Origin of the sequence: Roseomonas sp. KE2513, assembly GCF_016107305.1 — a bacterium.
Classification (GTDB): Bacteria; Pseudomonadota; Alphaproteobacteria; order Acetobacterales; family Acetobacteraceae; genus Roseomonas.
In genome coordinates, this window is sequence record NZ_RCVR01000009.1 from 1 (window position 1) to 113,914 (window position 113,914).

At 71.5% G+C, this 113,914-nt stretch carries 94 protein-coding genes and 1 pseudogene (1 of these 95 cut by a window edge); 49 read left to right on the forward strand and 46 right to left on the reverse strand.

What is annotated here, in order from left to right; all coding sequences use genetic code 11:
- From D9599_RS11030 to D9599_RS11045, 4 genes and pseudogenes are all read right to left on the reverse strand, one after another.
- A pseudogene (locus D9599_RS11030) lies at positions 1-464 on the reverse strand (IS5 family transposase); the annotation flags it as partial.
- 62 nt (positions 465-526) lie between these two features.
- Positions 527-1,708, reverse strand: a complete 1,182-nt coding sequence (locus D9599_RS11035) for a 4-hydroxybenzoate 3-monooxygenase (protein WP_198381294.1) — start codon at positions 1,706-1,708, stop codon at positions 527-529.
- A 175-nt stretch (positions 1,709-1,883) separates the two neighbouring features.
- The gene (gene yghU, locus D9599_RS11040) at positions 1,884-2,759 is read right to left on the reverse strand and encodes a glutathione-dependent disulfide-bond oxidoreductase (protein ID WP_198381295.1); all 876 of its coding nucleotides are present in this window, start codon (positions 2,757-2,759) and stop codon (positions 1,884-1,886) included.
- 340 nt (positions 2,760-3,099) lie between these two features.
- Positions 3,100-4,020, reverse strand: a complete 921-nt coding sequence (locus D9599_RS11045) for a LysR family transcriptional regulator (protein WP_198381296.1) — start codon at positions 4,018-4,020, stop codon at positions 3,100-3,102.
- A 191-nt stretch (positions 4,021-4,211) separates the two neighbouring features.
- On the opposite strand from D9599_RS11045, the gene D9599_RS11050 reads away from it, so the two are divergent.
- The 3 genes from D9599_RS11050 (at position 4,212) to D9599_RS11060 (ending at position 8,229) form a co-directional block, all read left to right on the forward strand.
- Positions 4,212-5,426, forward strand: a complete 1,215-nt coding sequence (locus D9599_RS11050; protein ID WP_198381297.1) for an FAD-dependent monooxygenase — start codon at positions 4,212-4,214, stop codon at positions 5,424-5,426.
- 46 nt (positions 5,427-5,472) lie between these two features.
- A complete protein-coding gene (locus D9599_RS11055) occupies positions 5,473-6,444 on the forward strand; it encodes a tripartite tricarboxylate transporter substrate binding protein (protein WP_198381298.1) in 972 nt (323 codons plus the stop codon).
- A 102-nt stretch (positions 6,445-6,546) separates the two neighbouring features.
- On the forward strand, positions 6,547-8,229 hold the full coding sequence (locus D9599_RS11060; protein WP_198381299.1) for an amidohydrolase: 1,683 nt from the start codon (positions 6,547-6,549) through the stop codon (positions 8,227-8,229).
- A 15-nt stretch (positions 8,230-8,244) separates the two neighbouring features.
- Here D9599_RS11060 and D9599_RS11065 read toward each other — a convergent pair whose 3' ends face one another.
- The 6 genes from D9599_RS11065 to D9599_RS11090 are packed head-to-tail and all read right to left on the reverse strand — an operon-like array spanning position 8,245 to position 16,620.
- A complete protein-coding gene (locus D9599_RS11065; RefSeq protein ID WP_198381300.1) occupies positions 8,245-9,780 on the reverse strand; it encodes a cryptochrome/photolyase family protein in 1,536 nt (511 codons plus the stop codon).
- 10 nt (positions 9,781-9,790) lie between these two features.
- On the reverse strand, positions 9,791-10,336 hold the full coding sequence (locus D9599_RS11070) for a cob(I)yrinic acid a,c-diamide adenosyltransferase (RefSeq protein ID WP_198381301.1): 546 nt from the start codon (positions 10,334-10,336) through the stop codon (positions 9,791-9,793).
- Between the two features lie 32 nt (positions 10,337-10,368).
- Positions 10,369-11,241 carry an energy transducer TonB gene (locus D9599_RS11075; RefSeq protein ID WP_198381302.1) on the reverse strand — a complete coding sequence of 291 codons (873 nt, stop codon included), beginning with the start codon at positions 11,239-11,241 and terminating at the stop codon, positions 10,369-10,371.
- Between the two features lie 21 nt (positions 11,242-11,262).
- Positions 11,263-12,150: a cation diffusion facilitator family transporter gene (locus D9599_RS11080; RefSeq protein ID WP_198381303.1), complete on the reverse strand. Its 888-nt coding sequence runs from the start codon at positions 12,148-12,150 to the stop codon at positions 11,263-11,265.
- Positions 12,151-12,175: 25 nt separating this feature from the next.
- Complete coding sequence (gene metH, locus D9599_RS11085; protein WP_198381304.1) at positions 12,176-15,676, reverse strand: methionine synthase; 3,501 nt, start codon at positions 15,674-15,676, stop codon at positions 12,176-12,178.
- Positions 15,677-15,687: 11 nt separating this feature from the next.
- On the reverse strand, positions 15,688-16,620 hold the full coding sequence (locus D9599_RS11090) for a metalloregulator ArsR/SmtB family transcription factor (protein WP_198381305.1): 933 nt from the start codon (positions 16,618-16,620) through the stop codon (positions 15,688-15,690).
- A 57-nt stretch (positions 16,621-16,677) separates the two neighbouring features.
- Here D9599_RS11090 and D9599_RS11095 point away from each other — a divergent pair, with 57 nt between their 5' ends.
- Positions 16,678-17,052 (forward strand): hypothetical protein, encoded by a 375-nt coding sequence (locus D9599_RS11095; protein ID WP_198381306.1) that lies wholly within the window; start codon positions 16,678-16,680, stop codon positions 17,050-17,052.
- A gap of 292 nt (positions 17,053-17,344) precedes the next feature.
- Here D9599_RS11095 and D9599_RS11100 read toward each other — a convergent pair whose 3' ends face one another.
- From D9599_RS11100 to D9599_RS11110, 3 genes are all read right to left on the reverse strand, one after another.
- A complete protein-coding gene (locus D9599_RS11100; RefSeq protein ID WP_198381307.1) occupies positions 17,345-17,863 on the reverse strand; it encodes a GNAT family N-acetyltransferase in 519 nt (172 codons plus the stop codon).
- 224 nt (positions 17,864-18,087) lie between these two features.
- Positions 18,088-18,528 (reverse strand): DUF3429 domain-containing protein, encoded by a 441-nt coding sequence (locus D9599_RS11105; RefSeq protein WP_198381308.1) that lies wholly within the window; start codon positions 18,526-18,528, stop codon positions 18,088-18,090.
- A gap of 94 nt (positions 18,529-18,622) precedes the next feature.
- Positions 18,623-19,336 (reverse strand): GNAT family N-acetyltransferase, encoded by a 714-nt coding sequence (locus tag D9599_RS11110; RefSeq protein ID WP_198381309.1) that lies wholly within the window; start codon positions 19,334-19,336, stop codon positions 18,623-18,625.
- Between the two features lie 117 nt (positions 19,337-19,453).
- Between D9599_RS11110 and D9599_RS11115 the strand changes: the two genes are divergently transcribed.
- The 7 genes from D9599_RS11115 (at position 19,454) to D9599_RS11145 (ending at position 27,707) form a co-directional block, all read left to right on the forward strand.
- On the forward strand, positions 19,454-20,227 hold the full coding sequence (locus D9599_RS11115; RefSeq protein WP_198381448.1) for a ferredoxin--NADP reductase: 774 nt from the start codon (positions 19,454-19,456) through the stop codon (positions 20,225-20,227).
- A gap of 334 nt (positions 20,228-20,561) precedes the next feature.
- Positions 20,562-22,271 (forward strand): MFS transporter, encoded by a 1,710-nt coding sequence (locus D9599_RS11120; protein WP_232480386.1) that lies wholly within the window; start codon positions 20,562-20,564, stop codon positions 22,269-22,271.
- A 146-nt stretch (positions 22,272-22,417) separates the two neighbouring features.
- Positions 22,418-23,236, forward strand: coding sequence for an enoyl-CoA hydratase (locus D9599_RS11125; protein WP_198381310.1), 819 nt, complete (start codon positions 22,418-22,420; stop codon positions 23,234-23,236).
- Positions 23,236-24,882 (forward strand): AMP-binding protein, encoded by a 1,647-nt coding sequence (locus D9599_RS11130; protein WP_232480387.1) that lies wholly within the window; start codon positions 23,236-23,238, stop codon positions 24,880-24,882. The genes D9599_RS11125 and D9599_RS11130 overlap by 1 nt, the downstream gene beginning before the upstream one ends.
- Positions 24,883-24,922: 40 nt before the next feature.
- Positions 24,923-25,459, forward strand: a complete 537-nt coding sequence (locus D9599_RS11135) for a GNAT family N-acetyltransferase (protein WP_198381311.1) — start codon at positions 24,923-24,925, stop codon at positions 25,457-25,459.
- A complete protein-coding gene (locus tag D9599_RS11140; RefSeq protein ID WP_198381312.1) occupies positions 25,456-26,592 on the forward strand; it encodes an MFS transporter in 1,137 nt (378 codons plus the stop codon). Before D9599_RS11135 ends, D9599_RS11140 begins: the two co-directional genes overlap by 4 nt.
- A gap of 53 nt (positions 26,593-26,645) precedes the next feature.
- Positions 26,646-27,707: an ROK family protein gene (locus D9599_RS11145; RefSeq protein WP_198381313.1), complete on the forward strand. Its 1,062-nt coding sequence runs from the start codon at positions 26,646-26,648 to the stop codon at positions 27,705-27,707.
- Here the strand turns inward: D9599_RS11145 and D9599_RS11150 are convergent.
- The 4 genes from D9599_RS11150 to D9599_RS11165 form a co-directional block, all read right to left on the reverse strand.
- Positions 27,699-28,289 (reverse strand): DUF1643 domain-containing protein, encoded by a 591-nt coding sequence (locus D9599_RS11150; protein WP_198381314.1) that lies wholly within the window; start codon positions 28,287-28,289, stop codon positions 27,699-27,701. The two genes, D9599_RS11145 and D9599_RS11150, sit on opposite strands and share 9 nt — an antisense overlap.
- Positions 28,286-29,416, reverse strand: coding sequence for a peptide chain release factor 2 (gene prfB / locus D9599_RS11155; protein ID WP_084697821.1), 1,131 nt, complete (start codon positions 29,414-29,416; stop codon positions 28,286-28,288). Before prfB ends, D9599_RS11150 begins: the two co-directional genes overlap by 4 nt.
- A 101-nt stretch (positions 29,417-29,517) precedes the next feature.
- Positions 29,518-32,133, reverse strand: a complete 2,616-nt coding sequence (locus tag D9599_RS11160) for a penicillin-binding protein 1A (RefSeq protein ID WP_198381315.1) — start codon at positions 32,131-32,133, stop codon at positions 29,518-29,520.
- A 229-nt stretch (positions 32,134-32,362) separates the two neighbouring features.
- Positions 32,363-33,505, reverse strand: coding sequence for an N-acetylmuramoyl-L-alanine amidase (locus D9599_RS11165; RefSeq protein ID WP_198381316.1), 1,143 nt, complete (start codon positions 33,503-33,505; stop codon positions 32,363-32,365).
- 831 nt (positions 33,506-34,336) lie between these two features.
- Between D9599_RS11165 and D9599_RS11175 the strand changes: the two genes are divergently transcribed.
- The 3 genes from D9599_RS11175 (at position 34,337) to D9599_RS11185 (ending at position 39,705) form a co-directional block, all read left to right on the forward strand.
- Complete coding sequence (locus tag D9599_RS11175) at positions 34,337-37,540, forward strand: ribonuclease E/G (protein WP_232480388.1); 3,204 nt, start codon at positions 34,337-34,339, stop codon at positions 37,538-37,540.
- A gap of 40 nt (positions 37,541-37,580) precedes the next feature.
- On the forward strand, positions 37,581-38,579 hold the full coding sequence (locus D9599_RS32130) for a bifunctional GNAT family N-acetyltransferase/(deoxy)nucleoside triphosphate pyrophosphohydrolase (protein ID WP_309228604.1): 999 nt from the start codon (positions 37,581-37,583) through the stop codon (positions 38,577-38,579).
- A gap of 355 nt (positions 38,580-38,934) precedes the next feature.
- A complete protein-coding gene (locus tag D9599_RS11185) occupies positions 38,935-39,705 on the forward strand; it encodes a molybdopterin-binding protein (RefSeq protein ID WP_198381317.1) in 771 nt (256 codons plus the stop codon).
- On the opposite strand, the gene D9599_RS11190 is transcribed toward D9599_RS11185, so the two are convergent.
- Positions 39,702-40,643 carry a succinylglutamate desuccinylase/aspartoacylase family protein gene (locus D9599_RS11190; RefSeq protein ID WP_309228605.1) on the reverse strand — a complete coding sequence of 314 codons (942 nt, stop codon included), beginning with the start codon at positions 40,641-40,643 and terminating at the stop codon, positions 39,702-39,704. The genes D9599_RS11185 and D9599_RS11190 overlap by 4 nt on opposite strands.
- 132 nt (positions 40,644-40,775) lie before the next feature.
- Between D9599_RS11190 and D9599_RS11195 the strand changes: the two genes are divergently transcribed.
- Together D9599_RS11195 and D9599_RS11200 are read left to right on the forward strand one after the other, a co-directional pair.
- The gene (locus D9599_RS11195; RefSeq protein ID WP_198381319.1) at positions 40,776-41,924 is read left to right on the forward strand and encodes an aminotransferase class V-fold PLP-dependent enzyme; all 1,149 of its coding nucleotides are present in this window, start codon (positions 40,776-40,778) and stop codon (positions 41,922-41,924) included.
- Positions 41,925-42,057: 133 nt separating this feature from the next.
- Complete coding sequence (locus D9599_RS11200) at positions 42,058-42,822, forward strand: IclR family transcriptional regulator (protein WP_198381320.1); 765 nt, start codon at positions 42,058-42,060, stop codon at positions 42,820-42,822.
- Positions 42,823-42,849: 27 nt separating this feature from the next.
- Here D9599_RS11200 and D9599_RS11205 read toward each other — a convergent pair whose 3' ends face one another.
- The 10 genes from D9599_RS11205 to D9599_RS11250 all read right to left on the reverse strand — a co-directional run bounded on the left by D9599_RS11205 (position 42,850) and on the right by D9599_RS11250 (position 54,946).
- Positions 42,850-44,613, reverse strand: a complete 1,764-nt coding sequence (locus D9599_RS11205; RefSeq protein ID WP_198381321.1) for an FAD-dependent monooxygenase — start codon at positions 44,611-44,613, stop codon at positions 42,850-42,852.
- Positions 44,614-44,750: 137 nt separating this feature from the next.
- The gene (locus D9599_RS11210) at positions 44,751-46,025 is read right to left on the reverse strand and encodes an acyl-CoA dehydrogenase family protein (RefSeq protein ID WP_198381322.1); all 1,275 of its coding nucleotides are present in this window, start codon (positions 46,023-46,025) and stop codon (positions 44,751-44,753) included.
- Positions 46,026-46,063: 38 nt separating this feature from the next.
- Positions 46,064-47,041 carry a tripartite tricarboxylate transporter substrate-binding protein gene (locus D9599_RS11215; RefSeq protein WP_198381323.1) on the reverse strand — a complete coding sequence of 326 codons (978 nt, stop codon included), beginning with the start codon at positions 47,039-47,041 and terminating at the stop codon, positions 46,064-46,066.
- A gap of 141 nt (positions 47,042-47,182) precedes the next feature.
- Positions 47,183-48,175, reverse strand: a complete 993-nt coding sequence (locus D9599_RS11220; RefSeq protein WP_198381324.1) for a tripartite tricarboxylate transporter substrate-binding protein — start codon at positions 48,173-48,175, stop codon at positions 47,183-47,185.
- A 50-nt stretch (positions 48,176-48,225) separates the two neighbouring features.
- Positions 48,226-49,281, reverse strand: a complete 1,056-nt coding sequence (locus D9599_RS11225) for an alpha/beta hydrolase (RefSeq protein WP_198381325.1) — start codon at positions 49,279-49,281, stop codon at positions 48,226-48,228.
- Between the two features lie 11 nt (positions 49,282-49,292).
- Positions 49,293-50,570, reverse strand: a complete 1,278-nt coding sequence (locus D9599_RS11230) for a hypothetical protein (RefSeq protein ID WP_198381326.1) — start codon at positions 50,568-50,570, stop codon at positions 49,293-49,295.
- Between the two features lie 368 nt (positions 50,571-50,938).
- The gene (locus tag D9599_RS11235) at positions 50,939-51,991 is read right to left on the reverse strand and encodes an amino acid ABC transporter substrate-binding protein (RefSeq protein ID WP_198381327.1); all 1,053 of its coding nucleotides are present in this window, start codon (positions 51,989-51,991) and stop codon (positions 50,939-50,941) included.
- Positions 51,992-52,056: 65 nt separating this feature from the next.
- Positions 52,057-53,307 (reverse strand): D-amino acid dehydrogenase, encoded by a 1,251-nt coding sequence (locus D9599_RS11240; RefSeq protein ID WP_198381328.1) that lies wholly within the window; start codon positions 53,305-53,307, stop codon positions 52,057-52,059.
- Between the two features lie 33 nt (positions 53,308-53,340).
- Positions 53,341-54,198 (reverse strand): tryptophan 2,3-dioxygenase, encoded by an 858-nt coding sequence (gene kynA, locus D9599_RS11245; protein ID WP_309228606.1) that lies wholly within the window; start codon positions 54,196-54,198, stop codon positions 53,341-53,343.
- A complete protein-coding gene (locus tag D9599_RS11250) occupies positions 54,191-54,946 on the reverse strand; it encodes a DsbA family protein (RefSeq protein ID WP_198381329.1) in 756 nt (251 codons plus the stop codon). The genes kynA and D9599_RS11250 overlap by 8 nt, the downstream gene beginning before the upstream one ends.
- Before the next feature lie 207 nt (positions 54,947-55,153).
- On the opposite strand from D9599_RS11250, the gene D9599_RS11255 reads away from it, so the two are divergent.
- Genes D9599_RS11255 through D9599_RS11265 form a run of 3 tightly spaced genes read left to right on the forward strand, consistent with a single transcriptional unit; the run spans position 55,154 to position 58,717 of the window.
- The gene (locus tag D9599_RS11255; RefSeq protein WP_232480389.1) at positions 55,154-56,548 is read left to right on the forward strand and encodes a gamma-glutamyltransferase; all 1,395 of its coding nucleotides are present in this window, start codon (positions 55,154-55,156) and stop codon (positions 56,546-56,548) included.
- A gap of 52 nt (positions 56,549-56,600) precedes the next feature.
- Complete coding sequence (locus tag D9599_RS11260; RefSeq protein WP_198381455.1) at positions 56,601-57,719, forward strand: pyridoxal phosphate-dependent aminotransferase; 1,119 nt, start codon at positions 56,601-56,603, stop codon at positions 57,717-57,719.
- 32 nt (positions 57,720-57,751) lie between these two features.
- On the forward strand, positions 57,752-58,717 hold the full coding sequence (locus D9599_RS11265) for a tripartite tricarboxylate transporter substrate binding protein (RefSeq protein ID WP_198381330.1): 966 nt from the start codon (positions 57,752-57,754) through the stop codon (positions 58,715-58,717).
- Positions 58,718-58,735: 18 nt separating this feature from the next.
- Here the strand turns inward: D9599_RS11265 and D9599_RS11270 are convergent, their stop codons facing one another.
- From D9599_RS11270 to D9599_RS11280, 3 genes are read right to left on the reverse strand one after another with little or no spacing between them, the layout of a single operon-like run.
- The gene (locus tag D9599_RS11270) at positions 58,736-59,584 is read right to left on the reverse strand and encodes a shikimate dehydrogenase (RefSeq protein ID WP_198381331.1); all 849 of its coding nucleotides are present in this window, start codon (positions 59,582-59,584) and stop codon (positions 58,736-58,738) included.
- A gap of 4 nt (positions 59,585-59,588) precedes the next feature.
- Entirely contained in the window at positions 59,589-60,824 is a 1,236-nt protein-coding gene (argJ, locus tag D9599_RS11275; RefSeq protein ID WP_198381332.1) for a bifunctional glutamate N-acetyltransferase/amino-acid acetyltransferase ArgJ, read from the reverse strand.
- Positions 60,825-60,833: 9 nt separating this feature from the next.
- Positions 60,834-61,832, reverse strand: a complete 999-nt coding sequence (locus D9599_RS11280) for a peptidylprolyl isomerase (protein WP_198381333.1) — start codon at positions 61,830-61,832, stop codon at positions 60,834-60,836.
- A 263-nt stretch (positions 61,833-62,095) separates the two neighbouring features.
- Here D9599_RS11280 and secA point away from each other — a divergent pair, with 263 nt between their 5' ends.
- Both secA and D9599_RS31940 read left to right on the forward strand, forming a co-directional pair.
- Complete coding sequence (gene secA, locus D9599_RS11285; RefSeq protein ID WP_198381334.1) at positions 62,096-64,828, forward strand: preprotein translocase subunit SecA; 2,733 nt, start codon at positions 62,096-62,098, stop codon at positions 64,826-64,828.
- Between the two features lie 78 nt (positions 64,829-64,906).
- The gene (locus D9599_RS31940) at positions 64,907-65,038 is read left to right on the forward strand and encodes a hypothetical protein (protein ID WP_255531567.1); all 132 of its coding nucleotides are present in this window, start codon (positions 64,907-64,909) and stop codon (positions 65,036-65,038) included.
- A 245-nt stretch (positions 65,039-65,283) separates the two neighbouring features.
- Here D9599_RS31940 and D9599_RS11290 read toward each other — a convergent pair whose 3' ends face one another.
- From D9599_RS11290 to D9599_RS11310, 5 genes are all read right to left on the reverse strand, one after another.
- Complete coding sequence (locus D9599_RS11290; protein ID WP_198381335.1) at positions 65,284-65,847, reverse strand: type 1 glutamine amidotransferase domain-containing protein; 564 nt, start codon at positions 65,845-65,847, stop codon at positions 65,284-65,286.
- 108 nt (positions 65,848-65,955) lie between these two features.
- A complete protein-coding gene (locus tag D9599_RS11295) occupies positions 65,956-66,705 on the reverse strand; it encodes an ABC transporter permease (RefSeq protein WP_198381336.1) in 750 nt (249 codons plus the stop codon).
- Complete coding sequence (locus D9599_RS11300; protein ID WP_198381337.1) at positions 66,705-67,493, reverse strand: ABC transporter ATP-binding protein; 789 nt, start codon at positions 67,491-67,493, stop codon at positions 66,705-66,707. Before D9599_RS11300 ends, D9599_RS11295 begins: the two co-directional genes overlap by 1 nt.
- Positions 67,490-68,452, reverse strand: a complete 963-nt coding sequence (locus D9599_RS11305; RefSeq protein ID WP_198381338.1) for an ABC transporter substrate-binding protein — start codon at positions 68,450-68,452, stop codon at positions 67,490-67,492. Before D9599_RS11305 ends, D9599_RS11300 begins: the two co-directional genes overlap by 4 nt.
- A gap of 11 nt (positions 68,453-68,463) precedes the next feature.
- On the reverse strand, positions 68,464-68,964 hold the full coding sequence (locus D9599_RS11310) for a VOC family protein (protein ID WP_198381339.1): 501 nt from the start codon (positions 68,962-68,964) through the stop codon (positions 68,464-68,466).
- 213 nt (positions 68,965-69,177) lie between these two features.
- On the opposite strand from D9599_RS11310, the gene D9599_RS11315 reads away from it, so the two are divergent.
- The gene (locus D9599_RS11315; protein WP_198381340.1) at positions 69,178-69,933 is read left to right on the forward strand and encodes an aspartate/glutamate racemase family protein; all 756 of its coding nucleotides are present in this window, start codon (positions 69,178-69,180) and stop codon (positions 69,931-69,933) included.
- A gap of 23 nt (positions 69,934-69,956) precedes the next feature.
- Positions 69,957-70,940 carry a tripartite tricarboxylate transporter substrate binding protein gene (locus D9599_RS11320; RefSeq protein ID WP_198381341.1) on the forward strand — a complete coding sequence of 328 codons (984 nt, stop codon included), beginning with the start codon at positions 69,957-69,959 and terminating at the stop codon, positions 70,938-70,940.
- A 115-nt stretch (positions 70,941-71,055) separates the two neighbouring features.
- On the opposite strand, the gene D9599_RS11325 is transcribed toward D9599_RS11320, so the two are convergent.
- Positions 71,056-71,418, reverse strand: coding sequence for a plasmid stabilization protein (locus tag D9599_RS11325; RefSeq protein ID WP_198381342.1), 363 nt, complete (start codon positions 71,416-71,418; stop codon positions 71,056-71,058).
- 139 nt (positions 71,419-71,557) lie between these two features.
- On the opposite strand from D9599_RS11325, the gene D9599_RS11330 reads away from it, so the two are divergent.
- The 3 genes from D9599_RS11330 to D9599_RS11340 are packed head-to-tail and all read left to right on the forward strand — an operon-like array spanning position 71,558 to position 74,414.
- Positions 71,558-72,529 carry a GTP-binding protein gene (locus tag D9599_RS11330; RefSeq protein ID WP_198381343.1) on the forward strand — a complete coding sequence of 324 codons (972 nt, stop codon included), beginning with the start codon at positions 71,558-71,560 and terminating at the stop codon, positions 72,527-72,529.
- The gene (locus D9599_RS11335; RefSeq protein ID WP_198381344.1) at positions 72,530-73,570 is read left to right on the forward strand and encodes a WD40 repeat domain-containing protein; all 1,041 of its coding nucleotides are present in this window, start codon (positions 72,530-72,532) and stop codon (positions 73,568-73,570) included.
- Positions 73,571-73,592: 22 nt separating this feature from the next.
- Entirely contained in the window at positions 73,593-74,414 is an 822-nt protein-coding gene (locus D9599_RS11340; RefSeq protein WP_198381345.1) for an aldo/keto reductase, read from the forward strand.
- A 39-nt stretch (positions 74,415-74,453) separates the two neighbouring features.
- On the opposite strand, the gene D9599_RS11345 is transcribed toward D9599_RS11340, so the two are convergent.
- Entirely contained in the window at positions 74,454-74,828 is a 375-nt protein-coding gene (locus tag D9599_RS11345) for a hypothetical protein (RefSeq protein WP_198381346.1), read from the reverse strand.
- Between the two features lie 163 nt (positions 74,829-74,991).
- On the opposite strand from D9599_RS11345, the gene D9599_RS11350 reads away from it, so the two are divergent.
- Positions 74,992-75,408, forward strand: coding sequence for a DUF3775 domain-containing protein (locus tag D9599_RS11350; protein WP_198381347.1), 417 nt, complete (start codon positions 74,992-74,994; stop codon positions 75,406-75,408).
- Here D9599_RS11350 and D9599_RS11355 read toward each other — a convergent pair.
- Entirely contained in the window at positions 75,405-76,118 is a 714-nt protein-coding gene (locus tag D9599_RS11355; protein ID WP_198381348.1) for a DUF1194 domain-containing protein, read from the reverse strand. The two genes, D9599_RS11350 and D9599_RS11355, sit on opposite strands and share 4 nt — an antisense overlap.
- A gap of 72 nt (positions 76,119-76,190) precedes the next feature.
- Positions 76,191-76,868, reverse strand: a complete 678-nt coding sequence (locus D9599_RS11360; protein WP_198381349.1) for a phosphoribosyltransferase — start codon at positions 76,866-76,868, stop codon at positions 76,191-76,193.
- 102 nt (positions 76,869-76,970) lie between these two features.
- On the opposite strand from D9599_RS11360, the gene D9599_RS11365 reads away from it, so the two are divergent.
- The 5 genes from D9599_RS11365 to D9599_RS11385 are packed head-to-tail and all read left to right on the forward strand — an operon-like array spanning position 76,971 to position 82,197.
- On the forward strand, positions 76,971-78,569 hold the full coding sequence (locus D9599_RS11365) for an ABC transporter substrate-binding protein (protein WP_198381350.1): 1,599 nt from the start codon (positions 76,971-76,973) through the stop codon (positions 78,567-78,569).
- Between the two features lie 4 nt (positions 78,570-78,573).
- The gene (locus D9599_RS11370) at positions 78,574-79,590 is read left to right on the forward strand and encodes an ABC transporter permease (RefSeq protein WP_198381351.1); all 1,017 of its coding nucleotides are present in this window, start codon (positions 78,574-78,576) and stop codon (positions 79,588-79,590) included.
- A complete protein-coding gene (locus D9599_RS11375) occupies positions 79,587-80,603 on the forward strand; it encodes an ABC transporter permease (protein ID WP_198381352.1) in 1,017 nt (338 codons plus the stop codon). Before D9599_RS11370 ends, D9599_RS11375 begins: the two co-directional genes overlap by 4 nt.
- Entirely contained in the window at positions 80,600-81,463 is an 864-nt protein-coding gene (locus tag D9599_RS11380) for an ABC transporter ATP-binding protein (protein WP_198381353.1), read from the forward strand. Before D9599_RS11375 ends, D9599_RS11380 begins: the two co-directional genes overlap by 4 nt.
- On the forward strand, positions 81,460-82,197 hold the full coding sequence (locus D9599_RS11385; protein WP_198381354.1) for an ABC transporter ATP-binding protein: 738 nt from the start codon (positions 81,460-81,462) through the stop codon (positions 82,195-82,197). The genes D9599_RS11380 and D9599_RS11385 overlap by 4 nt, the downstream gene beginning before the upstream one ends.
- Here D9599_RS11385 and D9599_RS11390 read toward each other — a convergent pair.
- Positions 82,194-82,748 carry a sugar O-acetyltransferase gene (locus D9599_RS11390; RefSeq protein WP_198381355.1) on the reverse strand — a complete coding sequence of 185 codons (555 nt, stop codon included), beginning with the start codon at positions 82,746-82,748 and terminating at the stop codon, positions 82,194-82,196. The genes D9599_RS11385 and D9599_RS11390 overlap by 4 nt on opposite strands.
- A 259-nt stretch (positions 82,749-83,007) precedes the next feature.
- Here D9599_RS11390 and urtA point away from each other — a divergent pair, with 259 nt between their 5' ends.
- The 6 genes from urtA to D9599_RS11420 all read left to right on the forward strand — a co-directional run bounded on the left by urtA (position 83,008) and on the right by D9599_RS11420 (position 89,187).
- Entirely contained in the window at positions 83,008-84,243 is a 1,236-nt protein-coding gene (gene urtA, locus D9599_RS11395; protein WP_198381356.1) for an urea ABC transporter substrate-binding protein, read from the forward strand.
- A gap of 49 nt (positions 84,244-84,292) precedes the next feature.
- Positions 84,293-85,840: an urea ABC transporter permease subunit UrtB gene (urtB, locus tag D9599_RS11400; protein WP_198381357.1), complete on the forward strand. Its 1,548-nt coding sequence runs from the start codon at positions 84,293-84,295 to the stop codon at positions 85,838-85,840.
- A complete protein-coding gene (urtC, locus tag D9599_RS11405; RefSeq protein WP_198381358.1) occupies positions 85,837-86,934 on the forward strand; it encodes an urea ABC transporter permease subunit UrtC in 1,098 nt (365 codons plus the stop codon). Before urtB ends, urtC begins: the two co-directional genes overlap by 4 nt.
- A complete protein-coding gene (urtD, locus tag D9599_RS11410; protein WP_198381359.1) occupies positions 86,931-87,671 on the forward strand; it encodes an urea ABC transporter ATP-binding protein UrtD in 741 nt (246 codons plus the stop codon). The genes urtC and urtD overlap by 4 nt, the downstream gene beginning before the upstream one ends.
- A gap of 3 nt (positions 87,672-87,674) precedes the next feature.
- Positions 87,675-88,367, forward strand: a complete 693-nt coding sequence (urtE, locus tag D9599_RS11415) for an urea ABC transporter ATP-binding subunit UrtE (RefSeq protein ID WP_198381360.1) — start codon at positions 87,675-87,677, stop codon at positions 88,365-88,367.
- A 112-nt stretch (positions 88,368-88,479) separates the two neighbouring features.
- Complete coding sequence (locus D9599_RS11420) at positions 88,480-89,187, forward strand: SDR family oxidoreductase (RefSeq protein ID WP_198381361.1); 708 nt, start codon at positions 88,480-88,482, stop codon at positions 89,185-89,187.
- 279 nt (positions 89,188-89,466) lie between these two features.
- Here the strand turns inward: D9599_RS11420 and D9599_RS11425 are convergent, their stop codons facing one another.
- A complete protein-coding gene (locus D9599_RS11425; RefSeq protein WP_198381362.1) occupies positions 89,467-90,270 on the reverse strand; it encodes an enoyl-CoA hydratase/isomerase family protein in 804 nt (267 codons plus the stop codon).
- A gap of 157 nt (positions 90,271-90,427) precedes the next feature.
- On the opposite strand from D9599_RS11425, the gene D9599_RS11430 reads away from it, so the two are divergent.
- Positions 90,428-91,615 (forward strand): 4-hydroxybenzoate 3-monooxygenase, encoded by a 1,188-nt coding sequence (locus tag D9599_RS11430; protein ID WP_198381363.1) that lies wholly within the window; start codon positions 90,428-90,430, stop codon positions 91,613-91,615.
- A 342-nt stretch (positions 91,616-91,957) separates the two neighbouring features.
- Here D9599_RS11430 and D9599_RS11435 read toward each other — a convergent pair whose 3' ends face one another.
- Positions 91,958-92,719, reverse strand: coding sequence for an SDR family NAD(P)-dependent oxidoreductase (locus tag D9599_RS11435; protein WP_198381364.1), 762 nt, complete (start codon positions 92,717-92,719; stop codon positions 91,958-91,960).
- Positions 92,720-92,820: 101 nt separating this feature from the next.
- Between D9599_RS11435 and D9599_RS11440 the strand changes: the two genes are divergently transcribed.
- From D9599_RS11440 to D9599_RS11465, 6 genes are all read left to right on the forward strand, one after another.
- Positions 92,821-93,828, forward strand: a complete 1,008-nt coding sequence (locus tag D9599_RS11440) for a C-terminal binding protein (RefSeq protein WP_198381365.1) — start codon at positions 92,821-92,823, stop codon at positions 93,826-93,828.
- A 229-nt stretch (positions 93,829-94,057) separates the two neighbouring features.
- Positions 94,058-95,347: a glycosyltransferase family 1 protein gene (locus D9599_RS11445; protein WP_198381366.1), complete on the forward strand. Its 1,290-nt coding sequence runs from the start codon at positions 94,058-94,060 to the stop codon at positions 95,345-95,347.
- A gap of 25 nt (positions 95,348-95,372) precedes the next feature.
- On the forward strand, positions 95,373-102,746 hold the full coding sequence (locus D9599_RS11450) for a type I polyketide synthase (RefSeq protein WP_198381367.1): 7,374 nt from the start codon (positions 95,373-95,375) through the stop codon (positions 102,744-102,746).
- Positions 102,743-104,062: an aminotransferase class I/II-fold pyridoxal phosphate-dependent enzyme gene (locus tag D9599_RS11455; protein ID WP_198381368.1), complete on the forward strand. Its 1,320-nt coding sequence runs from the start codon at positions 102,743-102,745 to the stop codon at positions 104,060-104,062. The genes D9599_RS11450 and D9599_RS11455 overlap by 4 nt, the downstream gene beginning before the upstream one ends.
- A 59-nt stretch (positions 104,063-104,121) precedes the next feature.
- Entirely contained in the window at positions 104,122-104,874 is a 753-nt protein-coding gene (locus tag D9599_RS11460) for a formyltransferase family protein (protein WP_198381369.1), read from the forward strand.
- Positions 104,875-104,996: 122 nt separating this feature from the next.
- Entirely contained in the window at positions 104,997-106,262 is a 1,266-nt protein-coding gene (locus D9599_RS11465) for a capsular biosynthesis protein (protein WP_309228607.1), read from the forward strand.
- Between the two features lie 241 nt (positions 106,263-106,503).
- Here D9599_RS11465 and D9599_RS11470 read toward each other — a convergent pair whose 3' ends face one another.
- The 3 genes from D9599_RS11470 to D9599_RS11480 form a co-directional block, all read right to left on the reverse strand.
- Positions 106,504-107,826 carry a hypothetical protein gene (locus D9599_RS11470; RefSeq protein WP_198381370.1) on the reverse strand — a complete coding sequence of 441 codons (1,323 nt, stop codon included), beginning with the start codon at positions 107,824-107,826 and terminating at the stop codon, positions 106,504-106,506.
- A 109-nt stretch (positions 107,827-107,935) separates the two neighbouring features.
- Complete coding sequence (locus D9599_RS11475; protein WP_309228608.1) at positions 107,936-109,141, reverse strand: MFS transporter; 1,206 nt, start codon at positions 109,139-109,141, stop codon at positions 107,936-107,938.
- 59 nt (positions 109,142-109,200) lie between these two features.
- Positions 109,201-110,274, reverse strand: a complete 1,074-nt coding sequence (locus D9599_RS11480; protein ID WP_198381371.1) for a lytic transglycosylase domain-containing protein — start codon at positions 110,272-110,274, stop codon at positions 109,201-109,203.
- 419 nt (positions 110,275-110,693) lie between these two features.
- On the opposite strand from D9599_RS11480, the gene D9599_RS11485 reads away from it, so the two are divergent.
- The 4 genes from D9599_RS11485 to D9599_RS11500 all read left to right on the forward strand — a co-directional run.
- Positions 110,694-111,194 carry a septal ring lytic transglycosylase RlpA family protein gene (locus D9599_RS11485; protein WP_232480390.1) on the forward strand — a complete coding sequence of 167 codons (501 nt, stop codon included), beginning with the start codon at positions 110,694-110,696 and terminating at the stop codon, positions 111,192-111,194.
- 340 nt (positions 111,195-111,534) lie between these two features.
- Positions 111,535-111,924 (forward strand): MAPEG family protein, encoded by a 390-nt coding sequence (locus tag D9599_RS11490; protein ID WP_198381372.1) that lies wholly within the window; start codon positions 111,535-111,537, stop codon positions 111,922-111,924.
- A gap of 50 nt (positions 111,925-111,974) precedes the next feature.
- Positions 111,975-113,642, forward strand: a complete 1,668-nt coding sequence (locus tag D9599_RS11495; protein ID WP_198381373.1) for an FAD-dependent oxidoreductase — start codon at positions 111,975-111,977, stop codon at positions 113,640-113,642.
- A 107-nt stretch (positions 113,643-113,749) separates the two neighbouring features.
- Positions 113,750-113,914, forward strand: partial view of a tripartite tricarboxylate transporter substrate binding protein gene (locus D9599_RS11500; RefSeq protein ID WP_198381374.1) — the 5' end (the start) only. It continues 840 nt past the right edge of the window; only the first 165 of its 1,005 coding nucleotides appear in the window; it begins with the start codon at positions 113,750-113,752; its stop codon lies off the right edge, out of view.

Consider the following 113,914-nt stretch of genomic DNA (forward strand, 5'->3'; position numbering starts at 1 on the left):
CAGTTCGTGCGCTTGCCCTGGAGCCAGTGAGAAGGCGACGGCGCGGCCCGCGCTGTCCGCGATCACGCAGACCTTGGTGCCGAAGCCCCCACGAGAGCGGCCAAGGGCCTCACGTTCATCCCGCTCCTCCGCGGTCGCACCTTTTTGGCCGCCCCGGCGGCCTTGGCGTGCGCCCGCACGGAGGTGCCGTCGAGGAAGGTCATGCCGAGCCCGATGCCTCGGTCCTGCGCCATGCTCAGCAGGCGCTCCCAGACGCCTAGCCGCGCCCAGCGGATGAAGGTCTGCGCCGCCATCCACCACGGCCCTTCCTCCGTGGGCAGGGCGCGCCACTTCGCGCCGTTGTCGTGTCGCCAGAGGATTGCGCCGATGGTTCGGCGCATGTGCTGCGGCGGTACCTTGGCGTGCGGGCGGCAGACCTCGACAAGAGGCTCCAGCACCGCCCACTGCTCGTCCGTCAGCGCCATCCCGTTCTCCAAAAGGCCAGAGAACGCAGGCACCTTGCCAAGGATTCAGGCGCTAACAGGCCCTAGGGCAGGTCCTTCAGATAGTTCAGCATCACGTACTGCTCGGCGATGGCGGCCTGGGCGTTGCGCGAACCCGCGACATACTCCAGCTCGGCGAGTTGCAGGTTGCGCTGAAGCGGCGAGTGCTCGTCGAAGCGGTGCAGCAATCCCGTCAGCGCGCTGGAGAAGCGCACCGTCTTCCACACGCGCTCGAGGCAGGTGGCCGAATAGGCCTCCAGCGCCGCGCGCGACCCGTCGCGGTAGTGGGCGGTCAGCGCGTGGCTGAGCACCCGCACATCCGCGACCGCCATGTTCAGCCCCTTGGCGCCGGCGGGTGGAACGATATGCACGGCATCGCCCGCCAGGAACAGGCGCCCGTGCTGCATTGGCGCAGCCACGAAGGCGCGCAGCTTCGCGAGGTCGCGCTGGAAGATCTCGCCCTCCGCGATCTCGCTCCGGTCCTCGTCGAACATCCGGGCGTGCAGCTCCTCCCAGAAGCGATCGTCGGACCAGTCCTCGGGATTTGTGTTGACCGGCACCTGGAGGTAGAGGCGCGACACCTGCATCGAGCGGCGGCTGCACAGGGCGAAGCCGCGGTCGCTGTTGCTGTAGGTCATGTCCGCCATCGGCCGCGCCCGCGCGAGCACGCCGAGCCAGGCAAAGTCGTAGGCTTGCTCGAACAGCGTGATGCGATCCTGTGGAATGGCGGCGCGGCCGGCGCCGTGATAGCCGTCGCAGCCCGCGACGAAATCGCAGTCCAGCACCCGGCTCTCACCGCCCTCGGTATAGTGGATGCGCGGACTCTCGCTCTCAATGTCCTCGATCCTCGTCACCTGCGCCTCGAAGATCAACGGGTCGCCCGCCCTCACCCGCGCGGCAATGAGGTCCTTCACCACCTCCTGCTGGCCGTAGATCACCACAGAGCGGCCGGTGAGTTCCGGCAGGTCGAGATGGATGTTGCGCCCCCTGAAGCGCATGTCCAGGCCTTCGTCGATCAGCCCCTCGCGCCGCAGGCGGGCGTCGAGGCCGAGCCGTGCCATCGTCTCCACCGTTCCCGGCTCGAGCACGCCCGCGCGCACCCGCCCCTCCGCATAGGCGCGGCTGCGCGCCTCCAGAATGACGGAGTCGATCCCTTGCGCCTTCAGCAGATGCGCGAGGAAGAGCCCCGCAGGCCCCGCGCCGATGATGCCGACCTGTGTTCTCATCGATCCGTCCACGCCACCCTGGTTCAGCTCCGGCCGCGCGGCAGCGCGAAGGGGCGCGAAATCTGTCCCGCCCGGGAGGACCCGGCCAGCGCAAAAAGCCGCAGGGGGGATCGAAATCCCTTATCGTTTCGGGGAACGGCGCGGCAGGCTTGCGCCGGCTGCGCCGTGCCGAGACCTAGCCGGCAGGGCTCACCTTATTTTGTGTCTTCGTCTCGAAGTCGCCCGCATCGTGGCGCTCCCAAAGCTGGCCGGAGGGCTCGCCCTGCGTGCGGTTGACCATGCGGCCCCGCTTCACGGCCGGGCGCTGCCAGACCGTCTCGGCCCAGCGCTGCACGTTCGCGTAGGAACCCACGTCGAGGAACTCGGCCGCACCGTAGTTCCAGCCCTTCACCAAGCCGCCATACCAGGGCCAGATCGCCATGTCCGCGATCGTGTAGTCGGGGCCGGCGATGTACTCGCTCTCGGCCAGGCGCCGGTCGAGCACGTCGAGCTGCCGCTTCACCTCCATCGCAAAGCGGTCGATCGGGTACTCCATCTTCATTGGCGCATAGGCGTAGAAATGACCGAAGCCGCCGCCGAGATAGGGCGCGCTCCCCATCTGCCAGAAGAGCCAGGAGAGGCACTCTGCCCGCGCCGCCCCCTCGGCGGGCAGGAAGGCGCCGAACTTCTCGGCGAGGTAGACGAGGATGGCACCCGATTCGAACACGCGCACCGGCGTCACGCCGCTCCGGTCCATGAGCGCCGGGATCTTCGAGTTCGGGTTCACGGCGACGAAGCCGCTGCCGAACTGCTCGCCCTCGCCGATGCGGATGAGCCAGGCGTCGTACTCCGCGCCGCCATGCCCGGCGGCGAGGAGCTCCTCCAGCATGACCGTCACCTTCACCCCGTTCGGCGTGCCCTGGGAGTAGAGCTGGAGGGGATGGCGGCCGACCGGCAGCTCCTTCTCATGCGTTGGCCCGGCGATCGGGCGGTTGATGTTGGCGAAGCGGCCACCGCTGGCCTTGTTCCATGTCCATACCTTCGGCGGGTTGTATTCGGCGGAATCGCTCATGCATCGGGCTCCTGGCGGCGCTCGGGGAGCGGCCGCACGGCGGGGATGCCCGACCCTAGCTGCTCAGGCCGGGCACGCGAAGGAGGGGACGACCCCGCCCCGCGTCACAGCGGCGGCACTGCCGGCACCGCGCCCGGCGGTTCCGCCGTCAGCGCTGCCTCACAGGCATCCAGCGCGGGCTCGCGGGGGATCGTAGCGCGCGGCCGTCGGCGCCGGCAGGAGGCCGAAGGGGATGCGGCGCCGCCGATGGTGGCCGGGCAGGGGTGGATTGTTTGGCGATCCCACGATGCACGGAATGCAGAAGCCGTGTCGGCAGCGGTGATTTCCGCGGATGCGCTGCTCAGGCGACGGCATCGCCCGGCAATGCCTGCAATCGCGCTGCCCCGATCCGCAGGAGGCGCACGAACTCCGCCGCCGCCGGCGAGAGCGAGCGCTCCTCCCGGTAGACAAGCTCGATCTCGCGCGTGACCGAGGGATGGGTGAGCGGCCGGAGCACCAGCGATTGTGCGGCGAAGGGGCCGAGCGCGTAAGGAGGCAGCACCGTGACGCCGAAGCCGGCCTCGACCATTGCGATCACGGTGCCGATCTGGTCCAGCTCCGCAGCAGGCTCGGCGCGCATTCCTGCGGCCTCATAGCCGCGCTCCACCTGGTGACGAATGCCGTTCCCGGTCCTGAGCGTGATCAGCGGCACCCCTTCCAGCTCGGCCCAGCCGGGCTCCGCACGCCCGGCCAGCGGATGGTCCGCCCGGCACAGCAGCGAGAGGCGGTCAGCGATCAGCGGCACCCGCACCAGTCCCTGCTCCTCCTGGCGGAAGGTTCCCACGGCTAGCTGCACCTCGCCGTCCCGCAGCAGTGCGCCAATGGCCGCGATGTGCTGGTCGTAGAGGGTGACGGAGACGCCCGGCGCGCTCTCCGCGAAAGCGCGGATCACCCCGGGCAGTAGCGTGGCCGCGAGGAGCGGCGGGGCGCCGATGCTGAGATGCCCGCGCCGCCGCGCCCCAATGTCGCGCGCCCGGCACACCGCACGGTCCAGCTCGCCGATCATGCGCCTTGCATCCGTCAGGAACTCCGCCGCCGCCGGGGTCAGCTCGACCCGGCGCGTGGTGCGGTCGAAGAGGCGAAAGCCAAGCTCCGCCTCCAGTTCACGGACAAGGGCCGAGACCATCGGCTGCGCCATGTGCAGCGCCTGGGCCGCGCGCGTGAAGTTGCCCTTCTCCGCGACAGTGACGAAGGCGCGGAGCTGACGAAGGGTGATGCTCATGCGCGCGAGTCCCGAATTGATAGCGGATCCTTATCAACTAAGATCATAAGGCCATGTTGCCGGCTAAATGGCGGCTCTCCAGTTTAGGAGAAAGGGGGAGGCGGCGAGCGCTTGCCCGTTCGAACCCACTCAGCCCCGGCACAAGCCAAGAAGGGCCAGGTCCGGGTCGCCGCAGGGAGGAGGATCACGACATGCAGGCCAGGAAGCTGCGCGCGGCCGTCGTCGGCGGCGGCATAGGCGGGCTCGCCGCCGCCAGGGCGCTGATACATCGCGGCATTGAGGTGGCCGTCTTCGAGCGCGCGGAGGTCCTGGGCGAGGTCGGGGCAGGCGTGTTCATCTTCCCGAACAGCCTGCGGCAGATGGTGCGCATGGGGCTCGGCCCCGCGCTGGACAAGGTTGGCGGCAAGGTCGGCCCGGCCTCGCGCTACTGCCGGATGGACGGTACGGTGGTTGGCCAGATCCCCACGACGGACTCGAGCGGCTGGAACGGCATGTATGGCATGCATCGGGCCGACCTGCTGAACGCGCTCGCCGCCACCCTCCCGCCGGAGGCCATTCACACCGGCCATCGCTGCACCGGCCTTCACCAGGACGAGCGGGGTGCAAGGCTCGAATTCGCCAACGGCAACACCTTCGAGGCCGATGTCGTCATCGCCGCGGATGGCATCCAGTCGGTCCTGCAACCCTATGTCGTCGATCCCATGGCGCCGGAATACTCGGGCTCCCGCGCCTATCGCGGCCTGATCGCGCGCGACAAGCTGCCAAACTGGCTCGATGAGGCGCACCAGGTCTGGATGGGCGACGGGAAGCACTTCATGGTCTTCCCCGTGCGTGGCGGCCAGCTGCTCAATTACGTCGGCTTCGTCCCGACCGAGGACCAGACCGTGGAATCCTGGTCCGCCATCGGGGACCGCAACGAGCTGGCCGCCTCTTTCGCCGGCTGGGACGCGCCGGTGGTCGAGCTGCTCTCGAAGGTGGAGAGCTGCTTCTGGTGGGGCCTCTACGACCGCCGCCCGCTGGCCAGCTGGACTAAGGGCCGCCTGGCCCTGCTCGGCGACGCTGCCCACCCGATGCTTCCGCATCTCGGTCAGGGCGCCAACCAGGCGATCGAGGACGGCGTCGCGCTCGCCGTGCTGCTCGAAGGCCGGTCGCCGGAGGAGGTGCCGGAGATCCTGCCGCGTTACGAGGCGCTGCGCCGCGTGCGAACCGACGTCATCCAGGCGGAGGCGCGCCGCAATGGGCTGCGCTACGACTCCCGCTGGGGCAGCCTGGAGCAGCGCGACCGCGAGATCGCCAATGCCGCGAAGTTCCGCCGCCAGCTCTACGACTACGACATCGAGGCCGCGGCCATCGCCTTCCGGGAGGGCAGGGGCTCGACGACCGAGCTGGAGGTCGCGCTCACCTGAGGCACGGCTCCGCAGGGCTGCAACGAGAAGAACGGGGAGAGAGACGATGAAACGGCGTGAACTCGGTGCGGGGCTCGCGGCCCTCGCCCTTTCGGCCTCTGCCCGCCGCGCCCGCGCCCAGGGAAGTTGGCCCGCCCAGCCCGTGCGGATCGTGGTTCCCTTCCCCGCGGGCGGCACGGCTGATTCCGTGCCGCGCATCGTCGCGGAGGGGCTGCGCGCCATCTGGCGGCAGCCGGTGATCATCGACAACCGCCCGGGCGCGGCCGGCAATATCGGCACCGCCCATGTCGCGGGCGCGGAGCCGGACGGCTACACGCTGCTCGCCGCGCCCCCGCCGCCGCTGGCGATCAACCAGCACCTCTACGCGCGCCTCAACTTCGACCCGACGGGGCTTCGCCCGATCGTCATCATGGGCACCTCGCCCAATGTGGTGGAGGTCTCGACAAAGCTTGAGGTGCGCAACCTTCGAGAGCTGATCGGCCTCGCGAAGGCGAAACCCGGCGGCATCAACGCCGCGAACCAGGGCATGGGCACCACCTCGCACCTCACGGCCGCGATGTTCGAGGCGGCGGCCGGCGTCGAGTTCAACCACGTGCCTTACAACGGCACCGCGCCCGCGCTGAACGACCTTGTCGCGGGGCATGTGGACCTGTTCTTCGACAATCTCTCCTCCTCCCTCTCCTTCCACCAGTCCGGCGCCACGCGCATCCTCGCGATCTGCCAGGCCGAGCGCGCACAGCAGCTGCCGGACGTACCGACCGTGTCGGAACTCGCCCTGCCCGGTTTCTCCGCCATCGCCTGGTACGCCATCATGGCGCCGCGCGGCACGCCGGACGCGGTGATCCAGGCGGTGAACCGGGACGCCGTCTCGGTCATCCAGCAGCCGGAGGTGCAGAAGCGCTTCATCGAGCAGGCGGTGAAGCCGGTCGGCAATTCGCCGGAGGAGGCGGCAGCCTTCATCGCCGCCGAATCCCGCCTCTGGGGCGAGGCCGTGCGGCGGACCGGCCTGCGGCTCTGAGTGCGACGGCCGGGAGCGCTCGACAGGCCCTCGGCAGCCGTGCAAGCCTTCTCGAAACCGCCCAGGAACGGAAATCTAGGGCAGGAACGGGGAGACTGGTCCATGCCGACGCTCGCGCGCGGATGTATCGCCGCGGCCCTCGCCGCACTCCTTACCATTGGAAACGCCGCGGCCCAGCCAGCCGACGCGGTGCTGTTCAACGGAAAGGTCCTGACGGTAGACCGCGACTTCTCCACGCGGGAAGCGCTCGCGATCCGCGGCGGCCGCGTGCTCGCCACCGGAAGCTCGGAGGCCATGCGGGCGCTGGCGGGCGATGCCACGCGCGTCGTCGACCTTGGCGGGCGCACTGTCATTCCCGGGCTGAACGACAGCCACATCCACGCGATCCGCGCCGCCCAGACCTTCGCCGTCGAGGTGAACTGGACGGGCGTGCCGAGCCTGGAAGAAGCGCTGGCGCGGCTGCGCGAGGCGGCGGAGCACGCGCCGCCCGAGGCCTGGATCATCGTCGCCGGCGGCTGGATGGACATTCAGTTCAAGGAAGGCCGCAAGCCGACCCAGGCGGAGATCGTCGCGGCCGTGCCGGACCATCCCGTCTATATCCAGCAGCTTTACGAGTGGCTGCTCCTCTCTCCGCTCGCGATGGAGCGGCTGGGCATCGCAAAGGAGGCGGACCTGCCGCGCCCCGGCCGCCTGCTGCTCGGCGCCGATGGGCGCCCGAACGGGGAGATCGCGGGCGACGCGCTGCTGCTGGGCGCGCTGTTCAACAAGCTGCCGCGCCCGAGCCTTGATCAGGAGATCGAGGGCACGCGGCGCTTCTTCGCGGAGATGAACCGGCTGGGCGTGACGGGGCTGATCGACCCTGCCGGCGTCAGCGTCCCGCCCTCGAGCTATCGCCCAGTCATGCGCCTCTGGCAGGAGGGCGCGCTGACGATGCGGGTGAGCTATCACCTCTCCTCCCAGCAGCCGCCAGGCAAGGAACTGGACGACTACCGCAACCTGACGCAGCTCCTCCCCTCCGGCTTCGGGGACGACATGCTCCGCTTCGGCGGCATCGGCGAGATCGTCACCTGGCAGACCTGGACGGACAACGACCCGACCGAGGATGCCATGGCGCATCTTCAATCCGTTCTGCGCTGGGCCGCGCGGGAGCGGATGGGGCTGCAGATCCACTGGAACCCCAACCGCAGCGCCGGCTGGCTGCTCGACCTGATGGAGGCGGTGAACCGGGAGACGCCGATCGCCGATCTGCGCTGGTGGATCAACCACCTGCACGACGCCTCGCCGGCGACCCTCCGCCGGATGAAGAACCTCGGCATCGCCTGGAGCGTGCAGGACTCGCTCTTCTTCTCCGGCAACCGCTTCGCCGCGGCGCGCGGCCCTGAGGTCTCGGCGCATGCGCCGCCGATCCGCACGGCACTGGAGATGGGGCTTCACGTGGCCGGCGGCACGGACGCGCACCGCGTTTCCTCCTACAACCCCTTCGTCGCGCTGCGCTGGTATCTCGACGGCCGCACCATGGACGGCCGCACCGTCCTCGGCGAGGCGGAGCGCATCACGCGCGAGCAGGCGCTGCGCATGTACACGATCAATTCCGTCTGGCTGGCCCGTGCCGAGGACCGCCGCGGCTCGCTGGAGCCAGGCAAATACGCCGACCTCGCCGTGCTGAGCGCGGATTACGCGACCATTCCCGTTCAGCAGATCGGCGATATCGTCTCGGAGTTGACGATGCTCGGCGGCCGCGTCGTGCACGCCGCGGGCCCCTTCGCCGGCCTCGCCTCTCGCTGAGGGCCGGGCGGAACGCTAGACGCCCTCCATCCCGGCAAGCACCTCCGCCGCCCGCGCGCGGATGGAGCCCAGACGGTCGGGCGCCATCGTGTCCAGCGCGCGCAGGGCCGGGCCCATGCGCGGATTGGCCGCAAGGCGGTCGCGGTGGCGCGCAAGGAAGTTCCAGTAGAGGCTGTTGAAGGGGCAGGCCCCCTCCCCCGCCGCCTCGCGCACGTCGTAGGCGCAGCCGCGGCAGTAGTCGCTCATGCGGTTGATATACGCGCCGCTGGCAGCATAGGGCTTCGAGCCCATCAGCCCGCCATCCGCGTGCAGCGCCATGCCGTGCACGTTCGGCAGCTGCACCCATTCATAGGCGTCGGCGAAGACGATGAGGTACCACTCGTTTACCGCCGCGGGTTCGAGGCCCGCGAGAAGCGCGAAATTGCCGGTCACCATCAACCGCTGGATGTGATGGGCATAGGCGTGGTCACGCGTCTGGCGCACCACCTGGCGCAGGCAGTTCATGCGCGTCTCGCCCGTCCAGAAAAAGCCGGGCAGCGGGCGGTCGGCGGCGAGCGCGTTGAGGGCGCGGTAGCCGGGCATCCGGCTCCAGTAGACGCCGCGCACGTATTCCCGCCAGCCGAGCACCTGGCGGATGAACCCCTCGGCGGCGGCCAGGGGAATATGGCCGGCGCGATAGGCTCCTTCGGCGGCGGCAATGACCTCCCAGGGCAGGAGCAGGCCGAGGTTGAGGCTGGTCGAGACGAGGGCGTGGAACAGGAAGGGCTCGCCGGAGGCCATCTGGTCTTGGTGCAGCCCGAAGCCGGGGAAGCGGCGGGCGACGAAATCCTCCAGCGCGCGCACGGCCTGGGCGCGGGTCACGGGCCAGCCGAAGCCGTCCAGCCCGCCGAAATGGTCGTGGAAGCGGCGCTCCACCAGCGCCATCACCTCCTGGGTGATGCTGTCCGGCGGCACCACGGGGCGGGTGGGCACGGGCGGCAGGCGGCGCAGCGGTGCGCGGTTTTCCCGGTCAAAGTTCCAGGCCCCTCCGACCGGCTGGCCATCCCCTTCCATCAGCACGCCGTGGCTCGCGCGCATGGCGCGGTAGAAGAACTCCATGCGCGGCTGGCGCTGCCCGGCGGACCAGCGGCGGAACTCGTGGAGCGAGCAGAGGAAGCGGTCGTCCTCAAGGATGTCCACAGGAATCCCGGCGGCCTCCTCCCAGCCGCGCATCGCCTCCAGCAGCCGCCACTCGCCGGGATGGGTGAGGACGACCCGCTCGGGGCGAAGATCCCGCACGGCGCGCAGCACCTCGCCCTCCAGGCTGCCGGTGTTGTCGGGGTCGTCCAGCCGGATGTAACGGACCCGCGTGCCGAGCGCCGCGAGCGCGGCCGCGAAATGCCGCATCGCCGAGAGGACGAGGGCGATCTTCTGCTTGTGGTGGCGGACATAGGTGCATTCCGCCGCCACCTCCGCCATCAGCACCGTGTCCGCGGCGGGATCCAGGTCGCGCAAGCCGGCGAGGCTCTCCGAGAGCTGGTCGCCCAGCACGAGGCGCAGCCTGCCCCCCATGCGGCGCGGCCTATCGCGTGGCGCCGGGTTCCCAGAGCACGTCCTGCCCCGTGTTCAGGCTGCGGGCGAGGACGAAAAGGTGGTCCGACAGCCGGTTCAGGTAGCGCACGGCATCGCCATTAACGGGCTCGGCCGCGGCCAGGGCCACCACCGCACGCTCGGCCCGGCGGGCCAGCGCGCGGGCGAGATGCGCGTGGGCGGCGGCCGGCGTGCCGCCCGGCAGGATGAAGGAGCGGAGCGGCGGCAGGCCCTCGTTCATCACCTGCAGCTCCTGTTCCAGGCGCAGGCACTGGGCCTCGGTCACGCGCAGCCCGCCCTCCGTCCCCGGCACGCTCAGATCGGCGCCGAGGTCGAAGAGGTCGTTCTGAATGCGCCCGAGCATCGCGTCCTCCTCCTGCGCCGTGTGCAGGCGGAGCATGCCGATGGCGGTATTCGCCTCATCCACCGCTCCCAATGCCTCGATGCGCGGCGCATCCTTGGAAACCCGCTCACCATTGCCCAGCGATGTCTCGCCAGTATCGCCGCCGCGGGTGGTGATGACGTCGAGCTTGACCATGCCGTCTCCTTCTCGGGGCGCGCAGCCCCGGTTTATTCCAGACGGAACACCACGGGGTAGTCCCGGCTGCCCCAGACCGGCATCCCATCCCGCAGAGAGGGGAGGAAACGGCAGCGGCGGATGCCCGCGCGGGCCGCTTCGTCGAGGGCGAAGGACCCGCTCGGCTCGATCACGCGGGCTTCCACCACGCGCCCGTCATCCGAGACTCGAAGGCGGAGCTTCACCCGGCCGGTGATCCCGCGGGCGCGCTCGGAGGCCGGGTAGCCGATCAGGTCCTGGCAGCCGGGCTGCGGCGCGCCGACCTCCCGGCTTTCACCTGGGGATCCGGCCGTGCCCGCGCCAAGGCGGATGGCGCCGGCAGCCAACGCCACCTCCCCCGCGCGGGCGGCAGGAGCAGGTGCAGCGGCCGCGGGGGCGGCGGGAGCCGCGCGCGGCGGGGCCGGTGGCGCGGGCGGCGCCGGGGGAAGCGGCAGAGGCAGCGGGGCGGCCGGGGCCGGGGCCGGCGGCGCCGCGTCCAGCGCGGGCGCCTCGGGCACGGGATCCCGCGGTGCCGGCTCCGGCGAAGGCGTTGCAGCCGCCTCCGGGGGCGGCGGCTCGGCCGACACGGGAGGCGCGACCGCTTCGGCGGGCATGGCGGGCGAAGCGGCCTCGGGCGCTGCGCGGAGAGGGTCGGGCGACAGGTCCGGCGCGCCCTCGGCGGCGCCCACCGGTCCCTCCCAGACGAGAGGCGTGCCCTCCACGATCCGCGGTTCGGCCAGCGTCTCCGGCCCAAGATGAAGGAGCGCGGCAAGGGCAGCGGCGTGCAGGGCGGCCGCGAGCCACCAGGGCCAGGCCCGCGCCCTCTCCCGCCGGCGGCGCGAGCGCCAGGCCGGGGCGGCGCAGAGGGTCCAGGCGGCGGCGCTCAAGAGCCGGTTCTCAGGGGCGCCTCACAGGACAACGACGCCGCTGTGCTTCGCCTTGCCCTCCGGCTCAACATGGATGGTGATGACGGCGCTGCCGAGCGACTCCTTCAGCGCGGCCTCGATCCGGTCGGTGATCACATGGGCCTCGGCCACCGTCATCGCGCCAGGGACGACGAGGTGGAACTCGACGAAGGTGATGCGCCCGGCGCGCCGGGTGCGCAGGTCGTGGGCCTCGATCGCCCCCTCGGCCTGGGTGGAAACCAGGTTGCGTATATTCGCGAGTTCCCCGGTCCGCACCGCCTCGTCCATCAGCCCGCCCACGCTCTCGCGCAGCAGCCGGGCGCCGGAAAAAAGGATCATCACCGCCGTCGCACCGGCCAGCACCGGGTCTAGCCAGAGCAGCCCGGTGGCCGCCACCAGCCCGACACCGGCGATCACCCCGGCCGAGGTGACCACGTCCGACATCAGGTAGTGGGAATCCGCGACCAGGGCCGGGGAGCCGAGGCGCTTGCCCCTTCGCCGCAGGACGGTGGCCCAGGACCCGTTGATCACCGTCGCGACTGCCGAGAGCGCGAGGCCCACCAGCGGCTGGTCCGGGGCGCGCGGCCTGAACCAGGCTTGGTAGACCTCCTGCAGGATCATGGAGGCGGCCACCAGGATCAGTGCCCCCTCCAGCACCGCGGAGAAGTACTCGACCTTGGCGTGGCCATAGGGGTGGTTCTCGTCCGCCGGCATGGCGGAGTAGCGCACGGCCGCCAGCGCCGCCGAGGCGGCGGCGACGTTCACCACCGTTTCCAGCATGTCCGCGAAGAGCGCCGTGCTGCCCGTCAGCCACCACGCCGCCCCCTTGAGGGCGAGCACGGAGAGGCCGACGCCCAGGCTGGTCCAGGCGGTGCGTTCGGTGGGGCTCATCGGGGCGGACATAGCCCGCCCGACCCTAGACCGAGAAGTACTTCGCCCGCGGGTGGTGCAGCACGATCGCGGAGGTGGATTGCTCCGGATGCAATTGCCATTCGTCGGAAATCGTGACCCCCACCCGTTCCGCCTTGAGCAACCGGAGCAGGCTCTCCTGGTCCTCCAGCTTCGGGCAGGCCGGATAGCCGAAGGAGTAGCGCCCGCCCCGATAACCCTGGGCGAGCATCTTCTCCATGTCCCGGGCATCCTCCCCGGCGAAGCCCCACTCCGCGCGGATGCGCTTGTGGACGTACTCCGCCATCCCCTCGGCCATCTCGACCGAGAGGCCGTGCAGGTAGAGGTAGTCCTGGTAGCGGTTGTCCTCGAACCACTCGCGCGCCATGTCGCTCGCCTTCTGGCCGACAGTGACGACCTGAAGCCCGATCACGTCGCGCCCCTCTGGCCCGTCATCGATGTCGCGCACGAAATCGGCGATGCACTCGCCATCGGCCTTCGGCTGGCGCGGCAGGGTGAAGCGCGCGGCCTCCGTCACGCCGTCCTCCTCGAAGAGGACAAGGTCATTCCCCTGCCCCGCGCATTTCCAGTAGCCGTAGATCGCCTGCGGCTTGAGGATATCACCCTCCTCCGCGACCGCCAGCATGCGCCGCAGCACCGGCCGCAGCTCCTGCTTCGCCCAGCCGATGAAATCCTCGAGCGAGCGGCCCTGCTTCCGGAAGCCCCACTGGAATTGGTAGAGGCTGCGCTCGTTGATGAAGGGAACGATCGCCTTGGGCGGTGCCTCGATCACCTTCGCGCCCCAGAAGGGCGGCACCGGCACGGGCTCGCCCGCGGTCTCTCGCCGACGGCGGGTCTGCGCGTAGCCGATCTCGACGGGGGCGAAGCCGCGCGCATCGGCCACGCCGAGCGTGCGCCGCTCGTTCCGCCCCTTGCCGACGCGCTTCGCCTGCAGCGCGGCCAGGTAGTCGTCGAAGCCGTTGCCCATGACGCGGTCCATCAGGTGCAGGCCGTCGAAGGCGTCCCGCGCATAGGCCACGCGCCCGCAGGCATAGGCCTTCACGCAGTCCTCCTCCACGTAGTTCCGCGTCAGCGCCGCGCCGCCGAGCATGACGGGGATATCGACGCCCTGGCGCGACATCTCCTCCAGGTTCTCGCGCATCACGACGGTCGACTTCACCAGCAGGCCGGACATGCCGATGGCGTGCGCCTTGTGCTCGCGCGCGGCGGTGACGATGTCCTGTAAGGGCACCTTGATGCCGAGGTTAACGACCTTGTAGCCGTTATTCGTCAGGATGATGTCAACGAGGTTCTTGCCGATGTCGTGCACGTCGCCCTTCACCGTGCCGAGCACGATGGTGCCCTTCTCCTGGCCCTCCACCTTGGGCATGTGCGGCTCGAGATAGGCGACGGCGGCCTTCATTGTCTCCGCGGATTGCAGCACGAAGGGAAGCTGCATCTTGCCCGCGCCGAACAGCTCGCCCACCACCTTCATCCCGTCCAGCAGGATGTCGTTGATGATCGTCAACGGCTCGATGCCGCGGCCGAGCGCGTCCGCCAGCTCGTCGTCCAGCCCCTTGCGGTCGCCGTCCACGATCCGATCCTTCAGGCGCCCCTCGACTGTCTCCGCCTTCGCGCGCTTGGCCGAATCAGCGGCCTTCCGGCCCGAGAAGATCTCCAACAGCTTCTGCAGCGGGTCGTAACCCTCCGCGCGACGGTCGAAGATCAGGTCCTCGGCCACCCTTACCTCCTCCTCGGGAATAAGGTGCAGCGGCTTGATCTTGGAGACGTGGACGATCGCCCCCGTCATCCCCGCGCGCACGGCATGGTCGAGGAAGACGCTGTTCAGCACGTGACGCGCAGCCGGATTGAGGCCGAAGGAGATGTTCGAGAGCCCGAGGATGATCTGGATCTCCGGGAAGCGCTCCCGGATCATCCTGATCCCCTCCAGCGTCCAGAGACCGAGCTTGCGGTCGTCCTCGTTGCCCGTGGCGATGGTGAAGGTCAGCGGGTCGATCATCAGGTCGGACTGCGGCAGCCCGTACCTGTTGCAGGCGAAGTCCACCAACCTCTCGGCGATCCGGAGCTTGTCCTCGGCCGTCTTGGCCATGCCCACTTCGTCGATGGTCAGCGCGATCACGGCGGCGCCGAACTTGCGGGCCAGCACCAGGCGGTCCTGCGCATGCCCCTCGCCGTCCTCGAAGTTGATCGAGTTGATGATGGGCTTGCCGCCGTGCAGCTTCAGCGCCGCCTCGATCACCGGCGTCTCGGTGGAATCGATCACCAGCGGCGCGTTTACGCTGCTCGTGAAGCGCGTGATGACCTCGTTCATCTCGGCCATCTCGTCGCGGCCGACGAAGGCGGTGCAGATATCGAGCGAGTTGGACCCCTCGCCCACCTGCTCCCGGCCCATGGCGACGCAGCCGTCCCAGTCGTGCGCCGCCTGCCGCTCGCGCCAGGCCTTGGAGCCGTTGGCGTTGCAGCGCTCGCCGATGGAGAAATAGGCGTTCTCCTGCCGCAGCGCGACGGCGCCGTAGAGGCTGGCAACGGAGGGGATCCAGACCGGCTTGCGCAGGACCGGCGCAGGGCGCGCCGTGGCCCCACCGAGCCGGCGCATCATGGAGTCCAGCGCCTGGATATGCGGGATGGAGGTGCCGCAGCAGCCGCCGATGAGGTTCAGCCCGTCCTCGGTGACGAAGCGCTCCATCCAGCTCGCCATCTCCGCGGCGCCCAGCGGGTAGTGGGTATGCCCGTCCACCAGCTCCGGCAGCCCCGCATTGGGCTGCACCGACAGCAGCCCGCGCCAGTTCTGCGAGAGCCAGCGGACATGCTCCGCCATCTCCTGCGGCCCCGTCGCGCAGTTGAGGCCGATCAGCGGCACGCCCAGCGAATCCACCACTGTGGCCGCCGCCGCGATGTCGGGCCCGACCAGCAGCGTGCCGGTCGTCTCGACGGTCACCTGCACGAAGATCGGGATATCGACCCCTGCCTCCGCGATGGCGGCCTTGGCGGCATTCACGGCGGCCTTGATGAAGAGCGTGTCCTGGTTCGTCTCGGTCAGGATGGCGTCACAGCCGCCGGCGATCAGCCCGCGGCACTGCTCCGTCAGCGCCGCCTCCAGCGCGTCATAGGTGATATGCCCGAGGCTCGGCAGGCGCGTGCCCGGGCCGATATCGCCGATCACCCAGCGCGGGCGGTCATCCGAGAAGCCCTCGGCGGCCTCGCGCGCCAGTTCCACTGCGCGCTTGTTGATCTCGTGCGCGCGCGCCGTCAGGTCGAACTCGCCGAGCGTCACGGGGCTGCCGCCGAAGGTGTTGGTCAGCACCATATCCGCGCCGGCCTCGAAATAGCCGCGGTGGATGTCGCGCACGAGGTCAGGGCGGGAGAGGTTCAGCACCTCCGTGCAGTTCTCCTGCCCCCAGTAATCTTTCTCGATATCGAGGGTGAGCGCCTGCACGCGGCTGCCCATCGCGCCGTCGCAGAGAAGAACGCGGTCGCGCAGCGCGTCGAGAAGATGCGGTCGGGACATGGGGTACTCTCTCAGGCGGGCTGCGCAGCGGTCGCGCGATGCGCCGACCACAGGCGGACGTTCAGGGAGCCGGCGATCTCGACCGGCGAGGAAACCGCGCAGGCGGCGGCACCGAGCCAGCCGGCGATCTGCGCGTCGTCAAAACCGGGCCAGCGATGGGCCTGTCGCTCGATCAGCTCGGCCCGCGCGTGGGGCGCAAGGTCCAGCACCAGCAGCACCCCCTCGGGCGAGAGCACCCTGGCGGCCTCGGCCAGGGCGGCGGCGGGGTCCTCGGCATAGTGAAGGACCATCTGCAAGGTCACGGCGTCGAAGGAGGCATCCGGAAAGGGCAGCCGGTACATGTCAGCCTGCCGGACGGCGCAGCGGAAGGCGAGACCACGCTCAGCCAGGCGGCCGCGGGCAAGCGCCAGCATGTCGCGGCTGGCATCCACCCCCAGCGCCGTGCCGCAGCGATCGGCCACGAGCTCCAGCAACTGCCCGGTGCCCGCGCCGATATCGAGCAGCCGACCGATGCGTGGGGGAAGCGCGCCTAGCAGCGCCGCCTCAATGGCGGCCGCCGGCAGACCGAGTGCGCGCATCTCGTCCCAGTCCGCGCCAGCGCTGCGGAAGGCCTCCGAGGCCGCACGGGCGCGCTCGGCCCCGAGGCGCGCGGCCACGCGCCGGTCGGCGGCCAAAAGAGGATCGTCCTCCGGCAGGCGAGCAAGGATGGCATGGGCGAGCCCGGCGCGGGCGGAGAGGGAGAAGTAGACATTCGGCCCCTCCGGCATGCGCTCCAGCAACCCGGCCTCGACCAGCAGCTTGAGGTGCCGGGACAGCCGCGGCTGGGACTGGCCGAGGGCGGCGCATAGGTCGGTCACGCAGAGCGCACCCCGCGCGCAGAGCGCGAGGAGGCGAAGGCGTGTGGGCTCGGCGGCCGCGCGAAGCTGGGCCAGGATGTCGTCCATGGGCTTGATCATGACATAACAATATCTTTATGTCTATTCGGAAGGAGCCCAGCACCCATGCCCGTCTTCGCCGATGGCCGCATCCCCGTCCTTCCCGTACCGGATGAACCGGCGATGCGGGCCTCCCTGGCCGCGCGTCCTGGGGCCGCCATCCTCGCCGAGGCCCCGCCTCCGGTGCTGCCGGAGGGCGCCGTCGCCATGGCCAGCTTCGACCTCTACCTCTCGTCCCACCCCCAGGCCTGCACCTGCTGCGGCGGGCGCTCGCCACTTTCCCAGGCCCTCGACCGCCTCTTCCTGGCACGGGTGAAAGGACAGGCGCGGTGGTTCGACCGCGTGGTGGCGCTGGTTCCTGGGGAGGACGCGCGCTCCGCCCTGGCCGCCGCCCTGCGCGAGGATGCGGTGACCGCTAGCCGGTATCGCGCGGAGGTGTAGCGCCCTGGAGAGGGCCCTGCCCTCTCCAGACCTCTCCCGCCAAAGGCCTGAGGCCCTTTGGTCCCCATTCGGCTGGCGCGGATGCAATGATCGGGGCAGGTGTTCTCTCTGCGCCCCTCCTACGCGTGCAATCGCCTCGGGTCCACAACCCGAGGCGCACCGGCCACTCAGTATTTCCAACTCGGAGAAGAAGATGATGGAGAGGGGTTTGGGGAGAGAAAGAATTCTTTCTTCCTCTCCCTGGAGTCACCGGCAAAGCCAGATCAGGATGAAGCCCTGACTACCCCCGGCTTCAGCCCGGAACGGTTCGGTCCGCTTCGCCCAGGGCTTTCTGCATATAGACCACGTCCACCCAGCGCCCGAACTTCAGTCCGACCGCGCGCAGCAGCCCGGCTTGTTTGAAGCCGAGCGAGAGGTGAAGCCCGATGGAGCCGACATTCTCCGAATCGCCGATCACCGCGATCATCTGGCGGAACCCCGCCGCTTCCGCCCGGACCAGGAGTTCGGCCACCAGCCCCTTGCCGACACCCTGCCCCCGCACGTTGTCCCGCACGTAGATTGAGTTCTCCACCGTGTGCCGGTAGGCGGATCGCGCGTGGAAATTGGCGTAGTAGGCGTAGCCGAGAATGGCGCCGTCCTCCTCCGCCACCAGCCAGGCGTGGCCGGCCGCCTGGATACGGGCCATTCGGGCCGCCACCTCCTCGGCGGCGGGCGGCGTCTCCTCGAAGGTGCCGGTGCCGTGCAGGACGTGGTGGGCGTAGATCGCCGCGATGGCAGCGGCGTCGTCGGGCGTGGCGTCGCGGATGGGCATGCGGCTTGCCTAGAGCAGATCGGGCACGGCGGGAATCACCCCATCGCAAATCGGCGTCCTCTCCGCTCCCGGAGAATCAGGGGCGGCCGGTTCCCGAAGGCGGAAACCCGCTCCTCGATGCGCTCCGACTGCCGCAGGCGATGGCTGACGGGCCATCCTGCGGAATGCAGATCCACTGAACGGTGAATGCGCGGGCTGGCGGCCTCTCCCCCGATTCGGAACGCTCAGGCGAGCGCCGCGCCCACCAGGAGGCAGGCACCCGCCCCGAGGCTGAGCACCCACCGCAACCGAAGATAGGCGGCGGGCACGAGCCCGCGCCGGGCGGCCAGGCTTTCCACGGCCGCGGTGGCCAGGAGGAGGGCGGCCAGCCCGGCCAGCCCCGCGGGCAAGGGGGCGAGCAGAGCGACCCAGGCGAGCAGGGCCGGGACGACCCCGAGCCCCAGCCGCCCCCAGGCCGCGCCCTCCTCACCCGGCGCCGGGCGAAGGGCGAGGCCCCAGTGAACGGCGCCGAGGAAGGCAGCGATGGTCGCGCCATAGGCCAGCAGCGCGACCAGAAGAACCGGCCGTCCCTGCGGCCAGAGGGCGGCGAGCAGAACGAGGCCGGCGAAGGGGATCAGCCCCGCGGGGCCGAGGATGCGGGCGGGGCTGGGCAGGGTATCGGGCATGGGCGGCAGATCGTGCGGGGCGGCCGCGCGGCAAGCCCGGCCTCTCCACGCGATCCCGCCGGCGCCGCTCTCGATCCTGTTCGGGCGGACCGGCTCAGCCCGCCGCGGCGATCCAGGGGAGCGGCGGGTGGGATGCGCGCGCAAGAGGGGCTCGGGGCCGCCCCGCCTCGTCCCAGTTCCCGTCTGCCAGCCAGGCCGCGATGGCCTCGCGCCGGGCCGGCCACTCGTCAGCCAGGATGGAAAACTGCGCCGTGTCCCGCAGCCGCCCCTTGATCACCTTGATCGCCCGCAGCGTGCCCTCATAGCGGAAACCGAGCCGGGCCGCCGCCGCGCGAGAGGGGGCATTGAGCGCGTGGCACTTCCAGACGAGCCGGCGGTAGCCGAGGTCGTCCATGGCGTGGCGTATGAGAAGGAACATCGCCTCCGTCGCCGCCCGCGTGCGCTGCATCCGGGGGGAGAACCAGATATGGCCGATCTCAATCGCCGAATCGGCGGGGGAGATCTCCATCAGGGTCAACCAGCCATCGACGGTGCCGGTCAGCGCCGGGCGGACCGCCCAGGCCATGGGATCGTGCTGGGCGGCGAAGGCGGCGACGTGGCGGCGCATGGCGCCCTCGTCCGCGAAGGGGCCATAGCCGAGATAGGCCCAGCCATCCTCGGCCCCCGGGGATTGCGCGGCGGCCCAGAGCTCCTGCGCGTGCTCGGTGCGAAGCGGCTCGAGCACTACGCTCGCGCCCCGATGGGGAATGCGGGCGGGCAGCGGGCGCGGGGTGGGATCGACCTCGGGGCCAAGGGGCGGTGTGGGCATCCGGCAATGGTGCCGGGCGGCAAACCGCACCTCAAGGGAGGGCTGCCGCATTGCACAACCGTCGCCTCCACCCCATACGGTCCCGCCATGCCGACTGCCGATCCCACCCGCCCCGCCATGACGGCCTTTCTGACCGAGACGGTGTTGGAGGTCCGCCACTGGACCGACCGGCTCTTCTCCTTTCGCTGCACCCGCGACCCGGGCTTCCGCTTCGAGGCCGGGCAGTTCGCGATGATCGGGCTGATGGTGAACGGCAAGCCCCTGGTGCGGGCCTATTCCATGGCATCCCCGCCCTGGGAGGAGACGCTCGAGTTCCTCTCGATCAAGGTGCAGGACGGGCCGCTGACCTCCCGCCTGCAGAACATCGTCAAGGGCGACGAGGTGCTGATCGGCCGCAAGCCCGTGGGCACCCTCATCCTGGGCAACCTGCTGCCGGGCAAGAACCTCTGGTTTCTCTCCACCGGCACCGGCCTCGCACCCTTCATGGGTCTTATTCGGGAGCCCGAGTGCTACGACCGCTTCGAGAAGATCATCGTGACCCACACGGTGCGACAGGTGGAGGAGCTGGCCTATCGCGAGTACATCGCGAAGGAGCTGCCCGCGAACGAGTTCCTCGGCGAGATGGTCCAGGAGAAGCTTGTCTACTACCCCAGCGTCACGCGCGAGGACTTCCCGACGCGCGGCCGCATCACGGAGCTGATGGACAGCGGCCGCATCTACACGGATCTGGGCCTTCCCCAAATGTCCCCCGAGAACGACCGGGTGATGCTCTGCGGCTCGCCGGAGATGCTGGTGGATGCCCGCGCCCGGCTGGAGGCAATGGGCATGAAAGAGGGCAGCCAGCACGAGCCCGGCCACTTCGTGATCGAGAAGGCCTTTGTCGACAAGTAGCGTCGCGCAGGCTCAGAGACTGGTTCCGCCGGACGGGAAAGGCGCTCCTCACAGTTCGGAACGGTTTCCGTCTGCATCCTTTAATGTGCGATGCAGCATTTTGATCACAGTCTTGTAGATGATTGCCGTTTCTCCAGCTTCGCCGCTAGCGGGTCCGTGATTCGGCGCGCTAGCGTGCCGGATGCGGGTCGGCGCGACGGCCCGCTCCTTCGCGCGTCCCGGGCCGCCAGCCCGGGCCCATCGATCCAGGACCGGTCATCCGGCCTCGGTGCGGGGAGGGAAGCAAAGTTCCGGGAGATGTCGCAGCCCGGGGGGGAAGCAGGGTCCGAGACAGATGAGCACAGCCTATTCAACCGCGGCGGCGGCTGACCGCCACCGGCCGATGAGCCGGGAGGAGCGGAAAGTCATCCTCGGCTCCTCGCTCGGAACCGTCTTCGAATGGTACGACTTCTATCTCTATGGAAGCCTCGCGGGCCTTATCGGCACGCATTTCTTCAGCCAGTACCCCGAGGGCACGCGCAACATCTTCGCGCTGCTGACCTTCGCGGCCGGCTTCCTCGTCCGCCCCTTCGGCGCGATCGTCTTCGGACGCATCGGCGACCTCGTCGGGCGCAAATACACCTTCCTCGTCACCATCCTGATCATGGGTGCCTCGACCTTCATCGTCGGCCTGCTGCCGGGATCGGACACCATCGGGATTCTCGCGCCCATCCTGCTCATCGTGCTGCGCTGCCTCCAGGGCCTGGCGCTCGGCGGCGAGTACGGCGGTGCTGCCACCTATGTGGCCGAGCACGCGCCTAACGGGCGCCGCGGCTTCTACACCTCCTTCATCCAGATCACCGCGACGGCCGGTCTCTTCCTGTCGCTCCTCGTGATCCTCGGCGTCCGCACCTGGACGGGCGAGGCGGATTTCGCGGCCTGGGGCTGGCGCATTCCCTTCCTTCTTTCCGTCGTTCTGCTCGGCATCTCCGTCTGGATCCGCTCCACGCTGAACGAGAGCCCGGCCTTCCAGAAGATGAAGGAGGAGGGCACACACTCCAAGGCGCCGCTCTCTGAGGCCTTCGGCCAGTGGAAGAACGCCAAGTGGGCGCTCCTCGCGCTGCTCGGCCTCACCATGGGCCAGGCGGTGGTCTGGTACACCGGGCAGTTCTACGCGCTGTTCTTCCTCGGCTCGATCGCCAAGGTGGACGGCCCGACGACGAACCTGCTCATTGCCTGGTCGCTGCTGCTGGGCTCGGGCTTCTTCGTCTTCTTCGGCTGGCTCTCGGACAAGATCGGCCGCAAGCCGATCATCCTCGGCGGCTGCCTCCTCGCGGCGCTGACCTACTTCCCGCTGTTCAAGCTGCTGACGGCGGAGGCCAATCCGGCCCTGCACCAGGCGCAGCAGACCATCCCAGTGACGGTGCTGACGGATCCCTCGACCTGCTCCTTCCAGTTCAACCCGGTGGGCACGGCGCGCTTCACCCAGCCCTGCGACATCGCCAAGGCGGCGCTCGCCCGCGCCTCGGTGAAGTACAGTGTCGAGGCGCTGCCGAATAACGGCGGGGCGGCCGGCACCGCGGTCCGCATCAAGGACGGCGCACCGATCATCGCGACGGACCCGACCTTCCAGCAGCAGCTCACGGCCGCGCTCACGGCCGCGGGCTACCCGGCGGCGTCCAACCCGACGGTGGTGAAGATGTCGGGGCCCTTCGACGTCTTCCGCGAGCAGCCGGCGGTGCTGATCGGCGTGCTGACGATCCTCGTGATCTACGTCACCATGGTTTATGGCCCGATCGCGGCGGCGCTGGTGGAGCTCTTCCCCACGCGTATCCGCTACACCTCCATGTCGCTGCCCTACCACATCGGCAACGGCTGGTTCGGCGGGCTGCTGCCGGCGACCTCGCTGGCCATGGTCGCGCAGACCGGCGACACCTATTACGGGCTCTGGTACCCCATCGTCATCGCGCTCGCGACCGTGGTGATCGGCGCCATCTTCATCCCGGAGACCAAGGACCGCGACATCTTCGAGGCCGAGGAATCGGGCACCAACGTCCGCGCCTGATCGGCAGCGGGCGAACGGAAAAGGGCGTCGGGAGGGATCCCGGCGCCCTTCTTCTTTGCGGCGGCCAAGTGGCTCTGGATGGCCTGCGCCCTGTCGGTGCATGATGGGCACGAGAGGCGGAACAACCCGCCCCGGAGGAAACAAGCTTGCCCGACAGCCTCGCCGAGGCGGGCCCTGCCCCGACGCTCCTGCGGGAGGATGCGGCGGGGGTGGCCACCCTCATCCTGAACCGCCCCCATGCCCGGAACGGCCTCTCCGTCGCGCTGCTCGATGCCCTGGCGGCGTCGCTGCGCGACATCGCGGCGGACGAGGCCGTGCGCTGCGTCGTCATCGCGGCCGAGGGGCCGGTCTTCTGCGCCGGGCACGACCTGAAGGAGATCACGGCGCATTTCGCCGACCCCGATGGCGGCCGCGCCTTCTTCGCGGATTCGATGGCGCGCTGCGCGGACGTGATGCAGGCCGTCCCCGCCCTGCCCCAGCCGGTCATCGCCGCGGTGGAAGGGCTGGCCACGGCGGCCGGCTGCCAGCTCGCCGCCGCCTGCGACATGATCCTCGCCTCGGAAACGGCGAGCTTCTGCACGCCGGGCGTCGATATCGGCCTCTTCTGCTCCACCCCCGCGGTGGCTCTCTCGCGCGCCGTCCCCCGCAAGGCCGCGATGGAGATGCTGCTGACGGGCGAGGCCATCGGCGCCGAGGAGGCGCGGCGCATCGGCCTCGTCAACCGCGTGGTGCCGGCAGGCGCGCTGCGGGCGGAGGCGGCGGCGCTTGCCGCGCGCATCGCTGGCCGTTCGGCGCTCGCGGTGCGGCTGGGCAAGCGAAGCTTCTACCGCCAGGCCGGCCTGCCCCTCGCGGAAGCCTATGAGGTCGCCGCGGCGGCCATGGTCAGTAACCTTCTCGCGGAGGACGCGGCCGAGGGCATCGGCGCCCTTCTCGAGCGCCGGACCCCGCAATGGAGGCATCGCTGATGGACATGGAACCCACGCCTCTCCCCGCCAAGGCGGCCTATGATGCGCTGCCGCAGGGCCCCGCCAACCACCGCGCCCTCACGCCCCTGCTTTTCGTGGAGCGCGCGGCGGCAGTCTTCCCCGACCGCGTCGCGGTCATTCACGGTGCGCAGCGCATGACCTGGCGCGAGCACCGCGACCGTTGCGTGAGGCTCGCCTCCGCCCTCGCCGCGCGCGGCATCGGGCGCGGAGACACGGTGGCGGCGATCCTGCCCAACATTCCCGCCATGATCGAGTGCCACAACGGCGTGCCGATGACGGGTGCGGTGCTGAACACGATCAACATCCGCCTCGATCCCGACACCATCGCCTATATCCTCGACCACGGAGAGGCGCAGGTTGTCGTCGTGGACCGCGAGTTCGTGCCGGTGCTCTCCCGCGCGCTGGAGATCGCGACGACGAAGCCGCTGATCATCGAGGTGGACGACCCGGAGGCGCGCTTCCCCCACAGCATGGGCGGCGAGAGCTACGACGCCTTCGTCGCCTCGGGCGACCCCGCCTTCGCCTGGCAGCCGCCGGCCGACGAGTGGGACGCCATCGCGCTCAACTACACCTCCGGCACCACGGGGCGGCCGAAGGGCGTCGTCTATCACCACCGCGGCGCCTATCTCGGCGCCATCGGGGACCTGCTCGCCTGCGGCATCGGCCCGGCGCCCGTCTATCTCTGGACGCTGCCGATGTTCCACTGCAACGGCTGGTGTTTCCCTTGGGCCGTCGCCGCGGTCTCGGGCACGCATGTCTGCCTGCGCGCCGTGCGGGGCCCGGCGATGTGGGAGGGGATCACGGCGCATGGCGTGACCCATATGTGCGGCGCCCCGATCGTGCTGCAGACGCTGGTGAACGACCCCGCGCGCGTCGCGGGCACGGGCCTCGTCTTTGCGGTTGCCGGCGCCTCCCCGCCCGAGGCCGTGCTGGCGGCCGCCGACACCGCCGGCGTCACCGTGCGCCACATCTACGGCCTGACCGAGTGCTACGGCCCCTCCGTGGTCAACGAGTGGCATCCCGAGCACGATGCCCTGCCCGGCCCCGAGCGCGCCGCGCTGATGGCGCGCCAGGGCGTGCGCTACGTGACGCTAGAGGCCTTTGACGTGCTCGACGCCAACGACCGCCCCGTGCAGGCAGACGGCGTGACGATGGGCGAGGTGGCGATGCGCGGGAACACCGTGATGAAGGGCTACCTCAAGGACCCCGCCGCGACCGAGAAGGCCTTCGCCGGCGGCTGGTTCCGCACGGGCGACCTCGGCGTGAAGCACAAGGACGGCTACGTGCAGCTGAAGGACCGCGCGAAGGACATCATCATCTCCGGCGGCGAGAACATCTCCTCCATCGAGGTGGAGGACGCGCTCTACAAGCACCCGGCGGTCGCTGTCGCCGCCGTGGTCGCGGCGCCGGACGAGAAATGGGGCGAGGTGCCCTGGGCTTTCGTGGAACTCAAGCCCGAGGCGCTGGTGACCGAGGAAGAGCTCATCGCCCATGCCCGCGGCATCCTGGCCGGCTTCAAGGTGCCCAAGCGGATCCTCTTCCAGGAGGTGCCCAAGACCTCCACCGGCAAGCTGCAGAAGGTGCCGTTGCGCAAGGCGGTGCGGGAGGGCCAAGTCGCGACCTAGCGCGCTTGCGGCACGTGGCGGCGCGCTGCATGACAGCTGCATGACCGCGCCCGCCATTCGCGACAGCCGCCCCGAAGATATCCCCGCCATCGCTGCCATCTACGCCCACTGGGTGAGGACCGGCCGCGCCTCCTTCGAGCTCTCTCCGCCCTCGGAGGCGGAGATGGCGGCACGGCGGGAGGCGATCCTCGCGGGCGGCTATCCACATCTCGTCGCGACCGGCGAGGCGGGGGCGGTGCTCGGCTACGCCTATGCCTCCGCCTACCGCCCGCGCCCGGCCTACCGCCACACGGTGGAGAACTCGGTCTATGTCGCGCCGGGTGTCACCAGGGGCGGTACTGGCCGCGCCCTGCTGGAAGCGCTCATCGCCCGCTGCGAGGCCGCGGATTTCCGCCTGATGGTTGCGGTGATCGGGGATTCCGCCAACGCTCCCTCCATCCGGCTGCACGAGGCGCTGGGCTTCCGCCACGCGGGCGTGATCCCTTCCATCGGCTGGAAGCACGAGATGTGGCTCGACACCGTGCTGATGACCCGCCCCCTGGGTTCAAGCGACACCACCCCGCCGACCCGCCCGTGACCCCGGCGGAGGCCGACCGCGACACGCGGAACTCGGCCCTCGTCCTCGCCCTCACCCTGCCGGGCGACACGGTGCTCTACCTCCTGCTGCCGTTGCACGCCGCAACCTTCGGCGTGACCCTGCCGGAGGCCGGGCTGCTGCTCGCGGCCAACCGCCTCGTCCGGATCGCCGGCTACGGCTGGGTCGCGCGCTTCTACGCCGATCGCGGCCCGCGCGCCGCCTGCATGCTGGCCGCCGGTGGCGCCGCCCTGGCCACCACCGGCTACGCGCTACTCTCCGGCGTCTGGCCCCTGCTGGCCGCCCGCCTTCTCTGGGGCCTCGCCTATGCCGCGATGAACATCGCCGTGCAGGCCCTGCCGACAGCGCTGCCGGATGGCGCGGAGCGGCGCACCGGCTGGTCCCGCTCCATCGTGGCTGCCGGGCCGATGATCGGGCTGTTTGGCGGCGCGCTGCTGGCGGAATGGGCCGGCGCGCGCGCGGTCTTCCTCATCCTCGGCCTGATCTCCCTCCCCGCCATCCTCTTCGCCTCCCGCCTGCCTGTCACGCCGGAAGGGCGCACCACCGCCGGGCCGCGCTTCGCCCTGCCCGGCGCCCTCGACCTCTGGTCCTTCACCTTCGGCCTAGCGATGGACGGGATCTTCATCATCGGCCTTTCCGTCCTCGCCGCGGGCGCGCTGCCGCACGGGGCAACGCTCGCGGCCGGCGGCGCGCTTGCGCTCCGCTACGCGGCGGAGATCCTCCTCTCCCCCGCCGGCGGCTGGTTGGCCGGGCGGCTGGGCGCGCGTCGGGCGCTGGTGCTGCTCTCGCTCAGTTCGGCGGCCGGACTTCTGATGCTGGGACTGGGCGGCGCGCTGCTCTGGGCCGGCGCCCTTTCCACCGTGCTGCTGCGCGCGGTGGTGCAGCCCCTGCCCGGCCCGCTCGTGGCGGCGGAGAACCCGGGTGGCGCGCGCGTGCCGGCGCTTGCCCGGCAGGCCACCTGGCGGGACATCGGCGCCGGGACCGGGCCGCTGCTCGCCGGCCCGCTCTTCCCGGTGCTGCCGGCGCTGGCGATCTATGGCGGGGCCGCCGCCCTGCTGGCGGCCGCCAGCCTCGCGGTGAGGCGGCCCCGGTCTCGCCCATCCGGGAGGGTTTGAACCCGGCTGCGGCGCCAGCGTTCCTCCCCTGCACCGAGGGGAACCATCGAAGCATGCCGGACCATGCCATCGCGCCGCCCACCAGCGGGCACGCGTCGTCGCACCTGCCCCATGTGATCCTGGACGCCTACAACGCCGAGCTTCGCGACAAGGACGGCTTCATCGGCGACCGCGCCAGCAAGCGCGCCTTCCGCGCGATCCTCGACGACTGGCGCGAACGCCTGCACAAGCTCGGTGACGAGGACCCGCTGGGTGAGACGGAGACGGAGGAGGTCTCCAACCGTCGGCTGGAGAAGCTCCTGAATGACGAGCGCCCCGAGGCTGCCGCGCTCATCCACGGGGTGATCGAGGAATTCGCTCAGGAGCTGGCCAGCGTCACGCGCCGGTTCCTCCGCCACAAGGGCTGGAAGGACACCCAGCGCATCGTCGTCGGCGGTGGCATGAGCGGCAGCCGCATCGGCAAGCTCGCCATCGGCCGCGCCTCCCTCCTGCTGAAGGCGGAGGGGACGGGCGTGGAGCTCGTGCCGATCACCCACGAGCCGGACGAGGCCGCGCTGATCGGCGCCGCGCAGCTGGCGCCGAGCTGGATCTTCTCCGGCCATGACAGCCTGCTGGCCGTCGATATTGGCGGCACGAACATCCGCGCGGGCCTCGTGGACCTGAACCTGAGGAAGGCGCGCGACCTCTCGGCCGCCAAGGTGGTTGGGCTGGAACTCTGGCGCCACCGCGGCGACGACCCGACACGCGAGCAGGCGGTGGAGCGGATCGTCGCCATGCTGCGCGGAATGATCGACCTGGCCGAGAGCAAGCATCGCTCCCTCGCGCCCTTCATCGGCATCGGCTGCCCCGGCATCATCCGCGAGGACGGCTCCATCGACCGCGGCGGGCAGAACCTCCCCGGCAACTGGGAGAGCAGCCGCTTTCACCTGCCGAGCGCCATCGCCGAAGCCATCCCGGAGATCGGCGGCCACCCCAGCGTCATCATCATGCACAACGACGCCGTGCTCCAGGGGCTGAGCGAGATCCCGAACACGCGGGACGTGGAGCACTGGGGCGTGCTGACCATCGGCACGGGCCTGGGCAATGCCCGCTTCACCAACCGCGGCTCAGGCTGAGGGCGGCACCCAGGGCCGAGGCTCCGCGCTGCCTGCGATGTAGAGCGGATGGCCGGGCTGGCCGTCCGCCGTCACCTTCAGCGCCAGCGGCTTCGCGCCCGCCTTTTCCAGGATCGCCGCGAGTTGCAGCGCCCGCCCGCGCAGTCGCTTCGGCGGCAGGCCCCAGGCCACCACCACCCGGTCCGCCCGCGCCGCCCACTCAGCGATGGCGGCATCGTTCCCCGGCCCCACAGGGTCCTCGCATTCGAGCAGCATCGCGGGCTTGGTCGCGCGCAGCGCAAAGGCGTTCAGCACGACCATGGCACCATACCCCCAGCGCCGCGTGAAGTCGCGCGCGCGGCGCACGGTGGGGTCGTCCACCGTCTCGTCCGCCGTGCTCGGATTCATCATGATCCAGGCGCAAACGCCGGGACTGCCGAAGGGAAGCCCGTCCCAGCGCCGTTCCAGCACCGTGCGGTAGCGGCCGTCCGGCGAGAACTCGGCGCGGCTGACCACCTCGCCTCCGATCCTGAGCCGCACCTTGCCGCCGGGATCGTGCCGGTCCTGCGGGCGCGCCGCTGCAGGAAACAGGTCGTCCGTCACCGCGCGCTGGCGCTGGCCTCGGAGCGCGTCGCGCCGACGCGGCTGGCCAGCGCCGCGGCCATGAAGTCGTCCAAGTCGCCGTCGAGCACGGCCGCCGGGTTGCCCTTCTCCACGCCCGTCCGCAGGTCCTTCACCATCTGGTAGGGCTGCAGCACGTAGGACCGGATCTGGTGGCCCCAGCCGATATCGGTCTTGCCCGCCTCGGTCGCGGCGGAGACCGCCTCGCGCTTCTGCAACTCCAGCTCGTAGAGCCGCGCGCGGAGCATGTTCATCGCGATCACGCGGTTCTTGTGCTGGCTTCGGTCCTGCGTCGAGGCCGCCACGATCCCTGTCGGGATATGCGTGAAGCGAACCCCCGACTCGGTCTTGTTCACGTGCTGCCCGCCGGCGCCCGAGGCCCGGAAGGTATCGGTGCGCAGGTCCGCCGGGTTGATGTCTACCTCGATCTTGTCGTCGATCACCGGATAGACATAGACGGAGGCGAAGCTTGTCTGCCGCTTGTCATTGCCGCCGAAGGGCGAGATCCGCACGAGGCGGTGCACGCCCATCTCGGTCTTCAGCCAGCCATAGGCGCTGGGGCCGCTCACCTGGATGGTTGCGGACTTGATCCCGGCCTCGTCGCCCTCGCTCTGCTCGGTGATGGACACCTTGTAGCCGTGCGCCTCGGCCCAACGCGTGTACATGCGGAGCATCATCTCCGCCCAGTCCTGCGCGTCCGTGCCTCCGGCGCCGGCATTCACCTCGACATAGGCGTCGTTGCTGTCAGCCTCGCCCGACAACAGGCTCTCGATCTCGCGGCGCTTGGCCTCCGCCGCTAGGGCGTGGAGGTCGGCGACGGCGGCATCGGCCATGGCGGCGTCCCCCTCCGCCTCGGCCATCTCGATCAGCTCAAGCGCGTCGTTGACGTCCCTCTCCATGCGGCGGACGCCGTCGATCTGGTCGGACAGCCGCGTGCGCTCGCGCATCATCTTCTGCGCCGCCGCCGCGTCGTTCCAGAGGGAGGGGTCCTCCGCCCGCGCGTTCAGCTCCTGCAACCGCACCAGGGCGGCGTCCCAGTTCAGGTGGCGGCGCAGGAGCGCCACGCTATCGGCGATCTGGGCCTTCAGGCCCTCGGCATCGGCGCGCATGGTTCAACAGGTCCAGTCGTCAGGTCCGGTCGAATCGGGAGGCGCCGATCCGATCTCCTTGTATTGCGGGTGCTTCCCCAGATGGGGAGCCCGGGCTGGCCCTAGTAGAGCCCGCCCAGGCTGCTGTCCACGGCCGAGGCCGTGCTGCCGGCGGAGCGGCCGGCATCCCCGCCCGCGGCGACGTTGCCGCCCATGGGCGGACGGGCCGCGTTCTCGGTCCCGGGCTTGAAGGGCTCCAGGATCGACTGGCCGTTGCTGGTGGAAACCCGCACCAGCGCGACGCCCGGCGGCGCGCGGAAGGGCACGGGCGGACTGTCCTGCAGGGCCGCCGCGACCACCTCGTTGAAGATCGGCGCCGCGTTGCCGCCGCCCGTCTCGCCCTCGCCGAGGCTGTGCGGGTCGTCGAAGCCGACCCAGACGGCCACCACGATGTCCGGCGTGAAGCCCACGAACCAGTTGTCGAAGTAGTCGTTGGTGGTGCCGGTCTTGCCGGCCACGGGGCGGTTCAGCCCCTTGGCCGCGGCGATGCCCGTGCCCCGCGCCGTCACGCCCTGCAGCAGGGAGACCATCTGGTAGGCCGCGATCGGGTCCACCACCTGACGGCGAGCATCCGCCAGCCGGGGCGGCCCGGCCGAAACATCGGCGTCGCAGCCCTGGCAGCGCCGCGCGTCGTTGCGCCACACCACATGGCCGAAGCGGTCCTGCACGCTGTCGATGAGGGAGGGCTCGACGCCACGGCCCCCGTTGACGAAGGCGGCGTAGCCCGCGGCCATCCGCATCACCGTCGTCTCCCCGGCGCCGAGCGACATCGACAGCACGCGAGGCATGTTCGGGATAACGCCGAAGCGGCGGGCGGTATCGGCCACCTTGTCGATGCCCACCTCCTGGGCGAGGCGGATGGTCACGAGGTTGAGCGACTTCTCGATGGCCGTCCGCATCGTCACCCAACCGTTGGAGGTGCGGTCCCCGTAGTTGCCCGGCCGCCAGACGCCCTGGGGCGTGTTCATCTCAAAGGGCGCGTCCAGCAGCTGCTGGTTGGGCGGGATGCCCTGCTCCAGCGCCGTGACATAGACGAATGGCTTGAAGGAGGAGCCGGGCTGGCGCAGCGCCTGGGTCGCGCGGTTGAACCAGGACTTGCCGAAGTCGAAGCCTCCGGACATCGCCAGCACGCGGCCCGTGGCGGGGTCGAGGGCGACCACGGCGCCCTCCACTTCCGGGATCTGGCGCAGCACGAGCCGCTCGCCGCGCGCGTTGCGGCCCGCGGTGGCCGGTGTCGTCTCCACCATCACCACGTCGCCAGCGGAGACGACGTCCAGCATGCGGCGCGGCACGGCGCCGAGGCGGCCGTCGCGCACGGGACGGGCCCAGGCCATGTCCTCGAAGGCCATCCGGCCCTCGCGCGGCTGGGCGGCGGCGCGGGGCGCGGGGCGCTCGGCCCAGCCGAGGCGGGCCTCGCGGGCGTTCACCTCCAGCACCACGGCCAGGCGCCACTCGGCGAGCATGCCGGGCACACGGGCCACCCCCTCCAGCGCCGGCATCCACTCGGCAGCGGCGGGGGAGACCTTGGCCACCGGCCCGCGCCAGCCGCCGCGACGGCGGTCATAGGCCATCAGGTGGTCGCGCAGCGCCTTCTCGGTCGCGGCCTGCAGCTTGGGGTCCATGGAGGTGCGGACCACGAGGCCGCCCATGGTCGTCTGCTCCGGCCCGAAGCGGGCGTTCAGGTCGCGCCGCACCTCCTCGGTGAAGTACTGGCCGACCGCGACGAGGTCGGGGCGGGCGCGGCCGCGGGCGATCAGCGGCTCGGCCTTGGCGGCATCGGCCTCGGCGCGGCTGATGGCCCGGTCGTCGAACATGCGCTCGATCACCCAGTCACGCCGGGCCTTGGCAGCCTCGGGGTGGCGATTGGGATTGTAATTGTTCGGCGCCTTTGGAAGGGCGCCGAGGAAGGCCATCTCCCCGATCGTCAGCTCGTCGAGGCCCTTGTTGAAATAGTTCTGGGCAGCGGCCGCCACACCATAGGCCTGAGCGCCGAGGAAGATCTCGTTGAGGTAGATCTCAAGGATTCGCTCCTTGCTCATGGCCCCCTCGAGCCGCTGGGCAAGGATGGCCTCCCGGACCTTGCGCATCATGGTGCGGTCCGCCCCAACCAGCATGTTCTTGGCGACCTGCTGGGTGATAGTGGAGGCGCCGATGCTGCGCCGGCCGGTGCCGAGCTGCTCAAGATTGGTGAAGGCGGCGCGGGCGACGGCCAGTGGGTCGACGCCGCCATGGGTCCAGAAGTTCTGGTCCTCGGCGGAGACGAAGGCCTGCTGCACGCGCTTGGGGATGGCGGCGATCGGCACGAAGACCCGGCGCTCGATCGCCATCTCGGCCATCAGGCGGCTGTCGGCGGCGTAGATGCGCGACATCTGCGGCGGCTGGTAATCGGCGAGCCAGGCATGGTCCGGCAGGTCGGCCGTCGCGCTGCGCCAGAGGCCGTAGCCGGCGATGCCGCCGACCACCACGCCGATCATGCCCACCGCGAAAACGAAGCCCACGGTGCGCCGCAGCCAGATGGCGCGGCGCGGGCGGGGCTTGCCGGGGCGGGGCGCGGGGCCGGCCGGCGGCACCGGCGGCTCCGTGCCGTCACCACCACCGCCGGAACGCAGGGGATCGGCGCCGCGCGGGCGGCGCTCGCCCACCAGGGGCCGTTCGGCGCGGAGATCTCTCGAAGCCATCCCAATCCTCATGGCGGCCCCGCCGGGGCGGCCCATCCGTCATCCGTCGTGTCGCGAGCCCCGCGGGCGGGGCCATGGCAGCCCGCGCCGCGCCCGAAGGGGCGAAGCGGTGCTTCTAGCACAGGTCTCAGGGGCCGGGGTTTAACACCTCCGCGCGGGACCGGTCAGTCCGAAACGTAGCCCGAGCGGCCGGGGCGAATCGGTCCGGCCGGTCTTCGACGAAGTGGGCCTAACCGAAGGAGGCCATGCCGAGGCCGGGGCGCTCGAGATAGTCCTCCACCGCCGAGGCGAGGGCGGTGGCCACCACCGCGCGGTGATCCGCCCGGTTGAGCTGCGCCTCGTCCTGCCGGTTGGAGAGAAAGCCGATCTCCACCAGCACCGAGGGGATGTCCGGCGCCTTCAGCACGGCGAAGGCCGCCTGGCGGTGCGTGTTGGGCAGCAGCGGCACGCGGGGGCGAAGGGCGCCCACCGCCATGTTCGCCAGCCGCACCGAGCCCTGCCGCGTCTCCTGCCGCACGAGGCTGAGCAGGATGCGCTGCACATCGGCTGAAACCTGCGGCAGGTTCAGCCCGCCCGCCGCATCCGCCGCGTTCTCCCGCCGCGCGAGGCCCGCGGAAAGGGCGTCCGAGGCCGTTTCGGAGAGGGTGTAGACGCTCGCCCCGCGCGCCCCCGGCGCCGAATCGGCGTGGACGGAGACGAAGAGCACGGCGCCGTTTCGCCGGGCGAACTCCACCCGGTTGGCGAGCGGCACGAAGACGTCGCGGGTGCGGGTCATCATCACCCGGCAGCGCCCGCCGGCCTCCAGCCGCCGTCGCATCTCCTGCGCCGCGGCGAGGACGATGCGCTTCTCGTAGGTGCCGGCGGCGCCGATCGTGCCGGGATCCTTTCCGCCATGGCCGGGGTCCAGCACCACCAGGGGGCGCGGCGCCGGGGTGCCCTGCACGATCGGCCGCCCGGTGCCGGCCATCCGCACGAAGGCGTCGCTGGGACCAGGGCGGAGGGAGAGAACGAGCGCCCCGCCCTCCTGCACCACGTCGGGCACGCCGACGGGCGCGGAGAGATCGATCACCAGCCGGCGGGCGCGGGGCTCCCAGCGGGCAGCGCGGACCGGCCCGGCGCCGGGCAGCACGAGCGGGCCACGCCAGCCATGCCGGGGCAGACTGAGAAGCAGCCGGGCCGGGCGCGCCTCGGCGAGCAGGCGGTAGCCGCTGGCAGCCCCGCCGGGCAGCACCAGGCGCGCGCCGTCGCCCTCGGCGCGCAGGGTGGCGGGCGCGGCGGCATCGGCCGGGTCGGCCAGGGCTGCGCCAGCGGCGGTGGCAGTGGCGGCAAGGGCCGCGGCCAGCAGACCCCGGCGCGTCGCAAACGACTTCATCCCTTCCGCAGACCCCTCCCCAGGCCAGGCGGCACCCGGCATCCCCGAATCCCCGGCGGGAATCCTCCGCGGATCGTAGCACCGCGAATGCGGCCGATCCTTGCCACAAAGCCTGTCTCCCCCCTTCCAAGCGTTCACGCGGAAGCGAGTCCCAGCCCTTTCCGCCGCTTCCCCCGCCGGTGTGTCCCGCGGCACACACAGCGCCTTGCCCCCTGCTCACCCCCTGCGTATGGTGCAGTGCCCCGGCGGCACGCCGCCGGTGGAGGGTTCCGGGCGCGGCCGACACAGAACGGCCGCCGGTCCACCTGATGGACGCCCGACCCGCGCCACCCCGGCCAAAGGGCCGCCGCCAGCGCCGGTCTCCGGCCGGGCGAGCCGGCCCGGGGAACCGGGCGCGCGGATAGCAGCCCTCGCCGGCGCGCGCCACGCGGCGCGACAGGGCCCTGTCTCGCTCCTCATGGGTTTATCCCCTGGGCGGCCTGGTGGGCCGCGACGCGCCAGCCGCCGGACCGCCCGCGCGCGCCCCTCGCCTGCCAAAGGAGAGGGGACCGCCGCGCCGAGGGGTCCGCGCAGGGCCGCGACAACGGGTGCCCCGGCGCCCGAGGACGAACCCATCGGATGCTCTGGCATCCGAGAGCAAACGGGCACCCCCTGCCCGAACCCACCCGGGCATTCAGTTGCCCATGAGCGCATCCGGGCCCCGAGCCCGCGGGAGAAAGGAACGGCGGCGGATGACGGTCACCCTCGCTCCGCGCCGGTCCCCTCCCGGCCCCCCAACCCTCACCGCCGCCGGTTGCACAGAGCCCCGCGCGGCGCGGAGCCCTCTCTTCCATGACCAAGCGCATGCTGATCGATGCATCCCACCCCGAAGAGACGCGGGTGGTGGTGCTGGACGGCAACCGTCTTGAGGACTTCGACCTCGAGACCCAGAATCGCCGCCCGCTGAAGGGCAACATCTACCTGGCCAAGATCGTCCGGGTGGAGCCCAGCCTGCAGGCCGCCTTCGTCGAGTACGGTGGCAACCGCCACGGCTTCCTCGCCTTCGGCGAGATCCACCCCGACTACTATCAGATCCCCGTCGCCGACCGGCAGCGCCTGCTGGAAGCCCAGGCCCAGGAAGCCGCCGAGGAAGACCCCGAGGACGAGATCGAGACCGCGGCCGAGCGCGTGGCGCCCCGCGACGATGCCGACCTCCAGCGCAATGGCCGCGAGCGCGACAGGGACCGTGATCGGGGCCGCGGGCGCGACCGGGACCGGCACGGCCGCCGCCAGGGGGTCGCATCGCCCAGCTCGGACGCCGTCCAGGAGGCCGCCGACGTGGCGCTCGGCTCCGAGGCCGCGGGCGAGGAAACCCCGGCGATCGAACAGGCCCTGCCCCTGGAGCATCCCGCGTCGCCGGAGCGCGAGCAGACCGCCGAGGACCTGACCCTCAAGGCGGCCCCCGCCGAAGCCTCGAACGAAGCTCCCGGCGAGACGACCGACGAAGCGCCGGCCGAGCCCGCGGCGGCCTCCGGCGCCAGCGCCCTCGAGCAGGCCGTCGGTATCGACCTCAGCGGCCCCGGCGAGAGCCTGGGCGAGGACGGCGCCCCCGCCGTGACCCCGGCCGAGGAAGCCCCGCCGGCGCCCGACGCCCCGATCAACCCCACCCCCTCCCCCATCGCCGGCGAGACCGGCGGTGGCGAGGACGGTGCCCCGCCCCCGGAGGCTCGCTCCCCCCAGGCCCAGCCGATGACCATGCATGTGGACCGGGTGAGCGAGGGCGACCCCGTGGCCGAAATCGGGACCGGAGCCGAGTCCGGCGCCGGGGAGGAGGACGAGGGCGACGAGGTCGAGACCGTCTCCGACGATACCCCGCCCCCCGAGACCATTGGCGGCGAGGACCGCGAGGACCGCGAGGGTACGGACGAGGAGCGCCGCGAGCGCCGGGTCCCCTCCAAGTTCCTTCGCCATTATAAGATCCAGGAGGTCATCCGCCGCCGGCAGGTGATCCTCGTGCAGGTCGTCAAGGAGGAGCGCGGCAACAAGGGCGCCGCGCTGACCACCTACATCTCCCTGCCCGGCCGCTTCTCCGTGCTGATGCCGAACTCGCCCAAGGGCGGCGGCGTCTCCCGCAAGATCTCCTCCGCCGCCGACCGCAAGCGCCTGCGCGAGGTGATCGACGAGGTCGGCCTGCCGCGCGGCATGGGCATCATCGTCCGCACCGCCGGCGCCCAGCGGCCCAAGCCCGAGATCCGGCGCGACTGCGAGTACCTGCTGCGGCTCTGGGACGACATCCGCACCCGAACCCTCGCCTCCACCGCCCCCGCCCTGGTCTATGAGGAGGCCGACCTCCTCAAGCGCTCCATCCGCGACAACTTCGCGCGCGAGATCGAGGAGATCCAGATCGAGGGCGAGGACGCCTTCCGCCAGGCGCGCGACTTCACGCGCATGCTGATGCCGCAGAACGAGCGCAAGATTAAGCTCTACCGCGACCCGAGCATGCCCCTCTTCGCCCGTGCTGGCGTGGAGCAGCAGCTCGACGCCATGATGTCCCCGACGGTCCAGCTCCGCTCGGGCGGCTACATCGTCATCAACCAGACCGAGGCGCTGGTCTCCATCGACGTGAACTCGGGCCGCGCCACGCGCGACCGGCACATCGAGGACACTGCGCTCCGCACCAATCTCGAGGCGGCGGACGAGATCGCGCGCCAGCTTCGGCTCCGCGACCTCGCTGGCCTCATCGTCATCGACTTCATCGACATGGAGAGCAGCCGCAACGACGCGATGGTCGAGCGGCGGATGAAGGAGGCGCTGCAGCACGACCGCGCGCGCATCCAGGTCGGCCGGATCAGTCACTTCGGCCTGCTGGAGATGTCGCGCCAGCGGCTGCGCCCCTCCCTCACCGAGCACTCCTTCGTCACCTGCCCGCACTGCCAGGGCCTGGGCATCGTCCGCTCCGACGAGAGCGCCGCGCTGCACGTGCTGCGTGCCATCGAGGAGGAGGGCGCCAAGCGCCGTGCCGCCGAGATCGTGGTGCACTGCTCCCCGGCGGTCGCCATGCACATCCTCAACCGCAAGCGCGAGCGCCTGACGGCGGTGGAGAGCCGCCACGCCATGTGCGTGATCTTCGAGCCCGACGCGACGATGACCGCCGCGGCGAACCGGATCGAGCGCACGCGGCCGCAGACCTCGGTCCCCGCGCCCGCCGCGATGCCCGCGCTGCGTATGGACTATGCGCCCGAGCCGGTGATCCTCTCCGGCGGCGGCGATGACGAGGAAGAGGAGGAGATCCTCCCGCCCGAGGAGGCTTCCGGCGCCGCCGAGACGGTCGAGGAGGCCGCTCCCGGCGACGTGAATGGCGAGCGCGGTCGCCGTCGCCGCCGCCGCCGTCGCGGCGGCCGGCGCGAGGAGGGAGGCGCCCCCGAGGCCGGAGGCGAGGAAGAGTCCTCCGCCGAGGAACTGCCGGAAGAGGCGCCCGGCGACGCCGGCGAGGAGGAGGCGGCTGCCGAGGCCGCCCCGACCGAGGAGGAGCGGCCGGCGGGTGACCGCCCGGAGGGCGAGGGCGATGCCCGCCGCCGCCGCGGCCGCCGCGGCGGCCGCCGCCGCCGCGAGGACGAGGCCCCGCGCGCCGACGGCGACACCTCGCGCCCCGCGGCCGACGCTGCCCCGCGCTACGCCGGCCCCACCCCGGCCGACCCCTTCGGCGGCACCTATGACGCGCTGATGGACACGCTGGACGCGGTGGAGGAGGCGAGCGCCCCCAGCACCCTGCGCGAGATCCCGATCGCCGCCGAGCCGCCGGCGACGGAAGCGGCCGAGGAGCCGGCCCAGCCCGCTACCGCCGCAGCGCCGGCCGAGCCGGCGGCCGAAGTGCAGGCCGAGGCCCCGATGCCCGCGCCCGCCCCGGCGCCCGAGGCACCCGAGCCCGTGGCCCCCGCGGCCGAGGCCGAGGCGCCCCGCGCGGAGCCGGTGGTCGGCACCGTCGTGCAGCCCGTGCTGCTGGGCACCGAGGAAGTCCCGGCCACGCCGGCGAAGAAGGGCTGGTGGCGCCGCTGACCCGGCGTCCCCGCGCCCGGCGCTGCCCGGGAGGGCCGATGTGAGCGACGCGATCTTCGCGCCCCTCGCCGTGGACGACCTAACCCTCCGCGCCCTTTGCGCGGAGGACGCGGCCGAGCTGCACCGGCTGGTGAACGACTGGGAGGTCGCGCGCATGCTCGCGCGCGTCCCCTTCCCCTACCCGCGCGAGTTGGCGGACGAGTGGATCGCCTCCACCCGCGCGCAGATCGAGGCGGGCACGGGCTGGCACCTCGCGATCATGCGGGGCGAGGCGCTGGTGGGCTGCGTGGGCCTGACCACCACCCGCGATGCGCCGCGACACGCAGAGCTGGGCTACTGGGTCGGGCGGCGCCACTGGGGCCAGGGCATCGGCCCGCGCGCCGCCGGGCGGCTGGCACGCTGGGCGCTGGCCAATCTCGATATCGACGTGATTCATGCCTCCGTGCTGGAGGAGAACGCGCGCTCTGCCGCCGTGCTGGCGCGCATCGGCTTCCAGGAGGATGGCTGGGCGGAGCAGGACTTCACCGCCCGCAACGCGCGCCTTCCGGTCCGCCGCTTCCGCGCCGGGCGGGCGGAACTCTCCGCTCCTTCCGAACCCGCCACGCCGCCCGCGCCGCCCCCCGCCGGTACCGAGGCCGCGACCAACCTGCTGCTCGTCGTCGCCTGCGGGCTGATCGATGCCGACGGGCGGGTGCTGCTGGCCCGTCGGCCGGAAGGCAAGCCCATGGCCGGTCTCTGGGAATTCCCGGGCGGCAAGGTTGCCGCGGGCGAGACGCCTGAAGCCGCCCTCATCCGCGAGTTGCGCGAGGAACTGGGCATCGACGTCTCCGCCGCCTGCCTCGCCCCCTTCGCCTTCGCCTCCCACCCGCTGGAGGGGCGGCACCTGCTGATGCCGCTCTATCTCTGCCGCCGCTGGGGGGGAACGCCCGAGGGCCGGGAAGGCCAGGCCCTCGCCTGGGTGCGCCCGTCCAGGCTCGGCGACTACGCGATGCCGCCCGCCGACACGCCGCTCGTGGCGCTGCTCAGGGACTTTCTCTGAAGTTCTTTAGGCCTCCGTTGCGGCCTCGGAGAGGGCGCTGCCCTCTCCGAACCTCACCCGCCAGGAGCCTGAGGCTCCTGGACCTGCGTCTGGCTGGCGCGGATGCGATGATCAGCGGCCGGTTCTTTCCCGGCGCCCATCCTGCGCATGCAGTCGCCTCGGGTCCGTGACCCGAGGCGCACCGACCGCAAAGCATTCCAGCTTGAAAAAGAAGATGATGGTGAGGGCCCTGGGAGAGGAAGAATTCCTTCTTCCTCTCCCAGGGCCGCAAGCGCGATCAAACACTGCCACGCCGCGGGCTTGACGCCGCGCCCCAGCGCGCGACCTTGCAGGCTTCGCCCGAGAGAGTCGCCAGATGACCCAGCCCACCGCCGCCCTTCTCATCATCGGCAACGAGGTGCTGTCGGGCCGCACCCAGGACGCCAACCTGAAGTTCATCGCGACGCGGCTGGGCGAGCTGGGCATCCCCTTGCGCGAGGCGCGCGTGATTCCGGACGTGCCGGAGACGATCATCGGCACCGTGAACGAGGTGCGCGCCCGCTTCACCTATGTCTTCACCACCGGCGGCATCGGCCCGACGCATGACGACATCACCAGCGAGTGCGTCTCCCGCGCCTTCGGCGTGCCCTGGGAGGTGCACGAGCCCTCCCGCGCGATCATGGAGGCCGATTACGCCCGCCGCTCCCCGCCCGTGGAGATGAATGCCGCCCGGCTTCGGATGGCGACCCTGCCGCGCGGGGCGGAGCCCATCCTCTGCGGGGAGACGTCGGCGCCCGGCTTCCGCATGGAGAACGTCTACGTCATGGCCGGCGTCCCGCGGATCATGCGCAGCATGTTCGAAGTGGTCGCCCCCACGCTGCAGGGCGGCACCCCCGTGAAGTCCCGCGCCCTGCACGCGACGGGGCTGCTGGAGGGCGCGATCGCCGAGGCGCTGACCGCCGTGCAGAACCGTTTCCCGATGCTCGATATCGGCTCCTACCCTTATTACCGGGAGGGCGGGAACGGCGTGGCGCTCGTCGCCAAGGGCACGGACGAGGCCGCGCTGGAGGCCGCCGCGGCCGAGATCGCCGCGCTCATCCGCGCCGACGGCAAGGAGCCCATTCCGGGAGAGCCGGCGGCGGCCTAGCTCTCCGCCCGCGCGGCCAGGCGCACCGCCACGTGCCCGCGCATCACGCGCGGGCTGGGCATCACCAGCATGCAGTCGTCGTGCGGCGTGCGGATCTCCGCCGCCCCGTCGCGCGCGATGAGGGTGCCGGCGCGCGGGATGACCGCGCCGCCGCGGAAGCTGCCCGTGAAGGCGAAGTGGCGCGAGACAGCGGTGACGGCACGGGTGACGCGCCAGACGGAGGCGTCGCCGCAGGGCGCGGCGGGCACCGGGGCCATGCCGAGGACGCGCAGGAAGCCACTGACGCAGGCCTCCGCCACCACCTCGGTGCCCGGCTCCCAGTGCGTCCCGGCCTCGACCAGCAATGCGGCCCGGCGTGTGCCAGGAGCGATGAAGGGCGCGTGGTCGATCAGCCGCGGCCCTTCGGGGTGGCCCGAATCGGCCACGATGGTACCGGGGATGCCGATCGCGCGCGCCAGATCCAGCGCCACCGGCGTCGCCTTGGCCAGGATCAGCGGGTCGGAGGGCCAGAGCATGGAATGGAGGTCGAGCAGCACGTCGGCTGCCTCCACCACCGGGCGAAGCGCGCGGGCGCGGCGAAGTTCCAGGCTGTCGCGCCGGCCGTCCAGGTGCTGCGGGCTCCAGACACGGTTCAGGTCCTCGTCCACGTAGCGGGAGAGGGTGGGGTCCGCCGGGTCAAAGCGGGCGAAGGCGTCGAGGTTGGCAAAGACGAGGGTCAGGCTGCCCCGGACGGGGCGCGGGCCCGCGCACAGCAACCGCGCCAGCACGGCGGCCCCCGTGAACTCGTTGCCGTGGATAAGAGAGACGATGACGGCCTGCGGCCCTGCCACGCCCGAGTCGAAACGCCACACCCCCTGGATTCCGGTATTGCCGCGGGCTGCCACGCCGAGATCCGGCACGGGCACGCGCACCTGGAAGCCAGAGGCATCCTCGGTCACGGTGCGGCGCGGCCTGGCCTGTCCGGCGGCGCCGGGCGGCGGAACGCGGCCGCTGGTTGACGGCGTCGTGTCATTCCCGGTCTCCCGCTGCCACTCTATACGCTGGCGGCACGGCGACAATCCGGAGGGGTGATGCTGGACCTGCGCGCGCATTTCTCGCGCTTCCTGACGGCCGAACCCGGCCGGCTGCACTTCGCGGCCCATAGCCACCATCCCTGGCCCGACGTGACGCGCGAGGCGCAGCTTCGCGCCTGGGATGACGCGGCCCGCCTGCACGACAGCAAGTGGGAGAAGGTGCTCGGCCCTGTGGCAGGGCGCGCGGCCGCCGCGGTGGCCGCCCAGCTCCGCCTGCCGGATCCCTCCACCATCGCCTTCGCGCCCAATACCCACGAGTTCGTCCGCCGCATCCTGAGCGCCATGCCGCTCGGCCGCCCGCCGCGCGTGCTCACCACCGACGGCGAGTTCCACTCCTTCGCCCGCCAGACCGCGCGGCTGGAGGAGGAGGGGCTGATCGCCGTCACCCGCATCCCCTCCGAGCCCGGCGGCGACTGCGTGGAGCGCCTGGCCGAGGCCGCGCGGGCCGGCTTCGACCTCGTCTGGGTCAGCGAGGTTTTCTTCCACTCCGGCTACGCCCTCACCGGGCTGGAAGCTCTGGCGGAAGCCGCCGGGGAGGCCGCGATGGTCATCGACGGCTATCACGCCTTCATGGCGCGTCCCGTGGACCTCTCCCTCATGGCGGATCGCGTCTTCTACACCGCCGGCGGCTACAAATACGCCATGGCCGGGGAGGGCTGCTGCTTCCTGCACTGCCCGCCCGGCTGGCTGCCGCGCCCACGCGACACCGGCTGGTACGCCGCCTTCGGTGCCCTTTCGGCGAGCGACGGGCGCGTGGGCTACGCGGAGGACGGGCGGCGCTTCCTCGGCGCCACCTTCGACCCCTCGGGCCTCTATCGCCTCGATGCCGCGCTGCGCTGGGTAGAGGAGACCGGCCTCACCGTCGCCGCGATCCACGCCCACGCGCATGCCCTGCAGGAACGATTCGTCGCGGGGCTGGAGGGTACGGGTCTCAACCCTGCTTCGCTGGCCGTGCCGCTCTCCGAACCCCGGCGCGGCAACTTCCTCGCCTTCGACCTCGACGATGCCGGGGAATGGCAGGCCCGGCTGGAGGCCGCGCGGATCACCACCGACCGCCGTGGCCGCCGGCTGCGCTTCGGCTTCGGTCCCTACCAGACCGCCGACGAGGTGGACGAGGCGCTGGCGCGCATCCGGACGCTGGCCTGAACCCGCCTCCCGCCGTCCCGGTCGCCGCTTCACAAAGCCGACCAAGCCTGCAATTTGAGGCCTTATGACAACGCCTCATCGCGACGTCCGGCCGGTTCCTTCCCCGGTTCCTGCTGCGGATGCCCGGGCCGGGATGCAGCTCATCTCGCGCGCCTCGGCCGTGCTGCAGGCGCTGGAGGGGCAGCTGACCGGCCTCAGCCTCGGCCAGATCGCGGGCGTGACGGGCCTTCCCCGCCCGACCGTGCAGCGGCTCGTGGACGCGCTCTGCGCCGAGGGGTTCGCGCTGGTGGACCCGCAGCAGGGTGGCGTGCGGCTCGGCCCGCTCATCGCGCGGCTCGCCAGCTCGGTCCGGATCGACCTCGTGGCCCTCGCGCGGCCCTATCTCGAACGCCTGGCCTGGAAGACCCAGGAATCCGCGGCCATGACCACGCTGCAGGACGGGAAGGTCGTGGTGCTCGCGATCGTGACGCCACCGGCGCGCGCCATCCAGCTGACGGCCAGCGTCGGCTCCCACTGGCCGCTGCACAGTTCCGCCGAGGGAAAGGCGCTTCTCTCCGGGCTTCCGGAGGACGCCACCCGCGCCATGCTGCCCCCCGCGCTCGAGGCGCGCACGCCGCGGACCACCACCTCCGTCCTGGCCCTCCTCGCCGAGATCCAGGAGGCCGCGGCGCACGGCGTCGCGGTGGACGAGGAGGGGACGGCGACAGGCATCTCCGCCCTCGCGGCGCGGCTGGTGGACGGGACGGGGCGGCGATACGCCCTGTCCCTCCTCCTCCCCGCCTCGCGCTTCAACGCCCTGGCCGGCGAGTTGCGAAGCGCCCTGCTGGAGTGCCGGGCCGCCGTGCTGACCGCGGCGGGCCTCCCGCCGATGCCGTCACCCGAGCCATTTGCGGAGTGACGGCAGGGCTGGTGCCCGAAAGGGCCCTCAAGCGGCCCGGCTGACCGGCACGGCGCCCGCACGCCCCAGCACGGTACGCAGGGCATCGCCCAGCCCCCCGACCTGACCGGCATCCCGGGCGCGCCAGGCGACATGCATGTCGGGGCGCACGAGCACGCAGCCATCCTCGTCGATGCCCCGGATCGTCGCCCAGTCGCCGAACAGGTCCTCGTAGGCCTGGCCGGGGCCGATAATGAAAACCTCGATCGGCACGCCCGTCTCGCCCGCCAGCTGCTCCGCCTCGCGCTGCCAGGCGCCGCCGTTGATCCCCGTGAAGAGTGAGAAGCGCCCCTTGCCGGCCAGGTCCAGCGTGGAGACCTGCTGGCCGCCCTGCCCGAGCCAGACATGCGGCAGCCGCGCGCCGGGCCAAGTGGTCGGGTGGTAGTAGAGTTCCGCGTCCCGCTCCCAGGCCGGCTCGGGCGTGCCGTCCGGCACCACAGCCGCCGAAGCGTAGCGCTGGTTCATCTCCACGCCATGCGCGTTGAACTCGTAGTCCTTGAACGCGATTGCCTGGCGCAGCGTCTCGCGCTGCGCCGCCGCCTCGGGCGTCGCGGCCTTGCGGGCCTCCATGTTGGCGCGCATCTGGGCGAAGCCGCGGTCGTCGAGCAGGCCGAGCGCGCCGAAGATCGGGCCGAACTCCTCGATGCTCTTGTTGGCGCGCGTGACGATCTGCCGGCCGACGGGTGCGCGCTCCGCATCGTAGGTGTCGAGCAGCGAGGGATCCGCCCTCCCCTTCAGGACCAGCGCCAGCTTCCAGGCGAGGTTGTAGGCATCCTGAATGGAGGTGTTGGAGCCGAGGCCGTTGGAGGGCGGATGCCGGTGCACCGCGTCGCCCATGCAGAAGACCCGCCCCTTCGCGTAGCGCGTGGCGAACATGTTGTTCACCGTCCAGACGGAGGTGGAGGTGATCTCGATCGGCACCGTCTCGTCGCCGATCAGCTTGTGCGCCACCTCCTTCGCCAGGGCGTCGCTCACCTCCGGCGGGGGCTGGTTGATGTCGTAGCCCCAGACGATCAGCCACTCGTTCCACGGCCGGACCATGCGGACGAGCCCCATGCCGATGCCGCCGATGTTCGACCCCGGCTGCAGCACCCAGTAGAGCACGCTCGGGCGGTGCGCGACGTAGCGGGAGAGGTCCGCCTTGAAGACGATGTTCATGCTTCCGGCCACGCCCATGCGCCCTTCCATCGGCAGGCCGATATCCTCGGCCACCTTGGAGCGGCCGCCATCGGCGCCGATGAGGTACTTCGCGCGGATCTGGTACTCCTCGCCGCCCAGCCGGTCGCGCACCGTCGCCGTCACGCCCTCCGCGTCCTGGGTGAGGGAGAGGTACTCGGTATCGAACCGCGCGCGCGTGCCGCGGGCGCAGGCATTGCCGAAGAGGATCGGCTCCATCAGGTGCTGCGGCATGTCGCACATGGCCGACGGGCTTGCCTGGTCGTAATCCGCCTTTCTCTGCGGGTGCGTGCCCCAGGTACGGATGCGGCCCAGCTCCTCGCCGGCGAGGCTCGTGCAGAAGACGGTGTTGCCCATCCACTCCTGCGGCGTGGCCAGCGCCTTCACCTCCTCCTCGACTCCGAGGTCGCGCAGGATCTCCATGGTCCGCTGGTTCGTGATGTGCGCGCGGGGCGTGTCGGCCAGCCAGCGGTACTTCGTGACGAGCACGTTGGGGATGCCGTAGCTGCTCAGCATCAGCGCCGCGGAGGAACCCGCGGGCCCGCTTCCCACGATCAGCACGTCCGTCTCGATCATCAGCGCACTCCTCCCCTGATCATTCGTCGCCGCAGGCTAGCGCAGCCGGCGGGCCCGAGGCTGAAAGTTTCACAGGCGGCGCCACGGCCCGACGCCAGGGCCGCCCCCTTCCAGAGCAGAGTGCCGGAAAGGCGCGCCTAGAGGCCACGGAACCCGGTCGGCCGACCGAGATGCGCCCGCGCCGCATAGGTCGCGAAGGCCTGGTGCTGCGCCGACATGTGCGTGCGGTACATCTGCACGTCGCGGAAGTAGCGCTGCAGCCGGTTGCCACGCTTCGTCGCGAAGGCCCCCACGTTGTGGAACAGCGATTCCACCACCTCGCAGGCGAGCTTCCCGCCCTGCTGGAGCATGGTCCAGAGCCGCAGGTTGTCCTCGACCGTGAAGGGCGTGCCGTCGCGGGCCCAGCGGACGCAAAGATCCATGTAGCGCCCCGCGGCGCCCATCAGGACGGCCTCCGCCGCGTCCGCCTTGGCCAGCGCCTCGCCGAGCGGGCGCTGGAAGTCGTGGTGGTCCGCCCGCAGGACATCCGGGTCGATGTAGGTCTTCATCCTCTCCGACACGGCCTCGTACTCGTCGATGGCCGCCCAGGCTGCGCCGGTCACCACGGCGACGAGGGAGGCGTGGTAGGGGCCCATCAGGCGCCCGAGATACATCGGGTTGCCGTGCAGCCGCGTGCCCTGCGTGCCGTTCTCCAGGCCTTCCGGCCGGGCGAACAGCACGTCGAAGGGCACCACGAAATGGGCGGGCACAAGGGTGTCGCGGATCTCGACGCTGTTGGACCCGCTGGCCCGCATGCCCAGGGTCTCGTCCCCGCCCCAGTCCGGGACGATCTCGTAGCCGCCGCGCGGCACGGCCACGAGCACGGCGCGCGGCGCGGCCTCGCCCTCCCGCAGCAGCGCCGTGCCGATGAAATGGGTGGCGTGCGGGATGCCCGAGCAGTAGTTCCAGCGGCCGTTGACCCGCCAGCCCTCGGCCGTGCGCGTCACGGTGCCCATCGGCTGGGCACGGTGCGGCGCGATGAAGTTCCCGTCCGGGCCGAAGAGCTCGCGCTGCGCCCTCTCCGGCCAGTGCGAGGCCACGACGAAGCCGTGCGAGGCGCCGAGCGTGAGGCACCAGCCCACGGCGGGATCGCCGCGCGAGACCTCCATCATGACGCGGTAGAAATGCGGCAGCGGCATCTCGTAGCCGCCGAACAGCCGCGGCTGCGTGATGCGGTAGAAGCCGGCATCGCGGAAGGCGCGGTGCAGGTCCTCACCATAGGTGCCCCGCGCCTCGTTCTCCGCCTGCTGCTCGCGCAGGAGGGGGCGCAGCGCCACGGCCCGCTGCACGAGGGCCTCCGGCGTCAGGCCGGGCTCCGGCACGGGGATCGGCAACGGCCGCAACCCCGGATGGTCGGCGAGGGCGAAGGACATGGCTTGGTTCCCGGTCAGGTCTCGGCGGGCGGAGAGGGCTATTCCTCGGCCGTGTAGCCGGTGTCCCGCACGATCGGCCCCCAGCGCTCGCGCTCGCTGGCAATGCGCTCGGCCATGCCGCGCGAGCCGAGCGCGGAGGGCGTCTGCTCCATCTTCGCCAGCGCCGCGCGCAGCTCCGGGTTGGCGGAGGCGGCGGCGATGGCGCGCTCCAGCGCCTCCACGACGGGTGCCGGCGCACCGGCGGGAAGCAGGATCGTGTAGAGTTCCTCCGAGGTCAGCTCCGCATGGCCGAGCTCCGCGAAGGTGGGCACGTCCGGCAGCGAGGCGACGCGCCGCGGCGAGGTGATCGCGAGGACGCGCACATGCCCCGCGCGGTGCTGTTCCCCCATGTCGCCGATCACGCCCATGATGCCGCTCAGCCGCCCCGTGGCGAGGTCCGGCATGGCCGGGCCCGTGCCGCGATACGCGACATGCATCAGCCGCAGATCCAGCTTGCGCGACATCTGCTCGGCCAGGAAATGCGGCATCGAGCCCGCGGCAGGGCTGGCGTAGGAAACGTCGCGCTGCGTGCGCGCCCATTGCACGAAGGAGGCGAAGTCCCGCGCGGGATGGTTCGCCGCGACGATGAAGGCGAAGCCGAAGGAGGAGGTCGCGCCGCCCGGCACGAAGTCCTTCAACCCGTCGTAGCGCAGGGTGCGCGGGTAGATATGAGGGTAGATCGTCAGCATGCTCTCGGGCGTGAAGACGAGCGTGCTGCCGTCGGGCACCGCGGCCTTCGCGGCCTCCAGCGCGATGCGCGCGGCGGCGCCCGGCCGGTTCTCGACGACGACCTGCTGGGCGAAGCCGCCCCGAAGCCGTTCCGCGTAGATCCGGGCGACGATGTCGGCCGCGCCGCCGGGCGGGAAGCCGACGAGCAGGCGCACCGTTCGATCCAGTCCCTGCGCGCGCGCCGCGCGCGCAATCATCGCGGATGCCTGCAGCCCTACGAAGGCGCGCCGACCCAGTGCGAGAACCATTTCCGAATCCTCCCTGCCTGGCCAAGCCGCCCGTTCAGCCGCCAGTCAGTTCATTGTATCGTTTAGCGACGGCTATTCCCTTTGCCGTTCGCACGTCAACCATTATCGGCCGCCGCTCAGGAACCAAGGCGCGCCGCTTCCCTACTCCGCCACCTCATAACCGGAGCTGCGGACCACCGGCTCCCATCGGGCGCGCTCCGCCCGCAGCCGCTCGGCGAACTGTGCCGGCGTCGTCTCCACCGGGTACTGTTCCAGCTTCAGGAGGGAGGCGCGCATCTCCGGCGCGGCGGCCACGCGGGCGATCGCGCCGTGCAGGCCGGCGACCATCGGCTGCGGCGTGCCGGCGGGCAGGAAGATCCCGTACCACTCGTCGGCCGTGAACTGCGGGAAGCCCAGTTCGGCGAAGGTCGGCACATCGGGCAGGGTCGCCACGCGCTGCGGCATCGTCACGGCCAGCAGCCGCACCCGTCCCGAGCGGTGCTGCTCCGCCGCCGTGCCGATCACCGACATATAGGCCGCGATGCGCCCGCCATTGAGGTCGGCAAAGGCCATGGCCATCTCGCGATAGGGCACGTGCGACAACCGCAATCCCAGCGCCTGGGCCATGATGACGGAGACGAAGTGCGGCGTGGAGCCCGCGGCCGGCGTGGCGTAGTCGATCTCCGTCTGCCGCCGCGCCCACTCGATGAAGCCGTGGAAGTCCTTCGCGGGATGGTTCGCGTCCACCAGCCAGCCGAAGCCGAAGGAGGAAAGGCCCGTCACCGGCACGAAGTCGCGCTGCGGGTCGTAGCGCAGGTTCCGGTAGATGAAGGGGTAGAGCACCATCATCGTCTCGGGCGACATCAGGAAGGTGGCGCCGTCGGCCGGGGCGGTCTTGGCCAGCTCCACGCCGATGCGCGCCGCGCCGCCCGGACGGTTGTCCACGATCACCTGCGGCGCGTACTGCCCCCGCAGCCGCTCGGCATAGAGGCGCGCAACGGTATCCATCACGCCGCCCGCAGAGAAGTTCATGATCAGCCGCGCCGGCCGGTCCAGCAGCGGGCCCTGCGCCAGGGCGCCGCGCGGAACAGCGAGCCCGCCCAGGCCCGCGGCGCCGGCGCGAAGCAGCGCGCGGCGCGTGGTGGTACGCTCCATGACGTTCCTCCCCTCCCTGGCCCAGGCGGTTGCTCCGCCCTGTGGCCGCGTTACGCCGCTCTTCGCCTGATCCAGTCGCAGAGAAGGGCGGCGATCTCGTCGCTGTTCCGCTCAATCATCATCATGTGGCCGTTGCCGCGCAGCCCGTGCTCCTCCAGCCGCAGGTGCTCGGCCGGGACGCCGGCCTGGCGCAGGAAGTCCACCATCCCGTGGTCCTCCGCCGCCTTCCAGGAGGCCTCGGCCGTCACCACCGCCACGGGCACCTCGCGCAGGTTTGGGAGCTGCCTCGCCGGCTCGGCCTGCACGAAGCAGTCCTGGAGGCCCGGGCGAGGCGCGGCACGCAGTTCCCGCCCGATCTCGCCGGGCGCCGCCGCCGGCGGGTCGAACCTCATGGGCACGGCGGTCAGGCCCCAGGAGAGTTCGCCGCCCGGCGCCGCGGCGAAGGGGGGGCCCTGCGGTTCCACCGCCAGGATGGCGCGCACCTGCCCAGGCCGCGCATCCGCCGCCAGCCAGCCGAAGGATCCGCCGGCCGAGTGCGTCACCAGCACCGCCGGGCCGATCCGGTCCAGAAGCGCCGCCGCGCAGCGCTGGATGTCGGCGTGCACCCGCGCGAGGTCCGCCACCGACGGTCCCTGCCCCGCCATGAACTGGTCGAGCACGGGGTCGCCCACCGCCGTCCCGCCCGGCCACTGCGTGTGCAGCACCGCCTGCGGATAGGCGTCCGGCGTCAGCTCCGGCGCCACGAAGCGCCCGCGCATGAGGCCGTAGGTCGGCGGCGGGCCGAGCGGGCCGTGCAGCTCGGGATGATAGGGCGAGCGGCCGAGCGCGGTGCGGTCCACGACATAGACGGCGTATCCGTGCCGCAGGAAAGCGGTCGCCCAGCCCGGCCGCCCGTCCGGCGTGCCGAGGTAATCCAGCCCCTGCCCGCCACCGCCATGCACCATCACCACCGGCAGCGCGTGCCGCCGCGCGGCGGGCACCATGTACTGGACGAACATCTGCCCGGCCGCCATCAGGCCGCCGGCCCTCTCCTCGCGCTCGACTCCCACCCAGAAGAAGCCCTGATCGGCCAGGACAGGCGGGGCCTGTCGCGTCACCCCGTCCACCGCGCGCTTCCTTACAGCCCGCGCATGCCGATGGGCCGGCCGAGATGAGCACGCCCCACGAAGGTCGCGAACTCCTCCGGCTGGGCTGAGCTGTGCGTGCGGTACATCGTCACGTCCCGGAAGTAGCGCTGAAGCCGGTTGCCCTTCTTCGTGGTCATGGCGCCCGCGGAGCGCAGCAGCGATTCCACGACATCGGAGGCCATCGCGCCCGCCTGCTGCAGCACGGCGCGCAGGCGAAGGTTCTCCTCCACGCTGATCGGCGTGCCCTCCGCGGCCCAGCGCTCGCACAACTCCATGTAGCGGTCCAGCGTGCGGAGAAGGATCGCCTCCGCGGCATCGGTGCGGGAGAGGGCAAGGCCGATCACCCGCTGCGCGTCGTGGTGGTCGGCGCGCAGGGTGTTCGGATCCGTCGGCACCTTGAAGCGGCCGATGATCGCCTCGTACTCGTCGATCGCCGCCCAGGCCGCGCCGACGATCACCGAGACGAGTGAGGCGTGGTACAGGCCCATGATCCGGCCGAGATACATCGGGTTGCCGTGCAGCCGCGTGCCGGGCGTGCCCTCCGCCATTTCCTCGGGCCGGCAGAACTGGGCGTTGAAGGGCACGACGTGGTGCGTGGGAATGACCGCCCCTTCCACCACCACCGTGTTGGAGCCGGAGGAGCGCATGCCGAGGATCTCGTCACCGCCCCAGTCCTTCACGATCGTGAACTCGCCCCGCGGCACGACGACCAGCACGGATTCGGGCGGCTCGCCTCCGCGCTGCAGCATCGCCGTGCCGATGAAATGCGTCGCGTGCGGCACGCCGGAGGAGTAGTTCCAGCGCCCCTCGATCCGGTAGCCGCCCGGCACGGGCGTCGCGGTCCCGAGCGGCAGCGCGCGGTGCGGGGCGACGAAGTGGCCGGTCTCGCCAAAGAACTCGGCCTGGGCCCGCTCCGGCCAGTGGGAGGCAATGAGGAAGGCGTGCGACGCCGCGAGGGTGAGGCACCAGCCCACGCCGGGATCCCCGCGCGAGACCTCGACCATGGTGCGGAAGAAGACGGCGGGCGGGAACTCGTAGCCGCCGAACATCCGCGGCTGGGTGATGCGGTAAAAGCCCATCTGCTCGAAGGTGTCGTGCAGGTCGGGGGCATAGGTGCCAAGCTCCTCGTGCTCCGCTTGGCGGTCCCGCAGCATGGGGCGGAGCGAGACGGCGCGGCGGATGAGCTCGCCCGGCGTCAGCCCGGGTTCCGGCAGGGGCAGCGAGACCTTGGGCGCGGCCTTCGCGTGGCCGAGGGCGGTGAGGTGCATGGAACGCTTCCCTTCGCGATCACGGGGCATCCCAGGCACGTCCCCGCGTTTCTTCTTGCTTATCCGTCAGTCGGTACAGCGCATCGAACGGGAAGAGGCTAGGATAGCGGCCGCGGGGAAGTCAATTTTTCCTTGCTCTGCGCCGTCGCGGCGTTGTCCGGATGATCCTTCCGAACGGCCTTGCCGGGCACGCCGAGCGCCGCCCCGACGCTCTCGGGGCGGTGATCCAGGCTCCCGGCCCGCGGGAACCATCTCTCGACGGTCAGGCCGCTCTGGTTAAGCGGCGAAGCGGCACGCCGGAAACTGCGTCCGGGACGATTGCCCGAAGCGGAGCGGACGGGGCGGGAGGACGCCCCGCCCCACCGGCCTCAGCGCATCGCCGGCGCGTAAATCAGCCCGCCCTGGCTCCACAACCGGTTCACGCCTCGGTCGATCCCGATCGGCGTGAGGTTGCGCGCGAAGATCTCGCCGTAATTGCCGACCTGGCGCACGGCCTCATAGGCCCAGCGGTCATTCAGGCCGAGCATGGTGCCGAAATTGCCGGTCACGCCGAGCAGGCGCTGGGTGTTCGGGTCGGTGCTACGGAGCTTCTCGGCGAGGTTGGCGCTCGTCACGCCCTGCTCCTCCGCCTCGATGAGGGAGAAGAGGGTCCAGCGCACGATCTCAAGCCAGCGCTGATCGCCCTGGGCGACGACGGGGGAGTAGGGCTCCTTGCTCAGCACCTCCGGCAGCAGCACGAAGTCGTCGGGGTTGGGTGCCCGCAGCCGCGTGCCGGCCAGGGCCGCGCGGTCCCAGTTGAAGGCGTCGCAGCGGCCGTTGAACAGCGCGTCGAAGATCTGCTCCAGATTCTGGAACACGAGCGCGTTGAGGCGGATGTTGTTCGTGCGCGCGAAATCGGCCACGATCAGCTCGTTGGTCGAGCCGGTCTGGACGCAGACCGAGGCGCCGTCGAGCTGCGCGGCACGCTCCAGCCCCGGCGACTTGCGCGCGAGGAAGCCGGCGCCGTCGTAGAAGGCGATGCCGACGAATTCGAGGCCGAGTTGGATGTCGCGCTGAAAGGTCCAGGTGGTGTTGCGCGAGAGAACGTCGATCTCGCCCGACTGAAGCGCAGTGAAGCGCTGCTGCGCCGAATAGGCCTGGTAGCGCACCTTGTTCGCATCGCCGAGCACGGCGGCGGCGAGCGCGCGGCAGAAATCCACGTCGAAGCCCGACCAGCCACCCTGGCTGTTGGGCGTGGAGAAGCCGGGCGTGCCCTGCGAGACGCCGCAGCGGACGTAGTCGCGGCTCTTCACCCCGTCGAAGACCGGCGTGGCGCCGCGGGAGACGGCGGCCGGAGCCGGTGCCGGCGCTTGCGCCCTCGCGGGCGTGCCGAAGGCGAGCAGCGCGGCGCCGAGCGCGCCGAGCAGGGGGGCGAATCGCATTCTTGTCTCTTCCCTGTTCAGGTTCGCATCATCCTGACCGGCGTGCCCCCCGCCGGGAAGGCCGGTCAGGCTGCGAAACCATCCATCGGGATCGGCGGTGCCCGTCCGGCGAGCAGATCCGCCACCACCCGTGCCGAACCCATGGCCAGGGTGAAGCCGAGCGCGCCGTGGCCGATGTTGAGATGCAGGTTCGGCAGGCCCGGCACCGGACCGAGGATCGGAAGGGCGGTTGGGGTGGCCGGCCGCAGCCCGGCCCAGGGCCGCAGCGTCCTCCAGTCCGCCGCCTCCGGGAAAGCCTCCCGCGCCTGGCGCACGAGAAGGTCGAGGCGCGCGAGGTCGAAGCGCGTGTCGTAGCCGACGAGGTCCGCCATCCCCGCCACGCGCAGGTCGCGGCCGAGGCGGGCATAGACGACCTTGCGCGCGAAGTCCGTGACGCTGATGCGCGGCGCCGCCTCGTCGGAGGCGATAGGAAGGGTGAGGCTGTACCCCTTCAGCGGGTAGAGCGGCGGGCGGATGCCGAGCGGCGCGAGCAGCCGCGTGCTGCCAGCTCCCATCGCCAGCACGACCGCGTCCGCCTCCTCCACGCCCGCATCCGTCAGCACGCCGACGACGCGGCCGCCGACCGCGAGGATCTGCCGCACCTCCGTGCCGAAGGCGAAGGTGACGCCGAGATTGCCGCCGCGCATCGCCCGCTCCAGCCCCGCGCAGAAGAGGCGGCACTCGGCCGCGTCCTCCCCGCGCGTCAGGATGCCGCCGCAGAGGCGATGCGCGATGCCCGCGAGCGAGGGTTCCGTCATCAGGCATCCCTCGCGCGAAAGCGGCTCCTGCTCACTGCCCAGGCGGCGCTGGTAATCGACGAGGCGGCGCGCGGCCTCGAAGCCGAGCGTGTCGGAATAGACCACCAGCTTGCCGGCATGGCGAAAGGAGCACTCGATCGCCTCGTCGCCGATCACCGCGCGGGTCAGGTCGCGCGAGAGGAAGGAGAGAAGAAGCAGGCGCCGGGTGGTGCGATCGGCCGTTCCCGCGTTGCAGGCCGCGAGGAAGCGCGCGCCCCAGGCCCATTGCGCGGGGTCGAGGCGCGGGCGGAAGCGCACGGGGCTGTCCCGGTCCAGCAGCCAGCCCGGCAGCTTGCCGATAACCCCCGGCCCCGCGAGGGGCGCGACATAGGAATAGGAGAGCTGGCCGCCATTCGCGTGGCTGCTCTCCAGCGCGACGCCCCCGCGGCGCTCCAGCACCGTGACGGCGTGGCCGTCCCGCGCCAGGAGGTAGGCGGCGGCAAGGCCCGTGACGCCGGCACCGAGGACGAGGACCTTCATGCGGGCATCATCGCCCGCCCTTGGGTCGCGCGGCTAGAGGCGGCCGCGCACCGTCCACAACTCAGGGAAGAAACGGCGCTCCAACGCTCGCCGGAGATAGGCAACGCCCGCCGAGCCGCCCGTGCCCGTCCTCATGCCGATGACGCGCTCCACCGTGGTGACATGGCGGAAGCGCCACTGCTGGAAGGCGTCCTCAAGGTCCACCAGCTCCTCGGCCAGCTCGTAGAGGTCGAAATACTCGTTGCTGTTGCGGTAGATGACCGCCCAGGCCTCCACCACCCCCTCGTTCTCGACATGGCGCTCGGAGGGATTGGCGTTCAGCACGGAGTCGGGCACCGGGATGCCGCGGCGGGCCACCAGGCGCAGCGCCTCCTGGTACAGGGATGGCGCGTCGAAGGCGGCGCGCAGCCGCGCGGTCAGCGCCTCGTCATGCGCGTGGGGCTTGAGCATGAACTCGTCCCGCGCGCCGAGCAGGATCTCCATCAGCCGGTACTGCCAGGACTGGAAGCCCGAGGACTGGCCGAGCACGTCGCGGAAGGCGAGATAGTCGGCCGGCGTCATGGTCGAGAGCACGTCCCAGGCCTCCACCAGCTGGCGCTGGATGCGGGAGACACGGGCCAGGCCCTTGAAGGCCGGGCGCAGGTCTCCCTCCCGCACGCAGGCCGTCGCCACCTCCAGCTCCCGGATGATGAGCTTCATCCAGAGTTCCTGGACGTGGTGGATGACGATAAAGAGCAGCTCGTCGTGGTGATCGGACAACGGCTTCTGAGCGGAAAGAAGCGTGTCGAGGTCGAGATAGGCGCCGTAGGACATGCGGCGGGAGAAGTCGGTGGCCAGCCCCGCCCCCTCCTCCCGCGCGTGCTCGGGGCCCTTGCCCGCCGCGTCAGCCACGGCGACGGGCCTCCGCCACCAGGCGTTGCAGCTCGGGCAGCTCCACCGCGCCGGGCACCAGCGTGTCGCCGATGATGAGGGCCGGCGTGCCCTCCAACTGCAGGCGCTGGGCGAGCGCGATATTCGCCTCCAGCCGGGCCTGGATGGCGGGATCCTCCATGTCGCGGCGCAGGCGCGGCCAGTCGAGGCCGGCGCGCTGGGCCTCGGCCTGGATCACCGACTCGGTGGGCTCGGTGCGGAGCTTCAGCAGGGCGTCGTAGAGCGGCTCGTACTTGCCCTGGCGCTGGGCGGCCAGCAGCGCGCGGCTGGCGAGGACGCTGTTCGGCCCGAGGATCGGCAGGTCCTTCATCACCACCCGCACGTTGCCGTCCCGCTGAAGCAGCGCCTGCATGTTCGGGTAGAGCGCCTTGCAGTAGGTGCAGCGCGCGTCGAAGAACTCGACGATGGTGACGTCGCCCCGCGGGTTGCCCTTGATGGGATCGCGCGCGTCGTTGAACAGCGCGTCGCGGCTGGCGGCCAGCGCCGCGCGGCGTGCCCCCTCCTGCTCGGCCCGCTGGGCCTCCTGCATCGCGCCGATGGCGTCGCGCAGGATGGAGGGGTCGGTCCGCAGCGCCTCGCGCAGGATGCCCACGATCTCCTCCCGCTGGCGGGGCGTGAAGCCGGGCGCCGCTTCCTGCGCCCCTGCGGGCCCAGGGCCCCAGGGCGTGCAGAGGGCCAGGAATGCCCCGATCATCAGGATGCGCTTCATCGATACCCGTCCTCTCGCCGGCGGTGGCGGCCGGCCGTCCCTGGGCCCGAGCCTATCACGGCACGTCGCCGGCCACAGCCGCCGGCCGCGCGCACCCCCGGAACCGGCTTTTCAGCCCCGATGCGGGCGGGAAGGTTCCCGTTTCCGCCCCTACCGACGCCCCCGCCCCCTTGCGCCCTGGGCGCGGCCGGTGCCAGGAACGCGGCGATGACGATCATGGCGGCAGGGAGGTCGCGGGACCACATGGCAGGCAAGAGCGGCTTCGCCCGGGGCGCCACCGCCCGCCACCCGGCCGCGGCGGCCCTGCTGGCGCTGGTGGCGCTCGCGGGCTGCTCCACGGTGGACCGGGTGAGCAACGCCCTGACCGGCGGCCCCAGCCTCCAGCCGGGCCAGCAGGGCTATGTCCGCGGCTTCCTCGGCAATGTGGCGGCCGAGGAGCCCCGCGCGGCGCTCGTCGCGCGCGATATCCTCTCGGCCGGCGGCTCGGCGGCCGATGCGGCCGTCGCGGCGGGCTTCGCGCTCTCCGTCACCCTCCCCTCCCGTGCCGGGCTCGGCGGCGGCGGCGCCTGCCTCGGCTACGACCCGCGCCGCAACGAGGTGGAGACCTTCCTCTTCCAGCCGGGCGCGCGCAGCGGCGTGCCGCGCGGGGCGGACCGCCCGGCGGCGGTGCCGATGATGGCACGCGGCCTCTTCGCCCTGCATGCCCGCCAGGGAAAGCTGCCCTTCGAGGCCACCATCGCCCCGGCCGAGCGCCTGGCACGACTCGGTATCACCGTCTCGCGCGCCCTCGCGGCCGATTTCGCGGCGGTCTCGGGGCCGCTGATGGCCGATCCCGTCACCCGCGCCGCCTTCGACGGCGCGCGCGGCGGGCTGGGCGAGGGCGAGCAGCTGACCCAGCCCGACCTCGCCACCACCCTGGGCCAGATCCGCACGGCAGGGGTCGGCGACTTCCACCAGGGCGGCCTCGCCCGCCGCGTGGAGGAGGGCAGCGCGGCCGCCGGCGGCTTCCTTACGGTGCCCGAGATGCGCGCCGCCGTGCCCCAGGCCGTGACGCCCGTGCAGGAGCGGCTGGGCGACGACACCCTCGCCGTGCTGCCGGCCTCGGTGGATGGCGGGGCGACGCTGGCGGCCTTCCGCGCGGCGGCCGCCGGGCAGGCGGCGCCCGTCGCGGGCGGAAGCTTCGGCGCCAGCACCTCCCTCGTGGTGCAGGACCGGGAGGGCGGCGCGGTGGCCTGCGCCTTCACCATGAACAACCTCTTCGGCACCGGGCGGATGGTTCCGGGCATGGGCTTCCTCCTCGCCGCCGCGCCCAACATGGGCAGCGTGCAGGCGCCGCCGCTGGGGGCGATCATGGTCGCGAATCTCAGCGTAAAGGCGATGCGCTATGCCGGCGCGGGTTCCGGCCAGGGTGCGGCGCCGGCGGCGGCGGGCGTCCCGGCCGGGCTTCACCTCCGGCGGCGCGCGCCGCTGGCTCAGGCGGTCGCGTCGGTGCCCGAGCCGGGCCGCGCCGTCGCGATTACCTGCCAGGGCACCGTGACGGCTGACCGCTGCTCGGCCGTGGCCGACCCGCGCGGCTTCGGTCTCGCCACCGGAAGCGAGTGAGTTGCCAGGCCTGAAGGTGGGGCGGGGCGCGAACACCCCGCCCTTTCTCGTGATGGATGTGATCGCCGCCGCCAATGCGCGCGCCGCCGCGATCGCGCCCGGAGAGCCCGGCATCCTGCGGATGGAGGTCGGCCAGCCCGGCACCGGTGCCCCGCGCGGCGCGGCCGAGGCCGCCATCCGCGCCCTGCGTGACGGCCACCCCATGGGCTACACGGAGGCCTTCGGGCTGCGCTCGCTGCGGGAGCGGATCGCCGGGCGCTATGCCCAGCATTACGGCACGCCGGTTCCGGCCGAGCGGATCGCGGTCACGGTCGGGGCCTCTGGCGCCTTCCCCCTCGCCTTCCTCGCGGCCTTCGATGCTGGGGACAGGGTGGCCATGGCCGCCCCCTACTACCCCCCTTACGTGAACATCCTGACCGCCCTCGGCATGGTCCCGCAGATCCTGCCTTGTGACGCCAGCACCCGCTTCCAGCCCACCGTCGCCATGCTGGAGGCGCTCGACCCGCGCCCGGCCGGGCTGATCGTCGCCAGCCCCTGCAACCCCGCCGGCACCATGCTGGCGCCGGAGGAACTGGCGGCCATCGCGCGCTGGTGCCACACCAACGGCGTGCGGCTGATCTCGGACGAGATCTATCACGGCCTCTCCTACGATGTGCCGGAGGCGACGGCGGCCACGCACTCGCCGAGCGCGATCGTGGTGAACAGCTTCTCGAAATACTTCTCCATGACCGGCTGGCGCATCGGCTGGCTCGTCCTGCCCGAGGACCTGCTGCGGCCGGTCGAGCGGCTGGCGCAGAACATGTTCATCTCCGCCCCCCATGTCGCCCAGGTGGCAGCCGAGGCGGCCTTCGACTGCGTGGACGAGCTGGAGGCGAACCGCGCCACCTATCGCCGCTCGCGCGACCTGCTGCTCGCCGGGCTGCCGGCGGCGGGGTTCGACCGGATCGCCCAGGCGGACGGCGCCTTCTACATCTGGGCCGATATCGGCCACCTGACGAATGACAGCCCGGCCTTCTGCGCGCGCATGCTGGCTGAGGCCGGCATCGCCGCCACCCCAGGCGTCGATTTCGACAGCGGACGCGGGGCCCGGTTCTTGCGTTTCAGCTATTGCGGGCCCGAGGCCGACATGGCCGAGGCGCCGGCCCGCCTGCGCCGCTGGCTCGGGACCTGAGCCAGGACCAGGCACCTCCAGGGAACCATTCCATGAACCGCCGATCCCTTCTTGCCCTGCCGGGGCTCGCTGCCCTCGCGCGCCCGGCCATCGCCCAGTCGCAGGCGCGGCCCGTGCGGTTGATCGTGCCCTTTCCCGCGGGCGGGGCGACGGACGCGGTGTCGCGCCTCTTTGCGCCGCTCCTGGGCCAGCGCCTCGGCGCGACGGTGGTGATCGAGAACCGCCCCGGCGCCGGCGGCGTCCCGGCGGCCGAGGTGGTGGTGCGCGCCCCGCCGGACGGGCTGACGCTGCTGCTCGCCACCTCCTCCATCCACTCCACCGCCCCGGCCACGGGCGCCAACCTGCCCTACAACGTCGAGACCGACTTCACGCCGCTCGCACTCATCGGCGCCTCGCCCTCCCTCGTGCTCGTCTCCACCACCGTGCCGGTGAACGACCTCCGCGGCTTCATCGCCTGGGCCAAGGCGCGGCGGGGTGGGGTCAATTACGGCTCCTCGGGCGTCGCCACCACGCCGCACCTCAACGGGGCGCTGCTCGACAGCCTGGCGGATCTTGGAATGGTGCACGTGCCCTATCGCGGCACCGGCGCCGTCTATACCGAGCTGCGGCGGGGCGACGTGCACGTGCTGCTCGACGTGCCGGCCACGGCGGCGACCCACATCCAGGCGGGCACAGTGAAGGCGCTGGCCGTCACCTCCGCCGCGCCGACGCCGCTGGCGCCGGGAATACCGACCGGCGAGGCCGCGGGCCTGCCCGGGCTCGTCTCCGAAACCTGGTTCGGCATTTTCGGCCCGGCGCACATGCCGTCCGCCGTCGCGCAGCGGATCACCGAGGCCTCGAATGCCGCGATGGGCGATGCCGATCTCAGGACAAGGCTGCTCGGCCTGGGCGTGGAGCCCCGTGCCGGCGACGGCAACGCGCTGGCGGCGGCGGCGCGGACGGAGCGGGAGCGCTGGACCGAGCTGGTGCAGCGCCTCGGCATCCGCGCGACGGACTGAGGCCGCGCGGAGAGCCGCTTACTTCACATGCGCGGCGAAGGCGGCGTCGATGACGCCCGCCGGCGCCCGCCGGCCGGTGAAGAGGGCGAAGCCGTCCTCCGCCTGCCCGACCGACATGGCGCGCCCCGGCATGATCGCGCAGCCGAGCGCCGTAGCGGCCGCCAGCAGCGGCGTCACGGGCGGGTGGTACACGGCATCCGCCACCCACATCGAGCCGCGCAGCAGGGCGGGGTCCACGGGGCTGGAGGTATCCGGCAGCATCCCGGCGGGGGAGGCGTTCACCACCCCCGCGGCCCCTTCCATGGCGGCGGCGATCCCGCCGGCCGGCAGGAAGCGCCCCCCGCCCCAGCCCGAGGCCTCATCCGAGAGCGAGGCGGCGCGGGCGGGGTCCTGGTCCACCACGCGCACCTCCGGCACGCCGGCCTTGGCCAGCGACCAGGCGATCGCCCGCCCGGCGCCGCCCGCCCCGATCAGCACGGCGGGGCCGGCCTTCACCGCCTCCCCCACTGTGCCCAGCAGGCCCGAGAGGAAGCCGGTCGCGTCGGTGTTGTGGCCCGTCAGCCGCCCGTCCCGCACGGTGATGAGGTTCACCGCGCCCACCTGTTGGGCGCCGGGGTCCAGCGCGTCGAGGAAGGGGATGACCGCCTGCTTGTAGGGGAAGGTGACGTTGATCCCCGCGAAGCCGATCAGCCGCACCCCGTCCAGGATGCGCCCGATAACCTCCAGCGAGGCGCCGGCCACGTCGATCAGGTGGTAGCGGACATCAAGGCCCGTGGCGGCACCGGCCGCCTCCATCATCGCGGGGGCGGCCGAGTGGGAGATCGGGTGGCCGAGCAGGCCGAGCAGCACCCGGTTGGAGCTGGCCATCGCCTCAGGACCGGTAGGAGCCGTTGATGTCGATGTAGCCATGGGTCAGGTCGCAGGTCCAAACGGTGGACTCGCCCTTCCCGAGGCCGAGATCGGCCTCGATGTCGATCTCCCGCCCGCGCACGTGCGCGACCACTGGGGCCTCGTCGTAGCCCTCAACCACGCCGCCGTCCTTCGCCATCCAGGTGCCGCCGATGGCGACCGAGAGGCGGTCCCGGTCCGCGGGCTCGCCGGCCTTGCCGACGGCCATGACGATGCGGCCCCAGTTCGCGTCCTCGCCGGCGATGGCGGTCTTGACCAGGGGCGAGTTGGCGATGGCCATGGCCACCCGCTTGGCCGAATTGTCGGAAACGGCGCCGCGCACTGTCACCTTCACCAGCTTCTGCGCGCCCTCCCCGTCCCGCACCACCTGCAGCGCGAGGTCCAGCAGCAGGGCGTCGAGCTGCGCCTGGAAGTCGTCCAGCGCCTCGCCCGGGAAGGCGGAGACGCGGTCGTTCCCGGCCTGGCCCGTCGCGAAGAGCAGCACGGTGTCGGAGGTGGAGGTGTCGCTGTCGACCGTCGTGCGGTTGAAGCTCGCCTCCACGCCCCGCCGCAGGGAGGATTGCAGCGCGGCGGCGGGGATGGCGGCGTCGGTGGCCACGAAGCACAGCATCGTCGCCATGTCCGGCGCCACCATGCCGCTGCCCTTGGCGATGCCGAGGATCGTGACCTTCGTGCCGTTGATCGTCGCCGTGCGGGCGGCGGCCTTCGGGAAGGTGTCGGTGGTCATGATGCCGCGCGCGGCATCGGCCCAGCCCGTCTCCTTCAGCGAGGCGTGCAGCGCTGGCAGGGCGGCGGCCAGTTTCTCGTGCGGCAGTACCTGGCCGATCACGCCCGTGCTGGCGAGGAACACCTCGGAGGTCTCGCAACCCGCGAGGGACGCGGCGGCGGCGGCCGTTGCCTCGCAGGCCACCACGCCGGCCCGGCCGGTGAAGACGTTGGCGTTGCCAGCATTCACCACCAGGGCGCGCGCGGCCTCGCCCTTCAGCGCCGTGCGGCACCAGTCCACCGGGGCGCCGGGGCACTTGTTGCTGGTGAAGACGCCCGCGACGGTCGTGCCGGGGGCAAACTGCATCATCATCACGTCAGGCCGGCCCTGGTAGCGCAGGCCGGCGGCGGCGACGCCCAGGCGCACGCCCTTGAGGGGCGGCAGGGGCGGCAGCTCGACCCGGAGGGGGGAAACGGGGATGTCCATTGCCATCGCCTCCGCTCAGCGCCGCGGGGCCGCGGAGGGGGCCGAGGAGGGCGCGGGTGCGGCGGCCGGAGGTGTCGCGCCCTCCATCAGGCCGGGCGCGCGAATCAGCGAGCCGTCGAGGTTGAAGCGCTCCACGCGGGCGGCGTTGCGGATGCGCTCGACCGCGCCGTTCACCGTCTCCTCGAAGGCGGACTGGCGGAGCGCCTCCTGGCTGTCCTCGAAGCTGGCCGGCGGCGCGGTGCGGCGCTCCTCCACCTTGATGACGTGCCAGCCGAAGGCGGTGTGCACGGGGGCGGGGCTGATCTGGCCGGGCTGGAGGGCGAAGGCCGCCTGAGCGAATTCAGGGATCATGTCGGACTTCTTGAAGAAGCCGAGGTCGCCGCCCTGCTCGGCGCCGGGGCCCGTGGAACGGCGCTTGGCGATCTCGGCGAAGTCGGCGCCGGGGCGGCGGACCTCCTCCAGCGCCTCGCGCGCCGCGGCCTCGGTGGGCACGAGGATGTGGCGGGCGTGGATCTCCTCCTCGCCCTGGCGGTTGGCCGATTCGCGGTCGTAGCGAGCCCGCAGCGCCCCCTCGGTCAGCGCCGGCGCCACCTCGCGGCGGAGGAGCGCCTGCTGCAGTTCCTGGTCGGTGGCGCGGGCAATGCGGCGCTGCACCTCCGGATCCCGCTCCAGCCCCTCGGCGCGGGCGCGGGCGACGAGGGCCTTCTGGGCCACGAGCTGGTCCACGATCAGGGGATAGATCATTGCCGGGGGAGCGTTCTTCAGCTCGTCCGGCAGCTCGGCGGCGGCGTCGCGCACGTCGGAGAGGCGGATCTCCTGCCCCTCCACCCGCGCCACCACAGGGTCGGCGGGGCGGCCGGGAGCGGCAGCCGCGCCGGGCGCCGGCGCCGCGGCAGGGGCCTGCGCCGGAGTTGGCGCCGGGGTGGTTGCCGGGCCCGGCGTCTGGGCGAGGGCGAGCCCGGCCGAGAGCAGGCAGGCGGGGAGAAGCGCGGTCGAGAGGAGAAGGCGGGGCATCTTCGGGGGGGTCTCGGCGGAAAGGGGCGCACCATGGCGGAGGGGGGCCCCTCTCACAAGGCGGGGCCTGGGGCACGGGGATCACGAGGCGGCGCCTCGGGGGCCGGGCAGCGCGGCATTCGTTGACCCGCCGCCCCCCCTTCCCTATCTCTGCGCCTGCACGCAGGGCCCTGTCAGGCCCCCCTCCTGCCGGCCGCCCCGCGGTCCTTCCGGTGGCGGCCCCCAGGCGATGCCCAGGCCTGCCCCGGAGACTGCCTGACCCTATGTTCGCCCGCCTCGCCCGCGCCATCCTCGGCACCTCGAACGACCGCGCGCTGAAGGCGTACCGGGCGCGGGTGCCGGCCATCAACGCGCTGGAACCCGCCATTGCCGCGCTGTCCGACGACCAGCTGAAGGCCAAGACCCCCGAGTTCCGCGAGCGCATCGCCAAGGGCGAGTCGCTGGACAGCCTGCTGCCCGAGGCCTTCGCGGTCTGCCGGGAGGCCTCCAAGCGCGTCCTCGGGATGCGGCACTTCGACGTGCAGCTCATCGGCGGCATGGTGCTGCACGAGGGACGCATTGCCGAGATGAAGACCGGCGAGGGCAAGACCCTCGTCGCCACCCTGCCCTGCTACCTCAACGGCCTGACGGGCAAGGGCGTCCATGTCGTGACCGTGAACGACTATCTCGCCTCCCGCGACGCGGAGGAGATGGGTCGGCTCTACGCCTGGCTGGGCCTGACCACCGACACGATCGTCTACGGCAAGACCGACCCGCAGCGCCGCGAGGCCTATGCCTGCGACATCACCTACGGCACGAACAACGAGTTCGGCTTCGACTATCTCCGCGACAACATGAAGTACTCGCTGGGCGAGATGGTCCAGCGGCCCTTCAACTACGCCATCGTGGACGAGGTCGACAGCATCCTGGTTGACGAGGCGCGCACGCCCCTCATCATCTCCGGCCCGACTGACGACACCTCGGACCTCTACAACCGCGTCAATGCGGTGGTGAAGGAGATCGCCAAGGATCCGGCGAACTACGACAAGGACGAGAAGAACAAGACCGTCTCCCTGACGGAAGCGGGCAACGAGGCGGTGGCGAACGCGCTGACCGAGGCGGGGCTGCTGGAGGAGGGCGACCTCTACGACTTCCAGAACGTCACCATCGTTCACCACGTGAACCAGTCGCTGCGCGCGCACACCCTCTTCGCGCGGGACGTGGATTACATCGAGCGGCAGGACAAGATCGTCATCATCGACGAGTTCACCGGCCGCATGATGGAGGGCCGCCGCTATTCGGACGGCCTCCACCAGGCGCTGGAGGCGAAGGAGGGCGTGACGGTTCAGCCCGAGAACCAAACGCTGGCCTCCATCACCTTCCAGAACTACTTCCGCCTTTATCCGAAGCTCGCGGGCATGACCGGCACCGCCGCGACCGAGGCCGACGAGTTCGCCGAGATTTACAAGCTGGAGGTGGTGGAGATCCCCACCAACCTGCCGGTGTCGCGCCTTGATTCCGACGACGAGGTTTATCGCAGCGCCGCCGAGAAGTACGAGGCGGTGGCCGGCCTGATTGCCGAGGCCCGTGACCGCGGCCAGCCCTGCCTCGTCGGCACGACCAGCATCGAGAAGTCCGAGCTGATCTCCTCGCTTCTGCAGAAGAAGGGCGTGCCGCACCAGGTGCTGAACGCGCGCTACCACGAGCAGGAGGCGGCGATCATCTCTCAGGCCGGGCGCCCCGGCGCGGTGACGATCGCGACGAACATGGCCGGCCGCGGCACCGACATCAAACTCGGCGGCAACGCCGAGATGCTGGCGCGCGCGAGCTTCGCCGGCGAGCCCGCGGGCCCCGAGTTCGAGGCGCGGCTGGCTGAGATCCGCCGCGAGGTGGAGGGCAGCGCCGCCAAGGTGAAGGCGGCCGGCGGCCTCTTCGTCATCGGCACCGAGCGGCACGAGAGCCGCCGCATCGACAACCAGCTCCGCGGCCGCTCCGGCCGTCAGGGCGATCCGGGCGCCTCCCGCTTCTTCCTCAGCCTCGAGGACGACCTGATGCGCATCTTTGGGTCCGACCGCATGGGCGGGATGCTGCAGAAGCTTGGGTTGAAGGAGGGGGAGGCGATCGTCCACCCCTGGATCAACAAGGCGCTGGAGAAGGCGCAGAAGAAGGTTGAGGCGCGGAACTTCGACACGCGCAAGAACCTGCTCAAGTACGACGACGTCATGAACGACCAGCGAAAGGAGGTCTATGCCCAGCGCAAGTCCTTCATGCAGGCCGCCGACGTCTCCGAGACCGTGACGGAGATGCGCCGGGAGGTGATCGACGACATGGTCGCCGCCGCCATCCCCGAGAACGCCTATCCCGAGCAGTGGCGCATGGACACGCTCCAGTCCCGCGTGCGCGAGATCCTCGGCCTCGACCTGCCTGTCGTCGACTGGGCGCGCGAGGAAGGGATCGACGAGACCCAGATCCGCGAGCGGCTGCACGAGGCCGCCGACACCACCTATGCCGCCCGCGCCGCAAATTTCGGCGTGGACCGGATGCGGGAGGTGGAGAAGTCCATCCTGCTGATGGTCTTTGACAAGGTGTGGAAGGACCACCTCCTCTCCCTCGATCACCTGCGCCAGGGCATCGGCCTGCGCGCCTACGGCCAGCGCGACCCGCTGAACGAGTACAAGTCCGAGGCCTTCAACCTGTTCAACGCCATGCTGGCGGAGATGCGGGAGGAGACCACGCGCTGGCTGATGCAGGTGGACATCCCGACCGGCGCGCCCCTGCCCAGCCCGGAGCCGATCAGCGTGCTCGACGCCCGCCACCCGGCACCCGATTCCGGCGACCCGCTGCTCGGCTACGACGCGGCCGTCGGGGAATACGGCGCGGCCGCCCCCGTCGCGGCCTCGCGGGTGGCGGAAGGCGTGGACCCGAACGATCCCTCCACCTGGGACCGCACGCCCCGCAACGCGCCCTGCCCCTGCGGCTCCGGCAAGAAGTACAAGCACTGCCACGGACGGGGCTGAAGCTCTGCAACTTCGGAACCGGCGCGCGTTGATGGAATAGCGCGCCGCGTTCCCGCGGGCTGAAGAAGGCGGAGCAGGATGCTTGATTCACCCCTGATCGGGCTCGCCGCCCTCGCCGTCATCATCGTGGTGCTGGTGATCCTCCAGCGGCTCGAATTCCTGAGCGTCTTCTCCCGCCGGCGCCGCGCCCAGCCGCCGCGAAAGGACTAAGGACGCCCTGTGACCGCCAGAGAGGGCCCTGCCCTCTCCGGCACCTCTCCCGCGACAGGCCTGAGGCCCCTCAACCCCCATTTGGCTGTCGCGGAACCTTCCTGCGCGTGCTGTCGCCTCTGGTCAGGGACCCGGAGCTCACCGGCCGTGTGGTGAGTCCGACTTGAAGAAAAAGATGATAAAGAGGGGTTTGGGGAGAGGAAGAATTCCTTCTTTCTCTCCCCAGGGTCAGCCGCAACGCTCCATCAGGCCGCCGCGGCTCGCGGCGCCGTGCGGGACACCGCCTCGACCATCTTCTCGCAGAAGGCAGGAAGGTCCTTCGGGTTCCGAGAGGTCACGAAGTTGCCTTCCACCACGCAGGTCTCGTCCACCCAGGTGGCGCCCGCGTTGCGCAGGTCGGTCTTGAGGGAGGGGTAGGAAGTCATGCGCCGCCCCTTCACCGCGCCAGCCTCGATCAGCGACCACGGGCCGTGGCAGATGGCCGCAATGGGCTTACCGGCCTCGGCGAAGGCGCGGACGAAGGCGACGGCCGCCTCATTCATGCGCAGCTTGTCGGGATTGGTGGTGCCGCCCGGCAGGACCAGCGCGTCGAAGGCATCGGCGTGTGCATCGGCCAGTTCGACATCCACCGCGATCTTCTCGGCGGGGTTCACGTCCCCGTCCATCGACTGGATCTCGCCGAGCTTGAGCGACACCACGGCAGCGTCCATCCCGGCCGCTTTCAAGGCCTTCAGCGGCTCGGTCAGTTCCACCCGCTCGACCCCATCCGTCGCCAGGATGGCAACCCTGCGGTGCGTTGCATCAGCCATGTCGCGTTCCTTCCTTGCCAAACGGCAGCGGGGCTGGCGCATGGCGCCAACCTTTGCGACAGATAGAACGGCGGGCATCGGCGCTGGTTTGGTTGAACGGTGCCACCGTTACTTGCCGGACCAGTGGACGAAACGCTTCTCCATCAGCAGGAAGAGAAGGTTTAGGGCGTAGCCGAGCGCGCCGGCAACGAAGATCGCGCCATACATCAGCCCGCTCTCGAACAGCATCTGCGCGTTGATCACGCGCTGGCCGAGGCCGTCGGTGGAGCCGATGAACATTTCAGCCACCACGACGATCACCAGCGCAAGTGAGACGCCCTGGCGCATGCCGACGAGGATCTGCGGCAGGGCTTCCCAGACGAGCACGTCCACGAGGATGCGCGATGGACCCGCGCCCATCACGCGCGCGGCCAGCACGCGGGTACGGCGCGCGTTCATCACGCCATAGGCGGCGTTGAACAGGATAACGAGGGCCGCACCGAAGGCGGCCACCGCGATCTTCGTCGCCTCCCCCGTGCCAAAGAGCACGAGGAAGAGCGGAAACAGGGCGGAGGCAGGAGTGGAGCGGAAGAAGTCCACCACGAACTCGACGGCGCGATAGAGACGTTCCCGCGCGCCGAGCGCGACGCCGAGCGGCACGCCGATGGCGGATGCGATGACGAAGGAGAGCAGCGTGCGCGTGACCGTGCGCCAGAGGTCATGCGCCAACGTGCCTGTCGAGAGCGCTGCCCAGGTGTCGCGCGCCGTCTCGGCCGGCGTGGGCAGGAGCACCGGGTCTGCCACGCCGAGCAGCACGGCCACCTGCCAGAGCGCGACGAAGCCGAGCGCGCCGAGGATCGGCGGAAGCAGCGCGCGCATCACGCGGCTTCCGGCCGCGAGCGCACGGCTGCGGTGAAGACATCGAGGCAGCGCCGCTTGATCGCGACGAATTCCGGTGAGGAGAGGGTCGCGGCGTCGCGCGGCCAGGCCAGCGGCACGGGCACGTCATCCACGATGCGCGAGGGACGGCGGGTCAGCATCAGCACGCGGTCCGACAGGGCGATTGATTCCTCGAGATCGTGGGAGACGAGCATGGCGGTGATGCGGTCCCGTTTCAGCACGCGGCCGAGGAGTTCGCGCAGGGAGAGGGTCGTCTCGTAGTCGAGCGCGGAGAAGGGCTCGTCGAGGAACAGAACCTCCGGCTCCACCGCGAGGGCGCGCATGACCGAGACAAGCTGCTGCTGCCCGCCGGATAGCTCGTAAGGGTACCGGTTGAGGTCGAAGCGCACGTCGAAGGCCGCGACCAGCTCCTCGAGCCGCCGCTCCACCTGCGCGCGCGGCTGGCGCATGAGGCGGAGGGGATAACGGATGTTGTCGGCCGCCCGGCGCCAGGGCAGCAGCGCCTCCCGATAGTTCTGGAAGACGTAGCCGATCCGGGCCTCCCGCACCGTGCGGCCGTCGAACAGGACAGTGCCGGCATCGGCCTCCAGCAACCCCGCCATCATGTTGATGAGCGTGGACTTGCCGCAGCCGTTCGGCCCGAAAACCGAGAGGATGTCGCCGCGTCGAAGGTCCAGGTCCAGCCCGGCATGCACGGGCTGGCCGCGAAAGGCCTTGGAGAGGCCGCGGACGCTGACCGCGGCCTCCCGGGGGGAGATGACGTTCACAGGGGACGCAGGAAGGACTTCACGTCCACCGCGCCCCGCACCACCCCCTGTGCGACGGCGAGGTCCACGAACTTCTGGAAGTCCGCGACCTCCTGCGGGGACATGTCCTTCACCATGGCGAAGTTCACCAGCGGGATGGTCGGCGCCAGCTCGGCGGAGGTCTGCATGAAGGGCACCAGCAGGTCGCGCACGGAGGGATCGTTCTTGATGGTGGTGCAGGCCTTGCCCCAGGCACCGGCGAAGCGCGCCGCGACCTCCGGCTTGGCATCGAGGAACTTGCCCGTCAGCGCGGCGCCGGCCGCCCAGGCCTGTGCGTCGGGGCGGCCAATGAGGTGGGTGGCGATCACCCCTGCCTCCAGCCGTCGCGCGGCGCCCTGGCGCTCGGCGATGGTGGCCTGCGGCTCCAGTGTATAGGCGGCATCGAAGGTGCCGGCGGCGAGCGCGCCGACATGCACGCCCATCTGCTGCTCGGACAGGGTATAGTCGCGCCCCTCCTGCAGGCCGACCGAAGCCAGCACCGCACGGGCGGCGGACATGTTGGCGGGCCCGGGGGCGGAGAGGATCCTCGCGCCCTTGAGGTCGCGCAGGGTGGTCGCGCTCCAGCCGGGACGCACGACGAACTGCTCCATCCGGAAGCGGTCGCTCTGGCCATTGAGCGCGAAGTAGATCGCCGTGTTCGCGCGGCGGGCGTTGATGTTCGCGCCCTCCAGAGTCACGAGGTTGGAGGCACCGTCGAGGTCGCCCGCCACCATCGCCTGCACGATCAGCGGCGCGGCCTGCAGCGGCACGGCCTCCACCGCCAGCCCGGCCTCGGCGAAGAAGCCGCGTTCCCGCGCGACGTAGAAGGGCAGCGCGGAGGAGACGTTGAAGACGCCGATCTTCACCGCGTCCGCCGCCATCGCCGCGCGGGCGAGGAAGGGCATGGCGAGAGCGGCGCCGAGGAGGGAGCGACGGTTCATCGGGAGCGGCCTCACGAGAGCTTCGGGTAGGTCTGGGGATCGAAGAAGCTGCTGCCCGCGACGTAGCGGCGCCCGTCCGACATGTCGGGCGGCGCGCCCGCCTCGGAGGCGCCGTCGAAGGTAAGTTCGAGCTGCACGCCGGAGGGGTCGTAGACGAAGAGCTGCCAGAGGGTGGTGCCGGGCACGAGGAACTCCCGCCAGTCCAGTCCCGTCCGCCGGAAGCGCTCGACAAAGGCGTGGTAGCCGCGGCAGGCGAGGGAGACGTGGTCGATCGCCGCCGTGCCCTGGGGCGCCACGCCCTCGGGCCCGAGCGCCGGCCCGCCGGCATAGACGTGCAGCAGGGCCTGCCCGCCCGGCAGCGGCACGGAGAGCCAGGCGCCGGGATAGCCGAAGTCCGGGCGATGGGCCTCGGACAGGCCCAGCACGCCCTTGTAGAAGGCGAGGGTGGCGGCGAGGTCGCTGGTCTTGACGGCCACGTGGAACAGGCCGGCGACGAGGGGCGTGTCAGACATCAGGGGCGCGATCCGTGAAAAGCCCCATGCTGAGGGCAATTGACGTGCCACGGGAAGCGCGGGCTCAGGGCCCCGCCCCGCCCGCTTCGCAATCAGGCGGCGCCGGGACTGGCGCAAACCTGAGCAGGGGCGGTGCCGGTGGGCCGCAGGGGCACCCGACAAGGCGGTTGGCCCGTCCTATGCTGAGGGGGTTCCTCGACCCAGGGCCCGACCATGACCGCAGCACCCCCTTCCTTCCCCACGCGCCGCCGGGGCATCGCGCGCGGCGGCCGCGCCCTCTACGGCGCGCCGCTCGGCATCCTCATGCTGGAGGCGCGCTTCCCCCGCATCCATGGCGACATGGGCAATGGCGGCACCTGGCCCTTCCCGGTGCTCTACCGCGTCGTGCGCGGCGCAAGCCCGGAGAAGGTGGTGCTGGAGGGCGCCCGCGGCCTGCTGCCGGATTTCCTGGAGGCCGCGCGCGAGCTGGTGGCCCAGGGCGCGGAGGCCATCACCACCAATTGCGGCTTCCTCTCCCTCTTCCAGCGGGAGATCGCGGCGGCGGTGGGCGTGCCGGTGGCCACCAGCAGCCTCATGCAGGTGCCCTGGGTGCAGGCGATGCTGCCGCCCGGCCAGCGCGTCGGGCTCGTCACCGTCTCCGGCGGCAGCCTCTCGCCCGCGCATCTCGAAGCCGCCGGCGTGCCCCTCGACAGCCCCATGGAGGGCACGGAGAGCGGGCGCGAGTTCTTCCGCGTGCTGATCAAGGCCGAGAAGGACGACATGGACGTGGACCTGGCCGAACAGGACGTGGTCGAGGCCGCGGAGCGCCTGGTGGCGCGTCACCCGGAGGTCGGCGCCATCGTGCTCGAGTGCACGAACATGCCGCCCTATGCCGCGGCCGTGCAGCGGGCCACCGGCCGACCGGTCTACGACATCTACGCCATGATCACCTATTTCCACGCCGGCATCCGGCCGCGCGACTTCGCCTGAGGCACCACCAGGAGGCCCCGCCCATGCTCCGCCGAACCGCGCTCGCCCTCACGGCGCTCGCCCTCGCGCTTCCCGCCGCGGCGCAGGAGGCGCCCTGGCCGAACCGGCCCATCACCATCATGGGCGGCTTCCCCAACGGCTCCGGCGTGGACATCTACGCGCGCAAGCTGGCGGAGCCGCTCACCCGCGCGCTCGGCGTGCCGGTCGTGGTGGACAACCGCACGGGCGCCGGCGGCAACATCGCCTCCGAATACGTCGCCCGCGCGCGGCCGGACGGCTACACCTTCCTGCTGGCGACCGCGGGCACGCACGCGATCAACGCCACCCTCTACAAGTCGCTTCCCTTCGATCCGCTTCGGGACGTGACGCATATCGCCATCCTCGGCGACGTGCCGAACGTGCTGCTGGTCAGCCCGCAGCACTCCCCTAGCCTCCGCACCTGCCGCGACCTGATCGCGGCGGCGAAGGCGAAGCCGGGCGGTCTTGCCTATGCCTCCACTGGCAACGGCGCCTCCACGCACCTCTCGGCGGTGCAGTTCGCCGTCGCCGCGGGCATCGACGTTCTGCACGTGCCCTATCGCGGCCAGGGGCCGGCCATGGTCTCCCTGCTGGCCGGGGAGTCCGCCTTCTTCTTCAACCAGAGCGGGCCGAGCATCGCGCCGGTGCAGCAGGGCCAGCTCCGTGCCCTCGGCGTGACCACGCGCGCCCGCCTGGCGCCGCTACCCGAGGTTCCGACGATCGAGCAGGCCTGCGGCCTTCCGGGCTTCGAGAGCAGCACCTGGTACGGCCTGATCGCCCCGCCGCACCTGCCTGCCCCCATCCAGGCCCGCATGGCGGAGGAAGTGGCGCGCATCATCGCGCAGCCGGACTTCGTCACCTGGCTGACGGACAACCAGGGCATCACCCCGCCGGCCGATCCGGGGCCGGAAGCCTTCCGGCGCATCCACGAGGCGGATATCGCCCGCTGGGGCGAGATCGTGCGGCGCTCGGGGGCGCAGGTGGACTGATCCCGGATAGCCCACGGTGAAGAGGCCGGGGCCCCTACCAGGGGCCTAGGCCGCCATCCCCAACGCGGGTGCGATGCTCAGGCGATCAGGACCTGCCTTGGCCCCGGACCACCACTCAGCCCTTTTTCGCCTCGGCGTTCCGCTTCCGCGTCGCCGCCGCCTTCCGCGCGGAGGCCGACCGCTGCTCCGGTGTGCGGGAGGAAGCGGCCTTCTTGGCAGAGGCCGAGCGCATCGCCGCCGGGCGTGCCGCCGAGGCGGTCCCGCCGCGCTCCCCGCCGGTGCGGGAGGGCTGGGTGTTCATGGGCTTGCCTCGGCCGGAGCCGCTCTTCTTCCCGCCGCCCGTCTCCTTGTTGACGGTGGCCCAGGCCCGCGCCTCCGCCTCTTCCACGGGAACGCCGCGTTTCTCGTAGCCCTCCTCGATATGGGCGGCCATGCGCTTCTGCTTGTCCGTATAGGCGGATTTGTCACCACGGGGCATCGTTGCGCTCCTCTTGGGCGATGATGCCGGAACAACGCAGGAACCCCGCGAGCGGTTGGGCACCCCCCATGGCCCCGCCCCCCCGCGCTACTATATAACGCGGCCAGGTCACGACCTCTCCCTCCCGAGGCTCCCCATCATGTCCGAAATCCTGCCTGTTCCCGTCACCGTCCTCACCGGCTATCTCGGCGCCGGCAAGACCACCCTCCTCAACCGCATCCTCACCGAGAATCACGGCCGCAAGTTCGCGGTGGTGATCAACGAGTTCGGCGAGATGGGCGTGGACCAGGACCTCGTCATCGATGCCGACGAGGAGGTCTTCGAGATGAACAACGGGTGCATCTGCTGCACCGTGCGCGGCGACCTCATCCGCATCCTCGGCGGGCTGATGCGCCGCAAGGACAAGTTCGACGGCATCATCGTCGAGACCACGGGCCTCGCGAATCCCGCCCCCGTCGCCCAGACCTTCTTCGTGGACGAGGACGTGAAGCGCGCGACGCGGCTGGACGCCATCGTCACGGTCGTGGACGCCAAGCACCTGCTGACCCGCCTGGGCGACAGCCCGGAGGCCGAGGAGCAGGTGGCCTTCGCCGACGTCATCGTGCTGAACAAGATGGACCTGGTGACGCCCAAGGAGGCGGACGAGGTCGAGCGCCGTATCCGCGCCATCAACCCGACGGTCGAGATCCGCCGTGCCACCAAGTCCGACGTGCCGCTCGATGCGGTCATCGGCCGCGACGCCTTCCGCCTCGACCGCATCCTCGCGCGCGAACCTGAATTCCTGAGCGGCGACGACGAGCACAGCCACGACAGCGCCGTGCAGTCCGTCTCCTTTGAGGTGGATCAGCCCATCGACGCCGAGAAGTTCAACGCCTGGATCGGCGAGCTGCTGCAGACCAAGGGCCAGGACCTGCTGCGCACGAAGGGCATCCTGCACTACGCCGGCGACGACCGCCGCTTCGCCTTCCAGGCCGTGCACATGATCGCGGACGGCGACTACATCGGCCCCTGGAAGGAGGGCGATCCGCGCAAGTCGCGCATCGTCTTCATCGGCCGCGACCTGAACCGCCCGCGGCTGCGGCGCGGCTTCGAATCCACGGTGGCCGCCTGAATGTCGGGCGTTGCGGAAGCGGACTTCCTCCTCGACCAGCGCGGCACCGGCCGCGAGCTCGGCGCCTGGGTGGTGGGCGCCGTCTTCGGGCGCGAGGGCCGCACGGCCGGTTTCGCGCTCTCGGACGGCACGGTGCACCTCGCCGCCACCGCTGACCACGCGGGCGAGTGGAGGCGGCTGGAGGCGCATGACGGCGCCGCCCTCTCGCTCGCACCCGATTGCGCGGAGGGCCTGCTCTCGGGCGGCGACGACGGCAAGCTGCTGCGCATCGCGCCCGATGGCACGACGGAGACGGTGGCGGATTTCGGCACCATGAAGTGGGTGGACCACGTCACCACCCACGCGTCCGGCCTGCGCGCGGCGGCGGTGGGGAAGAACGTCCACCTGTTGGACGGCCGCGGCGCGAAGCTGAAGGCTTTCGGCCCGCATCCCTCCACCGTCGGCGGCGTCGCCATCGACGCGAAGGGCAAGCGCGTCTTCGCCTCGCACTACAACGGCGTCTCCTCCTGGTTCGTGGCGGCGAAGGAGGACAAGCCGCGCGTGTTGGAGTGGAAGGGCAGCCACCACGCCATCGCCGTCGCGCCCGACGGACAGGCGGTGGTGACGGCGATGCAGGAGAACGCACTGCACGGCTGGCGCCTGACCGACAGCCAGCACATGCGCATGTCCGGCTATCCCGCGAAGACGCAGTCCATCGCTTTCACCGCCAAGGGGCGCTGGCTGGCCTCCTCGGGCGCGGATTCCGTCGTGCTCTGGCCCTTCTTCGGCGGCGGCCCCATGGGCAAGGCGCCGACGGAGATCGCCGGTGGAGATCAGGTGGTCTGCACGCGCGTCGCCTGCCATCCGCAGCACGAGGTGGTGGTCGCGGGCTTCGCGGACGGCCTCGTGCTGATGGCGGAGATCGCCTCGGGCAAGGTGGTGCCCATTGCCGCCCCCGGGCGCGGCTCCGTCTCCGCGCTGTCATGGAACGCGGCGGGAACGCATCTCGCCTTCGGCACGGAAACCGGCTTCGCGGCGCTTCTGGACTTGGCGAAGCGCTGACGCATCCCCACCCTCCCGCGCCATGAGCGATCGCATCACCACACCCCGCCTCTCCATCCCGCGCCTGGGCTTCGGCACCTGGCGGCTCTCCGGTGCCGAGTGCCAGGCCGCCGTGGAGTCGGCCCTCGGCCTCGGCTACCGCGCCGTGGACACGGCGGAGATGTACGGGAACGAGGAGCCGGTCGGTGCCGGCCTCAAGGCCTCCGGCCTGCCACGCGGCGACATCTTCCTGACCAGCAAGGTCTGGTGGGAAAACCTCGGCCGCATCCGCCAGCACTGCGAGGCCTCGCTCTCGCGCCTCGGCACCGACTACCTCGACCTCTATCTCATCCACTGGCCCTCGCCTGACATCGACGTGCCGCAGGCGATGCATGACCTCGCGCGGCTGCGCGAGGAGGGGCTGGCGCGCGCTGTCGGCGTCGCGAACTTCCCCGCGGGCCTGCTCAAGCGCGCCATCGAGACCGGCGTGCCGATCGCGGCGAACCAGGTCGAGTACCACGCCCTTCTCTCGCAGGACCGACTGCTGGAGGTCACCCGCGCGCAGGGCATTGTCCTGACCGCCTACGCGCCACTTGCCCAGGGGCGCCTGGCCTCGGACCCGCGGATCGGCGCCATCGCCGGGCGGCACGGCGTGACGGCTGCCCAGGTGGCCCTCGCCTGGTTGCTGCGGCAGGACGGGGTGAACGCCATCCCGAAGGCGTCGCGGCCCGAAACGCAAAAGGCGAACCTCGAGGCCCTCGCTCTGGCCGCGAAGCTGACGGACACGGATGTGGCGGAAATTGACGCGCTGCCGAAGGATCAGCGCTTCGTGAACCCGCCCTTCGCGCCCGACTGGGCGACCTGACGGGCACTACCTGATGGGGGCTGCTCTGCTCCCGTCCCCTCAGGTGTAGCGAACGGGATTATTCCAGCCGGCCGGCGTGATGCAGAAATGCACGGCCGGGCGAAGCACTGCCTCGCTCTCGTTGGACGGAACCTCGGTCTCCTCGACGGACCGGGGCGCCGGCCGCGCGGCATGGCGCCGGGCCTGTGCAGGGGCCGTGGCCCGCTGCTGCGGCCGGGCGGCGGGGCGCTGCGCCACGCGCTTATGAGCGCCGACCTGGGCGCTCACATGGCGCCGGATGACCGCTGTCGCAGCCGTGATGGGAGCAGCGGCATCGCAGACCGTTGCAGTGACGAAGGCGGGCGTATCGGCGGCTTGCGCGACCGGGGACAAGACCAGGAAGCCGAAGAGTGCGAACGCGCCGATCTTCATCATTGCAGTGCCCCTCGGCCCAATAATTTCAATGACTTGTGGAAAGGTCTTGAATCAACCTCGCGGAATGAACGCGGAGTCGGGAGCTTGGGTTTCGCGAAGCCGAAGGCCGGTTCAGGCGTTGGGCGGGCGGCAGCAATTCACAGAGGCATTCGGGACCCCTTCGATGAGCGACAAACCCGGTGGAATCCCTGGCCCACCCGAGAACGAGGATGGCGAGGTCGATCTCGGCATCAGCCTCCCGGCAGTGGCTAACATCATCGATGCCGCCCGCGCCTCCGAGGAGGCCGAGGAGGACGAGGATGCCGACACCGACCTCGTCGGCAAGGCTGACCCGGAGGCGGAGGACCTGGAGACACAACTTGGCGAGTTGAACGACGAGGAGCAGTGCTCCCTCATCGCCCTCGCCTGGGTGGGCCGCGGCGACTACGAGCCGGACGAGTGGGAGGAGGCGCTAAACCTCGCGCGGGAGCGGCACGAGGCCGACCCGGCGGGATACCTCACCAGCCTCGACCTGCTGGGCGACCTCCTGGCCGAGGGCCTGGCCGCCTTCGGCATCGTGGTGGAGGAGATCGAGCGCTAGCCGATCGCGGGCCCAGGCAGCCCCGCGATCTCGCGCACGAGCTTGCGACGCACGGCGTTGCCGAAGGCCTCGAAATCCTCGGCGGCGATGAGGAAGGCGCCATCCCCGCCGATGACGGAGTCCCGATAGTACTGGTCGAGCGGGATCGGCGAGGGGCGCCCGAAGGTCGGCCGGTCGTTCATGATCGGCAGCCCGTTGATCGTGATCCCCTCTGCCACCAGCCGGTCCCGCACGCCCTCCACCGGCATGCCGCTGTTGTTCACGCCGTCGCCGGAGACGTCCACCACCCGACGCGTGCCCTCGAAGGGCGATTCCGTGAGGGTGCGCAGCGCGAAGTCGAGCCCGCCGGAGATCGAGGTCCAGGAGAGGGCGACGCGCGGCGCGCGGGCGAGGGTATCGGCCCAGGCCGTGGCCTCAGCGGGGGCCGAGATGCGCGTCCAGGGAATCACCAGTCGCTGGTAGTCCGCGCCCGCCCATTCGACGTAGGCGAGCGCGATGGCGCCCGTCATCCCCGCGCGGATCGCTTCCATCACGCGGGGGTCGGTCACGGCGCTGCGATATCCCTCCCGCTGCAGCCGCGCCTCGTCCTCGTCGATGGAGCGGGAGACATCCACCGCCAGGACAAGCAGCAGGTCCACTGCCTCCTCGGCCCGCGCCGCCAGGGGAAGTAGCGCGGCACCGCCCGCCGCCAGAACCGACCGACGCCGCATGGCGCATGCCCCTCCCGCAACCGCTGATCGGCGATCACACCAGGGCCTACACGCCCGGCGCAATGCTTTTCGTTAGGCAGCGCCGTCCGGCAGCAGCACCGCGGGCCGCGTCGCAGGATCGGGCGCCCAGCCACCCGGCGCCGGCCGCAGCAGCGGCGCCGCGAAGCCCGCGCAGACCGGGACCGCCGCGGGCCAGGCGGGCACCCAGCGGTCGCCCTGCGCCATCGCGACGCACAGCCCCACAGGCACGACGCCCGCCCGCTCCAGCAGCACCATCCCCGCGAGCGCCGAACTGCCCGTGCTGATCACGTCGTCCACCAGCAGCACCCGCCGCCCCGCCAGCCGGGCCAGGATCCGCGGATCGAGCCACATCCGCCGTTCCCCCGGTGTGGTGGAGGAGGAGACGGGAACCGAGAGCCCCTCCTCGTACCAGCGCTTGCGGGAATAGCCGGCAGCCACCCAGTTAGGGTGCCCTAGAGCCTCCGCAACCAGCGGCGCCAGGGCATGGCCGAGCGTGGGCAGGCCGCAGACCACCTCCGCCCCCAGCGGCCGCGCCGCCTTGACCATCCAGCCCACCAGCCGGTGGAGAACGGCGAAGGAGGCCTGGTTGACGATCAGCCCTGTGACCGCCACCTCGCCGTAGTCCCGCAGCGGCAGGCGCAGCGCGCTGCCGTCCGGCATGGGCAGGGCCGCGCTGTCGCGATGGGGTGGCGCGTCGGGCGCCGGTTCAAATCCTTGCCAGAACTGCATGGAACGGCGCTTGGCATGCGGGATGCCACTGGTCCAGCCTGTGACCGGCCTTGCCGCCCGGCCGCGCCTCGGGCATCCGCCTGCCATCACCGGAGACAGAGCATGATCCCCCGCCGCCACCTCCTCGCCGCCTCCGGCGCCGCCTTCCTCTCCTGGGACGCGGTGATCCGGGCGGCGCACGCCCAGACGCCCCCCGGCGTCATCGTCATGGCGAAGCAGATCGACGACATCATCACGCTCGATCCCGCCGAGAGCTTCGAGTACACGGCACAGGAGATCGCGGGGAACGTTTACCAGAAGCTCGTCACCACTCCGAACGACGATCCCTCACGCCTCGTCGGCGACCTCGCGGAGAGCTGGACCGCGAGCAACGACGCGCGGACCTTCACCTTCCGCCTCAAGCCCGGCCAGAAGTTCGCCAGCGGCAAGGAGGTCACGGCGGAGGACGTCGTCTACTCCCTCCAGCGCGTGGTGGCGCTGAACAAGGCCCCGGCCTTCATCATCAACCAGTTCGGCTTCACCAAGGACAACATGGCGGGGACGATCCGCGCCACGGACCCGCGCACGGTCGTGCTGACTACCGCCGAGCCGACCGCCACCTCCTTCCTCCTCTACTGCCTCTCCGCCGCCGTCGGCAGCATCGTGGAGAAGGCCACAGTCACCGCCCGCGCCCAGGGCGATGACTGGGGCAATGCTTGGATGAAGGGCAATTCCGCGGGTTCCGGCGCCTACAGCGTCGTCTCCTGGCGCGCGAGCGAGGCGGTGACGCTGCAGGCCAACCCCAACGCCGCGCATGGCCCCGCCACGCGCCGCATCATCATGCGCCATGTCGCCGATCCCTCCGCGCAGCTCCTCGGCCTGCAGCGGGGCGACTACGACATCGCGCGCAACCTCGCCTCCGACCAGATCAAGACGCTGGGCACGGACAACCGCTACACGGTGGTCACGCAGCGCAAGGCGAGCCTTCTCTACGTCGCGATGAACCAGAAGAACCCCATCCTGGCGAAGCCGGGGGTTCGGCAGGCGATCAAGATGGCGATCGACTACGAGGGTATCCAGCGCAACATCGTCCCCAACAACTACGCCGTGCACCAGGCCTTCCTGCCGGAGGGCCTGCCCGGCGCGCTGACCGAGAAGCCCTTCAAGCTCGATGTCGCCGGCGCCAAGCGCCTGCTGGCCGAGGCGGGACACCCGGACGGCTTCGAGTGTGCCTTCGACTTCTTCTCCGGCGCGCCGGTGGGCGACATCGCCCAGGCGCTCCAGGCGAACCTCGCGGCCATCGGCATCCGCCCGCGCATGCTGCCCGGCGAGATGCGCTCGGTCATCACCAAGACCCGCGCCCGCCAGCACGACCTCGCGCTGCTGCGCTGGGGCTCGGACTATTTCGACCCGCACAGCAACGCCGAAGCCTTCAGCATGAACCCCGACAACGGGGACGACGCGCGGAACAAGACCCTCGCCTGGCGCTCTGCCTGGGCCATCCCGGAACTCACCGCCCGTACCCAGGCCGCCGTGCGCGAGACCGATACGGAGAAGCGCGTCGCGATGTACGAGGCGATCCAGCGCGACCACCAGCAGCAGAGCCCCTTCGCGGTGATGCTGCAGGAGCTGGAGGTGGCGGTGACCCGCAACAGCGTGCGCGGCCTGCAGATCGGCGTGCTGAGCGACCGCACCAGCTACGCTCCGATCGCCAAGGCCTGATCGGTTGCTGCGGGCGCGCCTCGGGGCGCTGGCGGCCACCGCCGCCAGCATCCCCATCACCCTCCTCGGCCTCGTCGTGGTCACCTTCTTCATCGGCCGCGTCGTGCCGATCGACCCCGTACTGGCCGTGGTGGGGGACCGCGCGCCCGCGGACGTGGTGGCGCGCACGCGGCTGGAACTCGGCCTCGACCAGCCCCTTTACGCGCAGTTCTGGCGCTACCTGACCGATATCGTCACCGGCAATCTCGGCCGCTCGGTGATGACCTCCAACCCCGTCTGGGAGGACATCGCCCGCTACTTCCCCGCCACCTTCGAGCTGGCGACGCTGGCGATCATCGTCGCCGCGATCATCGGCATCGGCCTCGGCGTGCTGGCCGCGACACGCCAGGGCTCCTGGGTGGACCAGGCGGTGCGCGTCTTCTGCCTCGCCGGCCATTCCCTGCCGGTCTTCGTTCTCGCCCTCGTCTCGCTGCTGGTGTTCTACGCCTGGCTCGGCTGGCTGCCGGGCCCCGGCCGCCAGGGCATCGTCTTCCAGGACATGGTGGAGACCCGCACCGGGCTGATGACGGTGGACGCCGCGCTGGCCGGCGACTGGCCGGCCTTCTGGGACGCCGTCGCGCATCTTATCCAGCCGGCCGGCGTGCTCTGCCTCTTCTCCCTTGCTTACATCGCCCGCATGACGCGCGCCTTCATGCTGGCGGAGCTTCGCGCCGAATACGTGACCACCGCCCGCGCCAAGGGCCTCTCCTGGCCGCGCATCGTCTGGCGCCACGCCTTCCGCAACACCGCCGTCCCGCTGGTGACGGTGATCTTCCTCACCTACGCCGGCCTGCTGGAGGGCGCGGTGCTGACCGAGACGATCTTCGCCTGGCCCGGCCTGGGCCAGTATCTCACGGTCTCGCTGCTCAACGCCGACATGAACGCGGTGCTCGGCGCCACCCTCGTCGTTGGCCTCATCTACGTCGTACTGAACCTGCTGGCCGACCTGCTCTATCGCCTGATGGATCCCCGCACGCGATGAGCGACCCCGCCTCCCCCATCGCCGATGCAGCGACCGCCACCGCGGCGCTGGAGCCGGTCGCGCCCGACGCCGTGCCGGAGACCGCCGGCGCCCCACCCCCGCCGCAGGAGGGCGCCGCCTCTGGCCGCCGCGCCTGGCTGCTGACGGACGCGCCGGCCTCCCGTTCTCAGGCCGCCTGGGGGCGCCGCTACCAGGCCTGGCTCGCCTTCCGCCGCAACCCGCTGGCCATGGCGGGGCTCGGCGTCATTCTGCTCATGCTCCTGCTGATCCTGCTGGCGCCGGTGCTGGCGACGCACGACCCCGGTATCCAGGAACTCGGCAACCGCCTCGCCGCGCCTTCCGCCGCACACCTGCTGGGCACGGACGAGCTGGGCCGCGACGTCTGGTCCCGCCTTCTCTACGGCGGACGCATCACGCTCGGCATGGTGCTGGCGGTCGTGTTGCTGGTCGCTCCCATCGGCCTGCTCGTCGGCTGCGTCGCGGGCTACGCGGGTGGGCTCTGGGACCGGCTGCTGATGCGGGCGACGGATGTCTTCCTCGCCTTCCCGCGCCTCATCCTCGCGCTGGCCTTCGTTGCCGCCATGGGGCCGGGCGTGGAGAGCGCCGTCATCGCCATCGCGCTGACCGCCTGGCCGCCCTATGCCCGCCTCGCGCGGGCGGAGACGCTCACGATCCGCCGCACGGACTACGTCGCCGCCGCGCGCATGACCGGCGCCTCCCCCGCGCGCGTCGTGCTGCGCCACGTTTTGCCGATGTGCCTGCCCTCCCTCATCGTGCGCGTGACGCTGGACATGTCCTCCATCATCCTCACCGCGGCCGGCCTCGGCTTCCTCGGCCTCGGCGCGCAGCCGCCCCTGCCGGAATGGGGCACGATGATCGCGACCGCGCGCCGCTTCATCCTCGACCAATGGTGGGTGGCGGTCATGCCGGGCATCGCGATCTTCGCGGCCTCCCTCGCTTTCAACCTGCTGGGCGACGGCCTCCGCGACGTGCTGGACCCGAAGCAGCGATGAGCACCGCTCTCCTGGCCGGCGAACCCCTGGTCGCCGTCCGCAACCTCCACGTCGATTTCTCCTCGGCCACGGGCGTCACCCAGGCCGTGCGCGGCGTCTCCTTCGCCATCGGGCGGGAAAAGCTCGGCATTGTCGGGGAGAGCGGCTCGGGCAAGTCCGTCACCGGCCGCGCGCTGATGGGCCTGCTGCCGGGCTCCGCGCGCGTGCGAGCCGACGTGCTCCGCTTCGGCACCACCGACATCCTGCACGCGAGCGAGCGCGAGATGCGCGGCCTCCGTGGCGGCCGCATCGGGCTCATCCTGCAGGACCCGAAATACAGCCTGAACCCCGTGGTGACCGCGGGCGCCCAGATCGCGGAGGCCCTGCGAGCCCATAGCCGCCTCGGCCGGCGCGAGGCGCGCGACGCCGCCATGGCCCTGCTCGAATCCGTGCAGATCCGCGACCCCCGCCGCGTTCATGACGCCTACCCGCACGAGCTCTCCGGCGGCATGGGCCAGCGCGTGATGATCGCGATGATGCTGGCCCCCAACCCCGAGCTGCTGATCGCTGACGAGCCGACCTCTGCCCTGGATGCAAGCGTCCAGGCCGAAATCCTCCGCCTGATCGAGGAGCTGGTGGACAGCCGCGGCATGGCCCTGATGCTTATCAGCCACGACCTGCCTCTCGTCTCCCGCTTCTGCGACCGCGTGGCCGTGATGTATGCGGGCCAGGTGATGGAAGAACTGCCCGCCGCCGACCTCCACCGCGCCACTCACGCCTATACGCGCGGCCTGCTCGAATGCCTGCCCTCCCTCTCCGAAAAGCGGGAACGCCTCGCGACGCTCAGGCGCGACCCTGCCTGGCTGGCGCCCCGCTCATGATCGACATCAGGGACCTCGACGTCCGCTTCGCAGCCAACCACGTCCTGCGCGGCGTCTCCTTCCGGGTTGCCCCCGGCGAGACCTTCGGCTTGGTGGGCGAGAGCGGAAGCGGCAAGTCCACCGTGCTGCGCGCCGTCGCCGGACTGGTCACGGAATGGACCGGCCGCATCGCCGTGGACGGCAAGCCGCTCGGCGGGAAGCGCGACCGCGCCTTCTACCGCCTCGTTCAGATGGTCTTCCAGGACCCCTACGGCTCCCTCCACCCGCGCCAGACCGTGGACCGCATCCTGTCGGAACCGCTGGCTGTGCACGGCTTCACCGACGCCGACGCCCGCATCCCCCGCGCGCTGGAGGAGGTGGCCCTGCCCCGCGCCGCGCGCTTCCGCTACCCGCACCAGCTCTCGGGCGGGCAGCGCCAGCGCGTGGCCATCGCCCGCGCGCTGATCGCCGATCCCCGCGTGCTGCTGCTGGACGAACCGACCAGCGCCCTCGACGTCTCCGTCCAGGCGGAGGTGCTGAACCTGCTGGCCGACCTCCGCGCGGCGCGGGGCCTCACCTGCATCCTCGTCTCGCACAACCTTGCGGTCGTCGCGCATCTTTGCGGCCGGCTCGCGGTCATGCAGGGCGGCCGCATCGTGGAGGAGCTGGACGAGGCGTCGCTGCGCGCCGGCCGCGCCGCCCACCCGCACACGAGGGACCTCATCCGCCTCTCGCGGGACCTTGAGGAAGCCTAAGCGACGCGCCGCACCACTCGCGCCGGGTTCCCCACCGCCAGCACGCCCGCCGGCAGGTCGCGGTTCACCACCGCGCCCGCCCCCACCACCGTGTCGTCGCCGATCGTGACGCCCGGCAGCACGATGCAGCCGCCGCCGAGCCAGACATTGCGCCCGATGGTCACGGGATGCGCGCTCTCGATCCCTGCGGCGCGCGGCCCGGGCTCCAACGGATGGGTCGCGGTGTAGATCTGTACCGAGGGCGCAACCTGGCAGCTGTCCCCGAGCGTGATGGGCGCGCAATCGAGGAAAACGCAGTTGAAGTTGACGTAGCTGTCGGCCCCGAGGCGGATGTTGCTCCCGTAGTCGCAGCGAAATCCCGGCATCACCTGGGTCACGGGGCCGATGAAGCCTAGCAGCTCCTCCAGCACCGCGCGGCGAGCCGCTTCGTCCGCGGGCGGCAGGGAATCCATGCGCTGCACGAGCGCACGGGCGCGCTGTCGCTCCGCCAGCAGGAGGGGGTCCATGCCGTTATAGGGCAGGCCAGCCAGCATCTTCTCGCGCTCGGTCATGCCGCAGTCTCCCCCGGCTAGCGCCCGCAGCCAAGGCCGCCCAAGCCCTCTCGTTCCCGCCCAACCGGTAGGCAACCATCGGACCGTTCAGCATTCCTGCCGCAGGATGGCGCATCCCTGCCTACGCAAGCGCCAGTTCGGCAGGTCGGCCAAGGTGGAAGGCTGTCCCGGAATTGGCACGCTTCTCGCAAGCCCGTGACCGTCCGGCCAGTCGCGGGGATATCCGCGGGCGCACCGGCCCATCTGGGACGACAAGAAGATGACGCTCTCCCTCACCCGCCGCGCCGCCCTGGCCGGCCTGGGTGGCGCGCTGGCGATGCCCGCGATCCGCCCCTCCTTCGCCCAAGGGGCACCCATCAAGGTCGGCGTCCTCCACTCCCTCTCCGGCACCATGGCGATCAGCGAGACGGCGCTGCGCGACACGGTGCTGATGATGATCGAGTGGGCGAATGCCCAGGGTGGCGTGCTCGGCCGCAAGCTGGAGCCGGTGGTGGTGGACCCCGCCTCCAACTGGCCCCTGTTTGCAGAGAAGGCGCGCGAGCTTCTCGCCGTGTCGAAGGTGGACGTCACCTTCGGCTGCTGGACCTCCGTCTCCCGCAAGTCCGTCCTGCCGGTCTTCGAGGAGCTGAACGGCCTCCTCTTCTACCCCGTGCAGTACGAGGGCGAGGAGCAGTCGAAGAACGTCTTCTACACCGGCGCCGCACCGAACCAGCAGGCGATCCCGGCGGTGGAGTACCTGATGGGCAAGGACGGTGGCGAGGCCAAGCGCATCGTCCTACTCGGCACGGACTACGTCTACCCGCGCACCACCAACCGCATCCTGCGCGCCTTCCTGATCAGCAAGGGCATCCCCGAGAGCGACATCATGGAGGAGTACACGCCCTTCGGCCATTCCGACTGGCAGGGCATCGTCTCCCGCGTGAAGACCTTCGCAAACCAGGGCAAGCGCACCGCCATCGTCTCCACCATCAACGGCGACGCCAACGTTCCCTTCTACCGCGAGCTCGGCAACCAGGGCATCAAAGCCGAGGACATTCCCTGCGTCGCGTTCAGCGTCGGCGAGGAGGAGCTGGCGGGCATCGACACGAAGCCCCTCGTCGGCCACCTCGCGGCCTGGAACTACTTCATGTCCGTGCCCGGCAAGCCGAACGACGACTTCAAGGCGATGTGGCGCGCCTACATCAAGAACGACAAGCGCGTGACGAACGACCCGATGGAGGCCACCTACACCGGCTTCCGCATGTGGATGCAGGCCGTGCAGAAGGCGGGCACCACCGCGGCCGATCCCGTGCGCCAGGCGATGTACGGCCAGAAGGTGATGGCCCCCTGCGGCTACGAGGAGGAGATGCGCCCCAACCATCACCTCACCAAGCCCGTGATGATCGGCGAGATCCAGGAGAACGGCCAGTTCAACATCGTCTACAAGACGCCGACCGCCATCGCGGCCGAGAACTGGTCCCCCTTCATCCCCGAGAACGCCAGCCGTCGCGGCTGACGTGAAGGAGCGGGCGGCGGGGCCCCTTCCCCGCCGCTCATCCCAGAAAATGGCGCGCCTCCTCCTCCTCATCGTTCTTCTTCTCGCCCGCCCTGCCCTGGCGCAGGACGCCTATCTCGACGCGCTCCCCGGCCTCGCCGGCGGCTTCGGCGCCCAGGCGGAGGCGGTGGAGCGCCTCGGCGCGGGCGGTAACCCGCGCGCCCTGCCCGTGCTCCGCGCCCTCTCCGAAGGGCGGCTGATGAAGCGCGACAGCACCGTCATCCTCAACGGCACCGACGCCGCGACCGGCCAGCCGCTCGACGCCACCGGCGCCGAGACGGTCCGCATCAACAACCGCGTCCGTTCCGCCCTCCGCGGCGCGCTCGGCCGTCTGCAGCTCGTCTCCGCCAACCCGGACGAGCGCTTCGCCGCCGCCGAATCCGTTTTCCGCAGCCGCAGCGCCGAGAACATCCCGGGCCTTGAGGCCGCCATCGCGCGCGAGACGGTGCCGCGCGTGAAGGAGCGTCAGGAACTCGCCCTCGCCGCCTCCCGCCTCGTTGCGCCCGATGCCGCCGTGAAGCGGCAAGGCATCGCCACCCTCGGCGGCGCTTCCTCCGAGGACGCGCGCGCCCTGCTGCTGGAAGCCCGCAACGCCAACCCCGAGCTCGCCGCCGAGATCGACGCCGCCATCGCCGCCATCGACACGCGCCTGACCTTCAAGCGCGCCGCCGAAACCCTCTTTCAGGGCCTCTCCCTCGGCTCCGTCCTGCTGCTCGCGGCGCTGGGCCTCGCCATCACCTTCGGCGTCATGGGCGTGATCAACATGGCCCATGGCGAGTTCGTCATGCTCGGCGCCTACACCACCTTCGTGGTGCAGGAAGCCTGCCGCGGCATCCCCTGGCTACTCCCTTGGTCCCTCCCCCTCTCCGTCCCCGCCGCCTTCCTCGTCGCCGGCCTCGCGGGCGCCGCGCTGGAGCGCGGGCTTATCCGCCACCTCTACGGCCGCCCGCTGGAAACCCTGCTGATGACCTTCGGCGTCGGCATGATTCTCCAGCAGGCCGTGCGCCTGGCCTTCGGCGCGCAGAACCGCGAGGTGATCTCACCGGCCTGGATGCAGGGCACGCTCCCCCTCCCCGGTGGCATCCTCATCACCCAGAACCGGCTCTGGGTGATCGTCTTCGCGATGCTCGTCCTCCTCCTCGCTATCGCGGCCATCCGCCTGACGCGCTTCGGGCTGGAGATGCGCGCCGTGGTGCAGAACCGCCGCATCGCCGCCACCATGGGCATCCGCACCGGCCGGGTGGACGCGCTGACCTTCGCCTTCGGCTCGGGCATCGCCGGCATGGCCGGCGTGGCGCTGAGCCAGATCGACAACGTCTCCCCCAATCTCGGCACCGGCTACATCATCGACAGCTTCATGGTCGTCGTCTTCGGCGGCGTCGGCTCCCTCGTCGGCACGCTGGTCGGCTCCATGGGCCTCGGCGTGCTGAACAAGGTAATCGAGCCCTGGGCCGGTGCGGTGCTCGCCAAGGTCGCGGTGCTCGTCATCATCATGCTCTTCATCCAGCGCCGCCCGCGCGGCCTCTTCGCCCTCAAGGGACGGGCGGCCGACGCATGAGCGGGATCACCGCCACCCCCGCTGCGCGCGGCATCCCACCCCGCCTGCTCGTGCGGGGAGCCATCCTTGCGGGCATCGCCCTCCTGGCGGCGCTGCCGCTCCTCAACCTCCTCCCCGCTGGCAGCGCGCTCCGCGTCTCGGATTTCACCGTCGCCGTCACCGGCAAGTGGATCTGCTACGCCGTGCTCGCCCTCGCGATCGACATCGCCTGGGGCTATGCGGGCATTCTCTCCCTCGGCCACGGCGCCTTCTTCGCGTTGGGCGGCTACGCCATGGGGATGCACCTCATGCGGCTCATTGGGCCGCGCGGCGTCTACGGGCACCCGGTGCTGCCGGATTTCATGGTCTTCCTTGGCTACCGCGAACTCCCCTGGTACTGGCTCGGCTTCGAGCACTTCCCCTACGCGCTCCTCATGGCCCTGCTCGTGCCGGGAGCGCTCGCCTTCATCGTCGGCTGGCTCTCCTTCCGCAGCCGCATCACTGGCGTCTACTTCTCCATCCTGACGCAGGCGATGACCTACGCCCTCATGCTCGCCTTCTTCCGCAATGACATGGGCTTCGGCGGCAACAACGGCTTCACCGACTTCAAGGAGCTGCTGGGCGTACCGCTTAATACCCAGGCCGCGCGCTCTGGCCTCTTCTACGCGGCGCTGCTTCTTCTCGCGGGCTGCCTGTTCCTCTGCCGCCACATCGTCTCCACCAAGCTCGGCCGCGTGCTCGTCGCGGTGCGGGACGCGGAGAGCCGGGTGCGCTTCCTCGGCTACTCCGTCACCTCCTTCAAGCTCGCGGTCTTCACCCTGTCGGGCATGATGGCAGGCTTGGCCGGCGCCCTCTACGTGCCGCTCGTCGGCATTATCAACCCCGGCGAGTTCGCACCCGGCAACTCCATCGAGGCGGTGATCTGGGTCGCCGTCGGCGGCCGCGGCACGCTGATCGGCGCGGTGCTCGGCGCCTTTTCCGTCAATGCCGTGAAGACCTGGCTCACCTCCTTCGCGCCGGACCTCTGGCTTTTCGCTCTCGGCGGCCTGTTTGTCGCCGTCACCCTGCTGCTGCCCCAGGGGCTGGTCGGCCTGTTCCGGAGGCGCGCACGGTGACGAAGCGGCAGGGCCTCTATCTCGACGGCGTCTCGGTCGTCTTCGACGGCTTCCGCGCGCTGAACAACCTCTCCCTCATCGTCGATCCCGGTGAGCTGCGCGCCGTCATCGGCCCCAACGGCGCGGGCAAGACGACGATGATGGACGTCATCACCGGCAAGACCCGCCCCACCGCCGGCACAGTCCGGTTCGGCGACCACGATCTGACCCGGATGGACGAGGCCGCCATCGCCAATCTCGGCATCGGCCGCAAGTTCCAGAAGCCGACGGTGTTCGACGCACTTACCGTTTTCGAGAACCTCGAGCTCGCGCTCAAGGCCCCGCGCGATCCCCTCTCCTGTCTCCGCTGGCGCCTCAACGCTGTTTCCCGCGCGCGGATCGGGGCGGTGCTGGAGGAGATCGGCCTCGCCGCCCGCGCGGCGGACCTCGCGGGCGTCCTGTCTCACGGCCAGCGGCAATGGCTGGAAATCGGCATGCTGCTGATGCAGGACCCCGAGTTGCTGCTGGTGGACGAGCCCGTGGCGGGCATGACCGACCAGGAAACCGAGCAGACTGCCGCCCTCCTCCGCCGCATTGCCGGCCACCGCAGCGTGGTGGTGGTAGAGCACGATCTCGAATTCGTCCGCGCCCTCGGCGAGAAGGTCACGGTCCTGCACGAGGGCACGATGCTGTCGGAGGGCTCCATCGACGCCGTGCAGAACGACCCCCGCGTCATCGAAGTCTATCTGGGGCGCTGAGGGATGCTCAGGGCCACCGGCATCCGCCTCTCCTACGGCGCCAGCCTTTGCCTCCGCGGCGTGGATCTCGCGGCCGATCCCGGGCGCATCACCTGCGTCCTCGGCCGCAACGGCGTCGGCAAGTCCTCGCTCATGCGCTCCGTCATGGGGGTGGAGCGCATCTCCGCCGGCCGCATCGAGTGGGAGGGCCGCGACATCGCGGGCCTCTCCCCCGCCGACCGCGCCCGCGCCGGCATCGGCTACGTCCCCCAGGGGCGGGAGATCTTCCCCTTCCTCACCGTGCAGGAAAACCTCGAAACCGCCCTCGCCGCCGCCCCGCGCGGAGCCAAGGTGTCGTCGGAGGTCTTCGACCTCTTCCCCATCCTCCGCCAGTTCCTTCGCCGCCGAGGCGGCGATCTCTCGGGCGGGCAGCAGCAGCAGTTGGCCATCGCCCGCGCCCTGACCGCCCGCCCCCGCCTGCTGATCCTCGACGAACCCACCGAGGGCATCCAGCCGAGCGTCATCAAGGATATCGCCCGCGTCATCCGCCATCTGGCGAAGGACCGGAACATGGCCGTGGTACTGGTTGAGCAATACTACGAGTTCGCCCGCGACCTAGCCGACCGCATCACCGTCATGGTCCGCGGCGAAGTCGCGCTGGAGGGCGAGGTCGGCGCGCTCGAGGAGGAGTCGGTCCGCCGCCTGCTGACCGTCTGAGGGGGATGGCGCGCCGGCGATCCACACGGCGCGCAGGGGCGAGGGCCCTCCGCCCACCACAAACCGGGGCCGCCCGCCCGCGTTCCCCGCCCGGCATCCGAAAGGGCGGTTCATGGCAGAGGGAAAGCGGGTCGCGCTGGTTACCGGCGGCTCGAAGGGCATCGGGCGCGGCATCGCGCGGCGCCTGATGGCCGATGGCTGGCACGTCATCACCGCCGACACCGAGGCCGAGGGCCCCGCTGAGGCCGCCCGACACCTCCGCGCCGACATCTCCGACGAGGCTGCCGTCCGCGCCCTCATCGACGGCATCGCGGCCACCGAGGCGCGGCTGGACGGCCTCGTCTGCAACGCCGGCATCATGGTGCGAAAGCCACTGCGCGACCTCTCGCTCGCGGACTGGTCCCGCGTCATTGGCACCAATCTCACCAGCACCTACCTGCTCGCCCGCGCCGCCGAACCCCTGCTGCGCGCCGCGAAGGGTGCCATCGTCACCATCGCCTCCACCCGCGCCCACCAGTCGGAACCGGATACGGAGAGCTACGCCGCCTCCAAGGGCGGCCTCCTCGCTCTCACCCACGCCCTGGCCATCAGTCTCGGCCCCGACGTGCGCGCCAACGTCATCTCCCCCGGCTGGATCAACGTGCGGGACGAGCGGCTGAGCGAGCGCGACAACGCCCAGCACCCCGCCGGCCGCGTCGGCCGCCCGGAAGACATCGCCGCCCTCGCGGCCTGGCTCCTCAGCCCCGAGAGCGGCTTCGTCACCGGGGCCGAATTCGTGTCGGACGGGGGGATGACGCGGAAGATGATCTACGAGGAGTGACGCAGGTGGCCCCCGGAGAGGGCTCCGCCCCCTCCGGACATCCGAAGGCAATACCTTGGCTCCCCATATCGCTGTCGCGGAGGCGGTGATCGGCGGCCGACGCTTCTTGTGCGGTGCCCTCCCTGCGTGTGTCGTCGCCTCGGGTCCATGGCCCGAGGCGCATCGGCCGCGAGGCATCCCCAACTGGAAGAAAAAGATAATGGTGAGGGGTCCGGGGAGAGGAAGAACTCCTTCTTTCTCTTCCCAGGGTTCATCAGCGCCCCCGTTCAGAACAAGACCCTACCCGCTCTGAGTAGCCAACCAGGCCGGCGCCCGCCGCGCCTTGAAGGCCGCGATCCCCTCGTCTGCCTCCCCGCTCGTCGTGCAACGGGCAAAGGCCAGGGCCCCGGCTTCCGCGTAGCCGTCCGGCACGGCCCCGCCGAGGGCCGCCAGCATCGCCTTCGTCTCCGCCAGCGCGCCCGGGGCGCCTTGCAGAACGTCAGCGGCCGTCGCCTCCACCAGTGCCTCCAGAGCCGCGGCATCGGGCGCAACCTGGTGCACCAGCCCGATCCGCGCGGCCTCGGCGGCGTCCATCACGTGGCCTTGCAGCACCATGCGCGCCGCCTGGCTGCGCCCGGTGCGGCGAACGATCCAGGGCAGGATCTGCGCTGCCACCAGCCCGCGCCGCACCTCGGGCGCGGCGAAGCGCGCGTCGCCGCCCGCCAGGGCGATGTCGGCCGCGCAGACGAAGCCAAGGCCGCCCGCGAAGGCCGATCCCTGCACGGCGGCGATCACCACCTGCGGCAGGGCGGCCAGTGCCGCGAAGCGTGCCCCGATCGCCCGGTTGCGCTCGAGTTGCGCCGCCATGCGCTGCTCCTCCGGCAAGGGGGCGCCGACCTCGTCCAGGTCCAGCCCCGCGCAGAAATGCCCGCCCGCGCCGGAGAGCACGAGCACGCGCACCGAGCGGTCCTCGCGCAGTTCGGCCAGCAGCGCGTCGATTGCCGCGGAAAGCGCCCCGTTCAACGCGTTGCGCCGGGCGGGGCGGTTCAGCACGGCGCGCACCAGTCCCCCGCGCCGCGTCACCAGAAGCGGTTCGTCGCTCATCGGACATCCTCCATCCCGCCACGGTCATGCCGGGCCCAGGGCAGCGGGGCAAGACGGCCGAGCATCGCGGCCCCCTGGGCTTCCCACCCCCGCCCGGTCCCGTGCTACGGATCGCAGCGGCATGCGCCACGAACGATAACCTCGAAGAAGGCTTCCTATGTCCCAGCGCACGCAGGTCGGCATCGTCGGATGCGGCCCCGCCGGCCTCTTCCTCGCCCACCTCCTGCACCGCGCGGGCATCGAGAGCGTGATCCTGGAGAACCGCTCGCGCGAGGCGGTGGAGAGCACCATCCGCGCTGGCGTGCTGGAGCACTGGGTGACCGACCTCATGCGCGAGATGGGCCTCGGCGCGCGCATGGACCGCGAGGCCCACATCCACAGTGGCATCACCCTGCAATACGGCCCGAACCGCTTTCACCTCGACGTGACGGAACTCACGGGCGGCAAGCAGGTGACCGTCTACGCCCAGCACGAGGTGCTCTGCGACCTCATCGCCGCCCGCATCGGCGATGGCGGCACCATCCATTTCGAGGTGAGCGGCACCGCCTTCCACGACGTGGAGAGTAAGGCACCCCGCATCGCCTTCCACCACAAGGACGGTACGCCGGACGAGCTGCTCTGCGACTACGTCGTCGCGGCGGACGGCTTCCACGGCCCCGGCCGCAAGGCGATCCCGGAAGCGGTTCGCCAGGAATACAACAAGACCTATCCCTTCGGCTGGCTCGGCATCCTCGCCGAGGCCCCGATCTCCTGGCACGAACTCATCTACGCCCGTCACGAGGACGGTTTCGCCCTCCTCAGCACGCGATCCCCCGAGATCCAGCGCATGTATATCCAGTGCGATCCGGCCGACGACATCGCCAACTGGCCCGATGGCCGCATCTGGGCCGAATTGCACAAGCGCCTCGAGATCGCCGGGAACTGGCACCTCTCGGAGGGCCGGATCTTCCAGAAGGGGATCATCCCGCTCCGCAGCTTCGTCTGCGAGACGATGCGCCACGGCCGCCTCTTCCTCGCCGGGGACGCCGCCCACATCGTGCCCCCCACCGGCGCCAAGGGCCTGAACCTCGCCGTCGCCGACGTGCTCGTCCTCTCCCGCGCCCTGGAGGACGCCATCCGCCATCACCGCACCGACCGCCTGGACGCCTATCCCGCCACCGCCCTCCGCCGCGTCTGGAAAGCCGAGCGCTTCAGCTGGATGATGACGACCATGCTCCACGTGGACGAGGCGGAATCACCCTTCGAACACCGCATCCGCATGGCCGATCTCGACTTCCTCTCGGGCTCGCGCAACGCACAGGCTGCGGTGGCCGAGAACTACGTCGGCCTGCCCTTCGACGCATGAACGGTTCTACCGGCAGCGGGCTGAACCGCTGTTTCTGGTCCGGGCCGACGGCGCTGGTGACTCCGGGGAGAGGAAGAAGGAATTCTTCCTCTCCCCGGACCCCTCACCATCATCTTCTTCTTCCAGTTTGGGATACCTTGCGGCCGGTGCGCCTCGGGTCGCTGCCCCGAGGCGACTGCACGCGCAGAAAGGGCACGAAGAAGAACTGGCCCCGATCACCGCATCGGCGAAGCCAGATGGGGATCCAAGGGCCTCAGGCCCTTGGCTGGAGAGGTGCCGGAGAGGGCAGCGCCCTCTCTGGCGGCGCTAACCCTCGTAGTCGGTATCTCCCCCTGAACCCCCTCAGATCACCACGCCGCCGCTGACATGGATCACCTGCCCCGTGACGTAGCCCGCGCCCGGCGAGGCCAGGAAGGCCACGGCCGCCGCCACGTCCGCCGGCGTGCCCAGCCGGCGCATGGGGATGCGCGGCAGCACGGCGTCCCAGGCCGCGGGGTCTAGTGCCGCATGGGCGCCCGCGTCCTTGCGGGTGAAACCCGGCGCCACCGCGTTCACCGTGACCGCCGGCGCCCATTCGAGGGCCAGCGCCCGCACCAGTGCCTCCGTCCCTGCCTTGGCCGCGGCGCTGGCGGGAAAGACCGTCGTGTCCGTCCGAAACAAATGCGCAACGAACGAGGAGACGGCGATCATCCGCGCGGCGCGGCCCTCCGCCCCCGCGCGGCGCAGGTGCGGCCCCGCCGCACGAGCCAGCCGCAGGAAGCCCCAGAGAACGGTGTCGGCGCTGCGAGCGAAGTCCTCGTCTGTCAGGGCGGAGACAGGGGTGCGATCGGCGAAGCCCGCATTGGCCACCACCACGTCCAGCCCGCCGAAGGCGGCAGCCGCCTCCTCCACCAGCCGCGCGGGGGTGGAAGCGTCTGTCAGGTCGCCCATCAGCACGAGGGCCGCGGCGCCGGCGGCGCGCAGCTCGGCGGCGACGGCCTCGGCGCCCTCCCGGTTCCGGCGGGCATGCACTGCGATGGCAGCGCCGGGCAGGGCCATGGCGCGTGCCACCGCCGCCCCGATCCCGCTCGAAGCCCCCGTGATCAGGATCCGTCGCTCGGCCATTCGCCATTCCTCCCCAGCCGGGCCCCTGGCCGCGCCCCCGATGGACGACGGCGCCCCTGCCCCCCAGGATGCCGTGCCACACGACAATGGGGGAGAGGCGCATGGCGGTGACGGTGATGCAGGCGGAGGGCCTCTATCCCGACGACACGGTGGAGCGGGAGGTCCTGGGCCCCGATGTCCGCGTCCTGCAACCGGGTGTTCGCAGCCTGGCCGAGGTGCCGGACGCTCTCTGCGCGGAGGTCGAGGGGCTCTTCGTCTTCCGCGACTGGCTGGGCCCCACCGACATCGCCCGCTTTCCCCGGCTGCGCTGCGTGGTCCGCATGGGCGTGGGCTACGACCGGCTGGACCGGCCGGCACTGGCCGCGCGGGGCGTCACGGTCTGCAACCTGCCGGATTACGGCACGACGGAGGTAGCCGACCACGCCATCAGCCTCGCCCTCGCCCTCCGCCGCGGGCTGCTGCTGCACCACGACGCGCAGCGCGCCAGCCCGCCCGCCGCCTGGACCCCCATCGAGTCGCCCCTCATCCAGCGGCCTTCGACCCGCGTCTTCGGAGTGCTCGGCCTCGGGCGAATCGGTACGGCGGCGGCGCTCAGGGCGAAGGCCTTCGGCTGGCGCGTGGTGTTCCACGACCCCTACCGGCCGAACGGCAGCGACCTTGCCCTCGGGATCGAGCGCGCCCGCACGATCGAGGAGCTGTTCACCCGTGCGGACACCCTCTCGCTGCACACGCCGCTGACCCGCACCACCCGCGGCCTTGTGGACGGCCGCCTTCTCCGCCTGATGCCACCTGGCGCCGTGGTGGTGAACACTGCCCGCGGCCCGATCCTTGACCTGGACGCGCTGGAAGCCTGCCTGAGAGACGGCACCCTCGCCGGGGCGGGCCTCGACGTCCTGCCGGAGGAGCCGCCTGGACCTGTGGTCCATCCCTTGCTCGAGGCTTACCGGCAGGGGGAGGCTTGGCTGGCGGGGCGGCTCATCGTCACACCCCACAGCGCCTTTCACTCGCCGGAGGCCCTGCTCGATATCCGTCGCAAGAGCGCCGAAACGATGCGGGATGTGTTGTTGGAAGGAAGGCTGACGAACGTTGTCCGGCCGGAAGATGACTGAGTCTCACACAATAACAATATTGTGATCTCATTTTGTTTCATTTGTTGAACAAATTACTTCGGTGGTGTGTGCAAGAAAGCCCCACATCATTAGATATTTCCGAAAGTCGGTTGATCTCGGTAGCGGTAGGGCCTGGCCTTGCGGTAAACAGAATTTGAAAGCTCCGAGGGGATTGGCAGTGCCGCGAGGCAAGGGGACCGCAGGCCCGACATTGCGGCCGACCGACCGCATGCCGCACATCGTTCTCGACGTCTCCCGTCTGCTGGCCTGTGGCTCGAAGGCAGCGCCTTCGGGAATCGATCGGGTGGAGATGGCCTATGCCCGCCATTGGGCAGGCGCGCCGGAGGGCAGTTGCACCTTCGTCGCCCAGGCCATGCTCGGGGACTATGTGGCCCTGCCCTTCCGGGCGGTGCTCGGCCTCATCACTTCGCTTACGGATGCCTGGGCGCAGGGTGACCCAACCGGGGCCCAGGCGCGCCGGGCGCGGCGGCTGGCGGTCGCGCTGCGCTGGCGTGTCATGGCCGGCATGGGCCAGCGCGAGTTGGCCAAGCGCCTGCGACAGCCCGGGCCGAAGACCTTTCTCCTCGTCTCCCACCGCGCGCTGGAGCGGGAGCGGCCGATCCAGGCCATGCGCGAGGCCGGCTGCAGCTTCGTGCCCCTCATCCACGACCTCATCCCCGCCACCCATCCCGAATACGCCCGGCCGGGCCAGTCGGAGCGGCATTTGCGTCGCATCCGCACCACAGCGGCGCTGTCGGACGCCATCGTGGTCAACTCCGCCCATACCGAGTGGGCGCTCCGCCCGCACCTTCGCTCCCGCGGCACCCCGCCGGAGGTGCTGGTGGCGCCGCTCGGCATCGATCCGCTGCCTGCCCCCACACTGGCCCTGCCGGCCGAGCCCTTCTTCGTCGTCCTCGGCACGATCGAGCCGCGCAAGAACCACCTTCTCCTGCTGCATCTCTGGCGCGACCTCGCGGCACAGATGAGGGGCAAGGTGCCCCACCTCGTGATCGTCGGCCGCCGCGGCTGGGAGAACGAGAACGTCGTTGACATCCTCGAGCGCTGCGACGCCCTGCGGGGCGTGGTGCGCGAGGTTGGCCAGGTTCCCGACCGTGAGGTGTGGGAGCTGCTGCGCGGCGCCCGCGCGCTCCTCTTCCCCTCCTTCGCCGAGGGCTACGGCCTGCCGCTGGCGGAAGCCCTCGCCCTTGGCGTGCCCGCCATCTGCTCGGACCTGCCCGCGCTGCGCGAGGTCGGCGGCACCGTGCCGGACTACCTCGACCCGCTGGACGGGCTTGCCTGGCGGAAGGCAATCCTCGATTACGCGGCCACCGACAGCGCCGCCCGCCGCGCGCAGCTCGGCCGGCTGTCAGGCTGGACGGCGCCGCGCTGGGAAACGCATTTCGAGATGGTCGACGACATGCTCGCCAGGCTGGCCCACCACCCCCTCCGCACCACCGCGCGCGCGCCTGTGCTGGGGCGGCTCCGCGGACTCGTCCGCTCCGGCGGGGCCGCCACCTGAGCCCCGTGCCGGGGAGCGCCACCCGGTGAGACGCACCGGGGGAGGGCCGGACCGCGCCGGCCGTGCCTTCCAGCAGTCCGCGCCCGAGCCGATCGCCATCGTCGGCGCCGCCTGTCGCTTCCCGGGCGCGCCGGACCTCAACGCCTTCTGGTCCCTTCTCGAGGAGGGGCAGGACGCCGTCGGCACCCTGCCGGCCGACCGCTTCAGCCTCGACCTATTTCACCACCCCCGTCGGGGCGAGCCCGGCCGGTCCTACAGCTTCGCCGCCGGCCATATCGGCGATGTCGCTGGCTTCGACGCCGCGCATTTCGGCCTCTCCCCGCGCGAGATGGCCGAGGCCGACCCGCAGCAGCGCCTCCTGCTCGAGGTGGCCTCCGAGGCGCTGGAGGATGCCGGCTGGCCCGCCAGCGCCGTCGCGGGGCGGGAGATCGGCGTCTTCGTCGGCGGCTCCTCCACCGATTACGCGGAACTGCGCCTCTCCGACCCCTCCGGGGCGGACCGGCACTTCATGACCGGCAACACCCTCTCCATCCTCGGGAACCGGATCACCAACGTCTTCGACCTCCGCGGCGGCGCGCAGACGATCGACACCGCCTGCTCCTCCTCCCTCGTCGCGCTGTCGCTCGCGGTGGACGCGCTCCGCGCCGGGCGGGTGGAGGCGGCGCTCGTCGGCGGCGTGCAGCTCCTCCTCTCGCCCTACGCCTTCATCGGCTTCTCGCGGGCCGCCATGCTCTCCCCCACCGGTCGCTGCCGCGCCTTCGCGGCGGGGGCGGACGGCTATGTGCGCGGGGAGGGCGCGGGGATGGTGGTCCTCAAGCCCCTCTCGGCCGCCCGCGCCGCCGGGGACGAGGTGCGTGGCGTGATCCTCGCGGCCGGGGTGAACACGGTTGGCCGCTCCATCGGCCTCTCCCTGCCCGATCCCCGCTCCCAGTCCGCCCTGCTGCGCCGGGTCCTCGCCGAATCCGGCCTCCCGCCGGACCGCATCGCCTATTTCGAGGCGCACGGCACCGGCACCCAGGCCGGCGACCCCGTGGAGGCCGCGGCCATCGGCGAGGTGCTCTCGGGCGCCACGCGGGCGGAGGCGCTGCCGGTCGGCTCCGTGAAGTCCAACATCGGCCACCTGGAGACGGCGTCCGGCATGGCCGGGCTGCTCAAGGCCCTGCTGATGCTGGAGAAGCGGGTCATTCCGCCCAGCCTCCACTTCGAGGCACCGAACCCGCGCATCGACTTCGGCGCCCTCAACATCCGCGTGCCCACGGCGCCCGAGCGCCTGCCCGGCCGCCAGCCGGTGATCGGGGTGAACTCCTTCGGCTTCGGAGGCACCAACGCATCCCTCCTCCTCGCGCCGCCCCCCGCTCCGCGCCGGCGCGCGCCCGAGGTGGAGGGCGGGATGCCGCCCCTCATCCTCTCCACCCGCTCCGCCGCCACGCTGGCCCGCGCGGCCGGCGCCTGGGCCGCGGCACTCCGTGCCGAGCCCGCCCGCGCGCCGGCGCTGCTGCGCGGCCTCGTCCGGCACCGTGACCTCGGCCCGCACCGCCTCGTGCTGCGCGGCGACAATCCCGAAGTCCTGGCGGCGGGGCTGCAGGCTTTCGCGGCGGGGGAGCCGGTGGGCGCGCACGGCGCCGTCCCCGCCGGCGCCTCCGGGGACGGCATCGCCTTTGCCTTCTCCGGCAACGGCGCGCAGTTCCCAGGCATGGCGCGCGAGGCCATGGCGCATTCCCGCCCCTTCCGGGAGGCGGTGGAGGCCGCCGATGCCGAGCTCGCACCCCGCCTTGGCTGGTCCGTCGCCGCCGCGCTGGCGGAGGGGCTGACCGCCGAGGCCCTCGCCGCCACCGAGGTCGCCCAGCCCGCCCTCTTCGCTGCCCAGCAAGGCCTCGTCGCCGCCCTCGCCGCGGAGGGGATCGAGCCCGCCATGGTGCTCGGCCATTCCGTCGGCGAGGTGGCGGCGGCGCTCGCGGCCGGCATTCTCGACCTGCCCGCGGCCGCCCGGCTGATCGTCGCCCGCTCCGCTGCGCAGGGACGCACGCGCGGGCGTGGCCGCATGGCCGCCCTGACCGCGACCGAGGCCGAGGCCGCGCCGCTTCTGGCCGAGTGCGGCCCGGGGCTCGAGATCGCCGCCCGCAACGCCCCGCGCGCCTTCACCATCGCCGGCCCCGCCGCCGCGATCGAGCGCCTGGCCGCCGCCGCCCGCCGGCAGCGCCTGACCCTCGTCGTGCTTGACCTCGACTACGCCTTCCACTCCGCCGCCATGAACGAGGTGGAGGAGGAGCTGGCGGCCTCGTTGGAAGGACTGCGCGCGGCCGCGCCCCGCCTGCCCTTCCTCTCGTCCGTCACCGGCGCGGCGCTCGATGCGCCGGCGGATGCGGCCTACTGGTGGCGCAACCTGCGCGCGCCCGTGCGCTTCGCCGAGGCCGCACTTGAGGCCGCACGCCGCGGAGTGGGTCTGGTGGTCGAGATCGGCCCCCACCCGATCCTGCAATCCTACCTGCGGGAAGCGATGCGCTCGGCAAAGTCGAGCGCCCCGGTCCTCGCCAGCCTCTCCCGCCGCGACCCGCCCGGCGACCCCATCCCCCTAATCGCCGACCGCGCGACGGCGCTCGGCGCCGATCCGCGCCGCGCGCCCTCCTTCGCCGGCCCGGCCCTGCGCCGCGGCCTGCCGCCAACCCCCTATGCCCGCACGCGCCACTGGTTCCCGGGCACGCCCGAGGCGGCACGGCTGCATGACCCCGTCCTCGACCACCCGCTACTCGGCTTCCGGCGCGATGCCGGGCCGGAGGACGGCGCCGGGCTCTGGACGCGGGTCCTCGACACCGACCTCATGCCCTGGCTTGCCGACCACCGGCTGGGCGAGGACGCGGTGCTCCCCGCCGCCGCCATGGCGGAGATGGCGCTCGCCGCCGCCGCCCTCCGCTTCCCCGAGGCAGAGGCGCTGGAACTGTCGGGCCTGCAGATCCTGCGCCCCCTGCCCATCCCCGGCAGCGGTCCCGAGGCGGGCAGCCAGGAGCTGCGCTTCCGCCTGGCCGATGACGGCACCTTCCGCCTCGAATCCCGCCGTCGGATGGGTGCGGAGGGCTGGTCCCTCAACGCCCGCGGCCTGCTGCGCGCCGCCGGCGCCGAGGCCCTGCCTGGCCCGGCGCACCCCCTCGCGCCCGGCGGGCGGCGGGTGGAGGAGGCGGCGCTGCATGCCACCGCCGCGCGCTGCGGCCTCGCCTACGGCCCCGCCTTCCGCCCGGTTCGCCACGTGCTGCTGGGGGGCGAAGGAGCCGCAGCGGAGGTGGTGCTGGAACTGCCGCCCGGCGCCCCATCCGATGACGGCTTCCTCCTCCACCCCGTACGGCTGGACGGCGCCATGCAGGGCCTGATCGCCCTCCTTGCCGACCAGCAGGGCCCCGGCGCGGCCGCCTCCGGGGAGGCGCTGGTGCCGGTGCGCTTCGAACGCCTCGTGGCCCGGCGCGGCGCCGGCCCCGCCGTGCGCGCGAGTCTCGCGCTCACCTACGCTGGCCAGCGCGCGGCCGAGGCGCGGCTCGTGCTCGCCGACGCCGCCGGCCGACCGGTCGCAGTGGCCGAGGGCGTCTGGTTCCAGCGCGCCCGCCTCGGCCGCGCGGCCACCGAGGCCGCGGTCTTCCGCCTGGAGGACCGGGTCGCCCCCGATCCCGCCCTGCCGCCCGCCTCGCCCGACCTCGACGCCGCCCTCGCTGCGGCCGAGGCGCGGGACGACGCGCTGGACCTCTCCGAATCCGCCCTCCTGCTGGAGGCCTATGTCGCCTCCGCGGCCACCCGTGCCCTCGCAGGCGGGGCAGCCGGAGACGCGCCCGGCGGCGCCATTGTCCCGACCAACCCCTATGCCGCCGCCATGCTCCGCGCGCTGGAGGAGGACGGGCTGGCCGCCCGCGACGGCCATGCTTGGCGCCTGCTGCCGGGCGAGGACCTGCCCGCGCCCGAGGACATCTGGCTCTCGGTGCTGGCTGAGCGCCCGGTCCTCGCGCAGGACCTCGCGACCGTGGCGCTGGCGGCCGAGCGCCTGCCGGAAGCCCTCGCCGGCCGACTGCCGCCGGAAGCCGCGCCGCTTGCCCTTTCCGACGAAACGGCCTCCTGCGTCCTCGTCGCCGGGGTGCTGGCGGAGGCGGCGGGCGCGATTGCGGCGGGCTGGCCGGCCGACCGGCCGCTACGCGTGCTCGACCTCGGCGGCTCCGCCCTCACCCTCGCCCTCTCGGCCCGCTTCGCGCGCTCCGGCCGACGCGTCCTGCACATCCTGGCCGGCGAGGCCCGCCCGCTGCCGCCGCCGCATGAGACGGCCGAGGTCTCGACGATCGAGTGGCGCCCCGGTGCGGGCAGCCCGGCCCCGGTGGTGGACCTCGTGGTCGGCCTCCAGGGCCCGCTCCTGGACGAGGCGGGACCGGGCGTCCTGCCCGACCTCGCCGCCGCGCTTGCGGAGGGCGGCGCGCTCCTTCTCGCGGCGCCGCAGCCGGGACGGATGGCGGAGTTCCTTCGCGGGCAGGCCCCGGCAAACCCCTCGCGCCCCGGCCTGCCGGGTGCCGCCGCCTGGCAGGGGGCTCTGGAGACCGATGGCTGGCTCGCCGCGCGCGTCCAGCCCCTGCGCAGTTCGCCCATCCCCGCGCTGCTCGTTGCCGCGCGCCGCGCGCCGCCGCCTCACCCCGCCCTCCCCCGCGCGGAGGAGAAGCGTTTCGTGCTCGTCGGCGATGCCGGCGCGGCGCCGCTCGCGGAGGCGCTCGGCCTCGCGCTTGGCGGCGCGGGCGCCATGGTGGAGAGGCACCGGCTTGAGGACGCCCAGGCTCTGCCGCCCCGCGCGCTGCGCGGCGCCGCGGTGATCGCCGTGGCGAACCCCCTGCCGGCCGCGCTGGCCACCACCCTCGCCGGCATCGTCCGGCTGGCCGAAGCGGCGACCGGCGCCGCCGCGGGCTTCACCATCCTCGCCCAGGGGGATGCCAGCACACCGGAGGCCGAGGCCGTCCGCGCGCTCGGCCGGGTGCTCGCGAACGAGATGCCGGACCTCGCGCCGCGCCGCATCATCGTGGACGCCGCCCTCGCCCCTCCGGCCGCCGCGCGCCGGGCCTTGGCCGAGATCGTCTCGCCAGGGGCGGAACCGGAACTGCTGCTCGGCCTTCTCTCCCGCCGGGTGCCGCGCGTGGCGCTCGGCATGCTCGCCGGCCCCGTCCGCGCGGCGCGCCTCGCGGTCCGCCAGCCCGGCGCCCTCTCCTCCCTCGCCTGGGAGCCGATGGGCCCGCTGCCCACCCCCGGCCCCGGCGAGGTGCGGCTGCGCGTGGAGGCCTCCGGCCTCAACTTCCGCGACCTCATGTGGGCCCAGGGTCTGTTGCCGGAGGAGACGCTGAAGGACGGCTTCGCCGGCGCCGGCCTCGGCATGGAATGCGCGGGCGTGGTGGAGGCCGCGGGCCCTGGCACCGGCTTTCACCCGGGCACACGGGTCTTCGGCTTCGCCCCGCGCGCCCTGGCCAGCCGGGCGCTGACCCGCGCCCAGGCACTGGCCACCATTCCCGAGGGAGTGTCCTTCACCGCCGCGGCCACGATTCCCGTGGCCTTCCTCACCGCCGTCTACGCGCTGGAAACCCTCGCCTGCCTCGGCCCCGGGGAGCGCGTGCTGATCCATGGCGGCGCGGGGGCCGTGGGGCTTGCGGCGCTCCAGGTGGCCCAGGCCGCCGGGGCAGAGGTGGCGATGACCGCCGGCACCGAGGCGCGCCGCGCCTTCCTGCGCGCGGCGGGCGCGGATCTCGTGCTCGACAGCCGCTCGGGCGGCTTCGACGACACGCTGCGCCGCCACTGGCCGGAGGGGGTGGACGTCGTGCTGAACTCCCTTGCCGGGGAGGCGATGGAGCGCTCCCTCGCCCTCGTGAAGCCCTTCGGCCGTTTCCTGGAACTCGGCAAGCGCGACTATGCGGAGGACCGGCGCATCGCGGTCCGCCCCTTCCGCCGCAACGTCACCTATTTCGGCGTGGACGTGGACCAGCTTCCGAGCGCCCGCCCGGCCGAGGCGGCGCGGCTGCTCGAATCGATCCGAGGGAGGCTCGCCGGCGGCAGCTTCCGTCCCCTGCCCTATTCCCGTCGCGGCGCCGAGGAGGTGGAGGGCGCCTTCCGCCTCCTTCAGGCAGGCGGCCATATCGGCAAGATCGTCATTCTCCCGCCCCGCGAGGAAGCGCCCTCGCCCGCGCCCTGGGCCCCCAGTTCGGGCACCATCCTCGTCACCGGCGGCACCTCGGGCTTCGGGCTCGAGACCGCGAAGTGGCTCGCGGCCCGCGGCGCCGCGCGCCTGGCCCTCGTCTCCCGCAGCGGTCCCGCCGCCCCGGGGCTGGGGGAGGCGATGACGGCGCTTTCGGCCCTCGGCGCCCGCGCCAGCGCCCATGCCGTGGACGTGGCGGACGGCGCGGCGCTGGGATCCCTCCTCGAAACCCTCCGCGCGGAGGGCCCCGTCACGGGCGTGGTCCACGCGGCGGCCGTCTTCGACGACGGGGCGGCCACCGATATGGACGCGGCCCGCTTCGCCCGCAGCCTCGCGCCGAAGCTCGAGGCGGCCGAGAACCTCGACCGGCTGACCGCGGCGGACCCGATCGACCTCTTCCTTCTCTTCTCCTCCGCCACCACGCCGCTCGGCAATCCCGGCCAGGCGAATTACGTCGCCGCCAATGCGGGGCTGGAGGCGCTGGCCCGCCGCCGCCGCGCGCGCGGGCGGCCGGCGCTCGCGGTGCTCTGGGGGCCGGTCGCCGATGCCGGCGTGCTGGCGCGGGAAGCCGGCACCGCCCGCACCCTCGCCCGCCGCCTCGGCGTGGAGCCGATGCCCGCGCACGAGGCGCTCGATGCTCTGCCCGAGCTGATGGCGGGCGGCGCGCCCGTCGTCGCCCTCGCGCGCCTGTTCTGGAAGCGGGCCGGCGCCGCGCTGCCCGTCCTGCGCGAGCCCGCCTTCGCCGCCCTGCGCGCGGGCAACGAGGATACGGACGCCGGCATCGCCGACATGCGTGCCCATCTCGCCGTTCTTCCCGCCGCCGAGGCCGGGGCGCTGCTCGTCAGGATCGGCACGGAGGAGCTCGCCCGCATCCTCCGCCTGCCCGCCGAGAGCATCGCGCCCGACGCGCCCGTGGCCCGGCTCGGCCTCGACAGCCTCGGCGGGCTGGAGCTGCGCGGCGCGCTGGAGGCGCGGCTGGGCATGCCCGTCCCGCTCTCCGCCGTGACCGAGGACCTGACCGTCGCGGGGCTTGCCGCGCGCATGGTGGAGGGCCTTTCGGGCGGCGCGCGGGAGGCGCAGCTCGACGTGCTGCTCGAAAACTTCGAGGCCGGCGCCCCGGCCCCTCCGCCCTTGCCCGGAGAACCCGCTCTGCCCAATAAAATGTCTCAGGTCATGACCGGCGAGGCAGGGGAGACAGAAGGGTGACCCAGGGCATCGGCCTTTCCGCGGCGGCCCGCCTTGCCCTGCTGCAACGCCTTTCCAAGCGCCGCGCGCGGCAGGAGGAGAGCGGGCCGGAAAGCGGCGCGCGCTCCTTCGGCGACCTGCCGGCGCTGCGCGACTTCGAGCTGATGAAGACGGCTATGGAGGCGCTCGACCTCCCGAATCCCTTCTTCCGCGCGCATGAGGGGCTGGCGGCCGACACCACGCGGATCGGCGGCGCGGAATACCTGAACTTCTCCTCCTACAACTACCTCGGCCTGAACGGCGATCCGCGCATCAAGGCCGCGGCCCATGCGGCGATCGACCGCTACGGCGTCTCCGCCTCGGCATCGCGCGTCGTCTCGGGCGAGCGGCCGCCGCACGCGGCACTCGAGGCGGCGCTGGCAGCCCATTACGGCACGGAAGCCGCGCTCTGCCTCGTCTCCGGCCACGCGACGAACGTGACCGTCATCGGTCACCTCATGGGCCCGCGCGACGTGATCCTGCACGACGCGATGATCCACAACTCCTGCGTGGAGGGCGCCCGCCTCTCCGGCGCGCGGCGCATCGCCTTCGCGCACAACGACCCGCAGGCCGCCGAGCGCGAGCTGGCCGCCGCCCGCCGCGGCGCCGCCCGCGCGCTGATCGTCATCGAGGGCCACTACTCGATGGACGGCGACGTGCCGGACCTCGCCCGCTTCGTCGAGATCGCCCGCCGCCACGACGCCTGGCTGATGGTGGACGAGGCGCATTCGATGGGCGTGCTCGGCCCCACCGGCCGCGGCATCTTCGAGCTGCAGGGCGTCGATCCCGCCGGCATCGATATCTGGATGGGCACGCTCTCCAAGACGCTCTCCTCCTGCGGCGGCTACATCGCGGCGCGGCGCCAGCTCATCGACTGGCTGCGCCACACCGCCCCGGGCTTCGTCTATTCTGTCGGCCTCGCGCCGGTGCTCGCGGCCTCGGCCCTCGAATCGCTGCGCGTGCTCGCGGAGGAGCCCTGGCGCGTCGCGCGGCTGAACGCCAATGCCACCCGGCTGCGGGACGCGCTGCGGGCGCGGGGGCTCGATGCCGGCGCCTCGGCCGGGCACGCCATCGTGCCGCTGATGACCGGCTCCTCCGTGCGCGCCGGGCGGCTCTCCGGAGAGCTGTTCGCGCAGGGCATCAACGTCCAGCCCATCACCTTCCCCGCCGTGCCCGAGCGCGCGGCGCGGCTCCGCTTCTTCGTCTCCTCCGAGCACACGGAGGAGGGGATCGACCGCACGGCGGAAGTTGTCGCCCGCGCCTGCGCCGGCCTCGCGCCCGCGGAGCTGGCGGGCTGAGGGCGGCGGCGCCCCGCCTCGCCCTCCTCACCCTGGCCAGCGCCGCCAGCGCAGGGGCCGTGGCGGAGTTCGCCGCCCGCCACCGGGAGAGCCTCGCCCTCGTCGGGCTCTCCAATCCCTATCGCCGGAATGCGGGGGGATCGCTCGGCCAGGCCTGGCGACACCTCCGGCGATCGGGACCCGGCCTGCTCGGCTACCTCGCGGTGAACATGTCGCTGCCGCGGGTCGCCGGGCTGCTCTCGCCCGGCCCAGGCCCGCTCGTGCGGCTTCTCGGCGGGCGCGGCGTGCCCGTGGTCACGGTGGAGGACGTGAACGGCCCCGCTTTCGCAAAGACCCTACGCGCCTCGGGGGCGGAGCTGATCGTCACCTTCCACTTCGATCAGATCCTCTCGGCCGGAACGCTCGGCATTCCCCCGCTCGGCGGCATCAACGTCCACCCCTCCCTTCTCCCGCACCACCGGGGGCCCATCCCGACCCTCTGGGCGGGAATGGACCCGGCCCCGGCCCACGGGGTCACGATCCACCGCCTTGTGCCGCGGATCGACGCGGGGCCGATCCTTGCCCAGAAGGCGGTGGCTCTCCCGCCGGGGGTCACGGTCTCGGCCGCGGCGCGGCTCCTCCATCAGGCCGCGGTGCCGCTCGCGGGCGAGGTCCTGGCCCGCCTCGCGGCCGGCACAGCGGTCGAACGGCCGGCGGAAGCGCTGCCCTACCGCCCCTTTCCCACGCGCGCGACGCTGCGCGAGGCCCGCCGGCGGGGCCTGCGTCTCTTTGACGCCGCGGATTTGCGCGCAGCCCTGCGCGCGCGGCTTTGATCCCCAGCCAGAGCGCTTCGAAGGGGCTTCGTTCCAAAACGGCAACACGGCGGCAAGGAAAGCCCCGCTACACCCGGGAACGCAGGATTGTCGCCGCCCTGCGGCCCGAATATGGAGGATGGGTGCCTCAGCAAATCCAAAATGCCGTGCGGCCGAGGCGATTTCTCTTCCTGCAGGGTCCGATTACCCCTTTCTTCGACGAGGTCGGCGCCGAGCTGAGGCGGCTCGGCCACGGGGTTCACCGGATCAACTTCTGCCTCGGCGACAAGCTCGCCTGGCGCAGCCCCGGGGCGGAGGACTTCACCGCCCGCCCGGAGACCTGGCCCGCCTTCATCGCGGCCTTCCTCGACCGCCACGCCATCACCGACATCGTGTTGCTCGGCGAGCAGCGCTTCTACCACCGGGAGGCGATCGCGGCGGCGAAGGCGCGCGGCCTCACGGTGGTGGCCACCGACTTCGGCTATCTCCGCCCCGACTGGATCACCTTCGAGCTGGACGGCATGAACCGGGAGAGCCGCTTCCCGCGCGAGCCCGAGGCCGTCATCGCCCTCGCCGAAACCTTGCCGCCCCTCGACCTCGCCCAGCGCTACCGGGACAGCTTTCTCAACCAGGCGACCTGGGACGTGGCCTACCATCTGGCAAACCTTATCCCGGGGCCCTTCCGCCACTATGCCAGCCACCAGATCTATCACCCGGTCCAGGTCTACCTCGGCACCCTGCTGCGCCTGATCATGCGGCGGCGCGCCAACCGACGGTCGGACGCCATCATCGGCCGGCTTAAGCAGGAAGGACGGCCGCTCTTCCTCATGGCGATGCAGATGGAGACCGACTTCTCCGTCCGCGCCTATTCCAGCTACCCCGACCTCGACACGGCGATCGAGGAGGTCATCACCTCCTTCGCCGCCCATGGCCCGCCGGCCGCGCAGCTTCTGGTGAAGGTCCATCCGCTGGACCCCGCCGTGAAGAACTGGGGCCGCCGGGTGGCCCGGACAGCGCGCCGGGCCGGGGTGGCGGAGCGCGTCCACTATCTCGGCGGCGGCAATCTGGGCAGCATTACCGAGAGCGTGCAGGGCGTCGTCACCATCAATAGTACCGTCGGCCTGCGCGCCATCGTGGACCGGCTGCCCACCCTCGCCCTCGGCGACGCGATCTACAAGATCCCGGGCCTGACCCATGAGGGAACGCTGGACGGCTTCTGGACCGAAGGCCACCCGCCGGACCCGGTGCTGCGGGAGGCCTTCCTGCGCGGCATCGGCCACTGCCTGCACATCCGCGGCGTCTACTACGCCCGCCCCGGCCTGGACGCGGCGGTCGAGGCAGCGGCGCACCGCCTGCACCACGGGCTGGTCAACCAACCCGTGCTGGAACCACCGCCGCTCTCGTTCTGAAGCCTAGGTTAGACAGGGCTCTCTCTTTACGGTGTCGGCGCTTGTGGCCCTGGGGAGAGGAAGAAGGAATTCTTCCTCTCCCCAGACCCCTCGCCATCATCTTTTTCTTCGAGTTCAGAATTTCTGAGCGGCTGGTGCGCCTCGGGTCATGGACCCGAGGCGACTGCACGCGCAGGAAGGGCACCAGAAGAACCGGCCCCGATCACCGCTTCCGCGACAGCTAGATGGGGGTCCAGGGGCCTCAGGTCCTTGGCGGGTGAGGTCCGGAGAGGGCAGCGCCCTCTCCAGGAGCCGCAAGGGCCGGCAGCCACCCCAGGGCGCGCAGCCTCTCCCTTTCCCCCGAGAGGAACCGGTCCCCGATATCGCCGCGCCAGCGCAGTTCCGGCGCCACCACGTTGCGCGCCCGGACCCGTGCGGCTTCCTGGGCTTCTTCCACCGTGGCCCCGGTGCCCGTCACGATCATCAGGTGGCCGGACCGGCGGCGCCCGAGGAGTTGGCCACCTTCCTGGCGCATGTCCACGAAGTGGTAGCTCTCCAGTTCGGCACCTTCGACGGGCTGAAGGAAGAAGATGGGCGGGTCCTCCTCGGGCGTGGTGGTCGGATGGTGATCGGGGAAGGGCGGCACGGTCAGGACGATGGCGACGGAGAAGCCCGGCCGGGTCGCGAAGCGGCGGGGTTCGCGCGGCGCGGCCATGCGGCCGAGCAGGTCGCCCCAGCCATCGGGCTGAAGGGCGGCGAGCACCGCGAAGCCGGGGTTGCCGAAGCGGCAGGTGAACTCGAGCGGCCAGACGCCCCGCTCGTTCACGATGAGGTTCAGGTTGACGTAGCCGACATGCCCCGCGGCGGCGAAGCGCGGCGCCACGCGGTCCAGCGTCGCGGCGAAGAGCGCCTCTGAATCCTCGTAGGAGGCGAGGGTGCCCATCTCGCCCGTCATCTCCCCCATCTCCCCGGGGAAGAAGCGCTTGTGCTCGAAGTCGATGCAGGCCGGGCGCAGGAAGGCGGTGCCGTCGAAATAGGCGCCGACGCCGACCTCCACTCCCTCGATTCGCTCCATGAGCAGCACCCGCCCCTCGCCCGCGCGGCGGAGCATGAAGGCGACGTCCAACCCCTCCGGATGGTCGCCGACGAAGGTGTTGCGGCCGACCTCGTCGTGCTTGAGGACGTAGCGGCCGGGATGCTCCCGGAGCCAGGCGAGCGCGGCCGGGGCGTTCTCGAAGGACATGCTCTCCGCGATGGCGAGGCCCGCTTCACGCAGCACCGACTGGCCGAAATCCCGCTCCTGCTCCAGGCGGTCGCCGAACTCGCTGCCGCCGACCACCCGATAACCCTCGGCGCGCAGCGCGTCCTGCACGGCACCGCGCCCGATCCGCTCGAAGAAGACGATCCCGTCGCGCCCGACCCAGTCCAGCTCCGCCCGCCAATCGGGCACGGTGTCGATCAGGCCGCCGAAGGCGCGGTCCCCCGGAGGATCCTCGGCGTGGACGCGCACCTCGTGCCCCTCGCGCTGCAGGGTGAGGTAGACGTCACCGAGATAGGCGCGTGGCCCGATGCCCAGAATCCGCATGCGCGCTCCGCTCCCTGCCGGTGCTCAACCCACTGCGGCAACGGCGATCCGGCATCCCGGTTCCCCGGCGCCGCCCGCAAGGGAGCGCCGGGGAGGATGGGGCGGCCGCTCAGGCCAGCTCAGCCCCCCGCCGCTCCGGGATGAGCAGCAGCAGCGCGAGAACGTCCAGCGCGTAGAGCGCGGCGAGGGCGGCGATGGCCGTCTCGAAGCCATAGGCCCCGGCCAGCGCCGCCACCGCCACGGGCCCGAAGCCGCCCACGGCGCGGCCGATGTTGAACAGCACGTTCTGCGCCGTCGCGCGCACCGCGGTGGGGTAGAGCTCGCTCATCAGCGCGCCGTAGCCGCCAAGCATGCCGTTGACGAAGAAGCCCATCACCGCGCCGCCGATCAGCAGCGCCGTCGCGTCCGTCAGCTGCGAATAGACCACGACCATCACCGCTGCACCGATCATGTAGGACAGGAAGGCGGGCCGCCGCCCGAGCCGGTCCGCGAGATGCCCGAAGGCATAGATCCCGACGGCCATGCCGAGGATGGTCACGGCGGTCCAGACCGCCGACTGCGTCAGCCCGTAGCCGAACCGGCTATTGAGGTAGTTCGGCAGCCAGATCATCACGCCGTAGTAGCCGAAGTTCTGCACGGAGCAGAGGATCACCATGCCGAGGCTGATCCGCGTGGTCGCTGCGTCCTTCACCAGCAGGCGGAGCGGGAAGCCCTCTCCCACAGCCTTGGCGCTGCGGGCGGTGAACAGCTCCGGCTCGTGCAGCGTGCGGCGGATTCCCCAGGCCACAAAGGCCGGCAGGACGCCCACGGCGAACATGCCGCGCCAGCCGATGATAGGGAGCAGCAGCGGCGTCGCCAGCGCGGCCAGCAGCACGCCGGCCTGCCAGCCGAGGCCGACATAGGAGGAGGCCCGCGCCCGCTTCGACGCCGGCCAGGTCTCGGCCACCAGCGCCATGCCGATGCCGAACTCCCCGCCCAGACCGATGCCGGCGATGGTGCGGTAGGCCAGCAGGTCCCAGTAGCCCTGGGCGAGCGCGCAGAGCCCGGTGAAAACGGCAAAGAGCACGATCGTCCAGGTCAGCACCCTGACGCGCCCCAGGCGATCCGACAGCATACCGAAGACCAGCCCGCCGATCACGGCCCCCACCAGCGTGCCGGTGACGAGGGAGGCCGCCTCGGGCTGGCCGAGCCCCAGCTCCCCCGCAATGGCGCGGAGCATGAAGCCGAGGATCAGCAGGTCGAAGCCGTCCATGGCATAGCCGACGGCCGAGCCCCAGAGCGCCTTGCGGGCCTCGGGCGTGACAGGTTCTTCCACTTTTTTTCTCTCTTCCGTGCGGGCCGGCGATCATCGCCCGCCGGCCGGAAGCGGCTCTATCAGGCGACCTTGTCCGCCAGCAATCCGACAGCCAGCCCGTAATTCATCGGCGAGTTGTAGCGCCGGATCACCCGCAGGTTCGGCAGGCCGAGGAAAACCTGCCCCGAGCTGCGCGTCGGCACGGCGAGCGAAGCCTCGGTGTCGGTCGCCGGCAGGGGCGATCCGTCGGCCCGCCGCCAGCCCATCCGCGCCCATTCGGCCATCGAGCGCCGGCTCTCGGTATCCACCCGCTCGATGTCGAAGCCTGCGGGGGGACGGGCCTCCATCGCCCAGCCCTTGTCCGTCTGCCAGCCGCTGCGGGCGAGATAGTTGGCGATCGAGCCCAGCGCATCGGCCCGGCTGCCCCAGATATCCTTGCGTCCGTCGCCGTCGAAATCCACCGCCAGCCGCTCGAAGCTGGTGGGCATGAACTGCGGGTGCCCCATGGCCCCGGCCCAGGAGCCGCGCATCCCCTCCGCCGTGACGTGCCCGGCGTCGATGATCCGCAGCGCCGAGATCAGCTCCCCCTTGAAGAAGGCCGCGCGCCGGCCCTCCCAGGCAAGGGTCGCCAGCGCCTCGACCACGTTGAAGCCGCCGGTGTTGGTGCCGTAGTTCGTCTCCATCCCCCAGATGGCGACGATCACCCGGGGCGAGACGCCGTAGCGGCCCTGGATGCTCTCGAGCAGCGCCCGGTTCTCGGCATAGGCGCGTCGGCCGTTCTCGATCCGCGTCTGGCTGACGATGCGGTCGCGGTACTGTTCCCAGCTCAGCACCCCCTCGGGCTGCTTGCGGTCCAGCTCCAGCACGCGGGCCAGAGGGCGGACGCTGCCGAGGGCGCGCTGTACCGTCGCCTGCGAGACCCCGGCCCGCCTGGCATCGGCCCGCAGCCCGACGAGGAAGGTGTCGAAGCCTGCCGCATCGGCCACGACCTGGTCCGGCGAGGCGGCGATCGTGGTCACGGGCGCCGGCGTCGGCACGGGCGCCGCCACGGGTGCGACCGGCGCGGCCACGGCTGCCGGCACGGTACGGGGGGAGGAAGCGCAACCGGCGAGGATAGGGCCGGCGCTGGCGAGGAGGAGGCGGCGGGAGAGCATGGGGGCGAGACTTGGCAGGAGCCCGCCGCGCGCGCAACGGCTTCGGTGCAGTCTGCGCCAGATCTCGCCGCTTTCATTGCAAAATCGTTTATTAACAATTGTCTTGATGGCGCGGCCATGGGGCGATGCGCTGGGTCCGGGGTTGCCACGGGCTCTCCAAGCCCATACCAGGGACAGTGCAGCCCGCTGCGGAAGTCTTCCGATGGCGGAACAAAACGCCCTTTCGCCGGCCGCCGGCGCAGGGGCAGCCTCGCTGAAAGTCTTCCTGCTTTCGGCCCCTCTTTCGCCCGCCGCGGCCACCCCTCCGGGGGCGCCACCCCGGGCCTCAAGGAGACGCCGCAGATGGCCCTTCCCCTCCCCGCCGCCCGGCTCCGCCAGAGCATCCCGCCCATTGGGCGCCGCTGGGCGGGACTGGCAGCTTGAGAGCGGCTCTCCGCCGCGCGGCCCCGGCCTGCGCTGCGCTTGGCCTTTCCGCCCTCGTCGTCGCCTGCGCCCCGCCGATGGAGGAGGGGCCGGTCACCGCCGCCGCTCCGCCCCCGCGCGAGGAGCCGGTGCCGCCGCAGGATCCGGCGGTGGCCATGCTGGAGCAGCAGGGCCTGCGGCCGGCGGGCGAGCAGCAACTCGGCGACGCCTCCTATTACGGGCCGGAGTTCACGGGCCGGCGGATGGCGAACGGGCGCCGCTTCGACCCGCGCTCCATCTCAGTCGCCCACCGCACCCTGCCCTTCGGCACGAAGGTGCTCGTGACCCATCTCGGCAACGGCCGCTCGGCCATGGCAACAGTGGAAGATCGCGGCCCTTTCATCCGCGGCCGCATCATCGACCTCAGCCCACGCTTGGCGGAGCGGCTGGGCATGCGGCAGGAAGGCGTCGCGGCCGTCGAGGTGCAACCCGTCGAGGTGGCTGAGGCGCCGAACTAGCGGCAGCCCTGCAGGGGTTCCCACTTGCTGCGCCGGAGAGGGCGCTGCCCTCTCCGAACCTCTCCCGCCAGGGGCCTGAGGCCCTTTGATCCCCGTCTGGCTGACGCGGAACCTTCTTCACGTGCAGTCGCCTTGGGTCCACGACCCGAGGCGCACCAGCCGCTCAGTATTCCCGACCTGGAGAAAAAGATGAGTGGGGGTCTGAGAGAGGATTCTTTCTCTCCCCAGCGTCACCAGCGCCAACCCCGAAACGGTGCCAATCTGCCGGTGCTGACCACCACGGGGAAGGACCGCGCATGACCCTCAAAACCCACCCACCCCGGCATCCGGAGGCGGCGCGATGCCGGGCGTGACGCTGCTCTACGCCGGCGTCCTCGGCCTGGGCTTCGTTGCCCTCTCCCTGCGGGTGATCCGGGCCCGCGGAAGGGCGCGGGTATCGCTGGGCACCGGCGGCGATGCCGCGCTGGAGCGGGCGGTGCGCGCCCACGGGAACTTTGCGGAATACGTGCCGCTCGCCCTCGTGCTGATGCTCGCTGCCGAGGTCTCTGGCGGTGCCTCCTGGCCGCTGCATTTGGCAGGGGCCTCCCTCCTGGCCGGACGGCTCCTCCACGCGCTTGCCCTGCGGATGGACGAGGTGGATTTCCGCCTGCGGGCGGCTGGCATGGCGCTCACCTTCCTGGCGCTGGTGCTTCTCTCGCTCACCTGCCTCGGGCGCGCCCTGGCTGATTGACGGATTTGGTAAGGTTGCCTTACCGTCCGTTGAAACAAGGGAGGAAAGGCGTGCAGGAGCCGGAGCGCACCCCTGTCCTGATCGCGGGCGGCGGGCCCTGCGGGCTGATGCTGGCCATCGAGCTCGCTCGCCGCGGCGTCGGCGCGGTGCTGGTGGACGACAAGCCCGGCACCGCCTTCAACCCTCAGGCCAACGCCACCCAGGCGCGCACGATGGAGCACTATCGGCGCCTGGGCTTCGCCAACGAGATCCGCGCCTTGGGGATGCCCGACGACTACCCTACGGACATCGCCTATTTCACCCGCTTCGCGGGCTATGAGCTGGCGCGCTTCAGCCTGCCCTCGGCGAAGGAGGCGCGCGCGCGGGTCTCCGGCCTCTCCGGCTCCTGGAGCGCGGCGGAGCTGCCGCACCGCGTCTCGCAGAAGTTCGTCGAGCGCGTGCTGCGCGAGAAGGCCCAGGCGGCGGGGGCTGTCCTGCTCTACGGCTGGCGCCTTGCCGGGTTCGAAGAAGGGGCTGCGGGCATCTCGGCCACGATCGAGGCGGTGGACGGCTCGGCACGGCGGGAGTTGCACGCGGGCTATCTCATCGGCGCGGACGGGCCGCGCAGCCTTGTCCGCTCACGGCTCGGCATCCGCTACGCCGGTTCCTCGGGCATCGCGCGGGACTTCATGGGCGGGCGGATGTACGCGCTCTATCTTCGCTGCCCTGCTTTTTACGAGGTGGTGCCACACGCGCGCGCCTGGATGCACGTCACCTACAACCGCGACCGCCGGGCCTTCATGGCGGCGGTGGACGGGGCCGCGGAGTTCGCCTTTCACACCCAGCTGCGCGACGGCGAGGACGAGGAGGCGATCACCGAGGCCCAGGCGCGCGCGATGTTCGAGCGCGCGGTGGGCCGCCCCGTGCCGGCCGAGATCCTCTCCCGCACCGCCTGGACCGCGGGGCACGCGCTGGTGGCGGAGAGCTTCGGGCGCGGGCGCGTGCTGATCGCGGGCGACGCCGCGCATCTTTTCACGCCCGCGGGCGGCCTCGGCTACAACACCGCGGTCGAGGACGCGGTGAACCTTGGTTGGAAGCTCGCCTCTGTCGTGAAGGGCATCGCCGCGCCCGCGCTGCTCGACAGCTACGGGCTGGAGCGCGGGGCGCTCGCGCGGCGCAATACCGCCTATGCGCGGGAGCTCGCGGACTCCCTCGGCTACCGCCCGGCGGACCCGGCGCTCGAGAGCGACACGCCCGAGGGCGAGGCCGCGCGGCGGGAGGCGGGGGAGCATCTCGGCGCCCATGCGCGGCGCGAGTTCAACATTCCCGGCATCACCTTCGGCGGGCGCTACGACGGCTCACCCATCATCGTCCCGGACGGCACCGCACCGCCGCCCGACTCCATGAACCGCTACGAGCCCACGGCCTGCCCCGGCGGGCGCCCGCCGCATGCCTGGCTCGCCGAGGGGCGCTCGCTCTACGATCTTTTCGGGCCGGAATGGACGCTGCTGCACCTCGGCCCCGCCCTGGCGGAGGGCTTCTCGCGCGCGGCGGCCGCGGCGGGGCTGGACCTGCGGGTGGTGGAACCCGGAGGCGGGGCGGCGCTGCGCGACCTCTACGGCCGCGACCTCGTCCTCATCCGCCCCGACCATATCGTGGCCTGGCGCGGGAACGACGCGGGACAGGCGCCGACCGTGCTGGCCCAGGCCGCGGGACTTGCGGTGGGACGCGCCGCGTAGGGCGTGGCCGCGGGCGGCGGCCCCGGGCTAGCCTCGGCCGCGCCATCGTCGATCGAAGAAGGAAGCCCGGCCGGTTGCTGCGGACCGGGCGACAGGGAGAGAACAGGATGACGGATCGCAAGGGCTTAGGGCGGAGGCAGTTCGGCAGGGCGGCGGGCCTCCTGCCACTCGCGGCACTCGCGCCCCGCGGGACGTCGGCGCAGGGGTCCGGCTCGCGCATCCCGGACGGGCCGGTCACGGTCGTCGTGCCCTATACCCCGGGCACCGGGCCG

What these genes read in the sequence shown, in the direction of transcription:
- D9599_RS11070 (WP_198381301.1), bottom strand. Translation starts at nt 10,336, where the DNA reads ATGGTCAAGCTCGACGTCATCACCACCCGCGGCGGCGATACTGGCGAG.
- urtC (WP_198381358.1), top strand. Translation starts at nt 85,837, where the DNA reads ATGAGCGGGATCACCGCCACCCCCGCTGCGCGCGGCATCCCACCCCGC.
- urtA (WP_198381356.1), top strand. Translation starts at nt 83,008, where the DNA reads ATGACGCTCTCCCTCACCCGCCGCGCCGCCCTGGCCGGCCTGGGTGGC.
- D9599_RS11260 (WP_198381455.1), top strand. Translation starts at nt 56,601, where the DNA reads ATGGATGTGATCGCCGCCGCCAATGCGCGCGCCGCCGCGATCGCGCCC.
- D9599_RS11165 (WP_198381316.1), bottom strand. Translation starts at nt 33,505, where the DNA reads ATGAAGTCGTTTGCGACGCGCCGGGGTCTGCTGGCCGCGGCCCTTGCC.
- D9599_RS11385 (WP_198381354.1), top strand. Translation starts at nt 81,460, where the DNA reads ATGATCGACATCAGGGACCTCGACGTCCGCTTCGCAGCCAACCACGTC.
- D9599_RS11320 (WP_198381341.1), top strand. Translation starts at nt 69,957, where the DNA reads ATGCTCCGCCGAACCGCGCTCGCCCTCACGGCGCTCGCCCTCGCGCTT.
- yghU (WP_198381295.1), bottom strand. Translation starts at nt 2,759, where the DNA reads ATGAGCGATTCCGCCGAATACAACCCGCCGAAGGTATGGACATGGAAC.
- D9599_RS11305 (WP_198381338.1), bottom strand. Translation starts at nt 68,452, where the DNA reads ATGAACCGTCGCTCCCTCCTCGGCGCCGCTCTCGCCATGCCCTTCCTC.
- D9599_RS11210 (WP_198381322.1), bottom strand. Translation starts at nt 46,025, where the DNA reads ATGTCCTTCGCCCTCGCCGACCATCCGGGGTTGCGGCCGTTGCCGATC.
- D9599_RS11335 (WP_198381344.1), top strand. Translation starts at nt 72,530, where the DNA reads ATGTCGGGCGTTGCGGAAGCGGACTTCCTCCTCGACCAGCGCGGCACC.
- argJ (WP_198381332.1), bottom strand. Translation starts at nt 60,824, where the DNA reads ATGGCAATGGACATCCCCGTTTCCCCCCTCCGGGTCGAGCTGCCGCCC.
- D9599_RS11230 (WP_198381326.1), bottom strand. Translation starts at nt 50,570, where the DNA reads ATGCACCTCACCGCCCTCGGCCACGCGAAGGCCGCGCCCAAGGTCTCG.
- D9599_RS11350 (WP_198381347.1), top strand. Translation starts at nt 74,992, where the DNA reads ATGAGCGACAAACCCGGTGGAATCCCTGGCCCACCCGAGAACGAGGAT.
- D9599_RS11220 (WP_198381324.1), bottom strand. Translation starts at nt 48,175, where the DNA reads ATGGAGCGTACCACCACGCGCCGCGCGCTGCTTCGCGCCGGCGCCGCG.
- D9599_RS11425 (WP_198381362.1), bottom strand. Translation starts at nt 90,270, where the DNA reads ATGAGCGACGAACCGCTTCTGGTGACGCGGCGCGGGGGACTGGTGCGC.
- D9599_RS11195 (WP_198381319.1), top strand. Translation starts at nt 40,776, where the DNA reads ATGCTGGACCTGCGCGCGCATTTCTCGCGCTTCCTGACGGCCGAACCC.
- D9599_RS11255 (WP_232480389.1), top strand. Translation starts at nt 55,154, where the DNA reads ATGACGATCATGGCGGCAGGGAGGTCGCGGGACCACATGGCAGGCAAG.
- D9599_RS11205 (WP_198381321.1), bottom strand. Translation starts at nt 44,613, where the DNA reads ATGATCGAGACGGACGTGCTGATCGTGGGAAGCGGGCCCGCGGGTTCC.
- D9599_RS11035 (WP_198381294.1), bottom strand. Translation starts at nt 1,708, where the DNA reads ATGAGAACACAGGTCGGCATCATCGGCGCGGGGCCTGCGGGGCTCTTC.
- D9599_RS11310 (WP_198381339.1), bottom strand. Translation starts at nt 68,964, where the DNA reads ATGTCTGACACGCCCCTCGTCGCCGGCCTGTTCCACGTGGCCGTCAAG.
- D9599_RS11095 (WP_198381306.1), top strand. Translation starts at nt 16,678, where the DNA reads ATGCCCGTCTTCGCCGATGGCCGCATCCCCGTCCTTCCCGTACCGGAT.
- D9599_RS11280 (WP_198381333.1), bottom strand. Translation starts at nt 61,832, where the DNA reads ATGCCCCGCCTTCTCCTCTCGACCGCGCTTCTCCCCGCCTGCCTGCTC.
- D9599_RS11345 (WP_198381346.1), bottom strand. Translation starts at nt 74,828, where the DNA reads ATGATGAAGATCGGCGCGTTCGCACTCTTCGGCTTCCTGGTCTTGTCC.
- D9599_RS11430 (WP_198381363.1), top strand. Translation starts at nt 90,428, where the DNA reads ATGTCCCAGCGCACGCAGGTCGGCATCGTCGGATGCGGCCCCGCCGGC.
- D9599_RS11120 (WP_232480386.1), top strand. Translation starts at nt 20,562, where the DNA reads ATGAGCACAGCCTATTCAACCGCGGCGGCGGCTGACCGCCACCGGCCG.
- D9599_RS11045 (WP_198381296.1), bottom strand. Translation starts at nt 4,020, where the DNA reads ATGAGCATCACCCTTCGTCAGCTCCGCGCCTTCGTCACTGTCGCGGAG.
- D9599_RS11050 (WP_198381297.1), top strand. Translation starts at nt 4,212, where the DNA reads ATGCAGGCCAGGAAGCTGCGCGCGGCCGTCGTCGGCGGCGGCATAGGC.
- D9599_RS11200 (WP_198381320.1), top strand. Translation starts at nt 42,058, where the DNA reads ATGCAGCTCATCTCGCGCGCCTCGGCCGTGCTGCAGGCGCTGGAGGGG.
- prfB (WP_084697821.1), bottom strand. Translation starts at nt 29,416, where the DNA reads ATGCGCGCCGATGCCGAGGGCCTGAAGGCCCAGATCGCCGATAGCGTG.
- D9599_RS11380 (WP_198381353.1), top strand. Translation starts at nt 80,600, where the DNA reads ATGAGCACCGCTCTCCTGGCCGGCGAACCCCTGGTCGCCGTCCGCAAC.
- D9599_RS11065 (WP_198381300.1), bottom strand. Translation starts at nt 9,780, where the DNA reads ATGGGGGGCAGGCTGCGCCTCGTGCTGGGCGACCAGCTCTCGGAGAGC.
- metH (WP_198381304.1), bottom strand. Translation starts at nt 15,676, where the DNA reads ATGTCCCGACCGCATCTTCTCGACGCGCTGCGCGACCGCGTTCTTCTC.
- D9599_RS11080 (WP_198381303.1), bottom strand. Translation starts at nt 12,150, where the DNA reads ATGAGCCCCACCGAACGCACCGCCTGGACCAGCCTGGGCGTCGGCCTC.
- D9599_RS11105 (WP_198381308.1), bottom strand. Translation starts at nt 18,528, where the DNA reads ATGCCCGATACCCTGCCCAGCCCCGCCCGCATCCTCGGCCCCGCGGGG.
- D9599_RS11115 (WP_198381448.1), top strand. Translation starts at nt 19,454, where the DNA reads ATGACGGCCTTTCTGACCGAGACGGTGTTGGAGGTCCGCCACTGGACC.
- D9599_RS11490 (WP_198381372.1), top strand. Translation starts at nt 111,535, where the DNA reads ATGCCGGGCGTGACGCTGCTCTACGCCGGCGTCCTCGGCCTGGGCTTC.
- D9599_RS11235 (WP_198381327.1), bottom strand. Translation starts at nt 51,991, where the DNA reads ATGCGATTCGCCCCCCTGCTCGGCGCGCTCGGCGCCGCGCTGCTCGCC.
- D9599_RS11435 (WP_198381364.1), bottom strand. Translation starts at nt 92,719, where the DNA reads ATGGCCGAGCGACGGATCCTGATCACGGGGGCTTCGAGCGGGATCGGG.
- urtB (WP_198381357.1), top strand. Translation starts at nt 84,293, where the DNA reads ATGGCGCGCCTCCTCCTCCTCATCGTTCTTCTTCTCGCCCGCCCTGCC.
- D9599_RS11355 (WP_198381348.1), bottom strand. Translation starts at nt 76,118, where the DNA reads ATGCGGCGTCGGTCGGTTCTGGCGGCGGGCGGTGCCGCGCTACTTCCC.
- D9599_RS31940 (WP_255531567.1), top strand. Translation starts at nt 64,907, where the DNA reads ATGCTTGATTCACCCCTGATCGGGCTCGCCGCCCTCGCCGTCATCATC.
- D9599_RS11130 (WP_232480387.1), top strand. Translation starts at nt 23,236, where the DNA reads ATGGACATGGAACCCACGCCTCTCCCCGCCAAGGCGGCCTATGATGCG.
- D9599_RS11325 (WP_198381342.1), bottom strand. Translation starts at nt 71,418, where the DNA reads ATGCCCCGTGGTGACAAATCCGCCTATACGGACAAGCAGAAGCGCATG.
- D9599_RS11420 (WP_198381361.1), top strand. Translation starts at nt 88,480, where the DNA reads ATGGCAGAGGGAAAGCGGGTCGCGCTGGTTACCGGCGGCTCGAAGGGC.
- D9599_RS11315 (WP_198381340.1), top strand. Translation starts at nt 69,178, where the DNA reads ATGACCGCAGCACCCCCTTCCTTCCCCACGCGCCGCCGGGGCATCGCG.
- D9599_RS11185 (WP_198381317.1), top strand. Translation starts at nt 38,935, where the DNA reads ATGACCCAGCCCACCGCCGCCCTTCTCATCATCGGCAACGAGGTGCTG.
- D9599_RS11470 (WP_198381370.1), bottom strand. Translation starts at nt 107,826, where the DNA reads ATGCGGATTCTGGGCATCGGGCCACGCGCCTATCTCGGTGACGTCTAC.
- D9599_RS11295 (WP_198381336.1), bottom strand. Translation starts at nt 66,705, where the DNA reads ATGCGCGCGCTGCTTCCGCCGATCCTCGGCGCGCTCGGCTTCGTCGCG.
- D9599_RS11090 (WP_198381305.1), bottom strand. Translation starts at nt 16,620, where the DNA reads ATGGACGACATCCTGGCCCAGCTTCGCGCGGCCGCCGAGCCCACACGC.
- D9599_RS11175 (WP_232480388.1), top strand. Translation starts at nt 34,337, where the DNA reads ATGACCAAGCGCATGCTGATCGATGCATCCCACCCCGAAGAGACGCGG.
- D9599_RS11135 (WP_198381311.1), top strand. Translation starts at nt 24,923, where the DNA reads ATGACCGCGCCCGCCATTCGCGACAGCCGCCCCGAAGATATCCCCGCC.
- D9599_RS11340 (WP_198381345.1), top strand. Translation starts at nt 73,593, where the DNA reads ATGAGCGATCGCATCACCACACCCCGCCTCTCCATCCCGCGCCTGGGC.
- D9599_RS11055 (WP_198381298.1), top strand. Translation starts at nt 5,473, where the DNA reads ATGAAACGGCGTGAACTCGGTGCGGGGCTCGCGGCCCTCGCCCTTTCG.
- D9599_RS11390 (WP_198381355.1), bottom strand. Translation starts at nt 82,748, where the DNA reads ATGACCGAGCGCGAGAAGATGCTGGCTGGCCTGCCCTATAACGGCATG.
- D9599_RS11250 (WP_198381329.1), bottom strand. Translation starts at nt 54,946, where the DNA reads ATGAAGCGCATCCTGATGATCGGGGCATTCCTGGCCCTCTGCACGCCC.
- D9599_RS11290 (WP_198381335.1), bottom strand. Translation starts at nt 65,847, where the DNA reads ATGGCTGATGCAACGCACCGCAGGGTTGCCATCCTGGCGACGGATGGG.
- D9599_RS11240 (WP_198381328.1), bottom strand. Translation starts at nt 53,307, where the DNA reads ATGAAGGTCCTCGTCCTCGGTGCCGGCGTCACGGGCCTTGCCGCCGCC.
- D9599_RS11160 (WP_198381315.1), bottom strand. Translation starts at nt 32,133, where the DNA reads ATGGCTTCGAGAGATCTCCGCGCCGAACGGCCCCTGGTGGGCGAGCGC.
- D9599_RS11110 (WP_198381309.1), bottom strand. Translation starts at nt 19,336, where the DNA reads ATGCCCACACCGCCCCTTGGCCCCGAGGTCGATCCCACCCCGCGCCCG.
- D9599_RS11060 (WP_198381299.1), top strand. Translation starts at nt 6,547, where the DNA reads ATGCCGACGCTCGCGCGCGGATGTATCGCCGCGGCCCTCGCCGCACTC.
- D9599_RS11365 (WP_198381350.1), top strand. Translation starts at nt 76,971, where the DNA reads ATGATCCCCCGCCGCCACCTCCTCGCCGCCTCCGGCGCCGCCTTCCTC.
- D9599_RS11445 (WP_198381366.1), top strand. Translation starts at nt 94,058, where the DNA reads ATGCCGCACATCGTTCTCGACGTCTCCCGTCTGCTGGCCTGTGGCTCG.
- D9599_RS11270 (WP_198381331.1), bottom strand. Translation starts at nt 59,584, where the DNA reads ATGGCCAGCTCCAACCGGGTGCTGCTCGGCCTGCTCGGCCACCCGATC.
- D9599_RS11375 (WP_198381352.1), top strand. Translation starts at nt 79,587, where the DNA reads ATGAGCGACCCCGCCTCCCCCATCGCCGATGCAGCGACCGCCACCGCG.
- D9599_RS11100 (WP_198381307.1), bottom strand. Translation starts at nt 17,863, where the DNA reads ATGCCCATCCGCGACGCCACGCCCGACGACGCCGCTGCCATCGCGGCG.
- D9599_RS11440 (WP_198381365.1), top strand. Translation starts at nt 92,821, where the DNA reads ATGGCGGTGACGGTGATGCAGGCGGAGGGCCTCTATCCCGACGACACG.
- D9599_RS11265 (WP_198381330.1), top strand. Translation starts at nt 57,752, where the DNA reads ATGAACCGCCGATCCCTTCTTGCCCTGCCGGGGCTCGCTGCCCTCGCG.
- secA (WP_198381334.1), top strand. Translation starts at nt 62,096, where the DNA reads ATGTTCGCCCGCCTCGCCCGCGCCATCCTCGGCACCTCGAACGACCGC.
- D9599_RS11480 (WP_198381371.1), bottom strand. Translation starts at nt 110,274, where the DNA reads ATGCTCTCCCGCCGCCTCCTCCTCGCCAGCGCCGGCCCTATCCTCGCC.
- urtE (WP_198381360.1), top strand. Translation starts at nt 87,675, where the DNA reads ATGCTCAGGGCCACCGGCATCCGCCTCTCCTACGGCGCCAGCCTTTGC.
- D9599_RS11215 (WP_198381323.1), bottom strand. Translation starts at nt 47,041, where the DNA reads ATGGTTCTCGCACTGGGTCGGCGCGCCTTCGTAGGGCTGCAGGCATCC.
- D9599_RS11330 (WP_198381343.1), top strand. Translation starts at nt 71,558, where the DNA reads ATGTCCGAAATCCTGCCTGTTCCCGTCACCGTCCTCACCGGCTATCTC.
- D9599_RS11145 (WP_198381313.1), top strand. Translation starts at nt 26,646, where the DNA reads ATGCCGGACCATGCCATCGCGCCGCCCACCAGCGGGCACGCGTCGTCG.
- D9599_RS11360 (WP_198381349.1), bottom strand. Translation starts at nt 76,868, where the DNA reads ATGCAGTTCTGGCAAGGATTTGAACCGGCGCCCGACGCGCCACCCCAT.